General features: G+C 70.9%; 99 protein-coding genes, 2 tRNA genes and 1 pseudogene (2 of these 102 running past the window's edge). 45 read left to right on the forward strand and 57 right to left on the reverse strand.

Translation table 11 applies throughout. The features are described 5' to 3' along the window. Together ABZ815_RS18440 and ABZ815_RS18445 are read left to right on the forward strand one after the other, a co-directional pair. Positions 1-197: the final stretch of a xylan 1,4-beta-xylosidase gene (locus ABZ815_RS18440; protein ID WP_357699257.1), read on the forward strand. It extends 1,204 nt beyond the left edge of the window; the window shows 197 of its 1,401 coding nt (coding positions 1,205-1,401); the start codon falls outside the window, past its left edge; its stop codon occupies positions 195-197. Positions 198-617: 420 nt separating this feature from the next. Continuing rightward, positions 618-1,400, forward strand: coding sequence for a methyltransferase domain-containing protein (locus tag ABZ815_RS18445; protein WP_357699259.1), 783 nt, complete (start codon positions 618-620; stop codon positions 1,398-1,400). A 160-nt stretch (positions 1,401-1,560) separates the two neighbouring features. Here the strand turns inward: ABZ815_RS18445 and ABZ815_RS18450 are convergent, their stop codons facing one another. Then, a complete protein-coding gene (locus ABZ815_RS18450; protein ID WP_357699261.1) occupies positions 1,561-2,139 on the reverse strand; it encodes a TetR/AcrR family transcriptional regulator in 579 nt (192 codons plus the stop codon). Positions 2,140-2,191: 52 nt separating this feature from the next. Between ABZ815_RS18450 and ABZ815_RS18455 the strand changes: the two genes are divergently transcribed. Next, positions 2,192-2,656, forward strand: a complete 465-nt coding sequence (locus ABZ815_RS18455; protein ID WP_357699263.1) for a DUF2867 domain-containing protein — start codon at positions 2,192-2,194, stop codon at positions 2,654-2,656. On the opposite strand, the gene ABZ815_RS18460 is transcribed toward ABZ815_RS18455, so the two are convergent. The 14 genes from ABZ815_RS18460 to ABZ815_RS18525 form a co-directional block, all read right to left on the reverse strand. Beyond that, complete coding sequence (locus tag ABZ815_RS18460) at positions 2,646-3,620, reverse strand: NAD(P)-dependent alcohol dehydrogenase (protein WP_357699265.1); 975 nt, start codon at positions 3,618-3,620, stop codon at positions 2,646-2,648. The two genes, ABZ815_RS18455 and ABZ815_RS18460, sit on opposite strands and share 11 nt — an antisense overlap. A gap of 9 nt (positions 3,621-3,629) precedes the next feature. Next, the gene (locus ABZ815_RS18465; protein WP_357699267.1) at positions 3,630-3,896 is read right to left on the reverse strand and encodes a hypothetical protein; all 267 of its coding nucleotides are present in this window, start codon (positions 3,894-3,896) and stop codon (positions 3,630-3,632) included. Further along, positions 3,896-4,234, reverse strand: coding sequence for a winged helix-turn-helix domain-containing protein (locus ABZ815_RS18470; RefSeq protein WP_357699269.1), 339 nt, complete (start codon positions 4,232-4,234; stop codon positions 3,896-3,898). Before ABZ815_RS18470 ends, ABZ815_RS18465 begins: the two co-directional genes overlap by 1 nt. Before the next feature lie 76 nt (positions 4,235-4,310). Beyond that, on the reverse strand, positions 4,311-5,516 hold the full coding sequence (locus ABZ815_RS18475; protein WP_357699271.1) for a DUF418 domain-containing protein: 1,206 nt from the start codon (positions 5,514-5,516) through the stop codon (positions 4,311-4,313). A gap of 70 nt (positions 5,517-5,586) precedes the next feature. Then, positions 5,587-7,830, reverse strand: coding sequence for a hypothetical protein (locus tag ABZ815_RS18480; RefSeq protein ID WP_357699273.1), 2,244 nt, complete (start codon positions 7,828-7,830; stop codon positions 5,587-5,589). Positions 7,831-8,924: 1,094 nt separating this feature from the next. Further along, positions 8,925-10,241, reverse strand: coding sequence for a hypothetical protein (locus tag ABZ815_RS18485; RefSeq protein ID WP_357699274.1), 1,317 nt, complete (start codon positions 10,239-10,241; stop codon positions 8,925-8,927). Beyond that, positions 10,234-11,037 carry a polysaccharide deacetylase family protein gene (locus tag ABZ815_RS18490; protein WP_357699276.1) on the reverse strand — a complete coding sequence of 268 codons (804 nt, stop codon included), beginning with the start codon at positions 11,035-11,037 and terminating at the stop codon, positions 10,234-10,236. Before ABZ815_RS18490 ends, ABZ815_RS18485 begins: the two co-directional genes overlap by 8 nt. After that, positions 11,034-11,975, reverse strand: a complete 942-nt coding sequence (locus ABZ815_RS18495) for a glycosyltransferase family 2 protein (RefSeq protein WP_357699278.1) — start codon at positions 11,973-11,975, stop codon at positions 11,034-11,036. The genes ABZ815_RS18490 and ABZ815_RS18495 overlap by 4 nt, the downstream gene beginning before the upstream one ends. Positions 11,976-11,986: 11 nt before the next feature. Next, complete coding sequence (locus ABZ815_RS18500) at positions 11,987-12,820, reverse strand: glycosyltransferase family 2 protein (RefSeq protein ID WP_357699280.1); 834 nt, start codon at positions 12,818-12,820, stop codon at positions 11,987-11,989. A 147-nt stretch (positions 12,821-12,967) separates the two neighbouring features. Next, the gene (locus ABZ815_RS18505) at positions 12,968-14,098 is read right to left on the reverse strand and encodes a GNAT family N-acetyltransferase (protein ID WP_357699282.1); all 1,131 of its coding nucleotides are present in this window, start codon (positions 14,096-14,098) and stop codon (positions 12,968-12,970) included. Then, on the reverse strand, positions 14,095-14,463 hold the full coding sequence (locus ABZ815_RS18510; RefSeq protein ID WP_357699284.1) for a hypothetical protein: 369 nt from the start codon (positions 14,461-14,463) through the stop codon (positions 14,095-14,097). The genes ABZ815_RS18505 and ABZ815_RS18510 overlap by 4 nt, the downstream gene beginning before the upstream one ends. Before the next feature lie 274 nt (positions 14,464-14,737). Next, a complete protein-coding gene (locus ABZ815_RS18515; RefSeq protein ID WP_357699286.1) occupies positions 14,738-16,279 on the reverse strand; it encodes a sigma-70 family RNA polymerase sigma factor in 1,542 nt (513 codons plus the stop codon). 139 nt (positions 16,280-16,418) lie between these two features. Further along, positions 16,419-18,101 (reverse strand): substrate-binding and VWA domain-containing protein, encoded by a 1,683-nt coding sequence (locus ABZ815_RS18520; RefSeq protein WP_357699288.1) that lies wholly within the window; start codon positions 18,099-18,101, stop codon positions 16,419-16,421. Between the two features lie 233 nt (positions 18,102-18,334). Beyond that, a complete protein-coding gene (locus ABZ815_RS18525; RefSeq protein ID WP_357699290.1) occupies positions 18,335-18,973 on the reverse strand; it encodes a hypothetical protein in 639 nt (212 codons plus the stop codon). A 139-nt stretch (positions 18,974-19,112) separates the two neighbouring features. On the opposite strand from ABZ815_RS18525, the gene ABZ815_RS18530 reads away from it, so the two are divergent. Genes ABZ815_RS18530 through ABZ815_RS18540 form a run of 3 tightly spaced genes read left to right on the forward strand, consistent with a single transcriptional unit; the run spans position 19,113 to position 21,192 of the window. After that, positions 19,113-19,883, forward strand: a complete 771-nt coding sequence (locus tag ABZ815_RS18530) for a DUF4184 family protein (protein WP_357699291.1) — start codon at positions 19,113-19,115, stop codon at positions 19,881-19,883. Continuing rightward, the gene (locus ABZ815_RS18535; protein WP_357699293.1) at positions 19,876-20,688 is read left to right on the forward strand and encodes an RNA methyltransferase; all 813 of its coding nucleotides are present in this window, start codon (positions 19,876-19,878) and stop codon (positions 20,686-20,688) included. The genes ABZ815_RS18530 and ABZ815_RS18535 overlap by 8 nt, the downstream gene beginning before the upstream one ends. A 54-nt stretch (positions 20,689-20,742) precedes the next feature. Continuing rightward, positions 20,743-21,192 (forward strand): group II truncated hemoglobin, encoded by a 450-nt coding sequence (locus ABZ815_RS18540; protein ID WP_357699295.1) that lies wholly within the window; start codon positions 20,743-20,745, stop codon positions 21,190-21,192. A gap of 5 nt (positions 21,193-21,197) precedes the next feature. Here ABZ815_RS18540 and ABZ815_RS18545 read toward each other — a convergent pair whose 3' ends face one another. Next, the gene (locus ABZ815_RS18545) at positions 21,198-21,485 is read right to left on the reverse strand and encodes a hypothetical protein (RefSeq protein WP_357699297.1); all 288 of its coding nucleotides are present in this window, start codon (positions 21,483-21,485) and stop codon (positions 21,198-21,200) included. Positions 21,486-21,753: 268 nt separating this feature from the next. On the opposite strand from ABZ815_RS18545, the gene ABZ815_RS18550 reads away from it, so the two are divergent. Next, complete coding sequence (locus ABZ815_RS18550) at positions 21,754-22,299, forward strand: hypothetical protein (protein ID WP_357699299.1); 546 nt, start codon at positions 21,754-21,756, stop codon at positions 22,297-22,299. A gap of 10 nt (positions 22,300-22,309) precedes the next feature. Here the strand turns inward: ABZ815_RS18550 and ABZ815_RS18555 are convergent, their stop codons facing one another. Beyond that, positions 22,310-23,110 (reverse strand): serine hydrolase, encoded by an 801-nt coding sequence (locus ABZ815_RS18555; RefSeq protein ID WP_357699301.1) that lies wholly within the window; start codon positions 23,108-23,110, stop codon positions 22,310-22,312. 156 nt (positions 23,111-23,266) lie between these two features. Here ABZ815_RS18555 and ABZ815_RS18560 point away from each other — a divergent pair, with 156 nt between their 5' ends. Beyond that, positions 23,267-23,458, forward strand: a complete 192-nt coding sequence (locus tag ABZ815_RS18560; RefSeq protein WP_357699303.1) for a DUF1508 domain-containing protein — start codon at positions 23,267-23,269, stop codon at positions 23,456-23,458. Here ABZ815_RS18560 and ABZ815_RS18565 read toward each other — a convergent pair. Continuing rightward, positions 23,455-23,964, reverse strand: coding sequence for a VTT domain-containing protein (locus ABZ815_RS18565; RefSeq protein ID WP_357699305.1), 510 nt, complete (start codon positions 23,962-23,964; stop codon positions 23,455-23,457). The two genes, ABZ815_RS18560 and ABZ815_RS18565, sit on opposite strands and share 4 nt — an antisense overlap. A 167-nt stretch (positions 23,965-24,131) precedes the next feature. Between ABZ815_RS18565 and ABZ815_RS18570 the strand changes: the two genes are divergently transcribed. Next, entirely contained in the window at positions 24,132-24,647 is a 516-nt protein-coding gene (locus ABZ815_RS18570) for a hypothetical protein (protein WP_357699307.1), read from the forward strand. Here the strand turns inward: ABZ815_RS18570 and ABZ815_RS18575 are convergent. The 3 genes from ABZ815_RS18575 to ABZ815_RS18585 form a co-directional block, all read right to left on the reverse strand. Then, positions 24,616-28,020, reverse strand: a complete 3,405-nt coding sequence (locus ABZ815_RS18575; RefSeq protein WP_357699309.1) for a BTAD domain-containing putative transcriptional regulator — start codon at positions 28,018-28,020, stop codon at positions 24,616-24,618. The genes ABZ815_RS18570 and ABZ815_RS18575 overlap by 32 nt on opposite strands. Before the next feature lie 63 nt (positions 28,021-28,083). Next, on the reverse strand, positions 28,084-29,142 hold the full coding sequence (locus tag ABZ815_RS18580; RefSeq protein WP_357699311.1) for a lysylphosphatidylglycerol synthase domain-containing protein: 1,059 nt from the start codon (positions 29,140-29,142) through the stop codon (positions 28,084-28,086). A gap of 49 nt (positions 29,143-29,191) precedes the next feature. After that, positions 29,192-30,010 carry a PIG-L family deacetylase gene (locus ABZ815_RS18585; protein WP_357699313.1) on the reverse strand — a complete coding sequence of 273 codons (819 nt, stop codon included), beginning with the start codon at positions 30,008-30,010 and terminating at the stop codon, positions 29,192-29,194. A gap of 38 nt (positions 30,011-30,048) precedes the next feature. Here ABZ815_RS18585 and ABZ815_RS18590 point away from each other — a divergent pair, with 38 nt between their 5' ends. Continuing rightward, positions 30,049-31,131 (forward strand): glycosyltransferase, encoded by a 1,083-nt coding sequence (locus ABZ815_RS18590; protein WP_357699315.1) that lies wholly within the window; start codon positions 30,049-30,051, stop codon positions 31,129-31,131. Here ABZ815_RS18590 and ABZ815_RS18595 read toward each other — a convergent pair. From ABZ815_RS18595 to ABZ815_RS18610, 4 genes are all read right to left on the reverse strand, one after another. Then, positions 31,128-31,919: an NAD(P)-dependent oxidoreductase gene (locus ABZ815_RS18595; RefSeq protein ID WP_357699317.1), complete on the reverse strand. Its 792-nt coding sequence runs from the start codon at positions 31,917-31,919 to the stop codon at positions 31,128-31,130. The two genes, ABZ815_RS18590 and ABZ815_RS18595, sit on opposite strands and share 4 nt — an antisense overlap. Positions 31,920-31,949: 30 nt before the next feature. Next, entirely contained in the window at positions 31,950-33,413 is a 1,464-nt protein-coding gene (locus tag ABZ815_RS18600) for a DUF2079 domain-containing protein (RefSeq protein ID WP_357699318.1), read from the reverse strand. A 115-nt stretch (positions 33,414-33,528) separates the two neighbouring features. After that, positions 33,529-33,900, reverse strand: coding sequence for a hypothetical protein (locus ABZ815_RS18605; protein ID WP_357699320.1), 372 nt, complete (start codon positions 33,898-33,900; stop codon positions 33,529-33,531). A gap of 89 nt (positions 33,901-33,989) precedes the next feature. Further along, entirely contained in the window at positions 33,990-34,553 is a 564-nt protein-coding gene (locus tag ABZ815_RS18610; RefSeq protein WP_357699322.1) for a TetR/AcrR family transcriptional regulator, read from the reverse strand. Positions 34,554-34,603: 50 nt separating this feature from the next. Between ABZ815_RS18610 and ABZ815_RS18615 the strand changes: the two genes are divergently transcribed. Together ABZ815_RS18615 and ABZ815_RS18620 are read left to right on the forward strand one after the other, a co-directional pair. Further along, the gene (locus tag ABZ815_RS18615) at positions 34,604-35,698 is read left to right on the forward strand and encodes an NAD(P)/FAD-dependent oxidoreductase (RefSeq protein ID WP_357699324.1); all 1,095 of its coding nucleotides are present in this window, start codon (positions 34,604-34,606) and stop codon (positions 35,696-35,698) included. 63 nt (positions 35,699-35,761) lie between these two features. Next, positions 35,762-36,874 (forward strand): aromatic ring-hydroxylating dioxygenase subunit alpha, encoded by a 1,113-nt coding sequence (locus tag ABZ815_RS18620; protein WP_357699326.1) that lies wholly within the window; start codon positions 35,762-35,764, stop codon positions 36,872-36,874. Here the strand turns inward: ABZ815_RS18620 and ABZ815_RS18625 are convergent. Beyond that, entirely contained in the window at positions 36,844-37,398 is a 555-nt protein-coding gene (locus ABZ815_RS18625) for a DUF1707 domain-containing protein (RefSeq protein ID WP_357699328.1), read from the reverse strand. The two genes, ABZ815_RS18620 and ABZ815_RS18625, sit on opposite strands and share 31 nt — an antisense overlap. A gap of 180 nt (positions 37,399-37,578) precedes the next feature. Between ABZ815_RS18625 and ABZ815_RS18630 the strand changes: the two genes are divergently transcribed. Together ABZ815_RS18630 and ABZ815_RS18635 are read left to right on the forward strand one after the other, a co-directional pair. Beyond that, positions 37,579-38,511 (forward strand): sensor histidine kinase, encoded by a 933-nt coding sequence (locus tag ABZ815_RS18630; protein WP_357699330.1) that lies wholly within the window; start codon positions 37,579-37,581, stop codon positions 38,509-38,511. A 10-nt stretch (positions 38,512-38,521) separates the two neighbouring features. Then, positions 38,522-39,688: a low temperature requirement protein A gene (locus ABZ815_RS18635; protein ID WP_357699332.1), complete on the forward strand. Its 1,167-nt coding sequence runs from the start codon at positions 38,522-38,524 to the stop codon at positions 39,686-39,688. Positions 39,689-39,707: 19 nt separating this feature from the next. On the opposite strand, the gene ABZ815_RS18640 is transcribed toward ABZ815_RS18635, so the two are convergent. Then, entirely contained in the window at positions 39,708-40,058 is a 351-nt protein-coding gene (locus tag ABZ815_RS18640; RefSeq protein ID WP_357699334.1) for a MerR family transcriptional regulator, read from the reverse strand. Between the two features lie 215 nt (positions 40,059-40,273). On the opposite strand from ABZ815_RS18640, the gene ABZ815_RS18645 reads away from it, so the two are divergent. The 8 genes from ABZ815_RS18645 (at position 40,274) to ABZ815_RS18680 (ending at position 47,394) form a co-directional block, all read left to right on the forward strand. Then, positions 40,274-40,891 (forward strand): DUF998 domain-containing protein, encoded by a 618-nt coding sequence (locus tag ABZ815_RS18645; protein ID WP_357699336.1) that lies wholly within the window; start codon positions 40,274-40,276, stop codon positions 40,889-40,891. A 107-nt stretch (positions 40,892-40,998) separates the two neighbouring features. Continuing rightward, positions 40,999-41,457, forward strand: a complete 459-nt coding sequence (locus ABZ815_RS18650; protein WP_357699338.1) for a universal stress protein — start codon at positions 40,999-41,001, stop codon at positions 41,455-41,457. A 106-nt stretch (positions 41,458-41,563) separates the two neighbouring features. Continuing rightward, a complete protein-coding gene (locus tag ABZ815_RS18655) occupies positions 41,564-42,796 on the forward strand; it encodes an APC family permease (protein WP_357699340.1) in 1,233 nt (410 codons plus the stop codon). 120 nt (positions 42,797-42,916) lie between these two features. Next, on the forward strand, positions 42,917-43,420 hold the full coding sequence (locus tag ABZ815_RS18660; protein WP_357699342.1) for a TrmH family RNA methyltransferase: 504 nt from the start codon (positions 42,917-42,919) through the stop codon (positions 43,418-43,420). A 133-nt stretch (positions 43,421-43,553) separates the two neighbouring features. Continuing rightward, a complete protein-coding gene (locus tag ABZ815_RS18665) occupies positions 43,554-44,951 on the forward strand; it encodes a methionine--tRNA ligase (protein WP_357699344.1) in 1,398 nt (465 codons plus the stop codon). A 121-nt stretch (positions 44,952-45,072) separates the two neighbouring features. Beyond that, complete coding sequence (locus ABZ815_RS18670; RefSeq protein WP_357699345.1) at positions 45,073-46,050, forward strand: phosphotriesterase-related protein; 978 nt, start codon at positions 45,073-45,075, stop codon at positions 46,048-46,050. A 53-nt stretch (positions 46,051-46,103) separates the two neighbouring features. Next, positions 46,104-46,490: an STAS domain-containing protein gene (locus tag ABZ815_RS18675; protein WP_352327166.1), complete on the forward strand. Its 387-nt coding sequence runs from the start codon at positions 46,104-46,106 to the stop codon at positions 46,488-46,490. 10 nt (positions 46,491-46,500) lie between these two features. Beyond that, the gene (locus tag ABZ815_RS18680; RefSeq protein ID WP_357699347.1) at positions 46,501-47,394 is read left to right on the forward strand and encodes a sigma-70 family RNA polymerase sigma factor; all 894 of its coding nucleotides are present in this window, start codon (positions 46,501-46,503) and stop codon (positions 47,392-47,394) included. A gap of 300 nt (positions 47,395-47,694) precedes the next feature. On the opposite strand, the gene ABZ815_RS18685 is transcribed toward ABZ815_RS18680, so the two are convergent. The 7 genes from ABZ815_RS18685 to ABZ815_RS18715 all read right to left on the reverse strand — a co-directional run bounded on the left by ABZ815_RS18685 (position 47,695) and on the right by ABZ815_RS18715 (position 54,228). Further along, positions 47,695-48,873: a hypothetical protein gene (locus tag ABZ815_RS18685; protein ID WP_357699349.1), complete on the reverse strand. Its 1,179-nt coding sequence runs from the start codon at positions 48,871-48,873 to the stop codon at positions 47,695-47,697. Between the two features lie 396 nt (positions 48,874-49,269). Next, on the reverse strand, positions 49,270-51,768 hold the full coding sequence (locus tag ABZ815_RS18690) for a Tex family protein (protein WP_357699351.1): 2,499 nt from the start codon (positions 51,766-51,768) through the stop codon (positions 49,270-49,272). A 27-nt stretch (positions 51,769-51,795) separates the two neighbouring features. Continuing rightward, the gene (locus tag ABZ815_RS18695; protein WP_357699353.1) at positions 51,796-52,959 is read right to left on the reverse strand and encodes an amidohydrolase; all 1,164 of its coding nucleotides are present in this window, start codon (positions 52,957-52,959) and stop codon (positions 51,796-51,798) included. A gap of 84 nt (positions 52,960-53,043) precedes the next feature. Then, positions 53,044-53,268 carry a hypothetical protein gene (locus ABZ815_RS18700; RefSeq protein WP_357699355.1) on the reverse strand — a complete coding sequence of 75 codons (225 nt, stop codon included), beginning with the start codon at positions 53,266-53,268 and terminating at the stop codon, positions 53,044-53,046. Between the two features lie 10 nt (positions 53,269-53,278). Beyond that, on the reverse strand, positions 53,279-53,713 hold the full coding sequence (locus ABZ815_RS18705; RefSeq protein WP_357699356.1) for an RpiB/LacA/LacB family sugar-phosphate isomerase: 435 nt from the start codon (positions 53,711-53,713) through the stop codon (positions 53,279-53,281). A gap of 25 nt (positions 53,714-53,738) precedes the next feature. Next, positions 53,739-53,811 (reverse strand) — tRNA-Met (locus ABZ815_RS18710). 36 nt (positions 53,812-53,847) lie between these two features. Continuing rightward, on the reverse strand, positions 53,848-54,228 hold the full coding sequence (locus ABZ815_RS18715; RefSeq protein WP_357699358.1) for a hypothetical protein: 381 nt from the start codon (positions 54,226-54,228) through the stop codon (positions 53,848-53,850). A gap of 56 nt (positions 54,229-54,284) precedes the next feature. On the opposite strand from ABZ815_RS18715, the gene ABZ815_RS18720 reads away from it, so the two are divergent. Then, the gene (locus ABZ815_RS18720; RefSeq protein WP_357699471.1) at positions 54,285-54,662 is read left to right on the forward strand and encodes an MFS transporter; all 378 of its coding nucleotides are present in this window, start codon (positions 54,285-54,287) and stop codon (positions 54,660-54,662) included. A 264-nt stretch (positions 54,663-54,926) separates the two neighbouring features. On the opposite strand, the gene ABZ815_RS18725 is transcribed toward ABZ815_RS18720, so the two are convergent. Further along, a complete protein-coding gene (locus tag ABZ815_RS18725) occupies positions 54,927-55,388 on the reverse strand; it encodes a MarR family transcriptional regulator (RefSeq protein ID WP_357699360.1) in 462 nt (153 codons plus the stop codon). A gap of 73 nt (positions 55,389-55,461) precedes the next feature. Between ABZ815_RS18725 and ABZ815_RS18730 the strand changes: the two genes are divergently transcribed. After that, positions 55,462-56,868, forward strand: a complete 1,407-nt coding sequence (locus tag ABZ815_RS18730) for an MFS transporter (protein ID WP_357699362.1) — start codon at positions 55,462-55,464, stop codon at positions 56,866-56,868. Here the strand turns inward: ABZ815_RS18730 and ABZ815_RS18735 are convergent. After that, the gene (locus ABZ815_RS18735; protein ID WP_352328721.1) at positions 56,846-57,202 is read right to left on the reverse strand and encodes a DUF742 domain-containing protein; all 357 of its coding nucleotides are present in this window, start codon (positions 57,200-57,202) and stop codon (positions 56,846-56,848) included. The two genes, ABZ815_RS18730 and ABZ815_RS18735, sit on opposite strands and share 23 nt — an antisense overlap. Then, complete coding sequence (locus tag ABZ815_RS18740; RefSeq protein WP_357699364.1) at positions 57,195-59,063, reverse strand: nitrate- and nitrite sensing domain-containing protein; 1,869 nt, start codon at positions 59,061-59,063, stop codon at positions 57,195-57,197. The genes ABZ815_RS18735 and ABZ815_RS18740 overlap by 8 nt, the downstream gene beginning before the upstream one ends. Positions 59,064-59,248: 185 nt before the next feature. Here ABZ815_RS18740 and ABZ815_RS18745 point away from each other — a divergent pair, with 185 nt between their 5' ends. Next, on the forward strand, positions 59,249-60,808 hold the full coding sequence (locus ABZ815_RS18745) for an ABC transporter substrate-binding protein (protein WP_357699366.1): 1,560 nt from the start codon (positions 59,249-59,251) through the stop codon (positions 60,806-60,808). Here the strand turns inward: ABZ815_RS18745 and ABZ815_RS18750 are convergent. Next, positions 60,784-60,966, reverse strand: a complete 183-nt coding sequence (locus ABZ815_RS18750; protein ID WP_357699477.1) for a hypothetical protein — start codon at positions 60,964-60,966, stop codon at positions 60,784-60,786. The genes ABZ815_RS18745 and ABZ815_RS18750 overlap by 25 nt on opposite strands. Positions 60,967-60,983: 17 nt before the next feature. On the opposite strand from ABZ815_RS18750, the gene ABZ815_RS18755 reads away from it, so the two are divergent. Then, entirely contained in the window at positions 60,984-61,610 is a 627-nt protein-coding gene (locus tag ABZ815_RS18755) for a hypothetical protein (RefSeq protein WP_357699368.1), read from the forward strand. Here ABZ815_RS18755 and ABZ815_RS18760 read toward each other — a convergent pair. Then, entirely contained in the window at positions 61,579-62,679 is a 1,101-nt protein-coding gene (locus ABZ815_RS18760) for an MFS transporter (RefSeq protein WP_357699370.1), read from the reverse strand. The two genes, ABZ815_RS18755 and ABZ815_RS18760, sit on opposite strands and share 32 nt — an antisense overlap. Before the next feature lie 82 nt (positions 62,680-62,761). Between ABZ815_RS18760 and ABZ815_RS18765 the strand changes: the two genes are divergently transcribed. The 4 genes from ABZ815_RS18765 to ABZ815_RS18780 all read left to right on the forward strand — a co-directional run bounded on the left by ABZ815_RS18765 (position 62,762) and on the right by ABZ815_RS18780 (position 67,423). Beyond that, positions 62,762-65,242 carry an AAA family ATPase gene (locus ABZ815_RS18765; RefSeq protein WP_357699372.1) on the forward strand — a complete coding sequence of 827 codons (2,481 nt, stop codon included), beginning with the start codon at positions 62,762-62,764 and terminating at the stop codon, positions 65,240-65,242. 19 nt (positions 65,243-65,261) lie between these two features. Next, positions 65,262-66,233 carry an inositol-3-phosphate synthase gene (locus ABZ815_RS18770; protein ID WP_357699374.1) on the forward strand — a complete coding sequence of 324 codons (972 nt, stop codon included), beginning with the start codon at positions 65,262-65,264 and terminating at the stop codon, positions 66,231-66,233. Positions 66,234-66,300: 67 nt separating this feature from the next. Beyond that, on the forward strand, positions 66,301-67,170 hold the full coding sequence (locus ABZ815_RS18775; protein WP_357699376.1) for an exodeoxyribonuclease III: 870 nt from the start codon (positions 66,301-66,303) through the stop codon (positions 67,168-67,170). A 16-nt stretch (positions 67,171-67,186) separates the two neighbouring features. Continuing rightward, complete coding sequence (locus ABZ815_RS18780) at positions 67,187-67,423, forward strand: hypothetical protein (RefSeq protein ID WP_357699378.1); 237 nt, start codon at positions 67,187-67,189, stop codon at positions 67,421-67,423. 24 nt (positions 67,424-67,447) lie between these two features. Here the strand turns inward: ABZ815_RS18780 and ABZ815_RS18785 are convergent, their stop codons facing one another. Further along, the gene (locus ABZ815_RS18785; RefSeq protein WP_357699380.1) at positions 67,448-68,386 is read right to left on the reverse strand and encodes a cobalamin biosynthesis protein; all 939 of its coding nucleotides are present in this window, start codon (positions 68,384-68,386) and stop codon (positions 67,448-67,450) included. After that, positions 68,370-69,167 (reverse strand): aminoglycoside phosphotransferase family protein, encoded by a 798-nt coding sequence (locus ABZ815_RS18790; protein WP_357699382.1) that lies wholly within the window; start codon positions 69,165-69,167, stop codon positions 68,370-68,372. The genes ABZ815_RS18785 and ABZ815_RS18790 overlap by 17 nt, the downstream gene beginning before the upstream one ends. A 649-nt stretch (positions 69,168-69,816) precedes the next feature. Here ABZ815_RS18790 and ABZ815_RS18795 point away from each other — a divergent pair. Continuing rightward, complete coding sequence (locus tag ABZ815_RS18795) at positions 69,817-70,551, forward strand: ZIP family metal transporter (protein ID WP_357699384.1); 735 nt, start codon at positions 69,817-69,819, stop codon at positions 70,549-70,551. A 54-nt stretch (positions 70,552-70,605) separates the two neighbouring features. Beyond that, positions 70,606-70,679, forward strand: a tRNA-Arg gene (locus tag ABZ815_RS18800). Between the two features lie 74 nt (positions 70,680-70,753). Here the strand turns inward: ABZ815_RS18800 and ABZ815_RS18805 are convergent. Beyond that, a complete protein-coding gene (locus tag ABZ815_RS18805; RefSeq protein ID WP_357699386.1) occupies positions 70,754-72,043 on the reverse strand; it encodes a tyrosine-type recombinase/integrase in 1,290 nt (429 codons plus the stop codon). A gap of 221 nt (positions 72,044-72,264) precedes the next feature. Here ABZ815_RS18805 and ABZ815_RS18810 point away from each other — a divergent pair, with 221 nt between their 5' ends. The 3 genes and pseudogenes from ABZ815_RS18810 to ABZ815_RS18820 all read left to right on the forward strand — a co-directional run. After that, positions 72,265-72,966, forward strand: coding sequence for an IS3 family transposase (locus tag ABZ815_RS18810; RefSeq protein WP_357699473.1), 702 nt, complete (start codon positions 72,265-72,267; stop codon positions 72,964-72,966). A gap of 234 nt (positions 72,967-73,200) precedes the next feature. Then, the gene (locus ABZ815_RS18815) at positions 73,201-74,394 is read left to right on the forward strand and encodes an IS30 family transposase (protein WP_357699388.1); all 1,194 of its coding nucleotides are present in this window, start codon (positions 73,201-73,203) and stop codon (positions 74,392-74,394) included. A gap of 7 nt (positions 74,395-74,401) precedes the next feature. After that, a pseudogene (locus ABZ815_RS18820) lies at positions 74,402-74,710 on the forward strand (integrase core domain-containing protein); the annotation flags it as partial. A gap of 24 nt (positions 74,711-74,734) precedes the next feature. Here the strand turns inward: ABZ815_RS18820 and ABZ815_RS18825 are convergent. The 13 genes from ABZ815_RS18825 to ABZ815_RS18885 form a co-directional block, all read right to left on the reverse strand. Further along, on the reverse strand, positions 74,735-74,974 hold the full coding sequence (locus ABZ815_RS18825; protein WP_357699390.1) for a hypothetical protein: 240 nt from the start codon (positions 74,972-74,974) through the stop codon (positions 74,735-74,737). Positions 74,975-75,083: 109 nt separating this feature from the next. Beyond that, on the reverse strand, positions 75,084-75,407 hold the full coding sequence (locus ABZ815_RS18830) for a hypothetical protein (RefSeq protein ID WP_357699392.1): 324 nt from the start codon (positions 75,405-75,407) through the stop codon (positions 75,084-75,086). Positions 75,408-75,556: 149 nt separating this feature from the next. Next, complete coding sequence (locus ABZ815_RS18835; protein ID WP_357699394.1) at positions 75,557-78,643, reverse strand: amino acid adenylation domain-containing protein; 3,087 nt, start codon at positions 78,641-78,643, stop codon at positions 75,557-75,559. Beyond that, positions 78,640-85,053: an amino acid adenylation domain-containing protein gene (locus tag ABZ815_RS18840; RefSeq protein ID WP_357699396.1), complete on the reverse strand. Its 6,414-nt coding sequence runs from the start codon at positions 85,051-85,053 to the stop codon at positions 78,640-78,642. Before ABZ815_RS18840 ends, ABZ815_RS18835 begins: the two co-directional genes overlap by 4 nt. Positions 85,054-86,283: 1,230 nt before the next feature. Further along, entirely contained in the window at positions 86,284-86,484 is a 201-nt protein-coding gene (locus tag ABZ815_RS18845) for an integrase core domain-containing protein (RefSeq protein ID WP_357699398.1), read from the reverse strand. A gap of 1,110 nt (positions 86,485-87,594) precedes the next feature. Next, positions 87,595-88,731, reverse strand: coding sequence for a hypothetical protein (locus ABZ815_RS18850; protein ID WP_357699400.1), 1,137 nt, complete (start codon positions 88,729-88,731; stop codon positions 87,595-87,597). A 151-nt stretch (positions 88,732-88,882) separates the two neighbouring features. Then, positions 88,883-90,133, reverse strand: coding sequence for a TIGR02679 family protein (locus tag ABZ815_RS18855; RefSeq protein ID WP_357699402.1), 1,251 nt, complete (start codon positions 90,131-90,133; stop codon positions 88,883-88,885). Further along, positions 90,130-94,218, reverse strand: a complete 4,089-nt coding sequence (locus ABZ815_RS18860) for a TIGR02680 family protein (RefSeq protein ID WP_357699404.1) — start codon at positions 94,216-94,218, stop codon at positions 90,130-90,132. The genes ABZ815_RS18855 and ABZ815_RS18860 overlap by 4 nt, the downstream gene beginning before the upstream one ends. After that, entirely contained in the window at positions 94,218-95,369 is a 1,152-nt protein-coding gene (locus ABZ815_RS18865) for a TIGR02678 family protein (RefSeq protein ID WP_357699406.1), read from the reverse strand. The genes ABZ815_RS18860 and ABZ815_RS18865 overlap by 1 nt, the downstream gene beginning before the upstream one ends. After that, positions 95,366-96,898, reverse strand: a complete 1,533-nt coding sequence (locus ABZ815_RS18870) for a TIGR02677 family protein (protein ID WP_357699408.1) — start codon at positions 96,896-96,898, stop codon at positions 95,366-95,368. The genes ABZ815_RS18865 and ABZ815_RS18870 overlap by 4 nt, the downstream gene beginning before the upstream one ends. A 121-nt stretch (positions 96,899-97,019) precedes the next feature. After that, positions 97,020-97,265: a hypothetical protein gene (locus ABZ815_RS18875; RefSeq protein ID WP_357699410.1), complete on the reverse strand. Its 246-nt coding sequence runs from the start codon at positions 97,263-97,265 to the stop codon at positions 97,020-97,022. A 369-nt stretch (positions 97,266-97,634) separates the two neighbouring features. Next, a complete protein-coding gene (locus ABZ815_RS18880) occupies positions 97,635-98,087 on the reverse strand; it encodes a hypothetical protein (RefSeq protein WP_357699412.1) in 453 nt (150 codons plus the stop codon). Positions 98,088-98,168: 81 nt separating this feature from the next. Further along, positions 98,169-98,705, reverse strand: a complete 537-nt coding sequence (locus tag ABZ815_RS18885) for a hypothetical protein (RefSeq protein ID WP_357699414.1) — start codon at positions 98,703-98,705, stop codon at positions 98,169-98,171. Between the two features lie 104 nt (positions 98,706-98,809). Between ABZ815_RS18885 and ABZ815_RS18890 the strand changes: the two genes are divergently transcribed. After that, on the forward strand, positions 98,810-99,649 hold the full coding sequence (locus ABZ815_RS18890) for a GNAT family N-acetyltransferase (RefSeq protein WP_357699416.1): 840 nt from the start codon (positions 98,810-98,812) through the stop codon (positions 99,647-99,649). 204 nt (positions 99,650-99,853) lie between these two features. Next, a complete protein-coding gene (locus tag ABZ815_RS18895) occupies positions 99,854-100,303 on the forward strand; it encodes a hypothetical protein (RefSeq protein WP_357699417.1) in 450 nt (149 codons plus the stop codon). Between the two features lie 290 nt (positions 100,304-100,593). On the opposite strand, the gene ABZ815_RS18900 is transcribed toward ABZ815_RS18895, so the two are convergent. After that, on the reverse strand, positions 100,594-101,235 hold the full coding sequence (locus ABZ815_RS18900) for a TetR/AcrR family transcriptional regulator C-terminal domain-containing protein (RefSeq protein WP_357699419.1): 642 nt from the start codon (positions 101,233-101,235) through the stop codon (positions 100,594-100,596). A 142-nt stretch (positions 101,236-101,377) separates the two neighbouring features. On the opposite strand from ABZ815_RS18900, the gene ABZ815_RS18905 reads away from it, so the two are divergent. The 5 genes from ABZ815_RS18905 (at position 101,378) to ABZ815_RS18925 (ending at position 111,317) form a co-directional block, all read left to right on the forward strand. Beyond that, positions 101,378-102,388, forward strand: coding sequence for an amidohydrolase family protein (locus ABZ815_RS18905; protein WP_357699421.1), 1,011 nt, complete (start codon positions 101,378-101,380; stop codon positions 102,386-102,388). Positions 102,389-103,112: 724 nt separating this feature from the next. After that, positions 103,113-105,083, forward strand: coding sequence for an SUMF1/EgtB/PvdO family nonheme iron enzyme (locus tag ABZ815_RS18910; protein ID WP_357699423.1), 1,971 nt, complete (start codon positions 103,113-103,115; stop codon positions 105,081-105,083). A gap of 486 nt (positions 105,084-105,569) precedes the next feature. Further along, entirely contained in the window at positions 105,570-106,106 is a 537-nt protein-coding gene (locus tag ABZ815_RS18915; protein WP_357699425.1) for a hypothetical protein, read from the forward strand. Between the two features lies 1 nt (position 106,107). Next, positions 106,108-108,324, forward strand: a complete 2,217-nt coding sequence (locus ABZ815_RS18920; protein ID WP_357699427.1) for an ATP-binding protein — start codon at positions 106,108-106,110, stop codon at positions 108,322-108,324. Beyond that, the gene (locus ABZ815_RS18925; protein ID WP_357699429.1) at positions 108,321-111,317 is read left to right on the forward strand and encodes an ATP-binding cassette domain-containing protein; all 2,997 of its coding nucleotides are present in this window, start codon (positions 108,321-108,323) and stop codon (positions 111,315-111,317) included. Before ABZ815_RS18920 ends, ABZ815_RS18925 begins: the two co-directional genes overlap by 4 nt. 43 nt (positions 111,318-111,360) lie before the next feature. Here ABZ815_RS18925 and ABZ815_RS18930 read toward each other — a convergent pair whose 3' ends face one another. Further along, on the reverse strand, positions 111,361-112,203 hold the full coding sequence (locus ABZ815_RS18930; RefSeq protein ID WP_357699431.1) for an SDR family oxidoreductase: 843 nt from the start codon (positions 112,201-112,203) through the stop codon (positions 111,361-111,363). Between the two features lie 111 nt (positions 112,204-112,314). On the opposite strand from ABZ815_RS18930, the gene ABZ815_RS18935 reads away from it, so the two are divergent. The 3 genes from ABZ815_RS18935 to ABZ815_RS18945 all read left to right on the forward strand — a co-directional run. Continuing rightward, positions 112,315-112,866, forward strand: a complete 552-nt coding sequence (locus tag ABZ815_RS18935; protein WP_357699433.1) for a DUF3558 family protein — start codon at positions 112,315-112,317, stop codon at positions 112,864-112,866. Positions 112,867-113,037: 171 nt separating this feature from the next. Continuing rightward, the gene (locus tag ABZ815_RS18940; protein ID WP_357699435.1) at positions 113,038-114,372 is read left to right on the forward strand and encodes an ABC transporter substrate-binding protein; all 1,335 of its coding nucleotides are present in this window, start codon (positions 113,038-113,040) and stop codon (positions 114,370-114,372) included. Between the two features lie 92 nt (positions 114,373-114,464). Beyond that, positions 114,465-115,343, forward strand: the 5' portion of a protein-coding gene (locus tag ABZ815_RS18945; RefSeq protein WP_357699475.1) for a serine hydrolase domain-containing protein. The gene runs 351 nt beyond the window's last position; only the first 879 of its 1,230 coding nucleotides appear in the window; its start codon is at positions 114,465-114,467; its stop codon lies beyond the right edge, outside the window.

A 115,343-nucleotide genomic window follows, 5' to 3' on the forward strand; every position in this document is an offset into this window, starting at 1 on the left:
TCACCCGGTGGTTCCCGGCGGGGGCGCGGCTCGACGGGGCGGTGACGTCGTCCGATCCCAAAGTGAAGGTGCTGGCGCAGGAGCAGCAGGTCGTCATGGTGAACACGTCCGATCGGGAGGTCACGGCCACGGTGGACGGCAGGACGGTGACGCTGGGGGCGTACGAGATCAAGTGGGCCGGCAGAGGCGGCACCTGACGACCTCCCCCACCGGGTGGGCCTGCTGGAGAGGGTGCCTTCGGCGCCTGTGGTCCGCCCGGCCCGTTGCCTGGTTACCGGCTGGGCCTGCTGGAGCCCACCCGAGAGGGGGGCCCTCGGCCCTCTGGGTTGATGCGTGTCGTTGCGTGGCTACCGGGTGGGCCTGCGGAGAGCCTTGCGCCTCAGGTCAAGAGCGACCGACTACCGCCACCACAGGACGAACCGGTCGAACCGGTCGAACGCTCTGGCGTGGCGTACTGACGCTGCGAACACGACGACCCGCCGCCCGAGTTCGCGCCACGGCCCCCCAACCAGCCGTCCGCCCGGCACGGTCCACCACTCCGCTGATCCAGGCATACGGGAACGTAGAGTGGTGCTCCATAAGCTGAAAGTGACCGACTTGTGATGCCGGGGGCCGTGATGACCGACAGCAGCAACGCCGAGCCGCCCATCGTGCACCTTCTCGACCCGATGAGCGCGGCCTACGACGCCGCCTTCGCCACCTTCCTGGCCCACACCGACCAGAAGATCCGGGCCCGCGAGGAACTGGGCCGGATCGTGGACCGGCTGCCCCACCGCCGTACGCTCATCGACGCCGGTGCGGGGACGGGCGAGACCACCGCCTGGCTGGCCCCCAGCTTCGAGCGGACCATCGCCATCGAGCCCAACGAGCACCTCCGGGCGGAACTGGTCAGGCGGTGTCCTGAGGCCACCGTCCTCGGCCAGGGGGTTGCCGTCGCCGATCCGGGGGAGTCGGCCGACCTCGTGTTGTGTGCGCACGTCCTGTACTACATGCCGCAGGAGTCCTGGCTGCATCAGCTCCAGCGGCTGGCCTCCTGGACCGCCGAGGGCGGCTTCACCGTGGTCGTCATGCAGAACCCCGACAGCGACTGCATGCGACTGCTGCGGCGTTTCACCGGGCATCGCTACGACCTGGACGCGCTCGGACGCGCCTTCGCCGCCACCGCCGGCGCCGAATGGGAGATCGGCATCAGCACGGACCCGGCCTCCGTCACCATGCCCGACCTGGAAACCGCCCTGGCCGTCGCGCAGTTCATGCTCAACGTGGTCCCGCTGGCGCAGCCGCCCGTCGTGGACGAGGTCGCCGCCTACCTCCAGGAGCACTTCCGCACCCCGGACGGCTACCGCCTGAGCTGCGACCAGGACTTCCTGGAACTACAACGCAACGGCCCAGACACCTGACCGGCCCGTACGCCTGACCGGCCCGTACGCCTGACCGGCCCGTACGCCTGACCGGCCCGGACACCGACCGGCCCGACATCGTGAACGGCCCAGGGGCTTGAGCGGCCGGACCATCCGAGCGGCCCGGACACCCGAGCAGGCCGCTCGCGCCCGAACCCCCTCAGCCGACCTGGGCGTGCGGCGGTGTGACGGCCATCGTGAAGGCGGTCTCCGTGAGGAGCGCGTGATCGAAGGAGATGTGCGGCCGCGTGCCGCGTTCGAGCTGCTGCAACCCGAGCACCACCGCCAGCGCGAGCAGCGCGCGCCGTTCCGCCTCCTCCGCGCCGAAGCCCAGCTCCACCAGGAGCCCGGCGACGAAGTCGACGCGGCGGCGGGTGACCCGGGTGACGACGTCGGCGACGCCCTCCTGTTCGGCGTCGAGGTAGAGGCGGCTCTCGCCGCCGCGCCGCCCGGCGCGGGCCGCGACCGTGCCGAACAGGGCGCGCAGCCGGGCGCGTGGCTCGGCCTCGGCGGAGGCGGCCGCGATGATGTGCTCGGTCTCCTCGGCCTCCCAGCGTTCCATGACGGCCCGGACGAGCGCGCCGCGGTCGGCGTGGTGCCAGTAGAAGGAGCCCTTGGTGGTGCCGAGGTCGCGGGCGACGGCCTCGACCCGCACCGAGTCCAGTCCGATCTTGGTGAAACGCGCGTACGCGGCGTCCACCCACTGTTCCGCCGTGATCCTGCGGCCCCCTTGCGCCATTTGCCATACGGTACCGTATAGTCCTGACCATACGGCACCGTATGGAGGCGTCATGAGAACACCCGTCTACTGGTCGTCCGCCCTGGAGGACATCCCCGCGCCCGACTACGCCGACATGATCGTCGGCGTGCTGCCGCCCCGCGCGACCGACGATCCGCGGGACTGGGCGAAGACCATCTTCTCGATCAGGTCGATGCCCCGCTGGATCACCGCGGCCATGGGGCTGCGGCAGGCGATCGTGCCGCTGATCGGCATCCCGCGCGCGCCGCGCGACGTCTTCCGGGTCGGCCGCGTCGAGGGGGACGAGGCGCTGATCGCGGCCGACGACCGGCATCTCGACTTCCGCTGTGGCGTGGGGGTCGACCGGGAGGCCCGGCTCGTGCGGGTCACGACCACGGTCCGGCTGAAGGGGTGGCGCGGCCGGCTCTACTTCTGGCCGGTACGCCTGGTGCACCCGATCGTCGTCCGGGCCATGCTCCGCTCCGCCCAGCGCCGCCTGGGAGCGCCTAGAGGGTGACGACGACCTTGCCCGTGGCGTGGCCCTGCTCGACGTGGGCGATGGCCTGCGGCACCTCGTCCAGCCGGTACGTCCGGCTGACGACCGGGACGACCTCGCCCGCCTCGACGAGCCCGCGTACGGTGGCCAGCGCGTCCCGGTCCTCGGCCGTGACGAAGTTGACCAGGCGCTGCCGGACGAACGGCTTGGCCGCGAGCACGCGCAGGATGCGCCCGGACGGCCCGAGGAAGGCCCCGCCGCCGGAGCCCGAGTTGGGGATGTAGGTGCCGGTGCGGGTGAGGACGCGCAGGCAGTCCGACAGGGGCCGGTCGCCGACGTTGTCAAGGATGAGGTCGTAGCGGCCGGTGTGGTGGGCGAAGTCCTGCCTGGTGTAGTCGATGATCTCGTCTGCCCCCAGGGACGCCACCAGCTCCGCCTTGCCGCCGCTGCACACGCCCGTCACCTCGGCGCCCAGCGCCTTGGCGATCTGCACCGCGAATGTCCCCACCCCGCCCGCCGCGCCGATGACCAGCACCTTCTGTCCCGGTTTGACCTCGCCTCTGGTGGCCAGGGCCTCGTAGGCGGTCAGCGCCGCCGACGGCACGGCCGCCGCCTGCTCGTACGTCGTACCGGCCGGCTTGGTCAGCAGCGCCTTGTCCTGCGGGACGGCGACGTACTCGGCGAAGGCGCCCTGGCAGTGGCCGAACACCTCGTCGCCGATCTTCAGCCGGGTGACGTTGCGGCCGGTCGCCTCGACCTGCCCGGCCAGGTCCATGCCGAGCCCGCCGAACCTCGGCCGGCGCAACCCGGAGACGGCCCGCATGACGTACGGCAGGCCGCGCACGTAGTGCCAGTCGCCGGGGTTGACGGCCGCCGCCCGCACCCGGACCAGCACGTCGTCGTCGCCGACCGCGGGCGGGTCGACCTCTCGCAGCTCGATGACGGTATCGGGCGGCCCGTAGGCGGCGTAACGGATGGCCTTCATGGCACGCTCCTACTCGACGGTTCTCAGGATCTGCTCGATCGACGCCGTACGGGCGCGCAGCTCGGCCAGGTCGGCGGCCGAGCGCTGCTGGGCGTCGAGGGTGTTCTCGGCGAGCTGCTCGAACCGGTGCACCAGCCGACGCAGATCGTCCTTCTGCATGGCCTCCAGCTTCGCCTTGCGGAAGTCGAAGAGGCCGACGATGACCAGGCAGATCAGGAAGCCGGTCACGAGCAGCACGCCGAGGATGAAGATCACCTCGGGCCAGGCGGTGGGCATCAGGGGCGCTCCTTGGGCTCCGGGTCGGGCGCGGTGAGGGTCTTGGCCGCCTCGGCCAGCGCCGCGGCGGTGAGGTGGAGGTCGAAGTCGGTGACTTCGTAGTACTTCATGGCCTTGCCGTCCTCGGAGAGCTCCAGCGTGCCGACGATCAGGCCGGCCGCTTCGAGCCGCCGCAGGTGCATGTGGAGGAGCGGACGGCTGACGCCGATCTCGCGGGCCAGATGGCTCACGTAGTCGCGGCCGGCGGACAGGGTCGCGAGGATGCGCACCCGCAGGGGGTTGGCCAGCGCCGCCAGCATCTCGACCAGTTCGTCACCGGTCGGCCCGGCATCGGTCATGATTTCCCGTCACGTGAAAGGTTTTCCTTACACGTCCGAGCGTACCTCGCCCAAGGACGGTTTGGACAGACGAGTTTCAGGCGATCTGCGCGGAGCCGCGGGCCTTGCGCCGCTCGCTCGTGGGCCTGCGCCAGTATGTGAGGAAGCGCAGCACCCACTCCACCGGCCCGTACCGGTGTCCCTTGAGCCACCAGTGGCTGTAGAGCACCTGGACGACGAAGATGGCCAGCGCGATCAGCACCTCGACGGCCGGGCTGACCCGGTCCACGAGGGCCAGGCCGTAGCCGGTGAAGATCAGTGAACAGATCAGCGACTGGCCCAGGTAATTCGACAGGGCCATGCGTCCGGGAGCGGCCAGGGCCCGGCCCACCCGCGGCAGGTACGGCAGCACCCGCAGGAACGTGGCCGCGTACGCGGCGGCCAGCAGCGGCGCGGTCACCAGGTCCACGGCCTCGCCCAGGAACTTGTTCACCGTGCCGTTCCAGGCAGACTGCGTGTAGACGAAGGCGCCGGCCAGGCCGACCGTGAACCCGGTCCACTGCAACCTGCGCAGCGCCACCTTGTGCGCCGACAGGTTCCGCAACACGCCCAGCTTGCCGACGGCCAGCCCGATCAGGCACGCGGCCAGCACCGCCGGCCCCTGGAACAGCACGCGCAGCAGGACGATCAGCGACAGCTTGCGCATGTGCTCGGAGATGATCTGCCAGAACACCCCGCCGAGCGCGGTGTCGGACCTGGCGGCCTCGGCGGTGCCCTCGGCGACCGTGCCGGACGCGTCGAGGCCGACCATCGCCAGCAGGGCCAGCATCAGGAACCCGAACGCCAGCATCAGGGTCAGCAGCCCGGCCAGCACGATCGCGGTCTTGGGGCCGATCCTGCGCAGCACCAGCAGCGCGATCCCGACGAACGCGTACGTCGTCAGGATGTCGCCGGGGAACAGCAGCACCGCGTGGGCCAGGCCGATCAGCAGCAGCCCGGCCAGGCGGCGCAGGAACATCGGCACGAACGTCCGCCCCTGCCGTACGGCCGAGTCGAGCTGGAGCGTGAAGCTGTAGCCGAACAGGAAGGAGAACAGCAGGTAGAACTTGTTCTCCATGAACAGCGTCACGAGCCAGCGCGTGACCCAGTCGAGCGAGGAGTCGAAGCCGGGCTCCGCCATCCCGGCCATCCGGTAGCCGGAGGCCAGGAAGGCGATGTTGACGACGAGGATCCCCAGCAGGGAGAAGCCGCGCAGGGCGTCTACAGAAGTGATCCTCGCAGCCGCGAGTCGTGCGTCGGGCATGGCGGGAAGTGTCTCCTGTGTCCTCATCAGGCGTACATCATCCCGCAAAACCTTAGCGTTTCCTGTGAATTCAGTTATTTAGTGCTATGTGGATGAATCTCTCAATGATCACTGCTATAGAGATCAAAAACGCCGGGATGGCCAGGAACATCAGCCCTCTGCGTGCCCGTCGCGCCCGGTTCGGCCCGTTCAGCCCGATGACCTCGTAGCCGAACAGCGCCACCCAGGTCACGACCAGCGCCCCGATGCCGACGGGCGTCCACGGTGAGGTGGGGTCGCCACGGCCCTTGTAGGGGTTCGGATCGGGGATCTCCGTCCCCTTCACGAACTTCTTCCACGTGTAGAGCGCGGCGTCCTCGTTGGAGAAGACCTTCTTCAGGTCGGGCGAGGTGTCCAGCGCGGCCCGGAACCGCTGCCCCCAGTCCTCGGGGAAGCCCTCGTTGAGCTGCAGGTAGCTGACCTGCCCACGGCTCACCATCAGGTACGAGTTGCGCGGCTGCTCCTTCAGCTTCGCCACCGCGTCGGCGATCTGCGTCGGGTCCTTGTGCACCAGCGCCTGCACGCCGAAGTTGACCAGCTCGACGTCCCGTTCGCCCCACGGCATGGTGGGCGTGACCTCCTGGCCCTCCTTGGGCACCAGGTAGAGCACCTTGGCGCTCGGCTTGTCGTGGTCGTACACGTAGTGCATGGCGGCCACCTCACCGGTGGTGACCCGCTCGAACTTCTCGTTGCCGTACCGGGCCAGCAGGAACGCGAACGCGAACAGCACCGCGAAGCAGGCCGCGAGCACGACCGAGAGCTTCCTGGTCAGTTCGGGGTTGAAGCGCACGTTCCGCCTGCGCAGCGGCACGGTCTCCTCGCGCACGTCGGCGCTGTCGGCCGGCAGGTTCGGGAAGAACGCGTACGCGGCCAGCAGGCAGGAGCCCGGCAGCGCGAACATGTAGATGCGCAGGCCGATCTCGCCGCCGTAGCTCTGCAGCCCCAGCGCCAGCACCGGCACGCACAGCAGGATCAGCGCGGACCGGTCGAACACCCCGCGCCGCAGCCGCCGGAACAGCCCGGCCGCCGCCAGCGACAGGATGACCCCGAGGATGCCGAGCCGTGCCTGCAACACCAGCGCGTGCGCGGGGTCGCTGCCCTCGACGCGGTCGGAGGTGGCGCTGCCGATGTTCTGCCAGATCTTGCCCAGACCGCCGAAGATCGCGTCGATCTGACCCGCCCAGAACCCCACGGTCATGTAGCTGATCCACGCCAGCGTCACGAGCCCGAGGAAGAACGGCATCGCCCACGTCAGCGAGGTGCGCTTGAAGATCAGGAACGCCGTCACCACGCCCATCATCATGAACGGCGTGATCTGGTGCGAGGCCACCGACGCGAAGAACAGCGCCAGCAGCATCAGCAGCATCAGCAGCTTGTCGGCCCGGTAGGTGCCGGTGTTCACGATCTCGCCGGGCGTCATCGCGTCGAGCTTGCCGAGCAGCTTGCGCAGCCCCTTGGGCGGCACCGGCTTCGTGCGCGGCTCCACCCGTCCGAACCACCGCAACAGGATCGCCACGAACGCCAGATAAAGGGCGAACGTGAACCCTTGTGGCGAGAAGTAGTCCTGCCCGATCCACTGCACGAGGATGAACAGCAGCGCCGCGAACCAGCGGGCCCGCGTCGTCGCCACCACCTGACGCAGGATCAGGACGAACGGGAGCAGATAGAGCAGGTTCGACAGCAGCGGCGTCCATTGCAGGATCGTCGTCATGTCGGTGATGCCGGCGGCCTTGGTGACGAACGCGAACAACGCGAAGAAGCCCGGCCAGCCCATGCGGGCGTCGATGCTGATCGCGGTCTCGCCCGTTCTGGAGATGAACTCCACGAAACCGGCATGGATGTACGCCGTGGGGAAACGCGGCTCGCTGGCCACCAGCGCGCCCGCGCCGTGCAGGGCGAACGTGATGGCGGCGATCTGGAACAGCAGCAGGAACTTGCGGTCGGTGCTCTGGGCGACCGTGACGAAGAACGACGCGATCATGATCAGGATGGCGATGAACGCCGTCGTGGGCAGCGCCGAGATCAGGCCCAGGCCGTTGATGTTCGCCGGGTCCACACCCCGCAGCGGGCCCGGGGGCACGCGCAGGGCGAGGATGTACATGAGCAGGCCCTCAAGCACGAGGACGACGGGCAACCACTTGGGCGCGCTCGCGATCAGCGCCCCGACCCGCCCCCCGGCGACCCTGCCCTTCTGCCCCGCCGCGACGGGCGTGCCTGCGGCAACCTGGCCCTTACCTGCGGGTACGTCGACCCGCTCGACAACCGGAGCCCCCACAACCGCAACCCCCGGCCCCCCGGCAACACCGCCACGGGAAGCACCCCCCTCGGCGGCACCACCCCCGGAAGCACCGCCGGCGGAAGCGCCACCGGAGGCACCACTCCCGGGAGCGCCACCAGCGGAAGCGCCACCAGCCGGGCCACCATTAGCCGCACCGGCACCGGCGGCACCGGCAACGGTCGTCCTGGAACCGGGCGCGCGGAAGGCGACGGTCCGGCCGTCAGCCTCTCCGGCCTCAGGCCCTTCACCCTCAGCCTCGCCATCACGGCCGACCTCGCCGGCAGCACCACCGGCACCGGCGACCTTGGCGCCGGCCTCACCGGCACCGGTCCCACTGGCGCTGGTCCTACTGGCGTTCGTCGCCTCGGGGCTCGCCCCACCAGGTCGGCCCGCCGTGGAACCGGCTCCCTCGGAACCGGCACCAGCGCCGGACGCGCCTTCGCCCGTCACGTCGGCGGTACCCGCACGGCCCGCTCCCGCACCGGCCGCACCGGCGCCCTTGGGGGCCGTCGAGCCGGGGTGTGCGGCCGTCTCCGAACCCGCCGTGCCTTCGCCGGACGCCTCGGGAGCCGGACTCTTGGCACCCCCGGAGGCGGGGGCCTGAGAGGGCTCCGCGGTCGGCATGGGCATGGTCCCAGCCGCCGCCGACCCCTTCGAGGCCGAAGCCGGACCACCCGACGCCGCCCCCGCCGGGGACGGGTCCGGTGCGTGCGGCGCCCTGGCGGTGAACGCGTTGGGCCCGGAAGTCTGCGCCTCCAGGCCACGCTCCGCGAACGCCTGCGGTGGCCCGGAAGAGGGCTCGTCAGCCGTGGGAGGGTGGCCGATGTGCACGTTCCCGGGGATGCGGAAGGCCGTCGTCGTGTCGGCGTTCACTTCGGCAGAGGAATCAGCCGAATCCGAATCCGAGGAGCCGGCGGCGTCCTCGTCGGACGCGCCCTCCTGGCCGCCGTCGAACGTCAGCCGCGGGATCACCCCCGTGGCCTCCGGATCGAAGGGTGCCTCTGTCTCATCACCGGCGTCCTTGCGAACGTCGGAAGAGCCGGTTTTCCCCTTAGTCATGCCATCGCCGTCCCGTTGCCTCACGTTGACCATCATGCGGCCCCGGACGACCCCTGAGTGACAGTCGGCTGCCCAGTTTCACCAAAATTGAGTATTTTGCGTAGATTTCCGAAGATCAAAAGTGCTACCAGCAGCTCACTGAAGAGCAGTCCGTAGCCGACGGCGTTCACCCCGAAGCTGGGGAACAGCGCCACCGTGGACACCAGCACCAGCACCGCCAGCCCGATCTGCACCAGCGCCAGCGTGCGCGCGTGACTCTGTGCCCGCAGCGCGCTCAGGTACACCTCGATCAGCACCCGCGGCAGCACCGCCAGCGCCATCAGCCGCAGCAGCGTGGACCCCTCGTCGGCGAACTCGGCGCCGAAGACGGTCAGGATCAGCGGCGCCCCGATGATCGCGACCACGATGATCGGCGTCACGATCATGAAGCCGCGCCGCAGCGCCCGCCGGCAGTTCAGGGCCAGTTTGGAACGATCGAAGGACCCCTCGACCGTCAGCGACACCGCCATGTTCATGGCCAGCAGCTCGATCATGCTGGCCAGGGTGTGGGCCATCGAGAAGCGCCCGAACGTGGCCTCGCCCACCTTGGTCGCCACGACCACGGGCACCAGGTAGACGATCGCCAGGATCGACAGCGTCCCGGGGAAGTCACCGGCCAGGAACCGGCCGATCTGCCGCAGCCGGGGCGGTTCGTGGGCGGCGCCGAGGCTCTTGACGTGCCGGGGCACCACGACGCCGAAGATCAGCCAGTTGACCGGGATGAGCGCGAGCGCGGTCGGGATCATCCACGAGACGAAGATCCCGCCGTCGGGCAGCGCACTGGCCAGCGCGACCAGCAGGCCCATCTTGACCAGCCCGAACACCAGGTTGTTGACCGGCACCCAGGTGGCCTTGCGCAACCCGGTGAGCACGACGTCCTGGAGCGTGAAGACGGCCCACACCAGCACCGAGGCGAGGAAGAACAGCCCTGGCCCGAAGCCGGCCAGCACCGAGTACGTCTTCCCCCACAGCGGCAGCGTCAGCAGGAAGCCGAGCGCCGCGACCCCGCCCGTGGCGGCGGCCAGGCCGTAGCCGCGCAGGATGAGCTCGGGGGTACGCCGCCCGGCCACCGGCAGGAAGCGGGCCAGCGCGCCCACGAAGCCGAGCGCGGTCAGCGACGCGAACAGCCGCATCGCGGTGATCACCGCCTGGCCGCGCCCGAACTCCTCGGGGGTGTAGAAGTGCGCCGCCAGCAGCCAGTAGCCCATGCCGAGGGTGCCCGTGACGACCGTGTTGGCCATCAGGGCGTAACCCTGGCGGAAGAGCGGATTGCTGAGGTCGCGGAGGATCTTTTCCCGCAGGCTAGACATTTCCGCGCACCCGCTGCAGCCCGTACCTCGTCCGCCGGACGACCGCGTACCCCTTGGTGAGGATGCGTTCGCGCAGGTAGATGAGAGGTACGGCGTTGCCTTCGACGGCGCGTCTGAACATGCTGATGGTCGTCGGCTTGCCGACCGTCAGCCGGGGGATGGCGAGCATGTCGTGGCGGTCGGCCGCGATCGTGTTGCTCACGGCGCAGGCGGCGAAGTAGCCGGCCTTGCGCACCTCGTGGCGGACCCGGGCGCTGGAGTAGCCATAGGGGTAGGCCATGGTGGCGACCGGCGCGCCGATCTTCTCCTCCAGCAGGCCCTTGTTCCTGCGCAGCTCCTGCCGCAGTTCGTCGGTGCGGAGCTGGTCGAGCTGCGGGTGGCTGTGGCTGTGGCCGCCGATCTCGATGCCGTTCTGGGCGGCCTCGCGGGCCTGGCCCCACGACAGCATGTCGTCGAGCGGACGGCCCGCCGCGTCCTTGCCCGCGTCGGACACCCAGCCGCTGGTCAGGAAGACCGTGGCCGGGAAGTTGTAGCGGTCGAGCAGGGGCAGCGCCTGGCTGTGGAAGTCGGCGTAGCCGTCGTCGAAGGTCAGGACGATCGGCTTCTCCGGCACCGTACGGCCGTCGATCTTGTTCAGCGCGGCCACCAGGTCGCCCAGCGTGAGCGGGGTGAACCCGCTCTCCGACAGGTAGGCGAGCTGCTCGGCCAGGTCGGACGGCCGCACGGCGTGCGGGCGCGTGTCGTCGTTGGGGGTGTCGCTGACCGAGTGGTACATCAGGATCGGAATGCGGATCATGAGCGTGCCGCCTTCAGCCTTGCCGTGCCCACCACGTAACCCCAGGTCGTCCAGGCCAGGCCGACGACGATCGCCGCGGCCCTGCCGAGCCCGGACAGGTCGCCGCGCAGGGCGTCGCCCACCCCGCGAAGCGCGCCGAGCGGCAGCGTCTTCATGGCGTGGGCGCGCTCGCTGGCCAGCCCGTCCTGGGTGCCGACCTCCCGCGTGACCAGGGCCTTCGACAGGCCCTCCGCGTAGCACCTGGACCTGAAGTAGGCGAAGCCCTCGCGCTGCCTGGAGACCTTGTGCCCGATGACCGCGCGGGGCTCGAACAACATCACCGAGCCCGGCTTGCGCTGGCTCAGCCTGATGCAGAACTCGGTCTCCTCGCAGCCCAGCGGGCGCGACTTGCGGCCCTGCACGCTGCGGCCGATGCCGCTGTGGAAGCCGCCGACCTCGGCGACGACCTCGCGCAGGAAGGCGGCGTTTCCGCCCATGACGTTGCGGATCGGTGCACGTACCGCGGGCATGCCGCGGTACGTGCACCCGACCGTCCAGTCGAACTCGTACGGGAACCAGCGGGGCCGGCGCTTGGACGCCCACAACGGGTCGGTACGCCCGCCCACGCCCACCACACCGGATTCCTGGAAGCCCTCCTCCAAAGCCTCCAGCCACCCCGCTTCGGCGACCGCGTCGTCGTCGAGAAACGCGACGATCTCACCGGTGGCCGTGGCCACGCCGGTGTTCTTGCCGCCGGACAACCCCTGCTCGTGCGTGTTCTCCACCACAATGGCCTGTGGATAGGTGCGCTTGAGCTTCAGGTGCAGGTCCGGATTGTGGTCGACCACCAGGATCAGCTCGTGTGCCGGGCGGCTCTGGTTCTCGACCGACTCGACTGCCTGCCTGATGTCCTCCCAGCGCTCTTCTGTGTAGACGCAGATGACAACAGACGTGTTCACAACGGTTCCTCTTACGCGACGCCTCGGTCAGCGGCGGGAGTGGCGGTGGGCTCAGGCTGAGGGGCGGAGGGCTGGCGACGCCACTCCTTCAGGATCGTCTTGAGCACACGGAAGCCATCTCGTACGGCACGCAGGTTGCTCTCGCCATGAATGCGGTTGCGCTCGTGGCTGGGCACCTCGTGCACCTTCAGCCCGGCCTTGGCCGCGCGCACGTTCATCAGGGTCTCGACCTCGAAGCCGTCGCAGTCGAGGTCGAGCACGTCGAGGTGACGCGCCCAGAACGCGTTGTAGCCGTAGCACAGGTCGGTGTAGCTGGTCTTGTACATCACGTTGACGATGCCGGTGAGGACCTTGTTGCCCAGGCGCCGGTTGAGCGTCAGGTCGTCGCTGCCGCCACCGGCGGCGTAGCGCGAACCCTTGACGAAGTCGGCCCCGGTCACGAGGGCGCCCACGAACGAGATGATCTCGCGGCCGTCCGTCGAGCCGTCGGCGTCGATCATGACGATGATGTCGCTGGTGCACGCGGCGAAGCCGGCGGACAGGGCGTCGCCCTTGCCCTTGCCGGTCTGCGTGACGATTTTCACGTTGGGCCGCAGGCGCTTGGCGACCTCGACGGTGTCGTCGACGGAGTTGCCGTCGACGAGCACGATCTCGTCGACCCACTGGGGGATCGTCGCGAAGACGTGCGGGAGGTTCTCGGCCTCGTTCATCGCCGGTACGACCACGCTCACCGTCGGGGAAATGGCCAGGTGAGGGGTGACCGGCGTGAAGCTGGAAGGCGGAGGCATGGAACGCAAGGGCGACTTCTGGGCCTTGCCGTTGTGCTTGGTGATCTCGGGACTCATGGCGAGGGATATCCTTCCGGGACCCGGCCCTGCTCACCGCCCGGAGTCATCCCCGGGTGCTGCGGGAATGGCGGAGCCGTCGAGCGGTGCACTATGGGTCCTGTGGAGTGAGGGTGTGCTGGTGCCGGGGGGTGGTGCCAGGAGCGCTCAGCTCGCTCCCGTTGGTTCCTTGACTACATTGGGTGACTCCTGTTGCTGCTGCATCGAGGTGCGCACCCGACCAAAGCCCTTGAGGACGCGGTCGGCCGCCCTATAAAGAGACGGTCGATCCATCACGATTGTTCGAGCTTTGTTGAAAGGAGTTCGGCCCATCCAGTGGACGGCCGCTGTCGCGGACGGTCGTGAGATGCGGCCTTCGGCGACGTACAGGACCCCGCTCTTGAGCCAGTCTTTGTACTCCTTGCCGCCCTTGCCCATGTCGACCATGTGCATCCCGTCGTTCGCGGCGGCCTCGGCCATCTGCAGGTGATGGACGATGCCGGGCGAGTACCGGGCGTACTCGGTGTCGTAGGCGGGGAACCACCCTACAAGGGTCGTGGCGGTACGGAGGCCGAAATGCCCAGCGACGGGCACGTCCCCGGCATAAAGCATGGTGAGGATGCCCGAGAAATCCGATGATTTCTCGGCATGCATCATGTCGATCAGTTCGACGATCCACGGCTGCGCGAACCGGTCGACCCGGCCGGTGCGCCGGTACTGGTCGGACTTCCAGGTCAGCAGCGTGCGCAGGACCTCGGGGTCGGTCGCGTTCCACTCGAAGCGCAGCCCGCCCTGCTCCCGGCCGAACTTGCGCTCCTTGTAGCGGACGGTCTTGAGGTTCTTGGGAGAGTTGACCTTGACCTGCTCCAGCCATGAGTCGAAGCCGGAGGTGAAGTCCATCACGGGGGCCGGGCGCACGTCGGCCTCGTACGGGGCGAACGTCGGCTGGCCGGCGACCAGGTGGTCGAAGTCGAAGACGCTGAGCTTGCAGGCGCGCAGCAGGTCCTTCGCGTCGAGCCGCAGGTCAGGCACGGCGATCAGGCCGTGGCAGGTGGTGAGGAAGCCGCCGAGCGGTTTCCCGATGCCGAAGCTGTGCCGTTCGTACGGGAAGAACCCGGCGATGCGGTTGCCGTCGGAGATGACCGCCACGCGCACGTAGTCGCGCAGCCGGTCCATCGCGACCGCGAACTCGACCGAAAGGAACGGGTTGTCCAGACTCGGGTCGGCCTTCTGGAGCTCGCGCCATCGGGCGCGTTCGGAGTCTCCGAGGTCTCTCGGGCGCACTACCTGGATGTTCACCTTGCCCTGGCCCCCTGTTCGGTCTGCATGTTCTTCCCCCGGTACAACACGCGAAGCACGTACATGAACCCTCCGAGCACGGCGACCGTCGCGACCCCGGCTCTGGGCGACCATGCGTTGAACAGCAGCATGGCTTCGGCGAGGAGCACGTTCAGGACGAGGCTGGCCGCGGCTCCTACTGATAGTGCGGCAAGCGGGTCACGATCGCGCAACAGTCCCACGACCGCCGCCCCCGGAACCACGAGAAGGAACAAGGAGATCAAGAACGGGCGCAGCGGGGTGTCGAGGTCGAACAAGGCGACCACGGCCCCCGCTATGCAGGCGAGTGCCAGCAGCCATGCCAGCGCTCTGCGGTGCTTGAGCATCTCCTGTTTCTCTCCTGCTCTTTCTGGTTAAGACATGGTTGATCCACTTTCATGGGACCAATCCGGGTCCGGACACGTCAATGCCGACGCTTGGAGAGCCGCATAGGTTCACCGGCATGGCGAAGTTCTTCATGTGACTTCCGCCACGTGACATGGTGACTCCGGGTTTCCAGGCGTGTTCCCCAAGCTAACCAGAATGCCCTATGTGGCCTATGATGTTCGAGCCAGGGTCCTGTTTATCCCGTTATGTCCGCTCTAGCTGGGAGGCTGTTCGTCACCCTTGTGGTGCCGCGTCCACATTCGACGACTGGTCCTCGCTCGGCAGCTCGGACGGCTCGGGGGTGGCCGGCGGGTCGGTCTGCGGAGCGCGGTCGGCGTTCCAGGCCAGCGAGCAGGTGGCGGCACCGCCGTTCGAGGTGAACGCGACCCGGCCGCGGCCCGCGGCGCTCGGGTCCAGGACGGTCACCCAGATCGACACCGAGCGTCCCGCCTTGACCGAACCGCTGGCCGGGAACACGTCCAGGCCCTGTGACGCGGTCGCCGTCCAGGAGACCGCGGCGTTGCGGGCGCGCAGCCCGATCTTGGCGGCGCCCGCGATCGAGCCGGGGCACGACGTGCCGAGCCGGGCGACCGGCACCGGCCTGCGGCGGACCACCGTGGGCGCGGCCGGCCCGCGACTGGGCCGCCGGGCGGACGGCCGGGCCGTGGGCGTGGCGGCCGGGGACGTCTCCGGCCCGCCGTCGCTCGGCGTGGGCTCGGGCGTCAGGTCGTCGTCCGGCTCCGGCTCGGGGTCAGGCTCGGGTGTGACCGCCGGCTCGACGGAGGAGAGGGCGGGCGTGGGCGTCACGGTGAGCGCCGTCTGCGCGGTGTCGCCGCCGTTCATCACGACCACCGCCCCGGTCGCGGCCAGCACGCACGCCCCGGCCAGCACCACCGGCCCGAGACGGCGCGGACGGCGGCGGCGCGAGCGCCGCTCGGCCACCACCGGGAAGCCGGCCCTGTCGAAGCTGTCGCCGCGGTCGGTGATCAGCGTCCTGGTCTGGTCGCGTTCGGGATTGACGCAGGTGTCGATCACCCGGCGGCGCAGCGAGATCGGCGGGAACTCGACCGGCACCAGGTCGAGCAGCCGCGACGCCGAGATCTGCCGGTGCTTGCCCTCGGTGCACACCTCGCACCCGGCGATGTGCCCCGACAGCCGCCGCCGCAGCAACGGGGTGAGCGGCCCCTCCCACGAATCCACCATCGCCGACAGATCCGGGCAGTGCGCGCGGCCCGTCTTCGCCAGGACGACCGCCGCGGCGGCGTTCTCCAGCTGGTCGCGGGCCCGGCCGAGCCGCGTGGCGGCCTGACGGGAGGTCAGCCCCAGCACCGAGGCGACCTCGACCGGCGTCAGGCCGTGACGCACCGACAGCTCGACGATCTCGCGCTCGTTCCCGCTCAGCTCGGCCAGCGTCTCGCGGACCAGCTCGGCCAGCTCGGAGTCGGGCTGCCCGGCCGGCGGCGTCCGCGGCACGCCCCCGGCGGGCGTGCCGCGATGCGCCATCCTGGCCCGGACCTGGAACCTGGTCAGCGCGTACAGCCAGGGGCGCAGGCGGCCGGCCTCCTTCAGCCGCTCCACGCAACCCTGCGCGGTCACCAGGGCGTCGTGCACGGCGTCCGCGGCCGCCTCCCGGTCGCCGATCAGCGAGAAGGCGTAGTCGTGGAGCCGTTCGCCGTAGGAGTCGTACAGGTCGGCGGGGGCGTCGGTGTCGGCCCGTCGCAGGGCGTCGACCAGCTCTTGATCGTCGGCGCGGCCGACCGTCGGCCATCCAGGCACGGATTCCCCTCCCCGCGGGTGAACGGGCGCTCAAAGCACCCACGCGGGAGAGGACGCCGCCTCGATCGGCCAGGTTGACCGGCGCGGCCCCGGCCATGCCCAACAGGCATGACCCCGTGATGGTTGTGACGGGAGTGGCTCAGCCGTCGCAGCTGGGGGCGCAGAGCCGGCGTTCCATGCCCTGCAGGAAGAAGTCGCGGACCTGGAGCACGTCCTTGGCGATGTAGGCCTCGCCGCCGGTCGTCTTGGCCAGCGTGTCCATCTGCTTCCTGCCCGCCTCGGCCTCCGGGCCGAAGGCGATGAGCAGGATGCTGATCGGCCGCTTCGGGTTGTAGGTCTTCTTGAGGTACTGCAGGATCTGCGCGTTCGTGACGCCGCCGTCGGGGTCGTCGTTGCCGGCGCCGTCCGTGAGGATCAGCAGCGTGTTGATCTTGTCGTCCTGGTACGTCTTCGTCAGCTCGCCGTAGGCCGCCCTGATGGTGTCGTTCAGGCCGGTGTCACCGGTGGCCTTGGCCTGGATCTGCCCGAACTGGGCGGCCAGCGCCTGCTTGCGGAGCACGCCGTCGGTCGACTCGGCGAGCGGGCCGACGGAGACGAGTTCCTTCCAGTCCTTGCCCTGTCCGTCCATGTGCGTGGAGAACGTCCACAGGCCCAGCTCGGAGTCGGCGGGGAACAGGCCCAGCCCCTCCATGGCGATCTTGTTGATGGCCTGCATCCGGGTCATGTTCGTGCCGGGCACGGGCAGCGCCATCGTGCCGGAGACGTCGAGCAGGGTGAGCAGGCGGGTGCCGAGGTTCAGCCGGGACCAGGTCTGCACCATCGAGGCCACGGCCTTGGCGTCGGGCTTGGGCAGCGCCTCCGGCTTGTCGGGGACGAACCCCTTCTCCTTCGACAGCGCGTCGCCGGCCTTGCCGTCGGCGCTGCGGAAGCCCGCGGCGCGCAGGGTCTTCTTGGCCGCGTCCGTGCCGAGGTCCTGCCTGAAGTCCGTGGCCGCCTTCTGGACCGCCGGGTCCTTGGTGAGGACCGTGATCGGGTAGTCGAGGCTGAGCGTGCCCTCCTTGGGATAGAGGGCGACCACCGGGGCCTCGGGCTTCTTGGCGTTGTGGGCGTAGACGGCCTGCTCGGTGGCGACGCCGACCGGCACCCTTCTGCCCGACTTCACCGTCAGGCTGGCCAGCAGCGCCGCCGGGTCGGAGGCCAGCTGGCCGGAGATCTCCTTCAGCGCGCCCACCAGCGCCTTGTCCTGCTTGGCCTCCTTGGCCGAGGTGGCGGCGGCCAGCAGTGCGGCCAGCCCGGCGGAGTTCTTCTGCGGGTCGAGCGCCAGCACCCGGACCTTCCTGCCCGGTCCGTCGGGGTTGGCGACGTTCGCCGCGGCGATCATGCCCGCCCAGCTCGGCGTGAGGCTGCCGGACAGCTTGGCCGCGGCGGACTTGGCGGTCGCCAGCACGACGGGCGAGACGGCGACCGAGCCGGCCGGCTCCGGCAGCGCCGAGCCCGCGGGGGAGTTGCGGACGTTGCCCACCAGCAGGCTGGAGTCGGCCACCCACACGTCCGCGGCGGACTTGCCGGCGGCCAGCCCGTTCGCGGTCTTGGCCGCCCCTTCCTTGGCCACGGTGACCTCGACGCACTTGCTGTCGATCGAATGCATGGCCTTGGTGTAGCTGGCGGCGATCTTGCTGAGCGCGGGGTGGATGTCGGGGGTGGCCACGACGCGCAGCGGCAGCTTGCCGGCCGAGCAGTCGTGCTCGCGGTTGAAGATCACGAACGCCGCGACGCCGAGGAGCACGGCCAGGGCGACGGCCCCGGCCAGCGGTACGAGCACTCTGCCACGCCCGCTGACGGACCGCCTGCGGGAGGGTGGTTCCTGGGCTCGGTAGCCGCCATCGAGCTCGTCTGTCCGGTGTCGCCCCACGATGTCCTCTTGGTGTCCTCTTAGGCGTTGAGACCTTCCGGAGACCCTAGCGGGAGTTGCTCCGCAATACTTCGGGAACGATACTCGGTGGACTCTGTGTGGCAAAACCGCTCTTTTGGTGCGCCTATTACGGAGAGTGGCGCTCAGTGGCAGCAGGCGTGACCGCGCCAGGCGCGCGTCCCCTCACGCACGGCGACCGCCGCGAGGGCCACCGCCATGGCCGGGTCCACCCACCACCAGCCCAGCGTGTTCAGCCACAGGCCGACCAGGACGCCGGCCGCCATGGCGGCGCAGATCAGGTTCTGGGTGCCCTCCCCGGACGTCGCCGCCGACGCCAGCCGCGCCCCCAGCCGCCGCTTGACCAGCCCCAGCGCCGGCATGCTGACCAGGCTGACCGTCGTGACCACGATGCCGAGCACGGTCGGCGTGGCCCGGTGGCCGGCGTCGAGGTCGTGCGCGACGTGCCCGACGAGGTAGGGCGCGAGCAGCCAGAAGCTCACCGCCACCGCGCGCCTGGCGGTGGTCTCGGCGTGCGGCGAGAGCGTGCGGGCGCCGGTGAAGCGCCACACCACGATCAGGCTCGCCCCCGCCTCGGCGAAGGCCGACAGCCCCCAGCCGATCAGCGCGACGGAGTGTGCCGACAGCCCGGCGGCCAGGCCGAGCGTGCTCTCCACGGCCAGCCAGGCGAGCGTGGCCACGGAGAGCGCACGCGCGGCGCGGGCGGCCCGCAGCCAGTCGGCCGTCGCGGCCGGATGCTCATGAATCCGCTGGTCAGACACCATGAACCCCCGAACTCCCGGCTATCCGGCCGTCGACAGCGTTACGTAACGTACCCATGACTCAGGGTGACCTTAAGGCCTGTGCGGCAAAGGATGTTCAAGATTCACCGGATAATGGCGGTCATCGTCCGGGGGAGGGGTCGTGCCGTTCACGCCGAGTCACATCGCCGCCGTGCTGCCGCTGGTGGCCTCCGAACGGGCGCGGCGGTTCGCCGATCCGTGGGCGCTCGCGCTGGGGGCGATGGTCCCCGACCTGCCGATCTTCCTGCCGTTCCTGCCCGTCTACGGGAACTGGCACTCCTGGCAGGGCGTGCTCACCCTCGACCTGGCCGCCGTGCTGCTGCTCCTGCCGCTGTTCCACCTCGTGCTGCGCGATCCGCTGATCTCGCTGCTGCCACCGTCGCTCACCGGCCGGGCCGCGCTCCTGCGTCCGGTCCGGCTCAGAATCCTGCCGGTGGCGGCCGGTGGGGTGATCGGCGCGGCCACCCACGTGTTCTGGGACTCCTTCACCCACTCCTACGCCTCCGCCCGCTGGGGCGCCTGGCCGGACACCCTCGTCTACGGCACGACCAGGCTCTTCAGCGTGTTGCAGTACACCTCGTCGGCCGTCGGGCTGACCGTGGTCGTGTGGTGGGCGTGGCGCGCCCTGTCCAGGAGCGAGGCGGCCCACGTGCCGGGCCGGCTGCGGCTCGCCCCCGCCGCACGGTGGGTCGTGCTGGCCGCGTGCGCGCTCGGCATCGTCGCCGGCGCCCTGCTGTGGCCGCTGGTGGACGAGCCCAACCCCGCGCTGGGCTTCAGGAGCGTGGTCACCAAGACGGGCGCCGGCACCGTGGTCGGGCTCTCGGCCGTTCTGGTCTGCTACGCGGTCGTCTGGCAGGTCAGGCGGCGCATGGCAGTATCGGAAGGTGCCTGACTACGTGTTCGACGCCGACGACCCCCGAATCGCCGACTACACCCGGCTGCGGGACGTCGAGCTGCGCAAGAGCCTGGAGGCGGAGCGCGGCCTGTTCCTCGCCGAGGGGGAGAAGGTGATCAGGAGGGCCGTCGCCGCCGGCTACCCCATCCGCTCGGTCCTGACCACCCGGCGCTGGTACGAGTCGCTGTCCGACGTCATCGGCGACGCCACCGTCTACGAGGTGAGCGACGAGCTGATGACCGGCATCGCGGGCTTCCAGATCCACCGCGGCGCGCTGGCCTCCATGCAACGCCTGCCGCTGCCCACGGCCGCGACCCTGATCAAGGGCGCCCGCCGGCTGCTGGTCCTGGAGGACCTCGTCGACCACTCCAACGTCGGCGCGATCTTCCGCTGCGCCGCCGCGCTCGGCGTCGACGGCGTCCTGCTCTCGCCGCGCTGCGCCGACCCGCTCTACCGCCGGGCCGTCAAGGTCTCCATGGGCGCGGTCTTCTCGATCCCGTACGCCCGGCTCGACGACTGGTACACCGGCCTCGGCGAGCTGCGCGAGGCCGGGTTCCAGAGCCTGGCGCTGACCCCCGACCAGAGCGCGACCCCCATCGACCGGATCGCGATGGGCGACCGGGTGGCGCTCCTGCTCGGCGCCGAGGGCGACGGCCTGTCCTCCCACTGGCTGCACGAGGCCGACCACGCGGTGTGCATCCCCATGAGCCCGGCCGCGATGGACGCCGGCGTCGACTCGCTCAACGTGGTGGCCGCGGCGGCGATCGCCTGCCACGGGCTGATGCGCCCGGCCGGGCGCTGACCTCCCGGCGAGTGGGTCTGGTGGCGTCTCGACCAGCCGTGTAACCCTGTAATCATGCAGACCTTGTTCGAGCACGCCGGCGGCGAAGAGGGCTTACGCCGCTTCATCGAGATCTTCTACCGCAGCCTGCTGACGGACCCGCTGCTCCAGCCGCTGTTCGGTGAGGGCAAGGCGGGCCACGTGGACAACCTGACCGCCTTCACCGTCGAGACCTTCGGCGGCCCCGACACGTTCTCGGCGGAGATGGGCGGCTTCCCGCTGCTCATCGAGGCGCATCGCGGGCTGGCCATCGAGGAGGCCCAGCGGCTGCGGTTCGTCGAGCTGTACATGCGGGCCGCCGACGAGGCCGGGCTGCCCGGCGACGAGCCGTTCCGGGCCTCGCTCCGCTCGCACGTGGAGTTCGGCACGCAGGTCGCGCTCCAGAACTCCCACGCCGAGACCGACGACCAGCTCCATCCGCTGCGCGAGGTGCCGCGCTGGGACTGGGAGCAGCCGCCGCGATAGCCGGTTCAGGGGCGGTCGGTGTCCTCGGTGAGCCAGTCGGGGTAGGTGTCGATGTCGTGCAGCACCGGCTGGGAGTCGACGGCGCCGCCGTTCGCGACGATGTGCGCCTCCAGCGCGGCGGCCCGCTCCCGCGGGGTGATGAGCGTGAGCTGCCAGGAATCCCCGGCCTCCGCGGCCGGGGCTTCCGCGATGTCGATCGAGGTGGCCAGCTCCGCGAGCAGGATCGTGTGCGCGAGCGCGGCGGCCTGCTCATGGCCCTCGATCGTCGTGCGGACTTCGATGAATTCCGCCATGATCTTCCTTATTGCGGAGGGGTAGATTCACCACCCTATCTGCGTGAATCGACCCTGGGGTCGGCTTCGGGGGGCGAAGTCCACCTGAGTGGTTTCAGTTTGCGATCAGCGGGTACCCAGGGCCGGCCGCCTCAATCGCGAACCGACGGCCGTGATCGTGCTTCCGCCGGCCAGGCCGTCGCCTTTCGGGCCGGCGGAGGGCCGCCACCCGCCCGGGATACGGCAAGATGTGAGCTGCCGATCACCGAGAGCGACCGACGGAGGTCCTGTGAAGCTGGCCTGGATCATCGCGGCCGCGGCCGCGGCGACCCCGTACGCGTCGGCGGCCTCCCCCCTGTGGGCCGCTCCCGACCAGCACGCCCTGACCTGCGCCGTCAGCTCACCCGACGGCCGGCCGCTGACCTTCAGCCCGCGCGTCGGCCTGACCGCGAGGCCGGTGTCGGTCCGCGGCAACCTCCAGCTCACCGGCTGCCTGTCGGGCGACGGCACGGCCCCCTACCTGCGCTCGGGCTGGGTCACCCTGAAGAGCGTCGGCCAGGCTTCGTGCGCGAGCGCCCGGCACGTCCACGGCGCCGTCCGCATCACCTGGTTCGGCCTCGACGGGCGGCCGGTCGGCACCTCGCAGGTGCGCGCGCGGGCCGACCGGCTGGCCACCCAGAGCCCAGCCGACAGCTTCCTGACCGGCACGGTCGCCTCGGGGCCGCTGTCCGGCGAGCACGTCCGCGGCTCGATCACGCCCGCCATGGGCATCCTGGCCTGCGCGACCAGGGGCCTGAGCACGCTGCCCGCGGCGGGCCGGCTCACGTTCGGCTGACCCTCGCGGGTCAGCCGGCGGCCATCTGCTCGCCCGCGTAGTCCAGCAGTTGCGCGGCGGTGGTGAAGCGGCGCTCGTCCCCGTCGTGGAGCAGTGCCCCCACCACGAGCTTGCCGTTGCGCTCACCGGCGAACAGCAGACAGTACTGCGCCGCGTTCGTGTAGCCGGTCTTCACGCCCAGCACGCCGTCCGACCGGTCGAGCAGCTTGTTGGAGTTGCGCCAGGTGTGCGCCCGGTGCAGGGCCGACTTGGCGACCTTGTGCACCTGGCTGCCCACCACCGCGCGGAAGGTCGGGTCGGTCAGCGCCCGCTGCGCCAGCGTGACCTGGTCCACGGCGGTCGAGTAGCCGCCGTTGGCCGGCGTGGGCAGCCCGTCGGGGTTGGTGTAGCGGGTGTCGGCGAGGCCGAGCGAGCGGGCGGCCCGGTTCATCTTGGCCACGAACGCCGTCTTGCCCGGCCCGTACTTCCTGGCCAGGGCGTTGGCGGCGTCGGCGCCCGAGGGGAGCATGAGGCCGTACAGCAGGTCCCTGGCCGTGAGGCGCTCGCCCTTGCGCAGGCCCGCCGTGGTCGCGCCGTTGCTGGTCGCGTGCTTCGTGTCGGCGGCGGTGACCGTGATCGCCTCGTTCAGGCGTCCCTCCCGCAGGACGACGTAGGCCGTCATCACCTTGACCAGGCTGGCGACCGGCACCCGCCGGGTCTCCCGCTTCCTGAAGTGGATCGTTCCGTCCGAGTCCACCACGTACGCCGCCCCGGCCTTCACCGCCGGGACGTCGGCGGCCAGTGCGGCGGACGCCGGGTAAGAGATCCCCACAAGCAACGCGAGTACGGCAGAGCCGATGAAACCCCCAATACGCATGCCAGACATGTTCGCAGGAGATCAAGGCTTGGTTTGCGAAACTCGGCCGTAAGTGGCGCCCAGTTGGGGGTAAATGCTTGATAGATCCGACATCTGCGGGGAGACGAGGCCGTGGCAGGCAGATTCATCATCAGTCAGGACGAGCGAGGTGCGTTCCGTTTCGCGCTCGTCGCGAACAACGGGCAGACGCTGGCCGTGGGCGAGGGCTATCCCAGCAAGGCCGCCTGCGTGAACGGCATCGAGACCGTACGCAGGAACGCTCCAGAGGCCGCCATCGACGACCAGACCCCGGCGGCGATCTAGGACGAGGCCAGCGCCTTACGCCGGCGGCGGACGAAGAACCACGCGACGCCGGCCGCGACCGCCGCGAGCAGCAGCAGCGCGCCGGCGGGCGAGCGGGCGGCCAGCTCCAGCCAGCCCCACACCAGCGCCGTGAGCCCGAACCACCAGATGGGCGCCCAGGTCAGGCAGCCGAGCGCGCTCGCCACCACGTACCAGGGATAGGACACCCGAAGCGCGCCCGCCACCCACGGCAGCGTGTGCCGCAGCATGGGCACCCAGAAGCAGCCGTAGACGGCCAGCGCGCCCCACTTCTCGACGACGCCCTCGATCCTGGCGATGCGCTCGCGGCCGAGCCGTACGCCGACCCGCGACTCGTGGAGCTTCTCGCCGAGCTTGCGGCCGACCCAGTAGTAGACCTGGAACGCGCCGAACAGCGCGAGGATGAGAACGGCCCCCACCAGCCAGTACGGCAGCCCGAACCAGAACGGCCGGGCGGGATCAGGGAGGGCGGCAGCCGCATGCCACATGAGCCCGCTCACCCCCACTCCAACGCCTTAGGTCAGCCTTACCTTAGTCAAGGAGAAGGCATTCCGCCACATCAGCTTGCAAGGGCACGGCACCGGCTGCAAGTAGGCGACAACCACCCCTCAACCCTCACGCCCTATACCTGAACTGAGCAAAAGGGGTGTTGATCATGTCGTCGAGAAGCGCGGTGGTCCTGGCAGGCGGTACCGCCAACACGGTCAAGCTGTTCGTGGCGGCCTTGGCCTTCACCAGCGCCTACGTCGGCGTATCCGCCTACGGCAGCGCCGGCTCGGACACCGGGCCCGCGCGGACCGTCACCCTCTCGGCCCGCGAGCTGCCCATCACCGCCCCGGCCCGGCAGAGCGTCCCCGCCAGGGCGGGCGCGATCGCCCTCAGCGCCCTGCCCGACGCCACCCCCGGCTGCGGCAAGTCGTTCCTGGCCCGCGGCCTGCTGGTCAACCCGCGGCCGGGCACGACGGTCCTGTACCGCTGGCGGCTGTCGCGCTGGAGCCCGGCGGCCAGGACGTGGCGCACCTACCTGGTGGACCACTCCGGATTCGCCGGCGGCAGCCGGAACGTGGAATGGCAGCCGCAGATCACCGGCAACGCCGGGTGGTACCGGGTCGAGCTGATCGCCCGGCCCGGCGGGACCGTCATGAGCGAGCGTTTCCAGGTGAGCTGCTGACCGAGCGCCGCGCCGCCTCGACCCAGCGCGGCACGCCCACCCGCTGGGCCACCTCCAGCGCCTTCTCGTAGTGCGCGCGCGCCGCGTCGGGCTGGCCCAGCCGGATGGCCAGGTCGCCGAGGGTCAGCGCCACCGGCCACAGCGCCACGACGCCCGTGCCCGCGCCGGCCACCCGGTCGGCGAACGGCTTGAGCTTGTCGTAGCAGTCGACCATGCGCTCGCGGTCGTCCAGCAGCATGCCCGCCAGGGCGCGCCAGGTCATCACCAGCTCGTAGAGGAAGTCGGGCCGGACCGGCGGGCGCGTCGCGGCGACCGCCCTGGCGTCGTCGAGATGCCCGGCCGAGGCCAGCGCGAGCGCGTAGGCGTCGAGCGTCCACTTGGCGCCACGCTGGTGGGCCGCCGCCAGCAGGTCGACGGTCTGGGCCGCCCGGCCGTCGACCAGGTGCAGGCAGAACGCGGTGATCAGCGGCAGGTCCTGGCGGCCTTCGAGCATGCCGGCCCGCGCGGTCATCCGGGCGGCCTCGCGGTAGGTGCGTTCGGCGCCCGCGTAGTCGCCGGAGATCATCAGGCGCTGGCCGGCGTACCAGACGACGACGGCCGCGGGGGCCGACAGGTCGTACTGCTTGGCCAGCCGGTCGGCGGCGGCGGCGTGCTGGTCGGCGGCCGCGAACTCGCCCCTGGCCGCCGCGCACTCCAGCAGCACCAGGTGGGCCAGGGCCTGCGTGGCCATCTGGCCCGAGCGCTGGGCGACCTCCAGCAGCTCCCTGCCGATGCCCTCGCGGGTGTCGACGGCCGGGATGTCGTAGGACTGGCGCAGCCGGCCGCTCAACGCCGCCGCGATCAGCGTCGGGTCGCCGCTCTGCCTGGCCAGCTCCAGCGCCTCCAGCGAGGCCTGCCGCCCGCGCTCGGGCGAGGAGGAGCCCTCCAGCTCCAGCGCCAGCGTGGTGAGCAGGCTCGCCCGCAGGCGCTGCTCGCCCGCGGGCAGCTCGATGAGCGCCTGCTCGGTGACGTCGACGATCTCCCACGCGGTGCGGGTGAAGTCGCGCGCCATGCCCTTGTGCGGCACGGCCAGCGACGCCGCCACCTTCGCGGTGATCTCCAGGTCGCCGAGCGGCAGCGCGGCGTCCATGGCCTGGCGGCGCAGCAGCCTGGCGGCCGTCATGTCGCCGCACAGCGCCAGCGCCTTGATCTGGCGCAGCATCAGCCGCAGCCGCTCCTTGGCACGCTCCTGGCCGGGCTCGTGCCCCTTGTCCTCGGTACGGGGGCCGCCCCGGTCGAAGGCCGCGATGGCCTGCTCCCACAACGTGGCCGCCTCGCGGTGGGCGAAGCGCCGCTCGGCCTGCTCGGCCGCCAGGCCCGCGTAGTGGACGGCCTTCTCGGCCGCGTCGGCCAGGAAGTAGTGGTGGGCCAGCGCCGCCACGTCGGAGGACGTGCGCTGCTCGATCACCGCGGCGACGGCGGCGTGCAGCCGGGTGCGGCGCAGCCGGGAGGCGTCGGAGTAGATCGTGTCGCGCACCAGGTCGTGGTCGAAGCGCAGCAGCCCCGGCCCCGGCTCGGTCACCAGGCCGGCCAGCAGCGCGGCCTCGACCGCCTCGATCACCGCGTCTTCGTCACCGGCGACCGTGACCAGCACGTCGAGGTCGACGTCGCGGCCGATGACCGCGGCCTGGAGCAGGATCTGCTGGGCGCCCGCGGGCAGCCGCGAGATGCGCCGCCGCAGCACGTCGCGCACGCCCGAGGGCACGCGCGAGAGCACCTGCGTGGCGCTGGCCCGGTCGGCCGCGCCCTCGGCGTCGAGCAGGCGCACGGTCTCGCGCACGAAGAACGGGTTGCCGCCGGTGCGCTCGACGATGGACTCGACCGCGTCCTCGTCGATCTCGCGGACGCAGGTGGCCTTGACCAGCTCGGCCACGGCCTTGGGGTCGAGACCGGACAGGCCCACGCGGACCGGTTCGAGGCGGGCCAGGGCGGCCAGCACGTCGGACTGGCGGTCGTCGAGCTCGCTCTCCCGGCACGTCACGACCAGCAGGACGCGGCTGGTGGCCAGCAGGCTCGGCAGCGCGCGCAGCAGGGCCAGCGTCTGGTCGTCGGCCCAGTGGAGGTCTTCCAGCGTCAGCAGCACCGGCGCCCGGCGGGCCACGCCGGCGAGGTAGCCGCCGACCGCGCGGTGCAGGCGGAAGCCGCCGGAGACCTCGTCCTCGTCGGGGTCGGGGGCGGTGTCGTCGAGCAGGGGGGCGAGGAGCTGGGCGTATTCGCCGGCGCCGGTCGCGCCGATCAGCGAGCGCAGGATCTCCACCCAGGCCCAGCCCGGCGGGGTCGCGCTGGAGTCGGGGCAGGCGCCGGAGGCGGTGATCCAGCCATCGGCGCCGAGCCTGCCGTCGAGCTGGCGCAGCAGCGTGGTCTTGCCCGCGCCGGCGACGCCGGTCACGATCGAGACCTGGAAGCGGCCGGTGCGCGAGGCGGCGGTGGTCAGCCTGGCCAGCTCGGCGTCGCGGCCGACGAACGGCTCGGGCTCCAGCGGCGGCGGCTCGACGTGGGCGGCGGCGGGCCGCGGCGGCCAGGTGTCGGTGACCGGGGCGGACCTGGCGGGCCGCGGCGGCGCGGCCAGCTCCAGCTCGGGGGACTGGGCCAGGATGTCGGACTCCAGCTTGCGCAGCGCGGGGCCCGGGTCGATGCCCAGCTCGTCGGCCAGCATGTTCCTGGCCCTGCGCAGCGCGGCCAGCGCGTCGCCCTGCCGGCCGCAGCGGTAGAGACCGAGCGCCAGCAGCCGCCAGCCCTCCTCGCGCAGCGGGTGTTCGGTGGTCAGCGCCTCCAGGTCGGGCACGGTCTCGGCGTGCAGGCCCAGCCGCAGGCCGGTGTCGGCGTGCCGCTCGCGGGCCACCAGGCGCAGCTCGGCCAGCCGGTTGACCTCGGCCTCGGCCCAGGGCTGGTCGGCGAAGTCGGAGTAGGGGGTGCCGCGCCACAGGCCGAGCGCCTTCTCCAGGCGGCCGCGGGCGGACTGCGGGTCGCCCTCTTCGAGGTGTTCGCCCGCCGCCCTGACCAGTTGCTCGAAACGCAGCGCGTCGACCTGCTCGGCGGCCACGCGCAGGGCGTAGCCGGAGGCGACGGTGACCAGCAGACGGTTGGGGCCGCCGCGCGGACGGCCCGGTTCGAGCACTCTGCGCAGGCGGGAGATGTAGACCTGGAGGCCCGACTGGGCGCCCTTGGCGGCGTCGTCGTCCCACAGATCGTAAAGAAGCGTGTCAACCGGCACGACCTGACCTCTGGCCACGAGAAGTCGGGCGAGGACGGCCCGCTGCCGCAACCCGCCGAGGTCGAGTTCGTCGTCGTGTTCGTACGCCTCGACTGGCCCCAGAACCCGGAACGCCACCATGTCAGCCGCCACGCTATGCGGGCTTCCGAACGGCGCACAAGGTGTTTGATGGCTTTGGGATTGTCACTGAGGGGCCTTCGAGATCGCGGACGGGGGCTCCGCGGCGGCGTTCCGGCCGTTGCGCCTGCGCAGGAGCGCCCACGCGCCCAGTGCGAGGCCGCCGAACGGGATCTCGATAGTGTAAGTCCAGAAGCCGAAAAGGAGTGCTGTCGCGACGGCCGGAGTGCCCGGCACCCCGAACGTGATCAGCAACGCGGCGACCCCGCTCTCCATGATCCCGGCCCCGCTGGGCGTGATCACGGCGCTGGTGAGCACGCGGGACAGCGCGAAGACCGCGATCGACTGGGCCAGGCCCGGCCAGGCGCCGGTGGCCCACATGCAGGCCGCCATGATCGCCCACTGGAAGCCCAGGAAGAACACCATGCCGAGCGACAGGCCGAGCGCGCGCGTACGGACGATCTCCGCGGTGTCGGCGCGCAGCCGGTGGAAGGCCTCGGAGGCGTGCACCTTCAGGCGCAGCAGCCGGGTGAGCCCGTCGAGCGCCCGGCCGAGCACGGCGGCGGCGCGGTCCCAGTAGAGGGCGACGGCCACGATCACGCAGAGCGCCAGGATGGAGATCGCGCCCGTCCAGCCCGCCTTGACGAACGCCGGGTCGAGCACCTCGCCCGCCATGAGCAGCGCGATGATGCCCACGGCCGGCAGGATGAACCTGAACAAGGTGTTCCAGATGCCGCTGACCAGCGTCATCACCACGATGGGCCGGTTGGCGAAGCCCCAGCCCCTGGTCATGGCGAACGACAGCGCCACCCCGACCGCGCCGCCGAACGGCAGCAGGTTGCTGACCGCGCTGCCCGCCGCGTTGAGTGTGAGGCCCTGGAGGTTGGTCAGCCCCGGCAGCGAGTTGGTCAGCACGAACGTGTACGCCAGCAGGCTCAGCAGCCACAGGGCCGTCATCAGGACGATCTGGCCGGCGCCGAGCGCCCCGAAGACCTCGCCGATCGCGTGCCAGGAGACCGGCTTGCCGGTGAGCGTGCGCACGATCTGCGGCAGGTAGACCACGAGCAGTACGGCCAGCCCGAGCGACAGGACGGACAGGGCGATCTGGAGCGGCTTGTTCTTCATCGCCCACCAGTCTGACGGGTCGCCGGAGCCGGCACGTCACCCTCAGGTGCTACTTCGGCCATCGGTCGAAAGGGTGAGTGAGACGAGCGCCGGGGGGCAGGTCGCGGCGGACGAACCACTCGGTGCCGAAGACCAGGCGGTAGAGCGGGCCGGGGACCTTCAGCATGACGGCGAGGGTGCGGTCGCTGTCGCCGCCGCTGGCCTGGGAGGCGTGCGCGGCCATCGAGGCGCGCTTCTGCCGGGCGTACCGGCGGACGTTGACCCGGTGGGTGATCGTGTCGCTCGCCGAGTACGCGCTCTCGAACGTGCGCACGTCGAACTCCGGCGGGAACTTGTACACCCGGCCCGCCATGCGCAGCAGCCGTACCAGCGGGTCGCGGTTGACCGTCGCCTCCAGGACGATCTCCGTGCCCGCGATCTGCGCCGCCCGCTTGCCCACCCGGTGGACCTGCACGTGGTCGGGGTGCCCGTAGCCGCCGGCCGGGTCGTAGATCGACAGCAGGTCGGCCTTCTCCTCCTCCAGGATCGCCGCCAGCGCCCTGGCCGCGGCCTCGGTGTCGGCGTCGATGAAGGCGTTGTCGGGCCGCTCGTCGGCGACGCCGCCCTTGGGGCTGAGCCCGGAGTCGCCGTAGCCCAGGCACTCGACGCGGGCGCAGCCGAGCAGCGCGGCCGACTCGTAGAGCTCCTTGAGCCTGGTCTCGCGCAGCTCCTCGCCGGGGCCGATCTCGGCCAGGCCGCGTTCGCCGGCCGTCGCGACCACGAGCACCACGCGGTGGCCCTCGGCCGCGAGCATCGCCATGGTGCCCGCCGTGAGCAAAGCCTCGTCGTCGGGATGGGCGTGGAAGAAGACCGCGGTACGTGGAGGCACACGCCCAGATTAGTCTGGGAGGGGTGCGGATCTTTCACGTGAGTGACTGTTACCTGCCGAGACTCGGGGGGATCGAGGTCCAGGTGGCCGACCTCGTGCGCGCTCAGCGCGAGGCCGGGCACGACGTGCTCGTGGCCACGGCGACCAGGGGCGAGGCGTTGCCGGGGGTGCGCAGGGTCGTCGCCAGGATGCCGTTCGACCTGCCGGTCCATCCGTTCGGAGTGGGGCATCTCACTCGGGGCATCTTCGTCGTCCGGCCCGACGTGGTGCACGTGCACACCGGAGCGGTCTCGCCGTTCGCCTGGATGGGGGTGCGGGCGGCGCGGCGGGCGGGGGTGCCGTGCGTGGTGACCGTGCACAGCATGTGGGACCCGGTCACGCGGGGGCTCTACCGGCTGCTGCGGCTGGCGTTCGGCTGGCAGCGCTGGGGGCTGGTGGCCACCACGGTGAGCACGGCGGCGGCGGCGCCGATCAGGGCGGTGGCGGGGCCCGGCGTGCCGGTGCGGGTGGTCTCCAACGGCCTCGACCTGATGGGCTGGGCGCCGTCCCCTGGCGTGCCCGCCGCGCGGGCGGAGGTGCACGTGGTCGCCGTCGGCCGGCTCGCGCCGCGCAAGCAGCCCGTACGGCTGCTCAGGCTGCTGCTGGCCGCGCGGGAGCGGGTGCCCGCCGAGATCCCGATGCGCGCCACGATCGTGGGCGACGGGCCCGCCCGCGCCCGCATGGAACGGTTCCTGGTCAAGCACGGCATGACCGGCTGGGTGTCGCTGCCGGGCCGCTACACGCGGGAGCAGATCGCCAAGGTGCTCGACTCGGCCGACGTCTTCGTGGCCCCGGCGGCCAGGGAGTCGTTCGGCATCGCGGCGCTGGAGGCGCGGGCGGCCGGCGTGCCGGTGGTGGCCAGGGCCCAGAGCGGTGTCGCCGACTTCGTCAAGGACGGCACCGAGGGGCTGCTCGGCCGCACGCTGGGCGACCTGGCCGGGGCGGTGGCGCGGCTGTGCTCCGACGCGGGGCTGCGCCGGGAGATCGCCGCCCACAACCGCTCGACGCCGCCCGTCGCGGGCTCGTGGGCCGGGGTGCTGGAGGGGTTCGACCGGGCCTACGAGCAGGCGATCGCGCGTTAGACCAGGCGGCCCCTGCGCAGCGTGTACTCGCGCGAGGCGAAGTCGCCGCCCTGCGGGACGCCCTCGGTGAAGAAGGCGTCCGGCGTGCCGGTCACGCGGGCGGCGTACGACTCGGCGTCGTCCTCGGGCTCGTAGCCGAGTTCGGGGGAGAGCAGCCAGAAGCGGCGGGTGTTGGCCGAGACGGCGTAGGCGGCCAGGAAGCGCAGGCCGGGCGTGGTGACGGCGGCGTGGACGAACCCGGCGCAGTCGCGGGGGCTCAGCCAGGTCGCCAGGTGGCGGACGTCCTGAGGCTCGGCCTCCAGGCTGCCGATGCGCAGGCAGACCACCTCAAGGCCGAACTTGTCGGCGTACAGGCGGCCGAGGGCCTCCACGGCGGCCTTGCTGACGCCGTACAGGCCGTCGGGGCGCGGCGGCAGGTCGGGGGAGATCGTCGCGGTGGCCGGGTACATGCCGGTCAGGCGGTTGCTACTGGCCAGCACCACGCGTGGCACGCCGGCCAGCCGGGCCGCCTCCAGCACGCGGTGGGTGGTCAGCACGTTGCCGTCGAGCAGGTCGGGCAGGGGCGCCTCGTCCGGCACGCCGGCCAGGTGCACGATCGCGTCGGCGCCCTTGACCAGCGCCACGGTCGCGGCCAGGTCCGACAGGTCGGTGCGGACGGCCTCCTCGCCCGGCCCGGCCTCCACGGGCTCCCTGTCGACCAGGATCAGCCTGGTGGCGGACTGGCGGAGCCGCTCGCGTACGGCGCCGCCCACCATGCCGGCGGCGCCGGTGAGCACGATCATTCCCATGCCGACATTCTGCGGCATCGGCCGGTACGGTCAGTTCCGCCGGAGGACGACGTACCCGTCGCGTTCGTACACCTTCGTGTAGCCCTCGGTCTGGAGCTGCTCGACCCGGTTGCGCTGGTCGTCGGCCGAGCCGAACGGGAACTCCCAGCGGGCGGTGTCGGCCACGATCCACGGGGCGCCGCGCGGGGCCGCGCTCCACAGCAGGACGGTGGTGCGCGAGCTCAGCGCGGGACCGACGGAGTTGACCGCCTCGACCGTCACCCCCGAGGGCACCCTGCTCACCGCCTCGGCCGCGGCGGCGGCCTTGTCCTCCTTGTAGAAGGCGGGATGGTAGAGCTGGTCGAGCGCGAACCTGGGCACCAGGGTGAGGGCGACGGCGCAGGCCGCGGCGGCCCAGGCCAGTTTGAGCCCCTGCCGATCGGCGCGGCCGGTCCAGCGCAGCAGCCTGGCCAGGCCGTCCACGCCGGCGCAGAAGAGGATCAGCACGGTGAACGCGCTGTACTGGAAGTCGGCCTGCCACCACTGCGGACGGTCGGACAGCAGGCGTTCGAGCACGTGCGGCAGCGCCGCCAGCGACAGCGGCGACAGCAGGCACAGCAACAGCGTCGGCCAGACCAGCAGGAACAGCGTGTCGACCTTGGCCTCGTCGCTGAAGGGCAGCAGCAGGGCGGCGAGCGGGTCGCGCAACATCGCGAGCAGCGCGCCGGGCGCGTCGGGGCCGAGGTGGCCGTAGGCCCAGAAGTCCTTGCTGTCGCCGCCGAACGAGGTGATCAGCAGGCCGCGGACGAGCACGACGGCCCCCGCGCCGAGCAGCGCGGCCACGACGCCGCGCAGGCGGTCGCCGACGGCGAACAGGTACAGCCCCGCCCCGATCACCAGGAGCCCCATGTCCTCCTTGACGAGCAGGAGCCCGAGCATCGCCAGGAACGCCGGCAGCACGCGCCCGGCGTGGTAACGCTCGATCATGATCGCGGTGAGCAGCGGGACGAACATCACCTCGTGCGCGTCGAAGGCGACGGCCTGCGCGATCGGCCACGACAGCGCGTACGCCACGGCGACCAGATAGGCGGGCCCGACCCCGAGCACGCGCCGGGTGAACAGCCACAGGAACGGGATCGCCCCCGCGAACAGCAGCGCCTGGGCCACGATGAGCGTCTCGGGCCCGTCGTGCACCCAGTAGAACGGCGCGAGCAGCGCGTAGATGGGCGAGAAGTGGTCGGCGAGCTGGAGGTAGTCCGTGCCGCGCTCGTGGAAGACGCCGAGCACCGGCACGTACGGCGGCCGGAACCGGGCGTAGTTGCGCACGGCCTGATCCACGATCACCAGGTCGAACGTGGTCGCGCGGAAGGTGGCCAGCTTGACCAGCCCGAGAACGGCGTACGCCACCGCGGCGAGCAGCGCGAGGGCGCCGACCCGCACACGGTGGCGGAAGAGCACTCTGGCGGGGAGTGCGGTGTCTGCCTGCGGCCGTGCGATCACCGTTTCGTCCGTCACGGCAGCAAGCGTAAAGGGGCCATCCGGTCCTGTCCGTTCCCCATTCCGACGGACCGGATGACGCGGTCACCGCGCCGGCCTGCCCCCCGCAGGCGGTGCGGCGACCGCGGGCCGATCAGGAGCAGGCGGCGGTGATCTTGGTGGTGAAGCCGCTCATCTTGCCGCTGAACTCGGTCGCCTTGCTGAGGTCGCCGCTCTCCAGGCTCTCGAAGCCGGAGGCGAAGTCGTTCAGGGCGGCCGCGACGTCGCCGTCGTACTTGCCGGCGAGCTCCTTGGTCTTGGCGGCGGCGGCCTTGGAGGCGTCGCCGATCGCCGCGGTGTCCGTGGCGTTCTTCGTGATGGCGCCGCTCCACTCAGTGGTGATCTTCGAAAGCTCGTTGACGGCGCTGTTGCAGTCAACGGCCTGGCCGACGGCACCGCAGGCGGTGGACAGAACGGCAAGGGAGATCGTCGCGACCGCGAGGGCGAGTCGGCGAGGGGGAGTCATTTTTGGTGCCCTTCGTTGGTTTTCCGTACGAGGAGGACATTAGCGATCTCTGCTTGATCGCCGCTTGCACGCCGCTAACATTCCGGCCGTCAGATGCGCGTAAAGCCGCGCAGCAGCACCTCGACGACCTCCGCGGGGCCGGGCATGGGCAGGTCGAGCATGCCTCGGTAGGTCACCAGGCCCGCGAACAGGTCCGTCAGCAGCCACAGGTCGGCGTCCGGGGGCAGCTCGCCGCGGTCGATCGCGCGCTCGTAGACGATCCACGAACGTTCCATGCGGGTGCGCATGCCGGTGCGGATGATGTCGGCCACGGCGGGGTCGCGGCCGGTCTCGCCGTACATCTGCCTGGTCAGGCGGGCGACGCCGGGCTGCCGCCACAGGGCGAGGGTGTCGGCGACCACCACGCGCAGGTCGCCTTCGAGCGAGCCGGTGTCGGGGACGGCGACGTGCGTGTCCATGAGGCCGCCGAGCGATTCGAGCAGCATGTCGCGTTTGGTGGCGTAGCGACGGAACACGCTCGCCCGGCCCACGCCTGCCGCGTGGGCGACGTCGTCCATGGTGAAGTCCAGACCGTGGGAGAGCAGCAGCTCGGTGGCGGCCTGCCTGATGCGGTGATGGACCGTGGGGTCGGGCTTGCGGCCACGCGCGGACATTGTGATACTCCAAGTATCTGATACTGACAGTCTCTCAAAGTGGGGCTTCTATGAGAGTAATCGTGGCGGGAGCCGGGGTCGCGGGGCTCGCGGCGGCGCGCGGCCTGCTGAACGCCGGTCATGACGTCGAGGTGTACGAGAAGGCGCCCGAGCAGCGCACGGCGGGCGGCTCGGTCACCCTGTGGCCCGGCAGCACGGCCATCCTCGACGAGCTCGGCGTCGGGCACGCGGACGTCGGATGGCGGCTGGAGACGATGGAGTCATGGGCCGACGACGGCCGCCGGCTGTTCACCATCGACCTCACCGCCGCCGAGCGGCGCTACGGGCGTCCGTGCGTCCACGTGGCCCGGCGCGAGCTGGTCGAGGCGTTGTGCGAGGGTGTGCCCGTCGTCTACGGCGCGGGCGTCGAGCACGCCGAGCCCGAGCGGGCCGAGGCGCGGCTGTCCGACGGCCGCGTCGTACGCGGCGACCTGCTGGTGGGGGCCGACGGGCGCAGGTCGGCGGTGCGCCGCGCCCTGTGGGGGGACGATCCGGCCACGCTGAGCGGCTGGGTCACCTGGCAGGGGTTCACCACCGCGCCGACGTCGCTGACCGGGGCTCGCCGGGCCGTGATGATCGCCGGACGGCGGGAGCTGTGCGGGCTGATCCCGGCGGGCGAGGGCAGGCTGCTGTGGTGGTTCGACGTCCAGGCGTCGCCCGGCGGGGCGTTCTGGGGGGACGACCCCGACATCGTGCCGCGCCTGCGCGAGCGGTTCGGCGGCTGGGCCGACCCGGTGCCCACGGTGCTGGAGACGATGAAGGAGATCGACTTCTTCCCGCACCACCGGCACACGATCCCCCGGGTGTGGGGCAGGGGCCCGACCACGCTGGCCGGGGACGCGGCCCACACCATGCCGCCCACCATGGCCCAGGGCGCCAACCAGGCGCTGGAGGACGCCTGGCTGCTGACCCGCTCGGCCGGTGGCGACCTGCGCGCGTACGAGCGGGCCAGGGCGCGGATCGCGCGGCGGCCCGCCATGATCGCCGGGACCGAGGTGACGAACCGGCAGCGCTCGTTCGCCGGACTGCTCCCCGACCGGATGGCGACCTGGGTGCACACGGAGTCGCTGCGCAGGTTCAGCTCCTACCTCTTGACAGCCTTGTGAAAGCCGCCGGACGATGTCGCATATAGAGCAACTCGGTGCGTAATACGCAACAAGGGGTGTCGGTTGACCACCACGTCGAGCTTGATCTCCACGCTTCCCGGCCGCTCCTACACCGATCCCGACCTGTTCGCCGAGGAGCAGGCCAAGATCTTCGAGTCCATGTGGTTCTGCGCCGTCCGGGCCGGCGACCTGCCCGGCCCCGGCGCGTTCCGGACCGTCCAGGTGGGCGGCGAGAGCGTGATCGTGGTCCGCGGGCGCGACGGGCTGCTGCGCGCCTTCCTCAACGTCTGCCGCCACCGCGGGGCGCGGCTGTGCATGGAGGAGCAGGGCGAGGTCAGACGGACGATCAGGTGCGCCTACCACGCCTGGTCCTACGACCTGGACGGCCGCCTCGCCGCCGCCCCCAACCTGGCGAGGATGCCCGACGTCGACCGCGTCGAGTACGGCCTGGTCCCGGTGGCCCTGCGCGAATGGCTCGGCTACGCCTGGGTGTGCCTGGCCGACGAGCCGCCCTCCTTCGAGGACACCGTCACGTACGCGGCCACCGAGCGCCTCGGCGACCCTGCCGCGATCGAGAACTACCACGTCGACCGGCTCGCCCTGGGCCGCCGCGTCGTCTACGACGTCAAGGCCAACTGGAAGCTCGTCGTCGAGAACTTCATGGAGTGCTACCACTGCGCCACGATCCACCCCGAGCTGGTGGCCGTGCTGCCCGAGTTCGCCGGCGGGTACGCCGCCCAGTACTACGTGGGCCACGGCGCCGAGTTCGCGCCGCGTGTCGAGGGCTTCACCGTGGACGGCGGCGCGGGCTTCGGCCGCCTCCCCGACGTGGCGCCGGAGCAGGACCGCCGCTACTACGCGATCACCGTCAAGCCGCAGGTGTTCGTCAACCTGGTGCCCGACCACGTGATCCTGCACCGGATGTTCCCCATGGCCGCCGACCGCACGGTCGTCGAGTGCGACTGGCTCTACCACCCGGACGTGGTGGCCTCCGGGGCCGACCTGTCGCCGTCGGTCGAGCTGTTCCACCGGGTCAACGAGCAGGACTTCGACGCCTGCGAGCGGACCCAGCTCGGCATGGGGTCACGCGCCTACCGGGCGGGCGGCGTGCTGGTGCCGAGCGAGCACCACATCTCGGCCTTCCATCAGTGGGTGAACCAGCGTTTGCGCGGATAGCGCACCCGCAGGCCGCCGTACTTGGCCCGGCCGCCGACCACCAGGTAGAGCACGCCGGGCCGCCGCCTGCCGGGCACGTCGGTGACGACGGTCTGCCCCCAGTCGGTGCGGAAGGCGTCCACGTTCACGACGGCGCCCTCGGGAACGACGATCTTGGCGGAGCCGTACGTGAGGTCGAGTTCGAGGTCGACGACCGGGTGGGGGATGACGGCCTGGGACAGGTCGAGATCGACGCTGCCGTACCTGGAGGCGATCCGCAGCCGCCGAGGGACGGCCCAGTCGCCCGAGCGGCGCACGTGGCCGCTCTTGGACTCCAGCTCGACCACGTCGTCGGCCGGTGCCGTCCCGGCGGGCAGATCGGTGATCAGGCCGAGCAGGTCGCCATAGGTCTTGGAGGTGAACGCGAGTTCAAGCCGGTCTTCGAGCTCGGGACGCGTCAGGCGGCCTTCGGCGAACGCCTGCTGGAGCTGCCCTGCCGTGCGCTCCCGGTCCTCGTCGGAGACCCGCATCTGCATTTCCGACATGTCCCGAGCATAGGTTCGCGGCGATCAGAACGGGAGGCGTCGCCCTGAAGGGGTCCGCAGATCGAGGTGGGAGTACCGGCGCCCCCTCAGGGGCCTGCGTACGAGCTGAAGTCTCTTCACACCCGACAAATACCCATTTGATTGTCTTGGAGTCCTCATGCGCAGGTACCGTGATGCCTGATGTCGGCGGACCTCTTCGTGCATCCGGCCCTCTTCTACCGAGGTGACCCGGAATATGTGGCTGCCACCACGGATTTCGTGCGCGAGGGGCTGGCCGCAGGCGAGCCCGTCGCGGTGGCCGTGCCCGCCGCGAATCTGGCCAAGATCGAGGCCGGGCTCGGCGCCGACGCCTCCCGGGTGACCCTGATCGACATGGGCGTGGCGGGCCGCAACCCGGGGCGCATCATCCCCGCCGTGCTGCGGGCCGTCGCCGACCGGCATCCCGGCCAGCACGTGCGGATCATCGGCGAGCCCGTCTGGCCCGGCCGCTCGGGCACCGAATACCCGGCCTGCGCCCAGCACGAGGCGCTGATCAACCTGTCGTTCGCGGGCCGGCACGTCACGATCCTGTGCCCGTACGACCTGGAGGGGCTGACGCCCGAGGTGCTGCGCGAGGCCGAGCGCACCCATCCCGTGCTGCGCGACGCCACAGGTGAGCGGGCCAGCCCCCGCTACGCGCCCGATCTGGTCGTCGCCCGGCACAACCGGCCCTTCGACGAGCCGGCGGAGTGCGTCTCGCTGCGTTTCGACCGCACCGACCTGGCCGCGGCCCGCAACCTCGCGGGCGAGCAGGCCAGTGCGGCGGGCTTCGGGGACGACCGGCTCGACGACATCCGCCTCGTGGTGGCCGAACTCGGCGCGAACAGCCTCGACCACGGCGGCGGCTCCGGCCTGGTCAGGATCTGGACCGAGGACGCGCGGCTGGTCTGCGAGGTCGCCGACCGCGGTCACATCGCCGATCCGCTGGCCGGACGCGTCCCCGTCGAGGCGCAGCGCTCCGGCTCGCGCGGCCTGCTCATCGTCAACCTGCTCAGCGACCTCGTACGCGTCCACACCCGCCCCGGCGCGACCGCGGTCCGCGCCTACTTCGACCTGCCGGACGTCCTGGTGTAGACATCGGAGGATGATCCGGCTCCGGCCCATGCGGGCACGCGACGCGGGCGAGTCCCATCGCACCGCCACCAACCTCGAACTCTTCTTCGACCTGTGCTTCGTCGTCGCGGTCTCCTTCGCCGGCTCCCAGCTCCACCACGCGCTCAGCGAAGGGCACCTGGCCCAGGGCGTCCTCGGCTACCTGACCACGTTCTTCGCCATCTGGTGGGCGTGGATGAACCACACCTGGTTCGCCTCCGCCTACGACAACGACGACTGGCTGTTCCGGCTGACCACACTCGTGCAGATGTCGGGCGTGCTGGTGCTGGCCGCCGGGGTGCCCAGGGCGTTCCAGGACCACGACTTCCGCGTCGTCTACGCCGGATACCTGATCATGCGCCTGGCCATGGCCGCCCACTGGCTGCGCGCGGCCTGCGGCGACCCGGCGGGACGGCCTACGGCCGTGCGGTACGCCGTCGGCATCTGCCTCGCGCAGGCCGGCTGGATCCCGCTGCTGGTCGTGCCGGGGGAGTGGTACCTGGCGGCGTTCGCGTTCGGCGTCGTCCTGGAGCTCTCGGTGCCCGTATGGGCCGAGCGCGGCAGCCCGACCGCCTGGCACCCGCACCACATCGCCGAGCGGTACGGCTCGTTCACGATCATCATGATGGGCGAGAACGTGCTGGCCGCCACGGTGGCCTTCCAGGGCGAGGCGCGCGGCGGCGGCCTGCGGCCCGAGCTGATCGTGCTGGCCCTGGGCGCGCTGGTGATCGCGTTCGCCATGTGGTGGCTCTACTTCGACCCGCCGACCGCCGACATCCTCGACTCCACCAGGCGCGCCATCCTGTGGGGGTACGGCCACTACGCCGTCTTCGCGGCCGTCGGGGCCTTCAGCGCCGGGGTCGAGGTGGCCATCGACTTCGAGTCGGGCACGGCCCACCTGTCCGGCACGGGCGCGGCGCTGGCCGTCTCGGTGCCCGTCGCGGTGTTCCTGTTCATGGTCTGGCTGCTGCACGTGCGGCCCCACCGCTACGGTGCGGCCGACAGCGCGGCCTTCCTGGGGGCGGCCGTGCTGGTGCTGTTGTCGGCGCTGACGCCGACGCCGGTCCCGCTGCTCGCCGTCGTGCTGGTCGCGCTGGTGATCGTGACCGGTGTGACCAGGCGCGAGGCCCGGCGCCCGGCCTCCGGCGCGCTCGGCTAGCGGGCGGGCGGACGCCCGTTCACACCCGGCCCTTGTAGACGTCGATCTTCAGGTCGAGGACCTTGATGTCCTTGCTCAGCTCGGCGATCCTGGCCTGGACGCGCTCGCGGTGCAGCTCCAGCATGGCCAGGCGCTCGGGGGAGGTGTGCTCGCCCATGCGGCGCAGCTCCGCGTAACGGCACATGTCGGCGATGGGCATGCCGGTGGTCCTGAGCTTGGTGAGGAAGTCCAGCCAGCGGAGATCCTCCTCCGCGTAGTCCCGGTGCCCGCTGAGGTTGCGGCCGACCGAGTGGATGAGCCCGATGCGCTCGTAGTAGCGCAAGGTGTGGGCGCTGAGGCCCGAACGCTGGGCGGCCTCTTGGATCGTCATGCGTACAGGTTCACCCTTTGAGTGCACTCGAAGTCAAATCGAGGGTGCCGCCGGCTGTAGCCACCCTGAGGGGGCAGGCCCTACTCAGGGTCATCTTCCCGCAGGTCGGAGGCCCGACCCTGAGGCCCCGCGACCAAGGTCTTAAGGGACGAGTCAGGGCCCGCTGGGGCTCATCTCCGATGTTGGCAAAGAGCGCATTCCGCGAGCTTTAAGGCATGAAGGGATTGCTTGCCAGTGGATTCACGGCGATCGGCATCGGGACCGGCGCCATGCTCACCTTGCACGCCGAAGCGGGCCTCGACCCGTTGCACAGCGTGATCAGCGAGTACGCCTTCCAGGCGTCCGGATGGTTGCTGCCGGCCTCGCTGACGCTGTTCGCCGTCGGGTCCGGGCTGATCGCCGAGGCGCTGCGCCGCTCCGGAGCGAACCGCTGGGTCGTCGCGCTGCTGCTGGCGTGGGGGGCGAGCATGTTCCTGATCGGGGCGTTCCCGACCGACCGTCCCGGGGTGCCGCTGTCGTTGTCCGGAGGCATCCACCGCTACGCCGCCTTCGCCGCCTTCCTGGTGATGCCCGCCGCGGGCTTCCTGCTGGCCAAGGCCAGGACCAGGTACGCCACGGCGATGCGGGTGCTGAGTGGCGTGGCCCTCGGCGCGCTGCTGCTGGTCGTGGTCCCGTACGTGGTGCGCATGTTCGGCATCCCCTTGAGCAACGACGACATCCCGGCGGGCCTGACGCAGCGGGTCGTGGTCGTGACCGAGATCGGGGTGCTGGCGCTGGCGGGCCTGTCGATGCTCAGGCCGGCGGCCCGGCGGGTGTCGGCCGTGCTGGCGTGACGCCTGGTTCGCGAGGGGCGGGATGATCTTCCCGCCCCTTTTCGCGTGAGAACGGTCCGCTCCTGGAAAGAGGAGAGGCATCTGACCTCGGGCAAGGAGCTGTGAACATGACCATTTTGATCGCCTATGACGGTTCGGACGACTCCAAGGCCGCCATCGCCTTCGCCGGACGAGCGGTGCAGGACAGGTCCGCCGTCGTGCTGACGGTGTGGGAGCGGCTGGCGATGACCTCGGCCCGCGCCTCGGCCGGGCTCATGATGACCCTCGACAACACCGCGGCCGAGGACGAGGCGATCGGCCAGGCGATGACCGAGCTGGCCGGACACGGCGCCGAGCTGGCCCGCGAGGCCGGCCTCGACGCGACACCGCGGTGCGACCTGGACTCGGTGGCGGTGTGGTCGACCATCGTGGACGTGGCCGACGAGATCGACGCCACCCTCATCGTCACCGGGACACGGGGACTGGGCGGAGTACGGTCGTTGCTGCTCGGCAGCACCTCGGACCGCGTCCTGCACCACGCCCGCCGTCCCGTGCTGGTGGTCCCGGGCCCCGAGGCGACCTCCTGACGGCCCCGGGGACGGGAACGCCGGGAACGTACGGCAGAGTGGGCCCCCTCGGGATCCCCTGACCGGCGACCCCCGACGCGGGCACGGGCCCGGAGGAAGGGGCGGCATGGCTGACGGCCTGGCACGGCGGCTGGGCACCGGAGACGCGGTCGTGGTCGGGCTGAGCGCGATGATCGGCGCGGGCGTGTTCGCCGCCTTCGCCCCGGCCGCCGCCGCGGCGGGAGGCAGGCTGCTCGCCGCCCTCGCGCTCGCCGCCGTCGTGGCCTACTGCAACGCCACGTCCTCGGCCCGGCTGGCCGCGCTCTACCCCGAGTCCGGCGGCACCTACGTCTACGGCAGGCGACGGCTCGGCCCGCTGTGGGGCTACCTGGCGGGCTGGGGCTTCACCGTCGGCAAGACGGCCTCGTGCGCCGCGATGGCGCTCACCTTCGGCTCGTACGTCGCCCCCGGCGCGGCCCGGCCCCTGGCCGTCGCGGCGGTCGTCGCGATCACCCTGCTCAACCTCTACGGCGTCCAGCGCTCGGCCGCGGTCGCCCGGGTGATCGTCGTGCTCGTGCTCGCCGTGCTGGCGGCGGTGATCGTCGCCGGGCTGACGGGGGAGCGGTCGTCTGTGACGCCCGAGGCCGCGCTGTCCGGGGGCGGCCTGTGGGGGGTGCTTCAGGGCGCCGGGCTGCTGTTCTTCGCGTTCGCCGGATACGCCAGGATCGCCACGCTGGGGGAGGAGGTGCGCGATCCGGCCCGGGCCATCCCGCGGGCGATCGGCATCGCCCTGGGCGTCACGCTCGTCGTCTACACGCTGGTGGCGGTGGCCGCCCTGCGCACGCTCGGGGCGTCCGGGCTGGCCGGGTCGGCGGCGCCGCTGGCCGACGTCGCACGGCGGGGCGGGGCCGAGTGGCTGGTCCCGGTCGTGGGGGCAGGGGCGGCGGTGGCCTCGCTCGGGGCGCTGCTCGCGCTGCTGCTCGGCGTCTCGCGCACCGTGCTGGCGATGGCCAGGGAGCGCGACCTGCCGGGCGTGCTGGCCGCGGTCGATCCGCAGCGGCGGGTCCCGCGCCGGGCCGAGGCGGCGGTGGGGGCCGCGGTGGTCGTGCTGCTGCTGGTGGCCGACCTGCGCGGCGCGATCGGGTTCTCCTCGTTCGGGGTGCTGGTCTACTACGCGATCGCCAACGCCGGCGCGCTGACGCTCTCGCGGGCCGAGGGCGCGCCGGTCAAGGCCGTGCCGGTGCTCGGGCTGGTCCTGTGCCTGGTGCTGGCGTTCACGTTGCCGCTCGCGTCCGTGCTCGCGGGCGTGGCGGTCTTCGCCGTGGGGCTGGTCGCGTGGGCCGTACGCCATCGCTCGTGATCGTGCCTCGACCGGCTCGCGGGCGTAGACTGGCCGCGAATCCCTTCGGTGATGGCCCGGGCGTGCCGACGAAAGCGCCCTCCTCGTGAACGTCCGCGTAAGGAACCTCCTCCCGGCCGCATGAGCGGCATCCGGGTGCGCACCTCCGGAGAGCTCCGGGCCCAGCGGCGGCGCAGGCCGCCCCGATGCCTCGGCCACCTCACCGTCGCCCCCCTGTGGCCCATGCACGGCGTCAACCTCGGCACCCTGCTGCGCACCTGCGACGCGGCCGGCGCCTGCATGGCCGTGCCGCGCCTGCCGTGGGTCCCCGAGGCGCTGGCCAGGGGGAACACGCTGCGGGCCGGGGCGTGCGTGCACTGGGTGAAACCGCTGCCCTGGCTGGCCTCCCGGCGCGAGCGCGTGCTGGGCGTCGAGCTGGCCGAGAACGCCATCAGGCTGGCCGACCTGCCCATGGCCCGCGAGCCCACCGTCGTCGTGCTCGGTCATGAGGCCACCGGCATCCCCGGCGAGGCGCTCGACCTGCTCGACGCCGTGGTCGAGATCCCGATGATCGGCACCGGGGCCAGCCTCAACGTGGCGGTGGCCGGGTCGCTGGTGCTTTACAAGCTCGCCGGGCTCGCCTGAGAACGGTACGATGCCGAACATGATGATCAGCGCGGTGATGATGACCCCGTAGGGGGTTTCACCGACGACGTCCTGTTGAGGCCCTGCGACCCGGGGCCTCTCGTCGTGTCGGGGCCCCTTCGGGAGGCGACCGATGTACATCACGACGACCATCCCCTACGTCAACGCGCGTCCGCACCTCGGGCACGCGCTGGAGCTCGTCCAGGCGGACGTGCTGGCCAGGCACCACCGGCGGCGCGGCGAACCCGTGCGGTTCCAGACCGGGACCGACGACAACTCGCTGAAGAACGTGCTGGCCGCCGAGGCCGAAGGAGTGCCGGTACGGGAGTTCGTGGACCGCAACGCGGCCGCCTTCCAAGGGCTGCGGGAACCGCTGGACCTGTCCTTCGACGCGTTCGTCAGGACGAGCAGCCATCCCGGGCACCGCGCCGGCGTCGAACGCATCTGGAAGGCCGTCGAAGGCGACCTCTACCAGCGGCACTACGAAGGGCTCTACTGCGTGGGCTGCGAGCAGTTCTACCCGGAGGGCCCCTGCGCGGAAGGGCACGAGGCGCCCCTGCAGGCGGTGTCGGAGCGGAACTGGTTCTTCCGGCTCTCCCGCTACCAGGACGCCCTGCTCGACCTCATCCGCGGCGGCGACCTGCGCATCGAGCCGGCGGCCCGGCGCAACGAGGTGCTGGCGTTCGTCGAGGCGGGGCTGGCCGACATCAGCGTCTCGCGGTCGGCGGCGCGCGCCCGCGGCTGGGGCATCCCCGTGCCGGGCGATCCCAGCCAGGTCGTGTACGTGTGGTGGGACGCCCTCGCCAACTACGTCACCGCCCTGGAGGGCTCGGACCACGAGCGCTGGTGGGTGGCCGAGCCGGACAAGGTGCACCTGGTCGGGAAGGGGGTGATCCGCTTCCACGCGGTCTACTGGCCGGCGATGCTGCTGGCCGCCGGGCAGCCGCCGCCCTCGCAGATCTTCGTGCACGACTACCTCACGGCGAACGGCCGCAAGATCAGCAAGTCGTCCGGGACGGCCGCCGACCCGGTGGCCCTGGTGGACGCGTACGGCGTGGACGCGGTGCGGTGGTGGCTGCTGCGCGAGGTGCCGCGCGTGGGCGACGCCGACTTCACCGAGGAACGCCTGGTCGCCAGGGCCGACGAGGACCTGGCCAACGGCGTGGGCAACCTGGTCAACCGGGTGGTCACCATGGTCCACCGGTTCCTGGACGGGAACGTGCCGGAGGTGCGCGAGGAGTTCGGGCCGGGCGACGTGCACGGCGCGCTGGGGGACTTCGACTTCCGCCGGGCCGCCGGAGCGGTGTGGCGGCTGGTCGAGGAGGCGAACAGGTACGTCGAACGCGTCCGGCCGTGGAAGCAGACCCCGGCCGAGCGGGAGGCGTCACTGGGCGTGCTGGTGGGGGCGTGCCGGACGCTGGCCGACCAGCTGGAGCCCTTCCTGCCGACGGCGGCGGCGCGGGTGGCGGCGGTGGTGGCGGGGGAGCGGTTGCCACGGCCGGAGCCGCTGTTCCCGCGCCTGACCCGATGAGTCCCGACATGTACGGACGCGTCCACCCGCGGTGTGGACGTGCCGACCCGGGGATGGTTGACGGTGCGGCAGGGGCGGCCTAGGTTGGGCCCACTTGCTGACCAGTCGGTATGGAGGTCCCATGCCCACCGTCGAGACCGTCCGCGGTCCGATCGACGTCGAGGAGCTCGGTCAGACGCTGATGCACGAGCACGTCTTCGTCGTGGCCGCCGAGCACGTGGACAACTACGGCAAAGGCGCCTGGTGGGACGAGGAGTTCCGGGTCGCCGACGCGATCTCGAAGCTCAACGCGGTGGCGGCCAAGGGCGTGCGGACGATCGTCGACCCGACGGTGTGGGGCCTGGGCCGCCACATCCCGCGCATCCAGCGCGTGGCCGCCGGGGTGCCCGGACTCAACATCGTCGTCGCCACCGGCCTCTACGCCTTCGAGGAACTGCCCCACCAGTACGAGCACCGCGGCCCCGGCCTGTTCCTCGACATGCCGGACCCGATGATCGACGACTTCGTCCGGGACCTCACCGAGGGCATCGCCGACACCGGGGTCAAGGCCGCGTTGCTCAAGTGCGTGGTGGAGCACAAGGGCCTGACGCCCGGCGTCGAGCGCATCTGCCGGGCCGTCGCGCGGGCCCACGTACGGACCGGGGCGCCGATCACCGTACACACGAACTCCTTCACCCAGAGCGGTCTGCTCGTGCTCGACCTGTTCGCCAAGGAAGGGGTGAACCTGGAGAAGGTGGTCATCGGGCACGCGGGCGACAGCAACGACCTCGACTACCTGATGCGCCTGGCCGACACCGGCGCGACGCTGGGGATGGACCGGTTCGGTCTCGACGCCTACAACTCGACCGAGCAGCGCGTGGCCACGGTCGCCGCCCTCTGCGGACGCGGATACGCCGACCGCATGGTCCTCAGCCACGACACCGCCTGCTTCATGGACTACTTCGGCGGCGCATGGGACGAGGCCAGAAGCACGCTCGCGCCGAACTGGCGCTACGATCACATTCACGATGACGTACTGGCCGCACTGCTCGACTCCGGTGTCACCGACGACCAGATTGAGCAGATGCTGGTGTTCAACCCAAGGCGTTACTTCTCGTAAAGTGGTCGAGAAGTGACGACAAGTGGGAAAGCGACGCAGGTAGGTGGAGCTGGGTGACTTCGGAGCAGGCTTTGTCGATCAGCCTCGGACTCCAGGGCCCCTGCGTCATCGCGCGGCTGACTGGAGATTTCGACTTCGGGTCCGCGGCCGAGGTGCGCGACCGTGTCACCAAGGCGCTCGACCTCACCCAGCCGCCGCTCCTCGTCATCGACATGCAGGCCGTCAGCGTCTGCGACTCCTCCGGCCTGTCCGTGCTGGTCTACCTGCACAAGGCCGTCACCGCCTCCGGCGGCAAGCTGCTGCTGTCCGGTCTCAACGGCCGGTGCAAGCACCTGTTCGCGATCACCGCGCTGGACAAGTTCTTCGACATCCGCAGCACGGCCGAACTCGCCATCGCGGAACTCAACGAAGCCGGGAATTCGCCGCCGTTCACCGGGTAGTTGCCGGCACATGTCGGCCGCAGAGCCCGATCCGCTCGGCATGTACCTGAAGCAGATCGGCAAGAACCCCCTCCTCTCCGCCGCGGACGAAGTCGACCTCGCCCGCCGCATCGAGGCCGGCCTGTACGCGGGCCACCTCATCGGGCGCGGCGACGGCACCCCCGAGCTCGAACACCTCGTACGCGACGGGCGGCGTGCCAAGGACGAGCTGATCAGGTCCAACCTCCGCCTGGTCGTCGCCGCCGCCAAGCGTTACGCCTTCCGCGGGCTGCCGCTGCTCGACGTCATCCAGGAGGGCAACCTCGGGCTGATCAGGGCCGTGGAGAAGTTCGACTACACCCGCGGGTACAAGTTCTCGACGTACGGGATGTGGTGGATCCGCCAGGCCATCGAACGCGGCATCCACGACAAGAGCCGCACCGTACGGCTGCCCATCCGCGTGGGCGAGGAGCTGTCGCGGCTGCTCAGGGTCGAGCGGCAGCTCGCCGCCGACCTGGGCCGCGACCCGACGGACGGCGAGCTCGCCCGGTCGGCCGCGCTGCCCTCCGGCCAGGTCGCCGCGTTACGCGGCCTCGGCCAGGACGTGGTCAGCCTGGACCTCCCGGTCGGGGAGTCCGGCGAGAGCCGCATCGCCGACCTGATCGCCGACGAGGACGGCATGGGGGTGCAGGAAGTCGCCGAACACCGTGCCATGAGCGCCGACGTCCGGGAGGTGGTCACGTCGCTGCCGCCGCGCGAGGCGTTCGTCATCAAGCTCCGGTACGGCCTCACCGGGCAGAAGGCGCAGAGCCACAGCGAGATCGCGGACCGTCTCGGGCTGACCAGGGAACGCGTCAGGCAGCTGGAGAAGCAGGCGCTCAAACGGCTCCGCCAGGACGGCCCCCTGCCGGCCTGGGCATCCTGACTCCCGGCCGCGCCTCAGGCAGCGGACGAGGGCCGAGCCTGCGCCCGACCCCCGTCACTCCTCGGGTCCTGGGTCAGGCGGTGACGAGGAGCGCGACCCCGATCAGCACCGCAACCGGGACGAGCCACATGACGGCCTCGACAGCGAACTCCTTGTACATCGCGCAAGTCTCCCTCGAAACGCCCAAGTGGGGCACTGCTAAACGTCACTGCGCAGCATAGCCGCCCCCACCCCCATCGCGGTCCACCCACTTCCGGCAAGGCCCACCCCTCGGTCACACGTTCGCTGCCCGGGCCCTCGTCAAAGCTGTCGGCGGGCGATGCGCTTCCCGAGCCCTGCCAGGGACTCGTCCGCCATCAGGGCGGGCAGGCGCGGGGCGTCCACGTCGATCTGGTGCAGGACGGCGGGATGGCCGCCGTTGAAGCGGCTCCACGCCCGGACCACCTCCGGCATCGCGGCCACCGCCGGGTCCGACAGGATGGCCTCCCTCGGCAGCCACGACGTCAGGAACTGGCTCACCCGGGCCGGACTCCACCACAGCGGACGCCCGCCCACGAACTCCACGAGCTTCTCGAACGCCTCCCGCGCCCCCGGCACGTCGGGCAGGTCGTGGAAGTCGGCCATCGTCCCGTCGGGCGCCTGCCGGACGAGCCCCGGCACGGCGAGGGCCCGCGCGACGGCCAGCGGACGGACGGCGGCCAGCGTGTCGGCCACCTGAGCCCCCATGATCCGGTCGCCCAGCTCGAACCCGTCCAGCACCCGCCCGGCCACCACCCCGGGCTCGGCCGGGCTCAGGCCCAGATCGTCGAGGAACTTGACCTCCTCGACGACGGCGTCGACGGCGAGGCCGCCGTTGGGCTGGTCGATGCCGACGACGAGGAGGTGTGGCTCCTTGCCGTTCCCGTACCGGAACGACAGGACGGCCAAGGTCTGCTCGCCGTACGGGTCGGCCTTGCCGTACCAGGCTCCTTCGCAGGTCACCTGGCCCATACGGCCTACCCAGCCGGGCAGTCCGAGATCGGCGTACGTCGTCCCGGGAACCTCCACCCCGAGAATCCGCAGCGGTCCCTCATCCGATTCCGGCTCCCGCCCCTCGGACGCCCCGAGAGCTTCCCGGTCCTGTGTGCCGGACGCGGCGAAGGCTTCCCGGTCCTGTGTGCCGGGGACTCCTGGCTCCGAGTCCCGCCGGTCTCCGTCCGGTACATGCTGATCGGCCGTCGGGTCAGCCGGCTCGTCGTCGGCGTCCGGGAGGGGGTGCGTCCCCGTCCAACCGGTCCTGTCGATCGCGGCCAGGGCGGCGAGGGTGAGGTGCGACTCGGCGCTCCCGTCCTCGGCCAGCTCGCGCAGGAACGGCTCCACCTCGTCGGGCTCCAGACCGGCGGTGAGCCGGGCCGCCCAGAGCTCGGTCCGCAGCGGCGAACGCCAGCGAAGCAGGTCGCGGGCTTGGGCGACGGCCGCGGAAAACGCAGTTGTGCTCACCCCCCGACCGTACCGCCCCACCCACCGACACCCCCCACCCACCGACACCCCCGACCACCGACACCCCCGACCACCGACACCCCCGACCACCTCACCCTCCGCTCAGGCCGGACCGGCTCGCTTCGACCGGCGCCGCGCTTGGCGTGGCGGTGTCGTTGGTCGGCTCCACCGGCTGGTGGGTCGGCTGGTGGTGGGGTGGCGCAGGGGGCCACTTGGCGAGTGGCGGGCCAAGGGCGGCGTGTGGTTGGCGCAGGCTGGACGGTGGGCTGTCATGATGGGCGGCGTATGTCGGCGCAGGCTGGATGGTGGGCCGTCATGATGGGCGGCGTGTGGCGGCGTCGGCTGGATGGTGGGCCGGTCAGGTGATGGTGGCCGGCCCACCGTCCAGTGGCTGGGTCAGCGGTTGTCGCCGCCGAGGCCCGCCTTGCGGAGGGCTTCGGCCATCGCGCCCATGGGAGCCGGACGGTCCTGGCGGCGCTGGCTGCCGCGCTGACCGTCGCCGCGGCCCTGACCACGACCGCCGTCGCCACGACCACCCTGACCGCGGCCGCCGTCGCGGCCGCCGTCGCGACCGCTGTCACCGCGAGCGCCGTCGCCCCGGCCACCGTCGCGGGCGCCGCCGTTGCGGCCGCCTTCGCCACGGGGGGCGGAGCCGTCACGGTTGCCGTTGCGACCGCCGCCGTCGCTGTTGCGGGCGCCCTCCGGGCGGGTGCCGGACTTGCGGGGCGGGCGGCCCTCCGCGGACGGCTGGGTGACCTCGTCCTCCAGGCGGAGGGTCAGGGAGATGCGCTTGCGCGGGATGTCGACGTCGAGCACCTTGACCCGGACGATGTCGCCGGGCTTGACCACGTCGCGCGGGTCCTTGACGAAGGTGCGGGACAGGGCCGACACGTGCGCCAGACCGTCCTGGTGGACGCCGATGTCGATGAACGCGCCGAAGGCGGCCACGTTGGTGACCACGCCCTCCAGGATCATCCCCGCCACCAGGTCGGAGATCTTCTCCACGCCCTCCTTGAAGGCGGCCGTCTTGAACGCCGGACGCGGGTCGCGACCCGGCTTCTCCAGCTCGCGCAGGATGTCGGTGACGGTCGGCAGGCCGAAGGTGTCGTCGATGAAGTCCTGCGGCCGGATCGTGTGCAGGACCGAGGTGTTGCCGATCAGCGACTTGAGGTCGGTCTGGACCGAGCTCAGGATGCGCCGGACCACCGGGTACGCCTCGGGGTGCACGCTGGAGGCGTCGAGCGGGTCGTCGCCGTCCGGGATGCGCAGGAAGCCGGCGCACTGCTCGAACGCCTTGGGCCCGAGCCGCGAGACCTCCTTCAGCGCCGTGCGGGTACGGAACGGCCCGTTGGCGTCGCGGTGGCGCACGATGCCCTCGGCCAGCGTCGCGCCGATGCCCGACACCCGCGTGAGCAGGGGCGCGGACGCCGTGTTGACGTCGACCCCGACCGCGTTGACGCAGTCTTCGACGACGGCGTCGAGCGAGCGGGAGAGCTTGGACTCGGCCAGGTCGTGCTGGTACTGGCCGACGCCGATCGACTTGGGGTCGATCTTGACCAGCTCGGCCAGCGGGTCCTGGAGCCGGCGGGCGATGGAGACCGCGCCGCGCAGCGACACGTCGAGGTCGGGCAGCTCCTGGGAGGCGTAGGCCGAGGCCGAGTAGACCGAGGCGCCCGCCTCCGACACCACGATCTTGGTGATCGACGGCATGAGCTTGACCAGGTCGCCGGCCAGCTTGTCGGTCTCGCGCGAGGCGGTGCCGTTGCCGATGGCGATGAGTTCGACGCCGTGCTTCTGGGCCAGCGCGCCGAGCACGGCCAGCGACTGGTCCCACTGGCGCTTGGGCTCGTGGGGGTAGATGGTGGCGGTCTCGACGACCTTGCCCGTGGCGTCGACCACGGCCACCTTCACGCCGGTGCGCAGGCCGGGGTCGAGGCCCATGGTCGCGCGGGTGCCGGCCGGGGCGGCGAGCAGCAGGTCGCGCAGGTTGGCGGCGAAGACCCGCACGGCCTCCTCCTCGGCCGCCTGCCACAGGCGCATCCGCAGGTCGATGCCGAGATGCACGAGGATGCGGGTGCGCCAGGCCCAGCGCACGGTCTCGGCCAGCCACGCGTCGGCCGGACGCCCCTTGTCGGAGATGCCGAACCGGGCGCCGATGCGCAGCTCGTAGTCGGCGGTCTCGCCGGGCTCCAGCACGACGTTGAGGACCTCCTCCTTCTCGCCCCTGAACATCGCCAGGACGCGGTGGGAGGGCAGCTTGGTGAACGGCTCGGTGAACTCGAAGTAGTCGGAGAACTTCGCCCCCGCCTCCTGCTTGCCCTCGCGCACCTTCGACACCAGCCGGCCGCGGCTCCACAGCCGCTCGCGCAGGTCGCCGATGAGGTCGGCGTCTTCGGCGAACCGCTCGATCAGGATCGCCCTGGCCCCTTCGAGGGCCGCGCCGGCGTCGGCCACGCCCTCGGTGACGAACTCCGCGGCGACCGTGGCCGGGTGGAGCGTGGGGTCGCCGAGCAGCTTCTCGGCCAGCGGCTCAAGGCCCAGCTCGCGGGCGATCTGCGCCTTGGTGCGCCGCTTGGGCTTGTAGGGCAGGTAGATGTCTTCGAGCCTGGCCTTGGTCTCGGCCGCCATGATCTGCGCGCGCAGGTCGTCGTCGAGCTTGCCCTGAGACTCGATCGACTCCAGGATCGCCGCCCGGCGCTCGTCGAGCTCGCGAAGGTAGCGCAGCCGTTCTTCGAGCGTGCGGAGCTGCGCGTCGTCGAGGGCGCCGGTGACCTCCTTGCGGTAGCGCGCGATGAACGGCACGGTGGCGCCGCCGTCGAGCAGATCGACCGCCGCCTGCACCTGCCCGTCGCGCACGTCGAGCTCTGCCGCGATCCGCTGGTGTATAGAGAGCACTTGCCTGCCTTTCGATGGTCCCGCCGGTCAATTGTGCAGGACTACGCCGTCCTTCATGACCAGAGTGCGCCGAGGGTGAACGACCACGGCCTCTCCGGGGCCGCTCGCGGGCACCACGACGAGGTCGGCCCGGTCGCCCGGAGCCAGCCCGTAGTCGGGCAGCCCGAGGGCCCGCGCGCCGCCCAAGGTGGCCGCCTCCAGAGCGAGCTCGATGTCCTCGTCGCGGCGGAACGCGCTGCGGTAGGCGAGGTGCATCGCACGCTCCAGCATGTCGCCCGAGCCGTAGGGGCCCCACAGGTCGCGGACGCCGTCGTGGCCGCAGGCGACGGTGACGCCCGCGGCGCGCAGCTTCTTGACCGGCGGCACCGGGTAGCTGTAGACGGCGGCGGTGGCGACGGCCACGCCCGCGTCGAGGAAGCCCTGGATCAGGCGGTCCTGGGCGGCGTCGCCGAGCTCGCCCAGCGCGTACGCGTGGCTGACCGTCACCCGGCCGCCGAGCCCCAGCGCCCTGGTGCGCTCGATGATCAGCTCCAGCTCCCAGCCGCCCAGCGAGCCTCCGTCGTGGAGGTGGATGTCGATGTGCGCGCCGAACCGGTCGGCCAGGCCGAAGATCAGGTCGAGGTGGCGCACCGGATCGCGGTCGACGCCGGCCGGATCGAGGCCGCCGACCGCCTCGACGCCGCTTCTGAGCGCCTCGGCCAGCAGGTCGGCGGTGCCGGGGTTGGTGAGCACGCCGTGTTGCGGGAAGGCGACCTGCCGCACGTCGACGGGGGAGCGGGCGGCGGCCTCGCGCACGGCCTCCACGCCCCGCAGGCCCACGGACGGGTCGATGTCGGTGTGGGTGCGCACGTGGGTGGTGCCGGCCTCGCTCATCCGGGCCAGCAGCGCGCCGACGCGCTCGGCGCTCGGCACGCCCAGCTCGGCGCGGCGGCCCAGGTCGTTGGCGATGCGGCCGGCCAGCGAGTCGTCGGCGGAGTGAGGGATCCAGGGGCCGCCGTAGAGCGTCTTGTCGAGGTGGCAATGGGCGTCGACGAGACCGGGCAGGACGAGCTGGCCGGTGACGTCGAGGACGAGGGCGCCGGGCGCGTCGAGGGACGCGCCCACCTGGTGGATGCGGCCGTCGCGGACGAGCAGGTCGGCGGGGAACGCGAGCCCCCAGGGCCGCCCGCCGCGGATCAGCACGTCGGTCATGGCAAGCACCCTAGAGGGCGGCACCGACGATTTCCGTGCCCCCGGACGCGAGGGTTGTGAGTCGCCCCGGACGGCGGGCACGGCCTAGTCGGGACGGGTGGCGAAGAGTTCGAGGTGATGGCAGGAACGGCAGCGGTAGGCGTCGATCTCCCACTTGGGACGGCCCATCAGCCGGGCCCCGCCCAGGATCCCGCGCCGCAAGGCCCCTTCGACCCAGCGGGCGTACCCCCGGGAGTGCTCACCCTGGTCCGCGACGAACCCGGGTTCGAGGCCCTCCTCGCCGCAGTGCGTGCACCGTAAGTTGTCCATGCCACAGAGCCTAGATCTCCGCGAGGTGCGCCACGTTGGCCACGTCGGCCGGATCGGTGCTGGGCCGGCCGCCGAACCAGGCGTCGAGGATCTCGCCGAGCACGACGTCGGAGGTCAGGCGGAGGCTGAGGGCCAGCACGTTGGCGTCGTTCCACTTGCGCGCCCCGTCGGCGGTGTAGGCGTCGACGCAGAGCGCGGCGCGCACGCCCGGCACCTTGTTGGCGGCGATCGAGGCGCCCGTGCCCGTCCAGCAGCAGACCACCGCCTGGTCGGCCCGGCCCTCGGCGACGTCTCTGGCGGCCAGTTCGCAGGCCCAGGCCCAGTCGTCGCGTTCGCCGTCGTCGAGTGCGCCGTGGGTCAGCACCTCGTGACCCCGCCCGCGCAGCTCGGACACCACGCGCCCGGCCACTCCGTCGTCGCTGTCCGCCGCCACCGAGATCCGCATGGGTTCATCTCTATCAGCAACGCGGTGGCGGGTGCGGGGATCGAACCCGCCTGGAGCGGCTTATGAAACCGCCGGGCACACCAGCGCCCCCACCCGCCTGGAACGACACTGTTGGCGAATTGATCAAAGACTGGCTACCAGGGAATCCGCTCACCCTCCGGGCCGGCATCGGACCTCACCTCGGCTGCGACGCCACGGCTCCGCAGCCGGGTGTGCAGAAACTCCATCTCCGCCAATGTCCCGACCACGCCGGCGTGAGTGAGCTCGTCGGCGAGTTCACGAGCCTGGGGAAGTGACACCTCCCAGACCTCCCGCAGAACCTTCAAGACCGAGCCCAGGTTCGGCACCGGACCGACCACACGCAGTCGGCTTGGGCCATGCGCCGCCAGCAGGGCACTGCGGACATCTTCCGGCGGCTTGCCTGAATCCGGGTGCTCCCACCAGCCAGCACCGCAGGACGCGCAGGATGCCTCGGCATCCCACCACAGCTGCCCGCAGTCGATGAACTGGTTCACCTGGCGGACCAGGGTGCCCCCGCAACCAACCGCTGCCCACCTGGCTGCTGCTCGGCCTGCTCGGGCTGGTAACCATTCCCGCCGGACTGGCCCACGACTGGCGCTGGTTGTGTGTGGCAGGCTGCGGCGCGGGGCTGCTTGCCGCACCGACTCTTTCCGCGTTGTCCGACGCCGTGAGCCGGCTCGCACCCGCGAGCGTGCGCGGTGAGGCGACAGGCTTGCAGTCCTCGGCGCTGGGCGCGGGCTTCGCCCTCGGCGTCCCGATCGTCGGCGGGGCGATCGACACGTCCGGACCGGCAGGCGGCTTCGCGGCGGCCGGCCTAGCAGGCCTCGCCGCCGCGCTGATGGGATGGCTGCTGTCCCGGCGCCCACCCGTCCGAACGCGGTCGGTGCGCAGCGATCCCAGCTTTATCGGGGCCTCGGACGCGCGATGATCTGCCTGCCGTCCAGTGGCTGAGCCTTCTCAGGCCATGTTCGGCGTTGTACGCCTCCACAACATGGCCCTCACGGGATAACCCCAACCCCATACGGGACAACCTCTAGGCACGAAACCCCGGATTCGCCAACAGTGTCCCTGGAACGAGCCGGGGGCCGCCGATCTCAACGGCGGGAACCCCCGGACGGGTGCGGGACGCGCATTCGCCGGATGACCATGGCACGAGCATGCCGCCCGGCCGGCCGGCCCCGCAACGCGCTTTTCAGGTGTACCGGGCGCGCATGCGCTCGCAGAAGTCGTCAGACAGCTTCGTCATCAGCCTGGACAGCTCTTCCCGCTCCGACTCCGGCCAGTCGGCCAGCGCCTCCTCGAACCAGCCGGTGGTGATCCGGCGGCACCTGCCGGCCACCTCGGCCCCCTCCTCGGTGAGTGCGATGCGCCAGGCCCGCCGGTCGTCGGGGTCGCGTACGCGCTCGACCAGCCCGCGCTGCTCCAGAGCGGCGACGTGCCTGGTCACGTGCGGGCTCTCCACCTGCAGGCCCTCGGCGATCATGCCGATCCTGCGCGGCTCGCCCGCGTCCAGCAGGTAGACGATGATCTGCACGTCGGGCCGGTCGAGCCGGATGCCGGCGGCCTCGGTGAGCCACTCGTGGGCCTTGGCGCGGTTGAGCGTGATGACCAGCCGGCGGAAGGCCGACACCGTCTTGTTGAGATCTTCGCCCATCTGTTTGCTTACCTAACTTACGTATGTATCATCGTTGCTCGGTTACTTACCTAAGTTATCTAAAGGAGCCGACATGGCGACAGTCGTCGCATCCGCGGCGCGTGAGACGTCGATGCGCAACCCCTGGCCCACGGTGGTCTCACTGGCGTTCGCGGCCTCCATAGCCGCCCTCCAGAACACCGCGGTGGTCCCGTTGCTTCCCGTGCTGCAGCGCGAGCTGCACGCCTCACTCTCGGCCGTGAGCTGGACGCTCACCATCAGCCTGCTGGTCGCCGCGGTCTCCACGCCGCTGCTGTCGCGCTTCGGCGACATGTACGGCCGGCGCCGGATGATCCTCGGCGCCCTGGCCCTGCTGGTGGTGGGTTCGGTCATGGCGGCGCTGGCCACGTCGCTGGCCTGGCTGATCGTCGCCCGCATCCTCCAGGGAGCGGTGTCCGCGCTGGTCCCGCTGTCGATCGGCGTGGTCCGCGACCTGCTTCCCCGGCAGCAGCTCGCGACCGGCATCGGCGTGCTGAGCGCGACGATGGGGTTCGGCAGCGGCGGCGGCATGATCCTGGCCGGGCTGGCCGCCGGCGACTACCACCTGGTGTTCTGGATCACCGGCGGGATCTCCCTGGTGGCCCTCGTGATCCTGGCCTTCCTCGTGCGTGACGTGGCGCCGGCCGGCAAGGGCCGTCCGGATCTCGCCGGGGCCGCGCTGCTGACCGCCTGGCTGGTCGCGCTGCTGCTGGCGATCAGCGAGGGCGGCTCGTGGGGCTGGACGTCGCCCGGCGTGCTCGGCCTGTTCGCCGCGGCCGCCGCGCTGGCCGTGGTGTGGGTGCTGGTCGAGCGCAGGGTGGCCGAGCCGCTGGTCGAGATGTCGATGCTGGTGCACAGGGGCACGATCGGCGCGACGGTCTCCTCGATGCTGCTCGGGTTCTCGTTCTTCACGCTGCTGACCGGCATGTCGCAGTTCGCCCAGGTGCCGAAGGCGACCGGCTACGGCTTCGGCGCCTCCACCCTGCAGGTCGGCTTCTTCCTGCTGCCGAGCACCCTGTTCATGCTGGTCATCTCGCTGTTCGCGGGGCGGCTCATGCGCCGGTTCGCCGCCTCGTACATGGTGGCGGCGGGCGCGGGGGTGACCGGGCTCTCGGGGGCGTGGCTGGCGTTCGAGCACGGCAGCCCGGCCACCCTGTACGTGGCCTCCTCCCTCATGGGCGTCGGCCTCGGCGTCGGCTACGCCGCGCTGGGCACGATGGCCGTCGAGCACGTCGAGCCGTCCAGGACCGCGCTGGCCGCGGGCGTGAACGCGCTGGTGCGCATCGTCGGCGGCAGTGTGGCGGGCGCGGCCATCGCCGCGACCCTGGCCGCGCGGCCCGGCGTCCTGGGCTTCCAGTGGGTGTTCGGCACCGCCGCGGTGGCCGGGCTGGTCGCGGCGGCCTTCGCCACGGTCTACGGGAAGCTGAACAGCCGGGCCGTCACAGCGCCTTCAGCCCACTGATCACTTCCAGCAGCACCTTGGCGTCCGGCGCGGGCGGCGGCAGCTCGACCTGGACGAGCTGCCGCGCGTGCAGGTCGCCGACCAGCACCCTGACCACGCCGATGGGCAGGTTCAGCTCGGCGGCCACGTCCACCAGCCGGGTGGGCTTGGTGCACTTCTGCATGATGATCAGGTGCTCGGGCCCGAGCCCCACCGGAGGCGTCAGCCCGCCGGCGGTGACGATGACCGCGATGAGGTCGATGGCCTCGCTCGCGGGCACCGTACGGCCCCTGGTCAGCAGGTAGGCCGGGACGATCGGACCGGCGTCCTCGTCCAGCCAGCGCTCGTCACTCACTTGGCACCACCCGCATCACAGGACGGGCGGGCTCCTTCACGTCGGCCTCCGGTTCCGGGTCGGCCACGTGCTCAGCCGGGATCAACACGATCGCGGTGGTCCCTCCATATGGTGAACCGCGTAGCGTCACGCGGATGTCATGCCTGGCGGCCAGGCGGGAGACGACGAAAAGCCCCAGCTTGTCGCTGTCGGCCAGGTCGAACTCGGGTGGGCTGGCCAGCCGCTCGTTGAGTTCGGCCAGCTCCTGGGTGCTCAGTCCCAGCCCGCGGTCCTCGACCTCGAAGGCGAAGCCGCGGGCCGTCTCCTCGCCGCGCACGATGACCTGCGTGTGCGGGGGCGAGTAGACGGTCGCGTTCTCGATGAGCTCGGCGACCAGGTGGATCACGTCGCCGACCACCGGTCCGGCCAGGCGCTGGCCGGACATCGGCTCGACGGTGACCCTGCGGTAGTCCTCCACCTCGGCCGTGGCGCCGCGGGCCACGTCGAGCAGCGGCACGGGCTTGCTCCAGCCGCGGCCCGGGGTGGCGCCCGACAGGATGATCAGGCCCTCGGCGTGGCGGCGCATGCGGGTGGTCAGGTGGTCGAGGCGGAACAGGTCGTCCAGGGCCTCGGGGTCGGTGGCGCGGTGCTGCATGTCCTCCAGCTGGATGCGCTGGCGGTGCAGCAGGGCCTGGGAACGCCTGGCGAGGTTGCGGAAGACGTGCCCGACGCCCTCGCTGAGCTGCGCCTGGCCGATCGCGGCCTCGACGGCGGTCTGCTGGACGGTGGAGAAGGCCTGGCCGACGTCGCCGATCTCGACCGTGCTGGTCGCCACGGACAACTCCGGCATCTCCACGCGCTCGCCCTTGCGCAGCTTGGCCACCACGTGCGGCAGCCGCTCCTGGGCGACCTCCAGCGCGGCGAGCCTGAGCGCGCCCAGCTCCTTCGACAGCCGGTTGCCCATCCGCAGCGAGAACACGATCGACACGATGACCAGCAGGAAACACGTGCCGGCCAGGATGAACGCCCGCGACAGCACCTGGTCGGCCACCGGGTCGGCGCGCGAGTTGAGCAGCGTGCTGGCCCGCATGAGCGACTCCGCGTACGTCTTGGAGATCGACTCGGTCGTGCTCAGCCAGCCGCGCGGCGGCGTGGCGCCGGCGATGATCCGGTCCTCCATCAGCCGCATGCGCTGGTAGGCGGGGGAGGTGACGAGGGAGACCTGGGTGTCGCGCAGGCTCGGGTCCAGCTCGCCGAGCCCCTGGTCGATCAGGAAGCGCCGGTTGCCGACGATCTGGGTGAACTGCCGGCGTTCGGACGGCGTGACGGGCCCGAGCGCGATGGCCTGCTCCCTGGTCAGCAGCTCCTTGGCGTAGCCCAGCTCGATGATCACACGGGACTGCTCGTAGATCGGGATGTCGTTGATGAGCGCGACGCGCCGGTGCAGGCCGTAGAGGGAGTCGACCACGGTGTTGTACGCCTCGCCGACGAGCAGACGGTCGGAATGGCCGTCGTCGATCTCACTGCGGATCGCGTCGATCCTGCCGAGCTGCGTGTACACCGCGTCCACCTGCGTACGGATCTCTTCCGATCGGTCCTTGGAGCTGCTGGAGAGCTTTCTGAACTCGTCCCTGGCGGCGTCGGTGCGGGTGCGCTGGTCGGCCACGTCCTTCGGGGAGGCGGCCCGGCGCAGCAGCTTGGCCGAGGAGAGACGCTCGTGCTGGAGCTCGCTGATCAACTTGTACGCCGGATGGCGGAGGTTCGTCCAGAGTGTCTTGTACTGACGCAGCTCCAGGCTCTCGCCGGCGGTGACGGCGGTGATGACGCCCCACAGCACGACCATGGAGGTCAGGGGCACGAGTAGTAGTCCGATGATCTTCATGCGGATCGTCCGGCTACGACCCATGGCACCTCACTCCGGTCGGTCCCCTGCTGGCAACCCCGGACGGGACAAGCCCAGAGGATAGCAATTCGATCACCCAATTGCCCAATTTTTCTGGACTTTTGGACATGTGTCCGTGATCTTGCAGTAGGTTTCCCCCAAATCGGTTACAGAGGAGAGATGCGTTGCGCCGTCGTCTCGTAGCGGCCGCCGCGCTGGCACTCCTGTCGGCCTGCTCGGCCCCGGCGGAGATCCCCCGGCCCCCCGCCGCGGAGTCCGTCTTCGTGTACGCGCAGAACCTGGACGTCATCTCCGACTGGGACCCGGCGACCTCCGACTCCAACGAGCTCATCGCCTTCCAGAACGTCTACGAGACCCTGACCCTCTGGAACCCCTTCACCAAGAAGTCGGCCCCCCGCCTGGCCACCTCCTGGCGCTCGACCCCCGACGGCCGCACCTGGACGTTCACGCTGCGCCAGGGCGCGACCTTCCACACCGGCAGACCGGTGGACGCGGCGGCGGTCAAGGCGTCGATCGAGCGCACGATGAAGGCCCGCGCGGGCGCGTCCTACATCTGGGACGCCGTCTCCTCCATCAGGGCCGTGGACGCGAGCACGGTCACCTTCGCCCTGAAGTACGCCGTGCCGCTGGACCTGGTGGCCTCCTCCGGGTACGCGGCCTACATCTACGACACGCAGGCGGCGCCCGACCTGCGCTCATGGCTCGGCGCGGGCCGGGACGCGGGGTCGGGGCCGTACACGGTGGCGGCCTGGCGTCCGGGCCAGGAGGACGAGCTGACGCTGAAGGCGTACCCCAAATACTGGGGCGGATGGGACAAGCCGCACTACAGCGCAGTCAAGTACCGCGTCGTGCCCGACCCCGACCGCGCGTGGCGGATGCTGGCGCGCGGCGAGGTGAGCTTCGTGGACCGGCTCAGCCCCCGGCTGTTCGCCAGGGCCGCGGTCACGCCGGGGGTGCGCACCAGCGAGCGGGACTCGTACCAGACGGCCATGCTGCTGTTCAACACCGCGGCCGGGCCCATGAAGGACGTGCGGGTGCGCCGCGCGGTGCAGAAGGCCGTCGACTACCGCGGCCTGGTCAGGGCGCTCAGGGGAGCGGTCGCGCCGGCCAGCGGCATCGTCCCCGAGGGGCTGACCGGCCACGTCGCGGGCCGCGAGCCCCGGCAGGACCTGGCGGGCGCCGCGCGGCTGCTGGGCCGCGCCGGGTACGGGCCCGCCGGCCGGCCGCTGCGGCTGCGGCTGACCTACGCCCAGGGCGACCACGACCAGCGGCTGCTGGCCACCAGCCTGGCGGCGGAGCTGAAGCCGCTCAACGTCACGCTCGACGCCCGCGCCCTGTCCTGGAACGCCCAGTGGCAGCAGGGCAGGAAACGTGAGCAGGACATCTTCCTCATGTACTGGTGGCCCGAGTACGCCGACGGCTACTCATGGTTCGGCAACGTCTTCCGCAGCGCCGACCCGCCCGTGTTCAACCTCGCCTACCTGCGCGACAGGACCCTGGACGAGCTGCTCGAAGGGCTGCCCGAGCTGAGCGTGACCGACAAGGAGGCGGCGCGGGCGGCGTACGAGCAGGCCACCGGACGCGTGCTCGACGTGCGGGCCGCCGCGGCGCTGCCCTGGGTGGTGCGGTACCAGCGGGCCTACCTGGGCGGTGTGCAGGGCTACGACGACAACCCGGCCTACCCCGACGTGGTGTTCGCCTACGAGCTGCGCCCCTCCGGCTGAACCGCCTCCGCCGAGGACGCCTCGACGCGCTCGCGCAGCCGCGTCCTGATCTCCTCGGGCGTGTACGCCCGCCGCCGTCGCTCGGCGCGCGCGATCACCACCCCTGTCGCCGCGACTCCCGCGATTCCCGCCAGACCGAGCATCTTCCACCAGCGCATGTGCCTAGGCTAGCGATGTGCTGACTCTCGACGAGGCCGTCAAGGTGACCAGGACCGGCGATCTGTGGATCTTCCGCGGGAGGTCCGTGCCCGACCGGGCCATCCAGACCATGACCAACAGCCCGGTCAACCACGTGGGCATGGCGATCGTGATCGAGGACCTGCCGCCCATGATGTGGCACGCCGAGCTGGGCAAGTCGCTGCTCGACCTGTGGGACGGCACCCACCACCGCGGCGTCCAGCTGCACGACCTGCGCGACGCGGTCACCGTCTGGGCCGACCGCTACGGGCAGCGTCCGTGGCTGCGCCAGCTCGAACCGCAGGCCACCCCCGAGATGGAGGACGCGGCGCTGCGCACGGTCGCCCGGCTCGACGGCACCCCGTTCCCGTCCACGGCCCGGCTGGCCGCCCGCTGGGCCAGGGGCCGGGTCCCGCGCCGCGCCAGGAACGACCGCACGCTGGAGAGCGCGTACTGCGCGGAGGTCGTGGCCGTCACCTACGAGGCGATGGGCCTGCTGCCCGGCGGACGCCGTCCCAACTGGTACGACCCCGGCAGGTTCTGGAGCGGCGACGACCTGGAGCTGCTGACCGGCCGCCGCCTCGGCCACGAGATCACCGTGGGAGTGGCGCGTACGCGGGCCTGACCACGGCCAGCGGGACCGTCACCGCGATCAGCGCGGCCACCAGCACGAACCCCAGCCGGTAGCCGGTGTGCCCGAGCACCAGCCCGAACCCCGTCGCGCCCACGCCCATCCCGGCGTCGTAGGCCAGGTTCCACAGGGCGCTGACCCGGGCCGCCGGGCCGCGCCGGAGCATCAGTGTCAGCGTCGCGTTCTGCAGCACCCCGAAGCCCGCGCCGAACAGCGCCATCCCGGCCACGACCGGTACCGGCGCGTCCGTCCACGCCTGGAGCGCGGTGCCCGTGGCGGCGGCGAGCAGGCCCGGCACGAGCAGCGTGGCCGGGCCGTGGCGGTCGCCGAACCGGCCCGCCCACCAGCGGGCCGCCGGCGTGGCCAGCGACTGGGCGAGCAGGGCCGCCGAGGCCAGTCCGGGCGAGCCCGCCAGCGGCAGGAACGTCACCAGCACGCCGACGGCGAACGTGACCGAGGCGAAGACCAGCATCGGCGCGGCCAGCCCGCCCGTCCGCCCGCCCTGACCGGCGGTGACCGGCCGGGCGGCGGGCAGGCCGGTCACGGCCGCGAGCCCGGCCAGCGGCAGCAGCCCGCCGACCACCAGGACGGGCGCGAACCCGAGCGCGTCGGCCGTCCACAGGCCCAGCGGCAGACCGGCGACCGAGGGCACCCCGACGGCCAGGCCGTACAGGCCCAGCCCTTCGCCGCGGCGCTCGGCGGGCACCAGGTCGGCGGTGAGCGCGGTGCCGGCGACCACGAGCACGCCGAGGCCCGCGCCGCGCAGCAGCGACACGGCCAGCACCACGGGCAGGTCCGCCGACAGCGGGAGCAGCAGGGCGGGCAGGCCGAGCAGGAGCAGGCCGAGCGCCAGCGCCACCCGGTAGCCGTGCCGGGACAGCAGCCAGGGCACGGCCAGCTCGGCGAGGACCGTGGACGCCATCATCGCGCCGGTGGCCAGGCCCGCGCCGGTCGCGCCGGAGCCGCCGGTCGCGGCGTAGAGAGGGACGGCGGAGAACAACAGGAAAAAGCCGAGCATCCCGGACACCGAGGCGGCCATCATCAGACCTAACGAACGCGTCATCACGCCCTCGACGATGACAAATCCCGCCTTAGACGGGATCGGGCATGATGCGTAGCCGCCTCTTCATAATGAGGAGGTGTTCGTGGGACGTGAGGCCGAGCTGACCCGGCTGGCCGCCGCGTGGGCCCGTACCCCCGGTGCGGTGCTGGTCGTGGGCGAGGCGGGGATCGGCAAGTCCAGGCTGGTCGAGCGGTTCGCCGGTGGGGTGGACGCGCTGGTGGCCGAGGGCGGGGCCGATCCGGGCGGGCCGGCGTACGCGCCGTTCGTGCCCGTGCTGCGCCGCCTGGTCAGGGAGTACGGCGCCGGGCTCGTGCCGGGCGGCGGGCGCAAGGGGCTGGCGTGCCTGCTGCCCGAGCTGGGGGAGCTGGACGACACGCCCGACCTGGGCCGGGCCCGGCTGTTCGAGGAGGTGCTGCTGCTGGTCGAGCGGGCCGCCGAGCGCCGTCCCCTGCTGATCCTGCTGGAGGATCTGCACTGGGCCGACCAGGCCGCCCGCGACCTGCTGGCGTACCTGCTGCGCAACCTGACGCGGCCCGGCGTGATGGTCGTCGTGACCTCGCGTGAGCCGCTGCGGCTGCCCGGCGCCGAGGTGGTCAGGGTGCCACCGCTCGGCCGGGACGAGGTGGCCCGCCTGCTCGGCCGCGACGACGTGGACACGATCGTGGCGCGCAGCGAGGGTAACCCGCTGTTCGCCGAGGCGCTGGCCGAGGCGGGCGACACGACCCCGGCCTCGCTGCGCGAGCTGCTGCTCGCCGGGGCCGAGAAGCTGCCGGGCCCCGGCCTCGACGTGCTGCGGATCGCCGCCGTGGCCGGGCGCAGGACGTCCCACGAGGTGCTGCGCCGGGTCGCCGGGCTCGACGACCTGGCGCTCGACGAGGCGCTGCGGCCGGTCGTACGGGCGCGGCTGCTGCTCGTGGACGGCGACGACTACGTCTTCCGGCACGCGCTCATCCGCGAGGCCGTCTACGACGACCTGCTCCCCGGCGAACGCCGCCGCCTGCACGCCCGCTGCGCCCCCGCCCAGCCCGAGCTGGCCGCCGACCACTGGCACGCCGCCGGGGACGGCCCGCGCGCCTTCGAGGCGGCCTGGCGGGCCCGCAGATGGGACCTGGTGCTGAAGCTGTGGGCGTACGCGGACGGCCAGGACCACGCCGAAGTGCTGGAGAACGCCGCCAGGGACGCCCTGCGCGACGGCGACGCCCACCGCGCCGAGGACCTGGCCACCAGGGCGCTCGCCGAGGTCGTCGACCCGCTGCGCGCGGCCCACCTGCTGGAGCTGCGCGTCGCCGTCCGCGACCTGCACGGCGAGGAGGGCCTGGACGACCTGCGCGAGGCCGTACGCCTGGCTCCCCGCGAGTCCAGGCTGCTCGGCGCCCTGGCGTGCACGCTGGCCTGGCACGGCCGGGACGGAGAGGCCCGCGTCCGCGCCGAGGAGGCGTACGAGCTGGGCGACACCAGGTCCCTGACCACCCTGGCCGCGCTCGCGGCGCTCGACGGCGACCTCGGCACCGCCTCCGCCCTGTACGCCCGCGCCCGGGTCGGCGCGCCCGACGACGACACGCTGCTCGTGTCGTACGCCGGCGAGGCCGACGCGCTGGAGGCAGCCGGCGAGCACGCCAGGGCCGAGGCGGTCGCGCGGCGCGGCATCGCCGAGGCCGCCCGCCTGGGCCTGGCCCGCTCGCGCGGCGCCCATCTGGCAGCGAACCTGGCCGAACCGCTCGCCTCGCTGGGCCGCTGGCGGGAGGCCCGCGAGGTGGCCGCTCCCGCGCTCGCGCTCGACCCGCCGCCGATCCACCGCGCCTGGATCCTGCTGGTGCTCGGCACGGTCGCGGTGCGGGAGGGCTCGGCGTCCGCGGCCGACGCGCTGCTCGCGCAGGCCAGGCCGCTCATGCGCGGGCGGTCGCGCGGCTACGACTCCTGCCTGGAGCCCGACCTGCTCGAACTCCGCCTCGCCGAGGCCGGGGGAGACCTGGACCGGGCGCGGCGGCTGGTCGACCACGTGCTGTCGGAGCACGACCTCACCCGCAGCCGCCGCTACGCCTGGCCGCTGCTGGCCCTCGCGGCCCGCATCGGACGGGTGCGCGCCGCGCCGCCCGGCCTGTCCACCGTCGGGCGGGTGCAGGAGGCGTACCGGGCCACGTTCGAGGCCGAGCTCGGCGGCTCGTGGACGGACGCGGTGGCCGCCTGGCGGGCCGTCGCGCAGCCGTACGGGCTGGGGCAGGCGCTGGTCAGGGCGGCCGAGCAGGACCCGGCGCGGGCCCGCGAGCCGCTGCGCGAGGCCCTGGCCATCGCCGCCGCGCTCGGCGCGGAGCCCCTGCGCCGGCAGGCGGAGGCGGCGGCGGCCACCACGCGGGTGGCCCTGTCCGCGACGCCGGGGTTGTCGGCCCGCGAGCTGGAGGTGCTCGGCCTGGTCGCCGAGGGCCTGAGCAACCGGCAGATCGCCGAGCGGCTGTTCATCTCGGCCAGGACGTCCGGCGTGCACGTGTCGAACATCATGGCCAAGCTAGGCGCCGCCTCCCGCGTCGAGGCCGCCGCGCTGGCCCGCCGGACCGGCCTGATATGAACCCTGATATGAACTCTGAATGACCACCGTGAACGTCGCCCTCGTCGGCGTGGGCAACTGCGTGTCGTCCCTGGTGCAGGGCGTCGAGTACTATCGCGACGGCGAGGCCCCCGGCCTGCTCAACCCCGTGTGCGCCGGATACGCCGTCTCCGACGTGCGCTTCACCGCCGCCTTCGACGTCGGCCGCGCCAAGCTCGGCCTGGACCTGTCGCAGGCGATCTGGGCGCCGCCGAACAACTCGCGCCGCTTCGCCGACGTGCCCCACCTGGACGTGCCGGTGCGCGAGGGCGTCCTGGCCGACGGCGTGGGCGAGGGCTCGGCCGAGCTGGTCGAGCCGACCGGCGGCGCCACGGTCGCCGACGTGGCCGCCCACCTGCGCGAGACCGGCTCCCAGGTCGTGGTGAACTTCCTGCCCACCGGCGCCCAGCGCGCCACCGAGCTGTACGCCGAGGCCGCGATCGAGGCCGGCTGCGCGTTCGTCAACTGCATGCCCGCCGTGCTCGCCCGCTCCGAGCAGTGGCGCGACCGCTTCGCCGCGGCCGGGCTGCCGCTGCTCGGCGACGACCTGAAGAGCTCCTTCGGCGCCACGCTCGTGCACCGCGCGCTGGTCGACGCCCTGACCGCGAGCGGGGTGCGCCTGCACGACGGCTACCAGCTCCTGGCCGGGGGCAACATGGACTTCGTCAACCTCCAGGACCCGGCCAGGATGGCGGGCAAGCGGGCCACCAAGGCGACCGGCGCCGGCACCTCCACCCACGTCGGCGCCCAGTACCTGCCCTTCCTCGACGACCGCAAGATCGCGTTCATCCGGCTGGAGGGTGAGGGGTTCGGCGGCTCCCCGCTGGAGGTGGAGCTGCGCATGGTGGTGGAGGACTCGCCGAGCGCCGCCGGGAACGTCCTCGACGCCGTGCGCCGGGCCAAGGCCGCCCTCGACGCGGGCGAAGGCGGCTTCCTGCGCGAGATCTCGGCCCCTCTCATGAAGGCGGTCTGACACTTTCGCCGAAGGCGGCCGGACACCGGACACCGGGCGCCGGGTTCGGCCGTGGCAGGCTGGGAGGATGCGCCTTGCGACCTGGAACGTGAACTCGGTCAAGGCACGGCTGCCGCGCCTGCTCGACTGGCTGGCCGCGACCGAGCCCGACATCGTCTGCCTGCAGGAGACCAAGTGTCCCGCGGAGTCGTTCCCCGTGGCGGAGGTGGGCGAGCTCGGCTACGCCGCCGCCGCCCACGGCGACGGCCGGTGGAACGGCGTCGCGGTGCTGTCGCGGGTGGGGCTGGAGGAGGTGACACGGAGCTTCCCCGGCGAACCCGGCCTCGCCGAGCTCGACGGGGTGGGCGCCGCCCGTCCCGAGGCCCGCGCGATCGGCGCGACCTGCGGCGGCCTGCGGGTCTGGTCCCTGTACGCGCCGAACGGCCGCGCGCTCGACTCGCCGCACTACGCGTACAAGCTGGAGTGGTTCGCCGCGCTGCGGGACGCGCTGGCCGAGGAGCTGGGCTCGCCGTTGGTGGCCTGCGGCGACTACAACGTGGCGCCGACCGACGCCGACGTCTGGGACCCCGCGCTGTTCGTCGGCTCCACGCACGTCACCCCCGCCGAGCGCCGCGCGCTCGCCGACCTGCTCGACCTCGGGCTGCGCGACGTGGTGCCGACGCCGATGAAGGGGCCGCACCCGTACACGTACTGGGACTACCGGGCCGGGATGTTCCACCAGAACAAGGGCATGCGGATCGACCTGGTGTACGCCAGCGCCGACGTCGCCGAACGGGTGCGGTCGGCGTACGTCGACCGCGAGGCGCGCAAGGGGAAAGGCCCCTCGGATCACGCGCCCATCGTGGTGGATCTCGACGCGATAATTCAATCAACAAACAGCAGCAAGACGAGTATCGTGAGTGACCAAATGTGCGGGGGCACACCTTCTTCACGCTGAAAAAGGGGGCCGTGTCGTGGAACCTGCCGATGGTCGGGTCATCCTGTTCGTCCTCATCGGGCTGGCCCTGTTCGCGCTGGGACGCCGCTTCCAGAACATGATCATGCTCAGGCAGGCCTGGAAGCAAACGCAGAGGCAGGTGACGGTGCGACGGGAGACCGCGCACAACGCGGTGAAGGGTCTCGTCGCCGTCACCGCGGTCGCCGCATTCGTCATCTGGCTCGCGATCAATCTCAATCGGATAATGAGCTGACCGCCATTCAGCCGATTACCGCGATTATCCGGAACGGCGGCGGTGGCGCAGGCCCCAAGCGGTGACCACGGCCAGCCCCGCCGCCGCCAGTCCGACCGCGCGGGTGAGCCGGGCGGCGCGCCTGATGTCCTTGACGTCCGGCTTGGGGCCGTCACCCATCGTGGGACGGTGTTCCGTCCGCCCGCCGTACACGTTCGTGCCGCCGAGGGTGACGCCCAGCGCGCCGGCGAAGGCGGCCTCGCACCTGCCCGCGTTCGGGCTGGGGTGGCGGTGGCCGTCCCGCCGCAGCACCCGCAGCGCCTGGACGGGGTCGGCCGCCAGCGCCGCCGTCAGCAGGCCCGTCACGCGTGCCGGTACGTAGTTGGCCACGTCGTCGAGCCTGGCCGCGGCCCAGCCGAACCGTTCGTAGCGGGGGGAGTGGTGGCCGATCATGGCGTCCAGCGTGTTGACCGCCCGGTAGGCCAGCAGCCCCGGGACGCCGGCCACCGCGCCCCAGAACAGCGGGGCCACCACGGCGTCGGAGGTGTTCTCGGCCAGCGACTCCACCGTCGCCCTGGCCAGCTCGGACGCCTCCAGCCGCGACGGGTCGCGCCCGCACAGGTGGGGCAGCCGGTCCCGGGCCCGCTGGAGATCGTCCGCCTCCAGGGCCTCGGCCATGTGCACGCCTTCGCGGGCGAGGGTCGTGCCGCCGAGCACGGCCCACGTGGCGAACGCCGTCACCGCCGTACGGACGGCCCGGTCGCCGCTGCGCTGAGCCAGCACGCCCAGGGCCGTCACGCCTCCGACGCAGATCCCGACATGAACCACCCCACGCCACCTCGTGTCGCCGTACGACGACTCCTCCAGCTTCGCCGCCGCCCGTCCGAACAGGGCGACCGGGTGGGCTGAGCTGCGCGGATCACCGAGAACCTGGTCGAGTGCGACACCGAGTGCGAGACCTAGCGGGTCATACCAAATGGGCATGAAGCTCATCTTCGTGCACATCCAGCCAGGCTGCCGCCCGGCGGATGCGTTGCCCCGCGCCGCCGGCCCACATCTTGGCCCAGTTGCCGCCGGCCGTGGCGCGGGTGCGCATGACGTCGTAGGAGCGGTGGAAGCGGAGCCTGGACAGTTCGAGCAGCCGTCGTCGTTCGCGGGGCGGCAGGCCGTACGCGTCGCAGAACAGGCGGATCCGGGCCCCCACGTCGACGTTGCGCTGGAGCGGGGGACGGTCGACCGGGTCGGCGATCGGGGCCCAGTGGCGCAGGGTGGTCACGATGTCGAACAGGCGGGTGGTGGGCCGGGCCAGGTCGAAGTCGATCAGCGCGACGGGGGCCGCGGTGGTGTCGCCGTCCTGATGGAAGACCACGTTGTCGGGTGTCAGGTCGCAGTGGCCGATGATCTCCGGCGCGCGGTCGTCGTTCGAGCCGCCTTCCCATCGTCCGGCGTCGAGCGGGAAGCCCGCGGTCGCGTCGTGGAACTCCCTTACCAGCATCGCCAGCTCGACCAGGAACCCGTCGGTCGAACTCGCCAGGCACAACCCACTCCGCCCCGGGACGTAGGTGAGCATCTCGCGGCCTAAACCGTCCGTCCCCAGGACCCGCGGCGCACCCCCGAACCCGGCTGCCTCAAGGTGTCTGAGCAGGGCGTGCACGGCGGGCGTGGCCGGACAGACCGGCCTGCGCACCGTGTCACCGACGCGCACCACCCCGTCTGTCACGTCCCCGCCCTGCAGGGGAATCTCATGCAGGAGCGTCGCGACCATGCCACAACAGCTTAGCCCCATTTGCCCCACCGCCGCCTGCCCTTTCCCCCACCCCACCGGCCCCTTCCCCGCCTCCCTCCCTCGTTTCCACCTCCTTTTCCTCCCTCGCCTCCGAATCGGCCCGGCCCGGCGATGCCCGCCCCTGCAAGCTCGCCACCTCCATGCCCTGACGCCACAACCACGAGGGCCATCCGCGCCGAACCGGCACCTCAACAGCGGGCACGTCCGTGACGAACAGCCCCGGCGACAGTGGGGGCTGTCCGCGACGCACCGGCCCTCCCGACCACGGGGGGCATCCGAGACGAACCGGCCCTTTGACCTCGACCGGCATTTGGCACCCCGACCCCGACCGGCCCCGGCACCCCAACCCCGACCGGCACCTTGGCCACGACCGGCACCCCAACCCCGACCGGCACCTTCGCCACGACCGGCACCCCAACCCCGACCGGCACCTTGGCCACGACCGGCACCCCAACCCCGACCGGCACCTTGGCCACGACCGGCGCCCCGACCGCGGGAGGCATGCGTGATGCACGGCCACCGCGCCCCGCTTGCCCCTGCCCAGCCCTGCCCCTCGGCGCGTGGCCTGGAACGCAGGCCGAGTGTCGCACCAGCCCCCGCCCCCACCCACCCCCTAGCCTGAGGAACCGTGCCCATCCTGCTCTCCTTGGCGGCCTTCCTCATGACGCTGCTGGGCGGGCTGGTCGCCGACCGCGTCAAGAACAACCGCCACCTCGTACTCGGCGCCGCCGCAGGCGTGATGCTGGGCGTCGTGGCCTTCGACCTCCTCCCGGAAGCCCTCACCCGGGACGCCGTCGAAGTCCTCGGCGTGCCGCTCCCGATGCTCATGTTCGCCCTGGCGTTCCTCGGCATCCACATCGTCGAACGCTCCATGGGCATGCACGACGCCCACGAAGGCGACTACGCCGCCCACCGCCACGCCCGAGCCGGCGTAGGCGTCACAGCGGGATCCGCCCTGGTCATCCACAGCCTCTTGGACGGCGCCGCCATCGGCGCCTCCTACCAGACGGACGCCTCCCTCGCCGTGGCCGTCGCCATTGGCGTCATCGCCCACGACTTCACCGACGGCTTCAACACGTACACGATCACCTCTCTGTACGGAAACGCCCGCCGCCGCGCCTTCACCCTCCTGGCCCTGGACGCACTCGCCCCCGTGATCGGCGCCACCCTGACCTTCCTCATCACCATCCCGGCCCACATCCTGACCGCCTACCTGGGCCTTTTCTCCGGTTTCCTCCTCTACTTGGCCATCTCCGACATCCTCCCCGAGGCCCACACAACGAGACGCGCCACCGGCTGGACCCTGGCCGCCACGGTCTCCGGAACCCTCTTCATGTGGCTGGTGATCGCCCTGTCTGCCTGACACGACCAAAACGTGTGCGTGACAAGTCGCCGGATCATGCACAATAAGGCAGGAGCGCCCTTAGCTCAGCTGGATAGAGCACCGGACTTCTAATCCGACGGTCGCAGGTTCGAATCCTGCAGGGCGCGCTTCTTCACCTGCGGAAACTCCAGACGCTGTCGCGTCTGTTGGCGGCATGAGGCAAATGTGGGGCAATCCTGAGTCAGCTCCCGAGCTGTCGCCCCAGTGCGGACGCCGCGTTCAGCACCAGCTGGGCTGTCTCGCGGGCTGCTTCGTGGGCCACGTCCGGGAGCACCGAGACGTAGGTGTCGGCGGTCAGCACGATGCTGGCGTGCCCCAGCATGGCCTGTACCACCTTCAGGTCGGTATGCGCGGCCAGCGCCAGCGTGGCGGCGCCATGGCGCAGATCGTGCAGCCGGATCGGTGGCAGCCCGGAGGCGGCCACCAGCCGGCGGAACCGGCCGGTGAGATAGTCCGGCCGCAGTGGCGTACCTGTAGCGGTGGTGAACACGTACCCAGAGTCCTGCCAGCCTGCATCCGCTGTCGCGCGCAGTTCCTCTTGGCGCTCGCGGTGCCGGGCCAGCACCTGTATGGTTTCCGCGTCCAGGGCCACTACCCGGCAGCTGGCGGCGCTCTTCGGCGGACCGACCATGACCTGGCCGTCGGCGTGTACTCGCTGCTGCGCCACCGTCAGCTCCGCACCTTGCAGGTCGACGTCCGTCCAGCGCAGACCGGCCAGCTCACCGCGGCGCAGGCCGCGCAGCGCGGCCAGCCACCAGGCGGCGTACAGGCGGTCCTGTGCGACGCTGGTCAGGAATGCTGCGAGCTGTTGTTCGGTCCAGACCGCCACCGCCGGACGCTCTCCCGCTTGATGCCAGCGGGCCGTCCGCCCGGCGGTCCAGACGACTGGATGCGGTCGCCGCGGACGGGGGAGTTCGGCGCCGTTGGCCGGGTTGACCGGGATCAGCCGGGCACGGACCGCCGCGTTCAGCGCCGTCCGCAAAGTGGCGTGGATCCGCACCGCGGTGGCTGGTGACAGTCGACGGCCGGTCGGCGAGGGACGGGACGCGAGCGTCGTGAGTAGTCCGTTGACGTCGCGGGAAGTCAGTTTGTGCAGCCTGATCTTTCCCAGTCGAGGATCGAGGTAGAGGCGGATGTGCGTCGCGTAGCCCTGCCGGGTCGATGGACGGAGGGCGTTCTTGGTGGCTAGCCAGCGTGCCAGCCACTGCCCGAGCGTGCATCCGGCCCCTGCGCCGTCGTGGTCGGCAGCGGCCAGGGCCCGGCCTGCCGCTTGCGCTTCCTCGGGGTCGGTGTAACCGCCTTGGCGGATGCGCTTCCGTTGCCCGTCCAGGCCGCGTATCTGTACCGCGAAGTACCAGCTGCCGTGATCGTCATCCGCTGGCAGACGCGGACACGTCACGCCTCGCTGACGTCCCGTTTCCGCATCCACACAGCCGCATCGCCTGCTGACCTGCACACGTGTCTTTGCCATCCGTCACACTTCCCCAAGGTGCGGGACGACAGACCCGCCGGCTACCGCTCGCATCCGATCAGGGTTTCCATGCGAGGCAGCGGCCGCGAAGCTCATGATGGCACGACCGAACTCACCGCTCCGTGATCGAGTTCATTCACGGCATCCGGATACAGGTTCGCCTTGATCCCGGCCTCGGAGAGAGTCTTGTCCATGAGCGGAGGGAACGTCCCATTCCGATCTTGGAGCAGAAACGCGACTCCATCGAACCCAGGGCACACCAAGGTCTCCATCAAAGTCGGGACGGTTCACTCGTGACCTTCATCGACCAGCACGCCGACGTGTTCGGTGTCGAGCCGATCTGCCGTGTCCTGACCCAGCACGGCTGCCCCATCTCCACCAGCACCTACTACGCCGCCAAGAACCGCCCGCCCTCGGCCCGGGCCGTGCGCGACGCCGAACTGGACGAGCACATCACCCGCATCCACGCTGACAACTACGGCGTCTACGGCGCCCGCAAGATCTGGCATCAGCTGCAGCGCGAAGGGCACCGGGTGGCCCGCTGCACGGTCGAACGCCGCATGCGCGCCCTCGGCCTGCAGGGCGCGCGTCGCGGTAAGAAGGTGCGTACCACCGTGGCCGATCCCGGCCATGAGCGGGCGGCTGATCGACTGCGCCGGGACTTCACCGCAAGCCGGCCGAACGCCGCCTGGGTGGCCGACTTCACCCACGTGACTGCCTGGTGCGGCGTCGTCTACGACGCCTTCGTGGTCGACGTCTATTCCCGGGCGATCGTCGGCTGGGCCGCCTCGCTGACCAAGCACACCACGCTCGTACTCGACGCCCTGGACATGGCCCTGTGGCGGCGGGAGCGTATCGGCCGGCCAGTCGAGCCGGGGCTGATCCATCACAGCGATGCCGGTAGTCAAGGCGGATTCAACTGATCGTCGCAACACCTTGATTCTGAGGAGGATGTTGTGGCGCAAGGAAGGGCGCGTGCGGCGATTCAGGCTGGTCGGCCGCCGCTTCGGTCACCGGGGCGGCCTCCGGTAAACCGGCGCGAGGAGAAGCAGCGGTTCTGGCGCCTGATCGCCGAGGGGAGGTCGAGTGAGGAGGCCGCTGTCGCGTGCGGCGTGTCGATGCCGTTGGGGCCGCGGTGGTTTCGTGAGGGTGGCGGTATGCCGCCGATCAGCCTGGAGCCACTGTCGGGTCGCTACCTGTCCTTCACCGAACGCGAGGAGATCGCCCTGCTGCGCGCCAAGGACCGCGGGGTGCGGGAGATCGCCCGCACCCTGGGACGTGCCCCGTCGACGATCTCGCGGGAACTGCGGCGCAACGCGGCGACTCGCGGCGGCCGCCTGGACTATCGGGCCTCGGTCGCGCAGTGGCACGCCGACCGGCAAGCGCGCCGGCCCAGGAGATGCAAGCTCGCCGACAACGATCGGCTGCGGCAGTACGTGCAGGACCGGCTGGCCGGCACGGTCCGCGCCCCGGACGGCAGCGAGATCGAAGGGCCGCAGGTCCGCTGGATCGGGCGACGGCATGGGCGCCGCCAGGACCGGCGCTGGGCGACGTCATGGAGTCCGGAGCAGATCGCGAATCGGCTGCCGGTCGACTTTCCTGAGGATGAAACGATGCGGATTTCGCACGAGGCCATCTACCAGGCCCTGTACATCCAGGGCCGGGGCGCGCTGCGGCGCGAGCTGACGGCCTGCCTGCGCACCGGCCGCGCGCTGCGAGTGCCCCGGGCCCGGACGCGCCAGCGCGGGAAGAAGTTCGTCACCGAGGAAGTGCTGATCAGCCAGCGTCCCGCCGAGGCCGCCGACCGGGCGGTGCCTGGGCACTGGGAAGGCGACCTCATCATCGGCCTGGACAGCTCTGCAATCGGCACGCTGGTCGAGCGCACCACCCGGTTCACGATGCTGTTGCATCTGCCCCGGATGGAAGGCCATGGCGAGAGCGAGCGGGTCAAGAACGGCCCAGCACTGGCCGGACACGGCGCCGAAGCGGTGCGCCACGCCATCGCCGCAACGATCATCACGCTGCCCGAGCATCTGCGCAGGTCACTGACCTGGGATCAGGGCGCGGAGATGGCCCAGCATGCGCGGTTGCGCATCGACACCGGGCTGGAGGTCTACTTCGCCGACCCGCACAGCCCCTGGCAGCGTGGCACCAATGAGAACACCAACGGCCTGCTGCGCCAGTACTTTCCTAAGGGCACCGATCTGAGCAGACACGGCCGAAGCGAGCTGGACGCGGTCGCCGCCACACTCAACAGCCGCCCTCGCAAAACACTCGGTTGGCGTACTCCCGCCGAGGCGTTCAACGAGCGTCTAGGCTTGCTGACAGGCAGTGTTGCAACGACTCCTTGAACCCGAGCAATACACGTCTTTCCGGTTCACCACGCATCTGCTGGCGGCCGGGATCGACGCCTCCGTCGGCAGCGTCGGCGACGCGCTCGACAACGCCCTGATGGAATCGCAGATCGGCCTCTACAAGACCGAGCTGATCAAGCCCCGAGGACCCTGGCGCAGCCTGGCCGACGTCGAGCTGGCCACCGCCGAATGGGTCGACTGGTTCAATGCCACCCGCCTGCACTCAGCGATCGGGCACCTGCCACCAGAGGAGTTCGAAGCTTTCTACTACGCTCAACACCAGCCCAACGAACCCGCCGGAATCAACCGTTAAGGTCTCCATCGAAGTCGGGGCGCTTCATGTGCCCGGCGTCACGATCCGATGGAGGCGAGGCCGCGTTGGCAACAGTCGCGCCAGCGCGGCCGGCAGCGCTCGGTCGGCCCAGTCTGGTCGTGGTCGGGAGACCTGACGACGCAGGACGGCGACCTCATGACGCAGCACCAAGATCTCTACGTCCTTGGAGGTGTCGCCCCGTGTGAGAAGCGTCAACCAGCCGAACAACCGGACCATCAGCAGATACAGCAGGCGTAGAAACACGAGTGCCGAGGATAGAAGGCCAGATCAGATGCCACGGGCGAGGCTTTGGCACCTCACAGGTGCTGAACGCTGAAGAAGGTCACGAAGACCGATCGTGCGAGCTACTGTATTACACCTTGACGTTGTGCGGATATCTGCTGGTCACGTTGCGGGAGGCTCTTGCCGTGGCCGTGGCCGTGGCCGTGGCCGTGGCCGTGGCCGTGGCCGTGGCCCTGGCCCCTGGCCTCAGCGCCGCGCGGGCGGTGGTGCGCCTAGTCGGCCTGCCGGTCCAGTGCCCTGCGAGGACTTGGAAGCGGTACAGGGCGAGCGCGACGGCCTCGTTCCCATCGGCCGCCTCGCCGACCACGTCGATCCCGTCCGCGCTCTCCGTGACCAGCCGGAGACCCGCTCTGATCATGGCATGGTCATCAGCGATGATCAGCTTGATCGTCATAAGGCATTCCGCATGTTCGCAAGTACGGCTTGATCTTATCTGGCCCGGAAACATGACCACCTCGGCTGGAACGCGGAGCCGTCCGCGCCCTCATCTCCGCCCTCCGGCGGAACCGCCCTCCGCCGGGCGGCCATCTTCACCAATTCCGATCAGTCCTCCATCAACGCGGCGGCCTCCTCGTCGGACAACTGGTCGATCTCGGCGATCAGGCGCGCTTCCACGGCGGCGGCCAGGCGGCGCACCGTCCTGGTCTGGAAGAGCGTGTTGAGCGGCAACTCGAGGTCCAGCTCGGAGCAGATCCGGGCGATCACGCGGGCGCCGAGCATGGAATGTCCGCCCAGGTCGAAGAAGTCCTCGTCCACACCGAACTCGTCGTGACCGAGCACTTCGCCCCAGATCTCGTGTACCAGTTCCTCCGCGGCGGTCACCGGGGCGGAGCCGGCGGCGGGGGCCTGCGCTCGGGGCGGTGCCGGCAGCGCGGCGCGGTCGAGCTTGCCGTTGGGCAGTCGGGGGAAGGAGTCGACGCCGACGTAGAAGCTGGGGACCATCGTGGGCGGCAGCCGCTCCTCCAGGAAGGTGCGCAACTCCGCCACCGGGACGTGCCCGTCCACATAGGCCACCAGAGCCGGCCCGCCCGAAGCGTCGGCACGGACCGCCGCTGCGGCGTGCCGGACACCGGGATGGGCCGTCAGTACCGACTCCACCTCGCCGAGTTCGATCCGGACACCCCGCACCTTCACCTGATCGTCCACCCGTCCGACGAACTCCAGCAGGCCGTCCGCGCCGCGCCTCACCAGATCGCCGGTGCGGTAGAGTCGGCCACCCTTGCCGTACGGGTCGGGGACGAAAGACGACGCGGTGAGCGCCGCCCGGCGGTGGTAGCCGCGTGCCAGTCCGTCGCCGCCCAGGCAGAGCTCGCCCGTCACGCCGATCGGCACCGGCTCCATGGCCTCATCCAGGACGTATGCGGTGGTGTTGGCCACCGGACTGCCGATCGAGATGGTCCGGTCCTGCGGCTGGAGGCGATGGGTGAGGGACCAGATGGTGGTCTCGGTGGGGCCGTACATGTTATGCACCTGTCCGGCCGCCTCCTGCAGCCGGCCCGCCAGCCCGGCCGTGAGCGGCTCACCTCCGCTGAACACGCGGGGCAGCCCAGGGGGCAGCCGGTCGATCAGCTCTGCCAGAACCGACGGCGGTGCCTGGACGGTGGTCACCTCCGTTTCAGCCCGCAGCGGGCCGCTTTCCGGCGGCGGTGCCACCACCGTCACGCCCCCGGCCAGCAGCGGCCCGAAGATTTCGAGAGCAGCGATGTCGAAGGAGAGAGGGGTGAGCAGCAGCATACGCTCGGTGGCGTCGAAGGCGAGGCTCTCGACCAGGTTGACCACGCCTCGGTGCGGCACCATGACCCCCTTGGGGACACCCGTGGAGCCGGAGGTGTAGATGACGTAGGCGAGGCTGTCGGGAGACACGTGCGGGAGTACGAGATCGCCCGGCGGGACCGAGGGGAATTCCGCGGCCACGAAGGTCGCCACCCCGGGCAGCCGTTCGGCCAGCTCAGCCGTGGTCAGCGCCAGAGCGCACCCGGAGTCCTCCAGCATGAAGCGCAGCCGGGCCGCCGGATAACGCGGATCGAGCGGCACGTAACAGCCGCCTGACTTCAGCACCGCGAGCAGTGCGATCAGCAGCTCGCCACTCGGTGGCAGGCATACGGCCACCGGTGACTCCGCGCCGACGCCACGCTCGATCAGCGCGGACGCCAGGGCGGACGATCGCCGGTCGAGTTCGCCGTAGGTCAGCGTGCTCTTCTCGTGCGGGACGGTCACGGCGGGCGCGTCGGGCTCGGCCGACGCGCGGGCACCGATCAGCTCGTGCAAGGACTGCTGAGGGTACGATCTGCGCGGGCCGTGCCAGGATGCCAGCACGTGTTGGCGGCGCGCCCCGGACATCAGCGGCAGGCGCGACAGCGGTAGCGCGGGATCGGCGGTGGCCGCGTCGAGCAGCGAGAGATACCCCTCGGTGAGCCTGACCACGGTGTCCCTGTCGAACAGGTCGGTGTTGTACTCGAGCCAGGCGCTCATCTCGCCTTCCGGGTTCTGCACCTCCAGCGTCAGATCGGTCTTGGCGGTCCTGGTGCCGAACAGGCCGCGGACGTCGTACGGCACCTGGTTGATGGCGACCTGGTACAGCGGCGTACGTGCGGGGTCGCGCGGTGGGCGCAGCTTCTCCACGATGAGGGCGAAGGGCACGTCCTGGTGGTCGAGCGCCTCCATGGTGGTGGCCCGCATCCGGTCGAGGGCCTCGGCGAAGGACGGATCGCCGCCGAGGTCGGCACGCAGCGGCAAAACGTTGACGAACATGCCGACGAGCGGGCTGAGCTCGGGCAGATCCCGCCCGGCGACCGGCGAGCCGATCACCACGTCACTCTGGCCGCTCCAGCGAGCCAGCAGCGCGGCGAAGGCGGTGAGCAGCACCATGAACGAGGTCGCGCCGGCGGCCTTCGCCAAGGCGCCCACTCGTTCCGCCAGCTCGGCGGGCACGGTGAAGGCGTGGTTGGTTCCTGCGTAGCTGAGCTCGGCCGGGCGGGGCCGGTCGGTGGGCAGTTCCAGCGGCACGGACCCGGCCAGCCGGTCGGACCAGTAGGCCAGGCCCCCGTCGAGTTCTCCGGCGTCAAGCCGTGTGCGTTGCCAGGCGGCGTAGTCGGCGTACTGGATGGGCAGCTCGGCGAAGCGGGGCGAGCGGCCGGCACGCACCGCGGCGTGCGCTTCGACCAGATCCTCGGCCATGACCTCCGCCGACCACGCGTCGAAGATCGTGTGGTGGACGACGAGCACGAGCCGCCACTGGCCGCCGCCCAGCTCCACCAGCCTGACCCGCCACAGCGGCGCGCGGTCGAGCGTGAACGGCCGGGCCGCGTCGGCCGCGGCAAGAGCGGCCAGTTCCGCCTCCTGGGCGGATCCGTCGAGCCCGGACAGATCGGTGTGGGTCAGATGCACCGGCACCTCGGGTGCGATGAGCTGCACGACCTTGCCGTCGCGCAGTTCGAAGCGGGTGCGCAGCGGCTCGTGCCGCTGGACCACCAGCCTGAGCGCCTCCTCCACCGGCTTGGGGCCGGCGACGTCCAGCCGCTTCAGGTGGGAGATGGCGCCGATGTTGTAAAGCGGCAGGTCGGGCAGCAACTCAGTGAGGAACCAGATGCGTTCCTGCGCGTGCGAGGCGGGAAACTCGTCCTCTGTCATGGCGTCTCCGTCAGGTGTCGGCGTATCTCCCGTGTGATCGGGTCAAGCGCGCTGACCTCGCCGATCGTGGCCAGCCAGTGCCACTGGTCCAGGGCGTGGTAGAGCCGGTAGAAGGCCAGGCGCCGCGCCCAGTCCTGGGGCAGTGCGCCGTATCCCGCCAGCAGCGCCCGGCGGCGCAGGGAGTCGTCGCGGACGGCGAAGTAATCGGTGCGCGCCAGGTCCATCAGCGGATCGCCGCCGAGCGCGTTCTCGACGTCGATGACGCCGGTCAGCCGCCACCGTCCGGCCTGCTCGGCGACCATGACGTTGCGTTCGTGGTAGTCGTGGTGCAGCAGGACGGGAGTCTCGCAGCCGGCCAGCAGGTGGCGATCGGCGTGGAAGCGTTCGGTCAGCGCCGTGTGCAGTTCCGGATCGCCGCCGAACTCGGCGAACTGGGCGATCTTCAGTTCGAACTGGCCGCCGACGTAGGCGAGATTCGTCGGCTCACGCGGCCCGTCCAGGGGGCCGAACATGGGCAGTTCGACGCTGTGGATCGCGCGCAGTACCCGTCCCATGTCGTGGTAGAGCCGCTCGATCGTCTCCTCGTCAAGGTCGGCGGAGACCTGCGAGAGCGGCCGGCCGGGAACCTTGGTCATGATCAGGTATGCCTGGGGCAGGTCGTGCTTGGAGTCGTCGGCGCGCACCACGGCGGGCACCGGGGCGCCACTGCCGCTCAGCAGCTCGTAGACGTGCTGCTCCTTGCGCATGCGTGCGGTGAACACCCGCGGGTACAGCTTGAAGATCAGCTCACGTCCGCTGCTGCTGACCTCGTAGACGGCGCTGATCTCGCCGCCGGTGCGCAGCAGCACGCCGTCGACGGGCTCGCCCAGCAGCTCGCTCGCCTTGGCGGCGCTCAACGGCATGGTCAGCGCCTTGGCGAAGGCGGGCGCGCTCCACGCCAGGCTGACCGTGTTACCGGCGCGCGCCTGCAACGCCTGCGCGCCCACGAGGTCGTCGGGTTCCGCCTCAGGCACCTGGTCGTCGAACTGGGCCAGCACCGGGATACGCATCGAGACCAGCACGTGGACGGCGATGCCGAGGCCCAGCAGGATGTACATGAAAGCGAGGCCGCGTCCCTCGCCCACGCCGATCACCGCGCCGACGGTGGAGGCCAGCGCCCCACCTGGTGCCAGGAGCGGCTCCAGCAACAGTTCTCCGAGCGGTGCGACGACGGCCATGCCGACCGGCAGCGTCGACCAGGAGACCATCTGGTTGAACGCCGTGACCCGGCCGTGGAAACGTTGCGGCACCTTCACGTGAATGATCGTCATGAAGACGCCGTTGACGACAGAGAGGCTGCCCCACAGGCCGAACGCGCCCAAGCCCACCACCAGTGGCGAGGCGTACAGCCCCGTGATGACGGCGAACAGGCTCAGCAGCAGCGTGCTCAGCATGACCGCCCGCATCCGCCGGTGCCGGGGGCCTCCCCACAGTGCGACGAGCATGCCGCCGAGCGTGGCGCCCAGGCCGCCGACGAAGGAGATGAGCCCGGCCGTCTCCAGGTCGGAGAACGACAGCACCAGCGGCGAGATGGACATCAGCACCGCGGCCAGCATGATGTTCAGTACCGCGAAGTAGAGCAGCGCGGCCCGCAGGTGCCGGTTGCCCAGCGACATCCGGAACCCGGCCGCGATCTCGGTCGCCATCGGCTCGCGCCGCTCCAGGCCCAGGGTCGCGGGGAAGCGGATCAGCGCCAGCGCGACGAGCACGACGGCGAAACTGGCCACGTCGATCATCAGGATGCCGTCCAGGCCGATCCCGGCCAGCAGTGCGACGGCCAGCAGCGGCGCGGCGAACTGGGAGGTGCCGACCAGCGTCTGCACCACGCCCGCCGCGTGACCCAAGTAGCGCTTGGGCACCAGCTGAGGTAGTGCCGAGATGTAGGCGATCCGCTGGATGACCAGGGTGACCGACAGCGCCGCGGTGAGCGGGTAGAGATGCCAGGAGGCCAGGTTGCCGGTCCACAACAGCAGCCCGAACAGCAGTTGTACCCCGCCGGCGAGGCTGTTGCCGAGCGTCATCACCGCCCGCTTGCCCGACCGGTCGACGATCGCGCCGATCAGCGGCGCGACCAGAACTCCCGGCATGATCCCCAGGGCGATCAGCAGGGTGAAGCTCAGCAGAGAGCCCGTGGTGGTGTAGACCCAGATCGGGATGGCGAAGTCGGTGACCGCAGTGCCGATCATGGAGGCGAGCTGGGCGGCGGAGACGCTCAGGAAGCGCCGCAGACTGGGCGGTGGTGGCTCCTTCCCCCGCCGCTTCGAGGATGGGTCGCGCTGCGCCGGTGGGTGATCGTGCCTCTTCGGAGGGTGCTCGTCGGTGTGGGACGTGGTCTCCTCGATCCACCATCCCGCCGCCGGGCCCCGTGCGGAACGGCTCAACGCCTCGGCCGCCCCGTACTCCATGGCGATGTGCGTGTTCGTCAGGATCTGGGCCAGGTCGTCGGCGCGGTACTTCAGGTAGTAGTGGCCCGCCTCGTCCAAGACGACCAGCGCGTTGCTCGGCGACAGGAAGTGCCACTCCTTGTAGCGCTCGCGGTAGTAGTCGGTGGCCGGGTCCTGCTCGCCGACCACCGAGATGACGGGGGCGCGCAGTGGCTCGCTCCGTTCGGCCAGCATGCGTGTGAAGCTCTCCTCCGCGATCAGCGTGTCGCGTCGCTGGTTGCGGACCATGAACCCGACCTGCTCCTCGTCCAGGCCGGAGATGTCGTTGCCCATCGACTTCATCCGGTTCTCGTAGACGCGGTCGCCGCGTAGCCGGTCGGTTCGCAGCAACCTGCCCAGGGGCCCGGCGATGCGGCCGACGGGGCGGGCGAACGGGAAAATCGCCCCGAGGTAAACCGCTTCCGGCTCGCGGCCTCGTGCCTCCAGGCGCCTGGCGATGTCGGCGGTGACGGCGCCGCCGATGCCGCAGTGGCCGTACAGGACGATCGGCCCGGGTATGCCGTCGAGGATTTCCGTGACGCACTGGGCGATGACGTCTTCGAGCGGCATGACCGGCTCGTCGGGACGGCCGGGATCATGACCGGGGAAGGCCATGGAGTACAACGCGACCTCGTCGGGCAGCGCGTCGGCCAGAGGCTGGTAGACCAGGGCGCTGCCACCGCCGTACGGGAAGCAGATCAGGGTGAGCGTGGGAGCGGAGGACGAGCGTGTCAGCCGGTGCAGCAGTTGGCGCGGCCGGTCGTCCGACGGGGCGGGCCCTTCGATGAGCGCCGCCAGCATCCGCACGGTGGAGTGATTGAACAGGTCCATGACGCCGACGGAGCGTCGCTCGGCGGCCGCCTGCACGTGCCGCAGCCTGGCCACGGCCTGGATGGCCACCAGCGAGTGTCCGCCGAGCTCGAAGAAGTCGTCGTCCAGGCGGATGTCGGACACACCGAGCAATTCGCTCCAGATCTCGGCGATGGCGATCTCGGCCGGGCTGCTCGGCGCCGCTCCCTGCCCGCCTCCGGCGCCGGGACGCGGCGGCGAGGGCAGCGCGGCGCGGTCCACCTTGCCATTGGGGCTGAGCGGCAGCGCCGGCAGGAAGACGTACGCGGTGGGCACCATGTGGTCGGGCAGGAGCGCTTTGAGCGCCGCGCGCAGGTCAGCGTCGGGAACGTCGGTGACGACGTAGGCCGCGAGTCCGTCGCCGCCGGCCACCACCAACGCCACGCGCACGCCGGGCTGTTCGCGGAGCACGGCTTCGATCTCGCCCAGTTCGACCCGCTGGCCGCGGATCTTGACCTGGTTGTCGATGCGGCCGAGGAACTCCACGGCGCCGTCACGGCGCAGCCTGGCCAGGTCGCCGGTGCGGTAGAGACGCGAGCCCGAGTGGCTGTAGGGGTCGGGCACGAAACGCTCGGCGGTCAGCGCGGGCCTGGCGTGGTAGCCCGGGGAGAGCTGAACCCCGCCGATGTGCAACTCGCCCGGCACGTCGAAAGGCACCGGGCGCAGCCGCGAGTCGAGGATGTGGATGCTGGTGTTCTGCAACGGGTGCCCGATCGGCACGCGGCTCTCGCCCGGGGCGCACCGCCATGCCGTCACGTCCACGGCCGCCTCGGTCGGTCCGTACAGGTTGTGCAGCTCGGCATGCGGCAGCCGCTCGAAGAAGCGGGCGGCCACGGCGGGCGGCAGCTCCTCCCCGCTGCAGATCACCCGGCGCAGCGATGTGCACGCCTCGACGCCGTCTTCTTCCAGGAAGAGGGCCAGCATGGACGGCACGAAGTGCATGGTGGTCACGCCGCTGCCGATGATGAGGTCGCGTAAGTAGGCGGTGTCGCGGTGGCCGCCGGGCGCGGCCAGCACCAGCCGGGCACCGGTGATGAGCGGCCAGAAGAACTCCCAGACCGACACGTCGAACCCGGCGGGGGTCTTCTGCATCACCGCGTCGGCGCCGGTCAGGCCGAATCTGCGCTGCATCCAGTCGAGCCGGTTGCCGATGGCCACGTGGGTGTTGGGCGCTCCCTTGGGGCGGCCGGTCGAGCCGGAGGTGTAGATCATGTAAGCCGGATGAGCGGGGCCCGCCGTGACGGGCGGCGCATGATGCGGCGGATCGACCGGCTCCGCCACGGACGGCCCGGACGGTTCCTCTGGAGCTACGGTTGCGATCCCGGTCTCGGGGAGCCGCTCGCGTACCGCATGCTGGGCCAGCAGCACGACGGCCTGGGCGTCGCGGAGCATGAAGTCGAGCCGGTCTCGCGGGTATTCGGGGTCGAGCGGCACGTAGGCGGCTCCGGACTTGACCACGGCCAGCAGGCTCACCACCAGCTCGATGGAGCGCTCGGCGCAGATCGCGACCCGGGTGCCCGGCCCCGCACCGCGTTCGCGCAGGCGGTGCGCCAGCCGGTTGGCCCGCTGCTCCAGCTCCGCGTAGGTGAGCCGGTGGTCGCCGAACTCCAGGGCGACGGCCTCCGGGGTGCGGGTTGCCTGGGCCTGGAACAGCTCGCCCAGCGTCTTGTCCGCCGGGTACGGCAGCCGCGGCCCGTGCGCGAGTGCCAGAATGCGGTCGCGTTCGTCAGCGGTCAGCATCTCCAGGTCCGACACGCGCAGGTCGGGAGCTTCGACGGCGGCGCGCAGCAGGGTCGCGAAATGGACCCCCAGGTCGTCGACGGTCGCCCCGGCCAGCACGTCGCGGTTGAAGACGAACACGCCGTCGAGCCCGCCCCGCCGTTCCGTGAGGAAGAGCTCCAGCTCGAAGGGGGCGGCCGTGGCCGCCATGGGGAACGGCTCGACGTCCAGGCCGGACCAGGCGGCGGTGTCCTCGGCGTAGCTCTGCAAGGTCAGCGCGACCTGGAAGACCGGGGTGCGCGAGGTGTCGCGTGTCGCTGCGAGTTCCCCGGTGAGCTGCTCGAACGGCAGCCGCTGGTGTTCGAAGGCGGCCAGCGTGGTCCGCCGCACCCGGGCGAGCAGCTCGGCGAAGGTAGGATCGCCCGCCAGGTCGGCGCGCATGGGCAGCATGTTGACGAACGTGCCGATGAGCTGCTCCAGCTCGCTGCGGGGGCGCCCGCTCACCGGAGTGCCGACGGCGAAGTCGTCCTGCCCGCTGTAGCGGCCCAGGAGCACCTGGTAGACCGCCAGGGCGACCATGTAGAGCGTCGCGTCGTGCGCCTTCGCCAGGTTCTTGGCCGCGGCCAGCAGGTCGGGGCCGAGTTCGAAGGCGCGGGAATCGCCCTCGAAGGTGGGCGCGGCTCCGCGTCGCCCGTCCAGGGGCAGGTCGATGGGCGGCACTCCGGCCAGCCGCTCGCGCCAGTAGGCCAGATCCGCCTCATCGGCGGGGCGGGTGCGCTGCCACAGGGCGAAGTCGCCGTACTGCACGGCGGGCTCGGGCAGGTGCTCTCCCGCGTAGAGCGCGCGCAGCTCCCCGGCCAGAATCTCCAGCGACCAGCCGTCACAGGCGATGTGGTGCACCGTCACCAGCAGTACGTGGTCGTCGTCGGCCAGCCGCACGAGCAGGGCCCGCAGTGGCGGCTCGGTGGCGATGGAGAAGGGTCTGGCCTGCTCCGCGCTCACCAGGTCACGGACGCCGGCCTCGTCCGCCGCGCTCCGCCTGCGCAGCTCGGTGCGGTCGGGAGCGGTCACCTCGACCAGCGGCCGTCCGCCGGCGTCGGCGGGAAAGCGCGTGCGCAGGATCTCGTGCCTGGCCACGACCGTGTCGAGGGCGTGCTGCAGCCGGTCGACATCGAGTCGGCCGTGCAGGCGCAGCACGAGGGGGATGGTGTACGCGGCGGTACCCGGAGCGAACTGCTCCATGAACCACAGGCCCTCTTGCGCGAACGAGAGAGGCACTTCGGCGTCGGGGGCGCGGCGCGGGATGCCGGCGGGCCTGGCGCCGGATCGGCGGCGCAGACGTTGCTCGACCAGTGCCCGCTTGGGGTCGGAGAGCGTCACGTCACTCGACGAAAGCCCTGGCGAGGAGGTCACGCAAGCCTCTCTTTCTGGCGGGAACGGTAGACCAGGACGCGTGGATGAACGCCGGATGTCGTACGGGTTCGCGGGCTCGGTGATGGATGAACGTATTCATACACACTTTTAAGTGTCAAGTCGATGCCAGGAAAACGGCGGCTGGAGAGAATTCTTGCTTTGGCGAGGATGTCCGGGCCCATGTACAGAGGTGGAAAGTTCGGGGTCTCATGTCCCGCGTTCCGCGGCTCGTGGGTATACCGAATCATCCAGTGGGATGATTCCGCTGGTAGAGCCCTTGTCGAGGATGCGATCAAGCGCTCCGAGCCGAAAACGCGGTCACCCGGCCCGCCAAGAACTACTACGGTGGGCTGTGCTCTTGTGATTCTGTGTAGTCATGTATTTGCGGTTCACCCAGCGGGGTAACGCGGATGGGGCGAGTGTGCGGTATATCGCGCTCGCCCGTCATCGTCGGGTTGGCGGCAAAGTCAAACGGACGTCTTGTTGAATCTGCCGCAGGCAAGAAGCAGGCATTCGAGTGCTGCTGCCCGGACATGAAGGAGACGAAGTCCCTGACGAAGGCGCCGCGTGAGTAGCTGCCGCCGCTGCCGGCCAGGTCGCGGCGAAAAGCCGTGCGGAGCAGGTTGCGGTATTCCGCACCGTCGATCTTCCCGTCGTCATCGGCGTCGGTGGCGTACTCGTGGCGGTGACGCGTCCGTCGCCGCCGCTGTCGAGAGCGGTCTGTAGCTCGCGCCACCAGGTGGCGTACGCCTGAAACAGCTGCTCCTCGTCCTGCGCGCCCAGGTTGAGCCGCGTGGCGATCTCCCTGGCCATGGCGGCCAGATCGGGCCAGCGCAGGCAGCCGTCGCCCGTCTGGTCGAGGACCTCGGTGAAGAAACTGTCGGCAGATCGGACCGCACGGTCGTCCTCGTCGGAGGCGGGGTGAGCAGCCGTACCAGGGCGCGCGGCCTTGCCGGTCGGGCGGCGTACGGAGGGCGGCGCTCAGGTACGTGGACCGCATGAGCGTCCGGGCTTCCGGCAGGTCGGGCAGGGCGAGGCGCCGGCTGAAGGCTTCGGGGAGCGAGGCGGTGGTGATCGCGGCGGACTCATGGAGGACGCCGCCGAGCCGGTCTCGTCGGCGTGCATTCAGGTCGATGATTCGCTCTGGATCCGTGATCGGATCGGGGACGGTGCGCAGTCGGGCTGTTGGTTCAGGGCTTAATGCGCTCGGTGCTGGTTGTAGAAGTGTTTGTACCCGCGCAGGGCGTGCCGAAGGTGGCGTTCGCTCCATACGAGGCAGCGGTCGAGAAGCTCGCGGCGGCACGACTGCACTCGCCGCTCCGTGATCGAGTTCATCCGCGGTATCCGAATGCCGGTGAGCACCGTCTTGATGCCGGCCGCGGCGAGGACGTCGTCCATGAGGGCCGGGAACTTCCCCTCCCTGTCTCGGCGCAGAAACGCGCCCGGCAGCCGACATCGTCCAGATCCATCAGGTTCCTGATCGCTTGGGTGACCCGGTTTGCGTTCGGGTGCGCGGTGGTGTCGGGCACGCAGATGCGCTTGGTGGTGTGCTTGATGAGCGTCAGGACATGCCGGCGTTGCCCGTTGAGGGTGACGGTTTCGATGAAGTCGCAGGCCGGCATGGTGTCGGCTCGGGGGCCAGGAAGTCGGCCCACGTGGTGGAAGCCTGCTCGGGCGCTGGATCAAGATCGGCCTGTTTGAGGATCTCTCAAACGTTGGACGGTGCCATTTCGATACCGAGGGTGGTGAGCTCACCGTGGACCCGCGGGGAGCCCCAGCCGGGGTTCTCCCGAACCAGACGCAGGACGAGAGAGTGCGGATGGAGCGGACCGTGCGCGGGCGGCCAGACCTCTTCGGCCGGCAGATACGGGCATGGTGCTGTCGTATCAGATCGCGGTGCCAGCGCACGACGGGGTCCGGGCGGACGAGGAGCCTCAGCCGTGTAGGGCCTCGCGGGGCAGCGCAGTCAGGAGCGCGGCGAGAAGGGTGTAGGGCGTCAAAACTCGCGTGCGTGGGTTGAGCTGGGGTTTCTCCGACGTAGCCGTGCGACTCGGCGGTACTCGTTGGTCACTCCTCCGAGTACTTTGTTGCGTTCGATCCGACCTTCCATGGACACCACCGTCACCAGGCGTGCGCCCAACGACTCACCCGATCAAGACGAACAGGCACGATTGGGCCAGTGCCGCGAGAACGGCTCGGTCGGCCCAGTCCGGCTTGGGGCGTCCGATCTGGCGTCGTAGTACCGCCACTTCGTGACGCAGCACCATGATTTCCGCGTTTTTCGACGCATGACTGCGGCCCAATGACATCAGCCAGCCGAAGAGTCGCAGCGTGATGAGGTAGAGCAGGCGGACAAGTACAAGACGCGACCTGTGTCTCACATCTCGGCTGGCACGGACAGCTGTTGAAATTCCTCCCGTGAGACTGGGCCGCCGGCGAAATCTGACACTGCCGTACGACCGAGGATGACCGGAAGATCTGCCGGCGGTTGACGGTTGCGCGCAGAGATCACCGCTCCGACGACTCGTCAGGCAAGGCGCTCCGCAGGTGCCTGGCCATCGTCTCGCTGACCGGGACAGTGGTGGGCAGTTGGGGCTCGTCGAAGTAGCGGGACTTGTACCGGCGCAGCAGTGACTCCCCGTGCTCGGGCCAGGAGAAGCCCTTCTTCTTGAGAAGCTTGCCGAAGACCACGCCGGCATTGTCCGGGGCGGGGTCGGTCAGGAGCCGGATGGCCGCGGGGGAGATGTCGTCGCCCCGCAGGTAAGAGGTCAGGGTTTCGCGGTAGCGGCGCCGGTTGATCAGGAGCGGGTCGGCGAAGAGCTCCTGGAGGAGACCGAACTCGAGGTAGAAGCTGATTCCTGTTTCCGGGTCGAAGTGGATGGCCACCGTTTCGGCGTCCAGCACCTCCTCGGGATAGGTGAAGCCGGGCAGGGGGAAGGTGTTGCCGGGCTGATCCCGGTCCATGCAAGCCCGCATGAAGGCATCGTGTCGCGGGGCCACGTCGTCTCCCGAAACCACGATGTATTCGGTGCCGTACAGGTCGAGGAAGACCTCTCGCTGTGCGGCGAGCATCCGGCGGGCGGTGGCGAGCTTGTCCGGGTTGCGGAAGACCAGCTTGGGGTTGCGCAGGCCGATGTCCGCGGCCTGGGTGAGGAGCTGGTCACGGGCGTCGGCGGGAAAGAGGCTGATGTGCGCGCTGACCAGCCAGTCCTCGCCGAGCGGCACCAGGCGGCAGATGAGGAACATGCCCCTCTTGATCGGGCGGAACGCGGACTTGCCCATGTTGGACCGGGCGCGATAGGTGAGCTCGTCCACGAGGTTGAACAGGACCAAGGCGTCCTGTTCTTGTCCCTGGACCTCGAAGATTCCTTCGACCACGTCCCTCCAGCCGAGGAGCATCGCCCGCTCCTGCGGGCTCAGGCCGGGGTGGGCGCGCAGGAAGCGGTCGATGACCGTGTCGCCGGAGGCCAGTCGGTGCTGCAGGGCGAAATGATCGACGATCATGCTGGCGGTCACCTCGCTGTCGGCGAGGTCGTCGGGACGGCTCCGCTCGAAGGCTTCGTCGAGTTCGCGGGTGAACTGGGGTGAGAGGGCGAAGTTGACCAGCCGCTCCTTGAGGGCCGCGGCGTGCTTGATGGCGTCCATGACAGCGCTGTTTCTTTCTCGAGCCCGTGCTTTCGCCGGGCTTGTTCGGTTACTGTCCGACACCTGCCCCGTTCCGTAGACCGGGGCGTCACGTGCCGGGCGGCTGAGACTGCCTGACCACCGGGTCGATGATCACAAGAAAGTCCGGGTCTCAGTGCCTGCCACCTTCCTTCGGGATCAGGTCGGCGATCAACTCGGCGAGTACGAGCTCCTCCTCGACCCGTACGCCCCGTCGCTCCATCGCGATGCCCAGTTCCGGATCCCAGGGAGTCGGGCGCACCTGCCCTGACAGTGGCGCCGACGAGGGCACGGCTTGATAGGAGGCGGTATCGAAGCGCCACGGCAGGAACCCGACCCTCTCGTGGACCGCGGCGGCGATGGCGATCCCGCCCCAGTCGAAGTCCCCGTGGTAGGCGAACGCCGCGCCACTGACCGTGAGAAGGTCCAGCAGCCGCCAGACGGCCGCCGACGGTCGGCCGCCGCCGCATACCAGGGGTGGGCAGGAGGGTCCGAGTTCGTCGGCCGCCGCGGCGACCACGACCGGGTTCTCGCAGATCCTGACCAGGTCCGCGCGCAGCGGTGCTTCGTGGCGGCGGAGTTGACGCAGGGTCAGCACGCACGGCTCGCCCGCAGCCCTGGCGGCGCTGAGCATGCGTCCGGTAGGGGAGTGATCGTCACCTGGCAGCCCCAGGCAGAGGACGAGGGAGGACAGGTCATCGAGATGCACGCCGACCGCGGCCCAGGCCGAGCGGCGGGCGTCCGCGCCGCCTTCGCCCGCGTGCGGCAGACCGGACAGGGCACGGGCCGCGGACAGGGCGAGGGTGGCCAGCGGGCGTCCCTCGTCCAGAGCGTGTGCGTCTGCGCAGGTCTCGGCGGCGAGCCGGCCGAGGGGCGTGCCCGGTGACGGCAGTCGCTCCAGCACGGCGCTCAACCGGTCGAGCAGGATACGTGCTTCTTGGGCTGTGGCGGCGAGCCTTCTGACCAGTCCGGTGGACTCCAGCCATGATCGCCACCCGGACAGCTCGGGCCGGTCGGCGATGAGAGCGTCGAGCCTGGCGAAGGCCCGTTCCCAGGCCGCCGCCTGCGCGGCCTTCTCGCCGGCCTGGTCCCGGATCGGGCCACGCAGGCGTACGACGGCCTCGCGCAGCCCGCCTGCGGTGACGCCGCCCGCTCGTAGGATGCGGTCCACCTCGTCCAAGGAGACCGACAGGGAAGAACCGGCTCCCGCACGGCGGCCGAGCAGCACCTCGGCCGCGCGGCGCTGCGTGGAAGTCGCGGCCGTGAGCGTCACCGTCCCGGTCAGCGGCTTGCCCTGTTCCAGGCGGCGGCGTGCCCGATCGACCAGCCAGGCGATCTCGTCACCGCCGAGCAGCCGCCCCAACCGCTCATCCTGGACACTCATGCGAACAGGCCGTCCTGTGCCACGGCCACGTCAGGGGCCGGCATCGCGGTGACCGGGCGCTCCGCTCGCCGCCGCTCGCGCCCGTCCCAACGCCACGGGGTGACCAACACCGCGTCCACGCCGTCGCGACGGGACAGCTGGCAGATCGCAAGCCCCGGGACCTGCGGGTAGCAACCCCATTCGCGCTCGCTCGTCATCACCACGTCCATGTCGAACGTGGCCAGCAGGCCCAGGCATTTGGCGCGCGAGTCGTCGTCGACGCCCGCGAACGCCTCGTCCAGGGCGACCAGCCGCGGAGCGTACGGGTTGCCCGCCGATTTGTAGTGGGCCGATGCGGCGGCGAACAGCGGCACGGACGCCGCGAGCACTCTCTCACCGCCGGAGGCCGGCCCGGTGGCGGCCCGCCATTGCCCGTCCTGCAGCCGCTGGATCGCGAACTCGTGCCAGACGCGGTAGTCCAGGGCCCGGGTCAGCGCTTCCGTCCATCCGGCGGCAGGGTTGTCGGCATGCTCGCGGGCGATCCTGTCCTGGAGGAATGCGCCCACCGCCGACCGGTCGGCGACGGACCAGGCGTCCACCGTCTGCCGGAGCTTGTCGCGGACCCGCTCCAGCCCTTCAGGAGCGTTCCTGGCGATCTTCCAGACCAGGCGCAGGCGCATGCCGGTAGAGGTGGGGCGGGACTCCAGCTCGGCGTTCATCTCCCGGACCTCGGACTCGGAGGCGGCGATCAGCTCGTGCAACGTTCCGGCGACCTCGTTGAGCAGGTGGTTCTCCAGGATTTCGCGTTCCTTGGCCGACAGGAGCCGGGCTCTGTGCCCGGTCTCTTCCGCCAGCGCTTCGGCGAGGCCGGGAACGTCCCTGCTGCGGCCCTGGAACAGCACGTCCACGATCATGACCCCGTCCCGCAGGGTCAGTCCGACGGAGTGCCCGTGTCTGGCCATGGCGTCCGACAGCAGCTTGTGCTCCTCGGCCACCTTCTTCTGCACCCGGTCCCAGGGGCCGTGGCCGTCGTCCACGGTGTCGAGCTCGGCGTTGACCGTCCTGGCCAGAAGCACCGTGGGGGTGGCCGCCCACTGGCCGTCCGGGGCGGGCACGTCCAGAGCGGGGAGCGCGACGTGCAGCAGTCCCGTGGCGGAGAACGCCTGGAACTCCTGTACGGCGGTGTCGCGTGCCGTGGTCGCCTCGTCGATCTGGCCGCGCAGGGCGTCGCGCACGCCCTCGGCCTTGCCTCGTTCCTGCAGGGCCGCCTGTTCTTTGCGGCGGGTCTCGCCCTCGGCTGAGGTGCGTTCGCGCAGTTCCCGCTCCACCTCGTCGAGCCGGCGGAACAGCTCCTCGACCGCGGCGCCGGCGGTTTCCACCAGTGCGCGGTAGGTCTCCGCCGCGGCGTCCGCCTCGCCGCGTGCCGCCGCCGCCAGCTCGGCCGCGTCGTCGAGCCGGCTCCGGGTTCGTGAGAGGTCGTCGGCGGCTTCGTGGGCGGCCTCGTGAGCGGCTCGCCGCGCCTGTTCGGCGGGCCAGAACCGGGCCAGTGCCAGCCGGTAGCCGGCGACTCCGCTCTTGACCTCGGCCAAGGCCGGAGGCTCGGCAGGCAGGCCGACGTCGCCGGCGAACTCGGCGGCCCGGTTGCCGGCGGTCTCCAGCTCGCTCTGCCGTTGGAGCGCCACCCCTGTCGCGGCGGTGTGCTGGGCGTCGAGTTCGCGCCGGCGTTCGTACTCGGCGGCGAGTTTGACGTGGGCCTCGCGCAGCGGCGCGTCCGGGGGCAGCGCCCGGTGCTCGGCCGCGAGCCTCTCGCGCCGGGCGGCGAGCGCGTCGAGGTCGGCGCCGAGGTGATGGATCCGCTGGGCGACCTGGTCCAGCTCCTCTCGGAGAGCCGCCAGCCGGGCACGCCGCGCCGCTTCTCGCGCGCCCTCGCCGATGTAGTGGGCGTCATTCTTGCGCCATGAGCCCGCCAGCACGCCGTTGGCCCACTGTCCGTCGACGGTCACCCACGTCCCACCACCCTGGCCGAGCGCGATGCTCTTGAGCACCGTCTCGACGGCGGCGTCGGACAGGGCCGCGGCCTGCGGGTCGGCGCGGTCGAGGGCAGGACGCAGGACGGCGGAGCACGACGCCCCGGCCGGCGGCTCGCCGGTTACGACGAAGGTGTCGTCCTCGGCAAGCAGCCGCCCGTCGGGCGTGACCCACGCGTCCAGGATGCCCGCGGCCTCCAGGGCGGCCTCCAGCCCGGCCCGATGCGCGGCCGGCACTGCCTCAGCGAAGTCCACCACCTTCCACAGCGGGCCGCCAGGACGGCCGAGCCGGGCGTCTGAGCCGCGCGTGTGCGGGGTGGGCGGAGCGTCGTGTCCGCCCGCCTCCAACCGGGCCATTTCTTCCGTCAAGGATGCGGCGGCCCGCCTCGCCTCGCGCAGCTCCGCCTCCAGTCCGGCGCCCAAGCGGCCGAGCGCGTCGGTGGCGTTCCTGGCCGCGTCGTCGGCCGCCGTCGCGGCCGGGTTGGGGCCATCGACGGAGACGGCCCAGCCCTCCAGCGTCGCGAGCATCTCGTCAGGGTCGTCCAGCCGCAGCTCGGTCAGGCCGGCCAGGTACAGGGCGTACTCGTGGACCAGCCCGGCCGTGGCCGCGCCGGTGGCCTGCTCGGCGGCTTCGATGCGCTCGGCGGCGGACTGCAGCTCGCCGGTCAGCCGGTCCACCTCCGTACGGGCCGTGGCGAGCCGGGACCGAGCCTGCCGCACGGTGTCGATGAGCCGCTCCAGCTCGTTGATCGCCTGCTCCTGGCGGTCGGCCAGCGTCTCGGCCTCCCGCCGGGCTCTGGCCTGCTCCGACGGCTCGCCGAGCGCGTGCCAGTCGATGACGGCGAGGTGCCCGGCCTCGAACGCCGCCGCGCGGGCGGCCGTGAGCGCGGACTCCCTGGCCTGGTCCAGCTCCCGGTCCGCCTCCTCGGCCTTGCCGAGGGCGGTGCTCGCCCGCTGCTCCCGGCGCTGGGTCTCGCCGGTGAGGCGGTCGCGCTCCTGCTCGTACCGGCGCGCGTGGGAGTCCAGCCGGCCGGCTTCCTCTCCCATGTGTTTGAGCCGCTCGGCGTCACGCATCTCGGGGCTCTGCCGCAGCGCCTCCTTGCGGGCCTCCAGCAGGTTCCGCTGGGCTGCCAGCTCCTCCAGCACCTGCTGGGCCGCGGACAGCTCCGCCTCCGCGGCCGCGTGGCGGGCCTCGGCTTCGCCGAGGTCGCGGCCCAGGTGCTCGTACCGGCTCTGCGCCAGGCGGGGGACGGCGGCCTTGCGCTTGGCCGCGATCGCGGCGTACCGGCGGTAGTGGACGAGGAAGTCGGCCGCCGCCCCGCGCGCCTCCTCCAGCCCGCGCAGCGCGTCTCGCTCCTCGTCAAGGCCGCGGAACGCCTCGGCGACCGTGGCGATCAGAGTGGGGCTGAGCGGTGGCAGCGCCTCGGTGAGGGCCCGCGACAGGAGCTTCTCGTCGGGCTTCTTGGACAACTGCGGCTGCCGCAGCTGAATGAGAAGGTTCACCAGCGCCTCGTAGCGGTGCTCGCCGAGCCCGAACAGCGCTTCGTCCACCGCCCTGCGGTAATCGGCGGCCCGGTCGTAGGCCATGCCGTGGCCCTTGATCGCCTCCCGCAGCTTCTCCCGGGTGAGCACCACTCCAGTGGAGCTCAGCAGGTGGAGATCACGGCCGATGCGCTGGGGGGTGACGAAGAACCAGTGCCGGACGATGCCGCGGTCCTTGACCGCCTTGAGCCCGCAGCCGATCGTACGGAACTCCTCGCTCCCGTCGGCGGCGCGGCGGCCGAACTCCATCCATGCGTACCCCAGCCGCTCGGGGTGCGGGTGCCTGCCGCCCAGCAGCAGGTTCCACTCCATGCGCTTCTGCCGGTCGCCGTCAGGCTCGACCCGGTGCGGGGCGAGCTCGCCGTCGAGCAAGAACGGCAGAGTCAGGGCCAGCACCTTGGACTTGCCCGTGCCGTTGTTGCCGCGCAGCAGCAAACGGCCGTCGTGGAAGTGGAACTCCTCCACGTCGTAGTAGAACATGTCGGCGAGTCCGGCGCGCAGCGGCTTCCAGCGCTCGGAGGTCGGTGAAGGGAGCATCACTGTCCTTTGATGACGGGTTCGTCCAGCGCGTAACGGGCAATGGCGGGCAGCCCCACGGCCGCGTCCTCCGTGACGTGGACCAGCCGCAGCGCCGTGAGCTTGCCCAGGGCCGTGGCCAGCAGCCCGTCCTCGGCGCCCGGCTCGGTCACGCCCTTGCGCCAGAACGACACATGGTCACGGGCGGCCTGCCGGACGAATGCCCTCAGATCATCCATGCTTGATGCCCCGCGGGTGGCGAGGTGCTCGGCCACCAGCAGCGTCACGTGGCCGTCGGTGCGCTGTTCTGGCATGCGCACGTCGGTCAGTTCGTCGTCGGGATCCACCATCGCGATGCCCTCCGCGCGTACTTCCGCCACCAACCCGGTGGCTTCCACGATCCGGCGGGTGATCGCGTGCCGTTGGGAGGTCAGGTAGGTACGCTCTGCCTCGTCCAAGTCGGCGAAGTAGATCACCGGGTCCTCCAGCAGCCTGCGGGTCAGCCTGCGGCGAAGTGCCTGGTTGCGCAGGTCGTCGGTGTCGGGGACAGGCTCGGCGGTGAGCTCGGCCAGCCGCTCCTCGAACGACCCCGTGGTGATCGTCGATGGGCCTCGCGTTCCGGTGAGCAATGCGGCCAGGACCGGCCTGCGCACGTCGTACAGCACGTCACCGGTCGAGGTCAGATATGCCTCCTCATCGCCCGAGACTCTGCGCAGCACTCCCCAGCCGAGCAGCGTGCGCACCACGGTCACCAGATCGGCCCGCTCGGCACGGCTGTCAAGGGTGAAGTGAAAGTCCAGTTCGGGCTCCGCCGCCGCCGACAGCACCTCCTCGGCCAGGCGGCCGAGCGTGGTCTGCGCGTCGGCCCGCTCCAGCACGGCCAGCGCCAGGCAGAACAGGACGTAGCGGCGCCTGCCGTACGGCTCTCCCGCTTTGCCCCTGGCGGGGTGGGTGGCGTCGGACGTGTCCGCGACGCCCTTGAACAGCCGCGCGGCGCCCGAATCCACCGTCAGCCGCCAGCCGGTCTCCCGGGAGAGCCACTCGCGCAGCTCGGTCAGATGGCGGCGGACCAGCACCAGCGCCTCCGCGTCGTCCTCGGCCGTCAGCAGCGGCTTGGCCAGCAGCGCGCGCAGCGCGGCGCGGCGCTGGGCCAGCTCCTCCTCGGGCGTCATCGGACCACCATGAGATCGGAGATCTCCACCACGTGCTCAGGTCCAGTGAGAACGCCGTCCTCGGTGTGGATCGCGACCTCGCCGCCATCGGGGACAAGGGTGAGCCGCACCCCCATCGAGCCGTCGCCCGTCACCGTCTTCACTTCCGTCTCCCCGGGCCGCCGCGCCGCCAGCGCGTCACCCAGCAGCCCCAGGAACAGCCGGAACGCCCGCGGGTCCAGCACGTTCAGCTCCGAAAGCAGCACCGGCCCGCCCGTGCGGAGCCGGGCCCGGGCCGCGGCGGTCTCGGCCGCCTCCCGCTCGGCCTGCTCCATCAGCAGCCTGCGCGCCTGGCTGCGGTCGGCCACTTTGTTGGGCTTGCCACGCCGCTCGTAGGAGCCGGTACGCCGGAGCCGAGGAGAGATCCTGATCGGCGGTGCGTCCTGCCACGAAGTCCCGGCGCCGACCTCCCGCCACTCCTCCAGGGTGGCGGTGGTGACCGTCAGGTGGCGGGCCGGGGTCAAGCCGAAGGCCGCCCGCCACAAGCGGTGCATCGCCGCTTCGTCGGGCGCCTCGGCGAACCAGCGAGCCAGGGCACGGAAGTCCGCGGATCGGTCGGAGCGTCCGGACCTCCGCTCGTTGAGCAGCCCGACCGCGTCGATGAGCTGCTTGATCGCCGTGATCGCCGCCTGGCGCAGCAACCGCGCCTGTGACGGCCGGCCCACATCCGTGGAGACGAACCAGTCCCGAAGTCCTCGCCAGCGGTTCAGCCACGAGGAGTACGCCGCCTCCTCGGCCCTCCCGTACGCGTCTGCGGCTTCCGACCGGTCGGGCACCGCGTCGGCGGCCTCCCTGCGCGCCGCCAGTCTCAGCAGCTCCTCATGCCCGCACGTCTCCAGCCGGGCCAGCAGGGTCGCTATCCGCGCGCCGGAGTTGGCCAGATCGGCGATGAACCGGTTGATGTACTCGATCAGCCGCTCCTTGTAGGCGACGAACCCCGCCACGTCGCCGTCGGAGAAATCGATCGCCCGGCGCAGCGAGGCCATGAACGCCTGGGCGTTGTCCGCCAGCGACGAGAAGCGCTCGGCGAGGGAGAGCAGGAGCAGATGAACCCTGGCCGGGTCGGGATCCTGCTCCTGAGCCAGAAGGGTCAGCGCCTGCAACTGTTCGGCGATGTCGCCCAGGGCCACCGACTGCAGCACCCCACGCCGCCCGATCGCCTCCTCGTAGAAGTCGATCGCCTGCTCGGCCGCCTGACCCGCAGGGGTGAGCTGGAACAGGAACCGCTTGCGGTGGAAATCCTCCACAGAGGTGACCCTGCCGGTGTCCGCGTCGGCCCGCAGGTTGCCCCACTCCCGCAGCTTCTCCAGGGCTTGCGCGAGCGCATCGTCGTTGTCCCGCCGCAACTCCGCCGCCACGTCCTCCGGCCGCAGATGCACGATGAAACGTTCCTTCGCCCGGGCGAAGACGCGCAGGATCTCCCGGTAGAGGGCAGCGTTGGGAGCGCTCAGGTGAGCGAAAGGCTGATGCTCTTCAGACGGGGAGGCCATGGTGCCAGTTTTCCTGACCGGAGAGAGGGCCGTGGCACCATTGGTGCGAGATGTTCGCAGATAGTAGGTGAATCTCGCCGTACGGTCACCGCACTGCCGCGCTGTTCGGCGATTCGGTGCATCAGGGTGTGGGCTGCGCACCGGTGGCGGGAAGGGCCAGGTCTGGGCATGTGTCGATGACCTGGTTCGCTCGCTCGACGGTGTTGCGGTGGTCGGCCAGCACGCCGTCGACGGTGTCTTCCGCGGACGGTCGCATGGTGGCGCGCCAGTCGCCGATCTTCGGGTCGATCTCGTCACCGGTCTCCAGCGCCGGCGCGTCCGACAGCGTCGGTTTCCCCGTCTGGGTCGGCTTCCGGCCTGCGCCCACCCACTGTTGCGTCCAAGCGCACGCCATGCCCGACGCGACCGCAGCTGCTGGTTGGTCATGCCGCCGGGGTGGGCGGCGGCGATGGCGGGGAGCTAGGTGCGGCTGAGGAGAAGACGGTCATGCTTCAAGTGGCGGCGGTCAGCGCGCGGCCGCGGGCGGCCATCCACGCCGGGGCCGGTGGGCGGTGGCGCGATGCGGTGTTTGCGACGACAGGCTGAACTTGAGCTCGTACGCCCTCTGCGACGACGGTCTGAAGCCAGTTGATCAGCAGCAGTGACGTGATCCCCGCGGTGGGCAGGATGTCGGCCAGCTGAGAGAGCGGCGGAGGGTGCGGGCCGGTCGACTGGCCTGTCCTGATAGGTCGCTTGGTCAGTGCGGCGACGGGTTCTCGCGCAGGAGCCACGATCCTGGCGTGAGGCGCAACGACGAGGTGCTTGGCGACCAGAGCAGCTCAGGCGTGTGCGAGGGTGGTCGGCCGCCGTCGAAGAGGAAGCCCTCCCAGTCGGGGGCGGTGTCCGGGAGGCGGCTGTCCACGACCAATCCCAGCGAGACCGGGTCACTCACCGCGAGCCAGAGAATCGCGCCCACTGCCCGGTGCGCCTCGTCTGTGGTCAGGCCGTCCAGGTCGAACTCGGCCAAGGTGGTGTCACCGTGGGGTGAGATCGAGGTCAGGACGTCGGTGTCGGCGTCCACCCACAGCTGCACGGTGAACGTCCGCAGGTGCGGGAAGGCATCGAGAGTGGTCTCGACGGGGCCGTCCTCCGTCAGGTGGCGTACCCCTTCGGTCTCCGGGTGCGTCAGCCGGAGACCGAAGGGGGCCATGTCGTTGAGCAAGTGAAGCAGAGCCAGGGGAGATCCGGCTCGGCGAACCCACAGTGCTTCCCCGAATCCCATGTCCTCAGCCTATCGAGTGAATTGGACGACGTTCTTGGCCCCGAGGATCCGCATCGCCGCCTGAATCACCGATAGCGGTGTACCGACCTCGAAGTAGGCGATGGCACGGACTCCTTCCCTGTCGGCGGCGTACTTGAGGATCGACAGCTTCTCGCGGAGCTTGTTGATGTTCTTGGCCTTGGCCGGTCCGCCGACGGCGAGCCACTCGCCGTTGGGGCCTATGACGTCCACGTCCGTGGACCCGACACCCGGGCGCACGACCTTCATGCCCTGTTTGCCCGCCGGTCCGGAGACGCGCCCGCCGACGAGTTCGGCGACCGCCTGCTCACGAGCCGCGCCGATGTCGATGCCGCAGTGGTTGGGGGTGTTCTGGTTGTGGACGAGAACCTCGGTGGCGCCCGCCGCCACGTAGTAGGTGTGCGGGCCGGCGACCGTGAGGTTGTGGACGCGCTGGCTGCCGGAGGTCCACTGCTCACGCCTCAACGCCATCATGATCCCAGGTGGGGCGTCTCGGAACCCCAACGATCTTCGGGCCTCGATGGCCATGTGGGGGCGGAAACGCGCACGCAGCCGTTGCGGAAGCTGAAATGTCGCCACGGCGGATTAGTGTGCAAACCGTGAGTGATGTGATCGATTGTCACCGTGAGCGTGTGCGCGCCGCCGACCCTCTCGTCGCCGTCGCGGATCTCGGCGAAGACCTGATCGAGACCGTGAACGCTGTCGGCGCCCCCTCGGTGAGCAGAGCCGACCCCGGCGCCCCGTCAGTGCGCTGGGGCCCGCTGACCACCTACTCCCTCCACGCCAGAGTCGCCGGCGACAACCCCGCGTACGCCCTCGGCGGCCTCCTCGACCGGTGGATCTCGACCCTCGACGCCGAGCCGGGTTCCGGGCTCGTGGTGAACTGGCCGAGCCGGGATGCCGCGCCCGTGGCGGCACTGGTCAGGCGGGGGTTCGCGCCGCGCTCCGTGCTCGGCGTCCGCGTCGGCCCCGCTTCAGCGGGCGGGCACTCGTCTCCAGGTATACGGCGGGCCACGGCGGACGATCTGGATGCCATGTGCCGGCTGTACGTGGAGCTGGTCGACTACGAGGCCCAGTTCGGCTGGTTCTCGGTGCTGCCCTCGACGCCCTCCGCCGCCCGGGCCGAGCTCGAGGAGAAGCTCGCCCGTGACGACGGCTGGTGCTGGCTGGCCGAATCGGACGGTGAGGTCGCCGGCATGCTCGCAGTCCATCACCCCGACCACTCGGGCTGGATCGCGCCCGCTGTGCAGAAGCCTCCGCCCGTGGCGTACGTGGGCTCCTTGTACGCGCGGCCGGTCAGCAGGGGCCGCGGCATCGGCGCCGCGCTGGCCGCCCACGCCCATGCCGAGGCCGCAGCGGCAGGCGTCGAGACCATACTGGTGCACTACGCGGCCCCGAATCCGCTGTCCGTCCCCTTCTGGTCCCGCCAGGGCTACCGTCCGCTCGTCACGACCTGGGGACGGTTCGCTTAGGCGAGGGCGGCCCTGCGTATCGGCGGCCCGTCTGCAGCCCCCACTACTGGTCGACCACGGGAGGAGGAGGAGATCGAGGCCCAGGAGTGGACGGGCGCCGTCCACCAGACCTGGCCGCTCCGCCCTCTCACCACCGGACAGTGGTGACCCGGTGAAGCGGGTGCCGGTCCCCGGCGGGAGACGGGGGCCGGCGCCACGTTCGACATGGTCGTGCAGTCCGCGGCCGGCAAGCACGTCCTGGCGCGGTCGGAAGATGTCGCGGTCGTGCTCGGCGGGCGCGATTTGGCGTCCGTCGGTACCCAGCCGGAGCTCGACGTGCTGGCGCTCGACCTCTGTCTGGCGGGCGACGAGCCGGGCGTGCCCGCTCACGACCCTGTTCCCGACGGTCGGAGTCAACCGCCGGGCACGGGCCGGTGGCCGGTGCTGATGCAGGAGCTCGACGAGCTCTCCCACTGGGGCCGCACCCAGGCCGTGCCGCGCCTCGTGACGGGCATGGAGCCGCCCGAGCCCGCGCTCCCGACGCGCTACGAGATCGCCGTCGGGCACGAGGACGAGCGCCGGGCGATGTCGGCGGGCCTACGACCCCGACGTCGTGCTGCACAACTTCGAGGTCCTGAAGCGCCTACGCGACGAGGCTCTGAAGTTTGCCTGTGACGGCGGCCTACATGAGTGGCACTGGATGAGTGCGGACACGTCGACCATCACGAGGGCGACGTCCTCACGGTCCTGCTCGGTGATGCCGGACTCCTAACCGGCCGCGCACAGCTCCGGCAGCACGTGCAGGTCTTTGTGCTGCCGGCTGGTCAGTTCCTCCTGATCACCGTTCGTGGCCCCATCCTGAGTTCCTGTCACTGGCCGCGCCATCCCCGCCTGCCCGCGTTGCGGCCGCCGCGTTCGATGTGGCGGTCGGCTCTACCAGCGGCGTCGAGCTCGGACGCGTCACTTCACTCCGCGCCCCGCGCGCCGTCCGCCGACTGGTCGTCGAGCAGCGCGCGGAACCCGGTGAGCAGGGCGTTCAGCCCGAATTCGAAGGCGCGCTCGGCGCGGTCGTGGTCCACGGGCACCCGCTCCAGCACGGCGCTGAGGCGGGGAGCGGTCTCGCGGTCCACGCCGGGGAGCATCACGCTGGGCGCGACCAGGTCGAGGGCGGAACCGAGGATGAAGCTCTCCAGCGCGGTGATGGCCGGCCGCACGTGGGTCTCGACGAAGCCGGCGTCCAGCAGCAGGCCGGCGACGTGTTCGTACATGGCGTGCATGAAGGGCTCGGCGAGCGGGGCGACGGCCAGCAGCGGTACGGCCCCCGGATGCGCGGCGAAGGCGTCCCGGTATGAGCGGGCCCAGTCCGCCAGCGCCTGCTCCCAGGGGCGCGATCGGGCCGGGCGCAGGCCGGCGGTCAGGGTCAGCTCCTCGCGCATGAGAGCGATGATCTCGTCGCGCCCGGAGACGTGGTGGTAGAGCGCCGACGGGGCCACCCCCAGGCTTCTGGCCAGGGCCGGAATGCTGAGCGTGCCCTGCTCGTCGGCGAGCTTCAGCGCGGCTGCGCCGATCCTCCGCCGGTCCAGCAGAGGCGTACGCGGTCGTCCCACCGATGCTCCTTGCTCCCGTCGAGTGTTACGGAGACTTTACCGAAAGGCATTCAGTAAAGCTCTTCCCAGACGCGGCCCGGCCCTTACATTGCTCGAAACTGAATGCCTTTCAGTTATGGTAGCGGAGGGTGACGTCACACTCATGAACGCCGACATCGTCTTCACCAGAGGAACCATCAGGACCGGAGCCGCCGGCGTTCCCGTCTCTGACGCTCTCGCGGTCACCGGCGACCGGATCAGCGCCCTCGGCGAGGCGGCACTGTCCGCTCGCGGGCCGGGTACCGAGGTGGTCGATCTGGCGGGCGGGGCGTTGTTGCCCGCCTTCGGTGACGGCCACGTGCATCCCCTGGCCGGTGGCATGAGCCTGCGCAACGTTCAGGTCCGGGACTGCACGGGCGTCGAGGAGGTCTGCAAAGCCGTACGGACCTGGGCCGCCGAGCACCCGGAGGCCGAGTGGATCACCGGTGAGGGCGTCGACCCGTGGCTCGCCCCTGGCGGCTGCTTCGACGCGCGATGGCTGGACGCCGCCGTCCCTGACCGGCCCGTGCTCCTGCGCACCATGGACCTGCACACCGCCTGGGTGAACAGCGAGGCGTTGCGCCGCGCCGGGTACACCGCCGCCACCCCCGACCCCACGGGCGGCCAGATCGTCCGCAGGGACGGATCGAGCGAACCGCTCGGCACGCTGCGCGAGTTCGGGGCGATGAACCCGATCCTCGCCCTCCTTCCCGAGCCCGGCCTGGACCTGCGGCTCACCGCGCTGCGCGAGGCCACGACCAGGCTCGCCGCGGCCGGCGTCACCTGGGTGCAGGACGCCTTGGCCGGGCCGGAAGAAGCCGAGACGTGGATCGCCGCGGCCGAGGATCTTCCCGTACGCGCCGGCCTCGCCTTCCTCATGGAACCCGAGCACTGGCGCGAGCAGATCGGCAGATTCCCCGGGGACCAGGATCGGGTGGAGAGCGCCGCACCGGGCACGCTCACCGGGAACGCGGTGAAGTTCTTCGCCGACGGCGTCATCGAGGCCGGCACCGCGGCCCTGCTCCGGCCGTACACCGACTGCCCGCACTCACACGGCATCGCCAACTGGTCGCCGCGCGAGCTGGCCGACGCCGGGCTTGCTGGGTGGTCCATGCGCCCGTCGGGTTGGAGGTGACGCCCAGCAGGTGGACGCGGCGTGTCTCGATCTCCATGACGAACAGGACGTACAGGCGTTTGAGGAACACGGTGTCGACGTGCAGGAAGTCGCAGGCCAAGATGCCGGAGGCTTGCGAAGTAGGGAACTGTCGCCAGGTCGGTGATGTCTGGCGTGGCGCTGGGCTGAGGCCGGCCGCGGTGAGGATGCGGCGGATGGTGCCTTCCCCGATCTGACGGCCGAGGCTGAGCAGTTCGCCCTGGATCCGCCGGTGCCCCCATCGTGGGTTCTCTCTGGCCAGCCGGATGACCAGCTCACGCGGTTCGTCCGGGATCGGCGGACGTCCGGTCGCGTTCGGGTAGGTCCAGCGTTGACCGACCGGCTGTCGGTGCCAGGTCGGCAAGGTGCCCGGCGTCACGATCCGATGGAGGCGAAGCTGTGTGGGCAGTAGTCGCGGCAGTGCGGCCGGCAGCGCTCGGTCGGCCCAGTCTGGTCGTGGCCGGGAGACTTGACGACGCAGGGCGGCGACCTCATGTCGCAGCACCAAGATCTCTACGTCCTTGGAGGTGTCGCCCCGTGTGAGAAGCGTCAACCAGCCGAACAATCGGACCATCAGCAGTACAGCAGGCGTAGAAACACGAGTGCCGAGGATAGAAGGCCAGGCCAGATGCCATGGACAAGTTTTGGCACCGCACAGGGTCATGCCATGGTGCTTGGTAAACGTTTACGGTGGTTGGGAGCATTCATGAAATCCCCCGGTTTCAACCCCTATCTGCCCAGGCCAATCGATCTGCCGACCGAGGTGCCGCTGGCGGCGGGAAGCGACCTGTCGGTGCTGGACGAGGCGAAGATCTTCGCCGCCCCCGGCGATCCGGCGCTGTGGGAGGTGTGGCGCGAGCGGCTCGGGCAGTGGCGGGAACAGGCACGGGAGCGGATCGGCTACTCCGGCGAGCGTTACCGGGTGTCCGACCGTGATCGTTTCAGCGTGTGCGTGGCCTGGCTGTGGGACGAGACGCTGTACGACCACGCGCGCGGCACCTTCACCGTGGACGTCTTCCTGGACGCGGCCGAGCAGGACTTCGGCGGGTTCGACGGCGTACTGCTCTGGCACGCCTACCCGGTGATCGGGATCGATGCCAGAGACCAGTTCGACTTCTATCGCGACATTCCCGAGTTGCGGGAGGTCGTCGCGGACTTCCAGCGGCGCGGGGTACGGGTCTATCTCAGCTACTACCCGTGGGCCAGCCAAACCTCCACCGACATCGCGGACATCACCGCGCGACTCGGCGCCGACGGCATCTTCCTCGACAGCTCCAAGGAAGGCCGGCCGGAGTTGCGCGCCGCGCTCGACGCCATCCGGCCCGGGCTGGTCATGGAGGGCGAGTCGCGGATCCCGCTGGCTCGGGTGCACGACCACCAGATGTCCTGGGCCCAGTGGTTCGCCGACTCGCCGGTGCCCGGAGTGCTGCGCGCCAAGTGGTTCGAGCGCGGGCACCTGCCGCATCACACCCGGCGCTGGCACCGTGACCATCTGGAGGAGTTGCACTCCGCCTGGCTGAACGGCGCGGGCATCCTCGTCTGGGAGTGCGTCTTCGGCGTCTGGGTGGGCTGGAACGCCCGCGACCGCGCGGTGCTGCGCGGCATGCGCCGGGTGCATCTGACGCACGCCGCCTGGTTCGGGTCGCCGGACTGGACGCCGCTGGCCGACCACGTCCCCGGCACCATGGTGTACGGCTCGCGCTGGGTCCACGAGGGGATGCCGCTGTGGACGGTCGTCAATCGCGGCGCGGCCTGCGACGGCCCTTGGCTGCACACCGCCGATCGGCCCGGCCACCGCTGGATCGACCTGACCACGGGCACGCCGCTGACCGTGAGCCCGGCTCAGGACGGCGGCGTCCACATCGGCGGCCCGCTACCGGCGGGCGGCATCGCGGCCGTGATGCCGGTGCCGCCGGGCGTCGATGTGCCGTTGGCACCGGTGAGCGAAGGGGCGGAGGATGACACCTTTCCCGCCAGGGCCGCTGTGCGGGCGGCCAAGCCGTATACGCCTCGCGACGCCGTACCGGCGGGGATGGTGGAGGCGGGCGGGGGTGAGTACGAGCTGGTGGTCCGTCATCGGGTGCGGGAGACCGGCCTGTACGGCGAAGCGCCCTATGTCGATGAGTGGAAGCCGCTCCCTCCCCGGCTGCACCACACCGGCACGCTATGCCGGGCGGTCCGGCTCGGTCGGTTCGCCATCGGTGTCAGGGAGGTGAGCGCCGCGGAGTACGCGGAGTTCGTACGCGCCAGCGGCTACCGTCCGGTCCGCCCCGAACGCTTTCTCGCGGGACACACCCACCACATGGACGCCATGAGCATGAACGTCGGCGACGCGCCCGCTACCTACGTGGATCTGGAGGACGCGCGCGCGTACGCCGCCTGGGCGGGTGCGCGTCTCCCCACCGAGGACGAGTGGCAGGTCGCCGGGGCGGCGGGGTTGCTGGAGCGCCGCGAACCGCTGGTGTGGAACCTCACCGAGAGCGAGCACACCGACGGGCGTACCCGGTTCTGCATCCTCAAGGGCGGCAGCGCCTACGCCCCGGAAGGCTCCGACTGGTACTTCGACGGCGGCCCGCAACCGGCCGACGTGTCGGCCAAGCTCCTCCTCCTCGGCGCCGGGCTCACCCGCTCCCCCTCGGTCGGCTTCCGCCTTGCCGTGGACCTGCCGCCCCGATAGCGGCCACCGGCCCGCCTGCGAGCGTGGAGAGGCCGCCCACCGAGCCACGGGCGCGCGAGGTGGGCGGCCGGACGACGCGGCGGCGGCCGGCATCAGCCGGACCGCCGCCCGGACGATCGAGCCCCTCAAACAGTCAGGGCGGATCGCGATTCGCTACGTCATCGACGGCGGAATCTACAGCGTCCTCGACAGTGGCGAGAACTCTCATGCGTGCGGCGACGTGCTGGTCCGGCGAGGCACCAACCACGCCAGGGGCGATCGCTCCGGCCGCCCCTGCACGATTCTCTTCGTCCTGCTGGACGTCGGACCACGCGTGACGTGACCGCCTGTGGGCTGCTTGTGGACGGGCGCCGAAGTTTCGGCCAAGTCTTGCGAAACCTGAGGCGTATCATCATAGTGTACAGAGATACGTGATCGCGCGTCTGGTCTGGGCCTCGCCGGCTCGCGAGGCATGAACGCAGAGGTCATCGACGCGAAGGGGACACATTGACGGGCAAACCCTGGCTTGCTCGCGGTGCGATGGCGATTGTCGCCGTCGTCGCTCTGGCGGGATGTGGCCTCACCGATCTGGACGACCTCAATTTCCGCGTCGACGATCGGTTACGCGTCGTCGGCCCCGAAGCCCGATCGACCGTGAGAACTCCGGTCACCGTCACCTGGACCATGGACGACTTCCGGATCGCGGCGGCCGGCAGCGAGTCACCGTCCCACGAGGCCGGCTACTTCGCGATCTTCGTCGATCAGCCGCCGATCGAGCCCGGCCACACGATGGACGACGTGGCCGAAGGCGACCCCTTCTGCGAGGGGTCGCCGAGCTGCCCGGACGAGACCTACCTGACCAGCCACGACATCTACACCACGACGAACCAGTCGTTCGAGATCCCATCGATCCCGAATCTCCCCGGGCACAAGGAGGATTCGCAACTTCACACCGTCACGATCGTGCTGATGGACACCTCCGGGCGCCGTATCGGCGAATCGGCCTGGGATCTCGATGTCCGCATCAAGAAGGTTGGTTTCTGACGTGCCACACCCACCACACACAGGGGACCAGCCCGCGAGCGAAGAGACGGCCCTCGCGGACGTCGAGCGGACGAGCGCGGCGCTGCGCGAGAAGGCGCGAGCCACGCTGGGTGTCACCGGCGACAAGAACACGGAGAGCTTCCGGTCCCTGGTCCGGAAGCACGATCTGCGCTACTACCCGGTCATCGCCCTGGGCCTGTTGTTCGCCACCGGCGCCTTCCAGAGTTACGCGTTCACGGTCCTCACCCCGGAGATCAGCCGCACGCTGGGCATCTCCGTCGCCGCCATCATCGGAGCACGCGCGCTGTTCCAGCTCGCGATCGCGATCGCGCCGTTGCCCATCGCGCGGCTGTCGCAGTCCGGGGCGCGGCGAGCGATGCTCTGCATCCTCACCGGGGCCGTGTGGAGCGTCATCACGCTGACGACCGGATTCGCCACCTCGCTGGTCGCGCTGATCATCATCCTCTGCCTGGACGGGCTCTTCACCGGGTCGGTCGGTGCCCTGCACGCGCCGCTCATCGTCGACAGCTACCCTCCGGCCGCGCGGGTGCGCGCGCTGACGGCGTACACCGCGATCGGCACCTTCGGCCAGGCGCTCGCGCCCCTGCTGGTGGGCGTTCTCGCCTCCGTCGCCGGCCTCAGCTGGCGGGGCGTCTTCCTGGCCCTGGGGGCCGCCTCGCTCCTCATGACCCTCTGCGCCATCAGGCTGCGCGACCCCGGTTACGGGAAGTGGGACACCGAGCGGTTGCGTGCCGACGTCCACCGGGAGCATGGCGAGACGACGGATGCGTTGTCCGGCAAGGACGCCGCGCTCGGGTTCTGGGAAATCTGCCGCCGCGTCCTCCTCATCCCTACCAACAGGCGGGTCTACGCCGGGTTCGCGGTGTACGGCGTGCTCACCGTGCCGCTCGGCACCTTCGTCTCGGTCTTCCTCGACCAGCGGTGGAACCTCGGGCCGGGCCAACGCGGCCTGTTCTTCTCGATGTTCTTCGGGATCGGCGTCGTCGCCCTGGTCCTCTACGGCGGCCGTGGCGAGAAGCAGTTCCGTGCCTCGCCGGCGCGCGTGCTCAGGGCCGCCGGTCTCCTCCTGGCGGGGACGGTCGTCTTCATCGCGGCAGGCGGGCTGATGCCGGCGTTGGCGCCGATGGTGATCTGCTTCGGAATCGCCGGGGGCTGCCTCGGGCTCCTGCATCCGATGCTCGGCATCTCGTTGCTCTCCATCGTTCCCGCACGCATGCGACCGCACGCGCAAGCGCTTGCCGGGATCTTCATCGCGGTCGGCGGCGCGGTCGGCGCCGCGCTGCTCGCCGGCGTCCAGGAACAGTTCGGGGTCGGCGGCACGATGGTCGCCATCGCCATCCCCGGCATGCTCGGCGCCTTCATCATCTCCAGTGCCGGCCAGTTCATCGAGGGCGACCTCGACCGGATGATCGACGAGGTGGTCGAGGACGAGGAGATCCTCCGGATCAGGCACAGCGGCGGGCACCTGCCGATGTTGTCCTGCCGCGGCGTCGACTTCTCCTACAGCCGGCTGCAGGTCCTCTTCGACGTGGACTTCACCATCGACGACGGTGAGATGGTGGCCCTGCTCGGCGTCAACGGCGCCGGCAAGTCGACGTTGCTCAAGGTCATCTCCGGGATCGGCCTGCCCACCGCGGGCAGCGTGCGCTTTCGCGGGCAGGAGATCACATATCTCGACGCCGAACGCCGGATGCGGCTGGGCATCACGCAGATCCCCGGCGGACGCGCGGTCTTCGGGCCGATGACCGTCGTGGAGAACCTGCGCAGCTACGGATACACGATGGCCAGGGATCGGGGAGCGGTCGAACGCGGGATCCAGACGTGTTTCGAGGCGTTCCCGCGCCTGTACGAGCGCCGCAACTCTCTCGCCTCGACGTTGTCCGGGGGCGAGCAGCAGATGCTCGGGCTGTCCAAGGCGCTGATGCTCCGTCCGCGGCTGCTCCTCATCGACGAGCTCTCGCTCGGCCTGGCCCCGGTGATCGTCGGCCAGCTCCTCGGCATGGTCCGGCGGATCAACGCCGACGGCACCGCCGTGGTGCTGGTCGAGCAGTCGGTGAACATCGCACTGAACCTCGTTGACCACGCGTACTTCATGGAAAAGGGCGAGATGCGTTTCGACGGACGCGCTGATGAACTGCTGGCCCGCGACGACCTGCTGCGCGCGGTCTTCCTTCAGGGCGCCGGAGCGGCGAAGTGACCGCGCGGCCCGATCTGGTCGAGCACGCGCCCGAGGCCGTCGAGGAGTCGGTGGCCGACCGGCGTGGCCTGCTCCAGCGAGCCCGCAAGCCGTTCCTCCAGATCCTGGCGTTCGTGGTCGCGGTCGCCGGGACGAAGATCGTGTCCGCGGTCCTCGACGAGCACGACGTCATCCAGGCGGCGACACCGTTCCCGGTGATCCTGCTCGGCACGATCGTCGGGATGACCTACGGTCTGCTGGCGGTCGGCATCGTGCTGGTCTACCGGAGCAACCGCATCATCAATTTCGCGCACGGGCAGATCGGTGCGTTCGGGGCGGCGTTCTTCGGCGTCGCCGCGGTGAAGTGGCACATCCCGTACTGGATCGCGTTCGCGATGGCACTCATCGTGGCCGCGGCGACCGCGGCCGCCGCCGAGACCGGCGTCGTACGACGGCTGCGCCGCGCGCCGCGGATCGTGTCCATCGTCGCGACGCTGGGCGTCGGCCAGTTCCTGGTCGTCCTCGCCGCGCTCATCAACTCCACCGCCTCCGGACCGCTGTACCCACAGCCGGCGTGGCTGCCGGTCTTCGACGTCGGCGGCCTGCGCGTGACGGAGGCCTACTCCGGCATGCTGTTCCTGTCGCCGTTGTTCGTGCTCGCCATCGCGTTGTTCCTCAGGCGGTCGCGGTTCGGTCTCGCCATCCGCGCGGCGGCGGCGAATCCGGAAGCGGCGCGGATGGCCGGCATCTTCGCGAGCCGGATGTCGACACTGGCCTGGGCGATCGCCGGTGCCCTGTCGGCCTTCACCGCGATCCTCACCGCGCCGACGCAGGGCTTCGTCGGCGCTGACAGCTTCGGTCCCTCGTTGTTGTTGCGCGCGCTGACCGCCGCCGTCATCGGCCGGATGCGGAGCCTGCCGATCGCCCTGGCCAGCGGGGTCGGCCTGGGCATCCTCGAACAGCTCCTGCTGTGGAATTACCCGCAGTCGGGCCTCGTCGAGGTGGCCATGTTCCTCATCATCCTCGTGGCGCTGCTGGTGCAGCGCCGGCGGGCGGGCCGCGATGAGGAGAAGGGCAGCTGGGCCGCGGTGCAGGGCCTGCGCTCGGTCCCGGAGAGGCTGCAGCGCCTGTGGGCGGTACGCGCGATGGGCCCGGCCTTCACGATCACGACCGTCGCGGCGCTCGCGATCCTGCCGCTCTTCGTCTCCAACGGCCTGTCGGTGACCCTCACCGGCATCATCGCCTTCTCGATCGTCGGCCTGTCGATCGGTGTCCTGACCGGTCTCGGCGGGCAGTTGACGCTCGGCCAGTTCGCCGTCGCCGCGATCGGCGCGGTCATCTCGTTCAAGGTGTCGAGCACCTCCGGCAGCTTCCCGCTCGCACTGCTCCTCGCCGGCCTCGGCGCGGGGCTCGTCTCGGTCGTGATCGGCCTGCCGGCGCTGCGCATCCGCGGCCTCATGCTCACCGTCACCACGCTCGGTTTCGCGCTCGCCGCCCCGGCGTGGCTGCTCACGCAGCCGTGGATGCTCGGCGAGGGGCAGGATCCCGGGAAACCCTCCGGCTGGCCGCTCGACGGCCCGCTCGACAGCGGTCGTGACTACTACTACTTCGCGCTGGCGCTGTTCGTCGTCTCCCTGGTGCTGGCGTGGAACATCCGGCGCGGCGGGTTCAGCCGCCTGCTCGTCGCCGTCCGCGACAACGAGGAGAACGCGCGCGCGTTCGCCGTGCGGGCGACCCTCGTCAAGCTCCAGGGCTATCTGGTCGGCGGGTTCATCGCCGGCATCGGCGGCGCGACCTACGCGCACTCCCTGTCCAGCATCAGTGCCGGGTCGTTCCCGACGTCCGCGAGCATCGACGTCGTCGTCATGACGGTGCTCGGCGGCATGTCCGCGCTGATCGGGCCGGTGCTGGGGGCGATCTGGGTGCTCGGCCTGCCGCTGCTCGACATCGGCAACATCGGGCTGGCCGCGACGAAGTTCGGTGCGCTGCTCCTCATCCTGTGGAAGGTCGGCGGCCTGATCCAGGTCGTCGCGCCGATCCGGGACCGGATCGTGAAGTTCATCGCCCGCCGGCACGGCATCGATCCCGAGCCGTTGTACGCCGGCGAGGACCCGGCCGACGCCACCGCGACGGCCCAGGGTGTCCGGATCAGCGGCCTGCGCGTCAGCGAGCCTGGTGCGGTGTCCTCGGAGCGACCAGCTCCCTCGACGGGCACGCCCCTGCTCGAGGCGCGCGATCTCCGCAAGAGTTTCGGCGGCGTGCACGCCGTACGCGGGGTGTCGTTCGAGGTGCGTGCCGGCGAGACGGTCGGCCTGATCGGCCCGAACGGCGCCGGCAAGACGACCACCTTCGAACTGCTCGGCGGCTTCACCAAACCGGACACAGGTCAGGTGTTCTTCAACGGTGAGGACATCAGCAGGGTCGGTCCGGAGGGGCGCGCGCGACGCGGTCTGATCCGGTCGTTCCAAGATGCCGCGCTGTTCCCCACGATGACCGTCAAGGAGACCGTCATGCTCTCGCTGGAGCGGGTGCAGCCGACGGGCTTCCTGACGTCGACGCTGGGATTGATGCTCGGCGAGCGGAAGAAGGAGCACCAGGCGCGTGCCCTCATCGCCGCGATGGGTCTCGACCGCCATCGGGACAAGCCCATCCAGGAGCTCTCGACCGGCACCCGCCGGATCACCGAGATCGCCTGCCTCGTGGCGTTGCGGCCGATGTGCCTGTTGCTCGACGAGCCCTCCAGCGGCGTCGCCCAGCGCGAGACCGAGGCGCTCGGGCACCTGCTGGCCGAACTCAAGCGCGAGCTCGACCTGACCCTCGTGGTCATCGAGCACGACATCCCACTCATCATGGGGATCTCTGATCGCATCATCGCGATGGCCGACGGCGATCTCATCGCCGAAGGGCCGCCGGACGTCGTACGCACCCATCCGCGGGTCGTCGACGCCTACCTGGGCGGCAGCATCACCGCGATCGAGCGCTCCGGCACGGGCAGGGGCGCCGCTGACCGATGAGGCGCGCTCGACGCGATGGCGCTCGAGACGGCAGGCCCGGGGCCTACTCGGCCCGGGGCGTCGGAACGGCGTCGAGCAACGCCTCCATCCGGGCCCGGATCGGGGCGGCGTTGTCGACGGCCGTGAGGATGTAAGGCCGGTCGTGGATGATCGCGTCGACGACGAGCTCGCCCACGACCGAGGGCTGAACGCCCTGATCGCGCACCATGTTCTGCGCGGCTTCCAGGATCGTCTCGATCCTGGCCGAGCGCTCCGGCGCGTCCGCCGGACGGAGGCGCCGGGCGTTGTCCACCCCGTCGGTGGCCACCGGTCCGGGGCACAGGACGCTCACCCCGATCCCATGGCGGGCCAGCTCCACGCGCAGCGATTCGCTCAGGCCGACCACCGCGAACTTCGACGCGTGGTAGAGGAAGCCTGACCTGTAGAGAAGTGACTCACCGTCGACGAAGAGGCCGGCGGCCGAGGCGGTGTTGACGATGTGTCCACCGAGGCCGCGCTCGATCATGCGCGGCACGAACGCCTGGAGGCCGTTGTAGACGCCGTCCGCGTTGACTCCCATGACGTAGTCCCACAGGGTGTGGTCCATGCGCGACGGCGAGACGGAGTCGAGGATGCCGGCGTTGTTGACGACGACGCTCACCGGGCCGAGCTCCGCCTCCACGGTGTCGGCGACCTCGGCGTACCGCTGCCGGTCGCGGACGTCGAGCTTGTAGGACCGGGCGCTCGTCACCGCCGACAACTCCTCCTCGGCTCGTTCCAGAGCCGGATCGTCGAGGTCGGCCATGGCGACCGAGACACCCCGGCGGGCGAGCGAGCGCGCGATGGCCAGCCCGATGCCGCGCGCCCCACCGGTGATGAAGGCCGTGCGGCCTGAGAGGGAATCCATGTCTCCTCCTGACTCGGAGCTGTTCGCTTCCGCGGGTTGCCGAGATGGTCTTGCGCCGCCGTACGCGTATCACCATAGTGTACTTACATACGTGATAAGGGAGGTCCGCCCATGAGGATCCTCGCCGGTGTCTCCGGGTCCCTGCTGGTCCTCGCGCTCGCCGTCACTGGCTGCGGCGGCGACGGCGACGGCGAGGAGGCGAAGGGCGCCCCGTCCGCGTCGCCCGTCGGCACGAGCAAGAGCAGGAGCGCAGACGCGGGGGCGGACGCCTGCAAGCTGATGACCGCCGGCGACCTGGAGGCCGCGTTCGGCGGCCCGTTCGGGGACGGCAAGCCGGCCCATCAGGAGGACACCGGGGCCGACCAGTGCGTCTGGACGAGCGCGGGCGCCGCGTCGGGGTCGACCTTCTCGATCACCGTGCTGCACCAGGACCGCCTCGCCGGCGTGTTCAAGAGCAACGGCATGAGTGTGGCCGACCTCTTCGAACAGGCCAAGCTCGCCTATCCCAAGGCTGAGGCCGTCGACCTCGGCGACAAGGCGTTCGCCGCCGTCGGTGAGTTGCAGGTGCTGGACCACGACACCTGGTACTCGCTCTCGTTCCACGGCGCCGGTTCGGTCGGCGGGCTGAAGAAGCTGGCCGCACGGGTCGTCGGCCGGTCCTGACCCCTTCCGCAGAAACTGCCGGCCGGGCCTTGCGTCGGCCAGATGCGTACGTTCATAGTGTATTCACATACGTGATCGCGCTCGGCCCCTCGCCAGCGGCCCCGGGCGGCCACATGTGGTTGCTCACCGCGGGACTGCCCGCAGGTGCTGAGATTGAGGGAGTCAGGATCGATGATGCGTATTCGGATGACCGCGCTTGCGGTCTGCGGCGCTGTTGTCCTGGCCGCTTGTGGCGGCGGCAGCGGCAAAGATCCCAAGGCCGGAGGTTCGGGCTTCAAGCTGACCACCTCCGGTCCGATCGAGATCGGGATGCTGATCACCGACACCCGCGCCGAGACGGCGCGGAACGGCGTCGGGATCGAGAGCCCGTACCGTGACGCGGCACATGCCGTCTTCGACAAGATCAATGCCGGCGGCGGCATCAACGGCCGGCAGATCAAGGTCGTCGACGAAGCCATCGATTTCAGCGCCCCCAACCACGACACGGCATTCGAAGCGATCTGCCAGCGGTTCACGAAGGACAACAACGTCCAGGCCGTGGTCTACGACGGCACCATCTACAACGCAAGCTTCAACAGCTGCCTCACCAAGGCGGGCGTTCCGATTCTGTACATGGGCAGCTCGACCGGATCGGCCGTGGGCGACAGCGAGGACCTCGCCAAGAACCCCGGATTGATCGCGGTCAACTCGGTGCGGCTGGACCGCCGCGTCGAGAGCATCATGGACAAGGCCGTCGCGGCCGGCCACCTCCGCTCCGGCAGCAAGATCGGCGTCGTTCTCGAGGACTGCCCCTACAACCAGCGCGTCTACGACAAGACCCTCAAGCCCATCGCCGACAAGGGCGGCATCGCCCTCATCAAGGCGGAGGTCAAGTGCGCCCACGGGTACGCCGACAACGGGCCGACCCTCGCCCTGATCCAGTCGCTCGCGCTGAAGTTCAAGTCCCAGGGCGTCGACAACGTCATGTTCCTGACGTTGTACGAAAGGGGAGTCGTCTACTACTTCGCGCAGGGCGCGCACGCGCAGAAGTGGTCGCCGCAGTACCTGCTCTTCCACTCGCCGGGCGGCTCCAACGCGCTGAAGATCTACTCGGCGGACCAGTTGGCCAACATCCATGGTTTCGGCGGCCTGCCCGACAACGATGTGAGTGAGCAGCCGGCGCCGCCCGCGGAGCAGGCCAAGGTGCGCGCGACCTGCCTGGCCGATGCGCGCGCCGCGAGCATGGCGGTCCAGAAGATCACGGACCAGCTCACCGTCTTCATGGCGTGCGACGCGGTGCGACTGCTGCAGCAGGGCCTGACCAACAGCGGTGGCCTGGGCGGGACCGAGAAGCTCGTGCCGGCCATCGAGAAGATCGGGACGAGCTTCGTCAGCGCCCTCACCCTGGGCGGCGCCACCAGGTTCGGGCCCGATCGGCACGACGGCATGGAGCTGACGGCCGTGTCCAGCTTCGACAAGGGATGCAATTGCTTCAAGTACACGGTGCCGGCGGGGCCGATCGCGTGACGGCCGCCATGCGGGCCGAGGGTCCCACCCGGCCCGCATGGGCGTCGCCTGGGGTCTCCGAACACTCAACGAGGGGCAACTGCGTGAACACGATGAGCGGGGCAGCGGTGGACGGACATGTCGAGAACGGCTGGGGCAAGGTCGCGGACGCGTTCCGCGCGAACTTCGAGGGGAGCCCGGGCGAGGTGGGCGCGTCGTGCTGCGTCTACGTCGGCGGCCGTCCCGTCGTCGACCTCTGGGGCGGCCTGGCCGACAGCGAGACCCGGCGGCCGTGGCAGAAGGACACCATCGCCCTGGTCGCCTCCACGACGAAGGGCGCGACCGCGATCTGCGCGCACATGCTGGCCGAGCGCGGTGAGCTCGACCTGGACGCGCCGGTCGTCACGTACTGGCCGGAGTTCGGCGCCAACGGCAAGGCCCACATCCCGGTGCGCTGGTTGCTCTCGCACCAGGCCGGCCTGCCGGTCGTCGACGGCCGGTTCACCTTCGAGGACGCGTGCGCCGGCGGCCCGGTGATCCGTGCGCTGGAGGCCCAGAGGCCGGAGTGGGAGCCCGGCACCGAGCACGTCTACCACAGCATGACCTTCGGGTACCTGGTCGGCGAGGTCGTGCGCCGGATCTCCGGCAAGTCGCTCGGCACCTTCTTCGCCGAGGAGGTGGCCGGTCCGCTCGGGCTGAACGCCTGGATCGGGCTGCCGGAGGAAGAGGAGGGGAAGGTGGCCCGGATCGACTCGGCTCCGCTCGTCCTGGAGGAGATGACCGCCGGGATGATCGAGAGCACTGGGCTCGACGCCGACACGGTCACCAGGTGGATCGCCGCCGTGTGGGGCGAGGGCTCGATCCAGTCCCGCGCCGGCTCGCTCGGCGGCGCCTTCGCCGACTTCTCCGAGGCCATGGGCACGCGCGCCTATCACGCCGCCGAGTTCCCGGCCGCGAACATGCTCACGGACGCGCGATCGCTGGCGCGCATG

The sequence above is a fragment of the Nonomuraea sp. NPDC047529 genome, from assembly GCF_040642995.1.
Taxonomy (GTDB): Bacteria; Actinomycetota; Actinomycetes; order Streptosporangiales; family Streptosporangiaceae; genus Nonomuraea.

Coding starts and splice junctions, on each gene's coding strand:
- ABZ815_RS18635 (WP_357699332.1), top strand. CDS start 38,522: ATGATCCGGCTCCGGCCCATGCGGGCACGCGACGCGGGCGAGTCCCAT.
- ABZ815_RS18455 (WP_357699263.1), top strand. CDS start 2,192: ATGAGAACACCCGTCTACTGGTCGTCCGCCCTGGAGGACATCCCCGCG.
- ABZ815_RS18705 (WP_357699356.1), bottom strand. CDS start 53,713: ATGCGGATCTCGGTGGCGGCGGACAGCGACGACGGAGTGGCCGGGCGC.
- ABZ815_RS18695 (WP_357699353.1), bottom strand. CDS start 52,959: ATGACCGACGTGCTGATCCGCGGCGGGCGGCCCTGGGGGCTCGCGTTC.
- ABZ815_RS18655 (WP_357699340.1), top strand. CDS start 41,564: ATGGCTGACGGCCTGGCACGGCGGCTGGGCACCGGAGACGCGGTCGTG.
- ABZ815_RS18850 (WP_357699400.1), bottom strand. CDS start 88,731: ATGGACGCCATCAAGCACGCCGCGGCCCTCAAGGAGCGGCTGGTCAAC.
- ABZ815_RS18485 (WP_357699274.1), bottom strand. CDS start 10,241: ATGTCTAGCCTGCGGGAAAAGATCCTCCGCGACCTCAGCAATCCGCTC.
- ABZ815_RS18665 (WP_357699344.1), top strand. CDS start 43,554: ATGTACATCACGACGACCATCCCCTACGTCAACGCGCGTCCGCACCTC.
- ABZ815_RS18650 (WP_357699338.1), top strand. CDS start 40,999: ATGACCATTTTGATCGCCTATGACGGTTCGGACGACTCCAAGGCCGCC.
- ABZ815_RS18770 (WP_357699374.1), top strand. CDS start 65,262: ATGACCACCGTGAACGTCGCCCTCGTCGGCGTGGGCAACTGCGTGTCG.
- ABZ815_RS18630 (WP_357699330.1), top strand. CDS start 37,579: ATGTCGGCGGACCTCTTCGTGCATCCGGCCCTCTTCTACCGAGGTGAC.
- ABZ815_RS18625 (WP_357699328.1), bottom strand. CDS start 37,398: ATGTCGGAAATGCAGATGCGGGTCTCCGACGAGGACCGGGAGCGCACG.
- ABZ815_RS18740 (WP_357699364.1), bottom strand. CDS start 59,063: ATGAAGATCATCGGACTACTACTCGTGCCCCTGACCTCCATGGTCGTG.
- ABZ815_RS18525 (WP_357699290.1), bottom strand. CDS start 18,973: ATGGTGTCTGACCAGCGGATTCATGAGCATCCGGCCGCGACGGCCGAC.
- ABZ815_RS18445 (WP_357699259.1), top strand. CDS start 618: ATGACCGACAGCAGCAACGCCGAGCCGCCCATCGTGCACCTTCTCGAC.
- ABZ815_RS18860 (WP_357699404.1), bottom strand. CDS start 94,218: ATGCTCCCTTCACCGACCTCCGAGCGCTGGAAGCCGCTGCGCGCCGGA.
- ABZ815_RS18605 (WP_357699320.1), bottom strand. CDS start 33,900: ATGACTCCCCCTCGCCGACTCGCCCTCGCGGTCGCGACGATCTCCCTT.
- ABZ815_RS18935 (WP_357699433.1), top strand. CDS start 112,315: ATGAGGATCCTCGCCGGTGTCTCCGGGTCCCTGCTGGTCCTCGCGCTC.
- ABZ815_RS18510 (WP_357699284.1), bottom strand. CDS start 14,463: ATGCTCAAGCACCGCAGAGCGCTGGCATGGCTGCTGGCACTCGCCTGC.
- ABZ815_RS18460 (WP_357699265.1), bottom strand. CDS start 3,620: ATGAAGGCCATCCGTTACGCCGCCTACGGGCCGCCCGATACCGTCATC.
- ABZ815_RS18870 (WP_357699408.1), bottom strand. CDS start 96,898: ATGGCCTCCCCGTCTGAAGAGCATCAGCCTTTCGCTCACCTGAGCGCT.
- ABZ815_RS18835 (WP_357699394.1), bottom strand. CDS start 78,643: ATGACAGAGGACGAGTTTCCCGCCTCGCACGCGCAGGAACGCATCTGG.
- ABZ815_RS18670 (WP_357699345.1), top strand. CDS start 45,073: ATGCCCACCGTCGAGACCGTCCGCGGTCCGATCGACGTCGAGGAGCTC.
- ABZ815_RS18790 (WP_357699382.1), bottom strand. CDS start 69,167: ATGGTCGCGACGCTCCTGCATGAGATTCCCCTGCAGGGCGGGGACGTG.
- ABZ815_RS18700 (WP_357699355.1), bottom strand. CDS start 53,268: ATGGACAACTTACGGTGCACGCACTGCGGCGAGGAGGGCCTCGAACCC.
- ABZ815_RS18815 (WP_357699388.1), top strand. CDS start 73,201: ATGCCGCCGATCAGCCTGGAGCCACTGTCGGGTCGCTACCTGTCCTTC.
- ABZ815_RS18575 (WP_357699309.1), bottom strand. CDS start 28,020: ATGGTGGCGTTCCGGGTTCTGGGGCCAGTCGAGGCGTACGAACACGAC.
- ABZ815_RS18805 (WP_357699386.1), bottom strand. CDS start 72,043: ATGGCAAAGACACGTGTGCAGGTCAGCAGGCGATGCGGCTGTGTGGAT.
- ABZ815_RS18680 (WP_357699347.1), top strand. CDS start 46,501: ATGTCGGCCGCAGAGCCCGATCCGCTCGGCATGTACCTGAAGCAGATC.
- ABZ815_RS18570 (WP_357699307.1), top strand. CDS start 24,132: ATGTCGTCGAGAAGCGCGGTGGTCCTGGCAGGCGGTACCGCCAACACG.
- ABZ815_RS18500 (WP_357699280.1), bottom strand. CDS start 12,820: ATGAGTCCCGAGATCACCAAGCACAACGGCAAGGCCCAGAAGTCGCCC.
- ABZ815_RS18545 (WP_357699297.1), bottom strand. CDS start 21,485: ATGGCGGAATTCATCGAAGTCCGCACGACGATCGAGGGCCATGAGCAG.
- ABZ815_RS18730 (WP_357699362.1), top strand. CDS start 55,462: ATGGCGACAGTCGTCGCATCCGCGGCGCGTGAGACGTCGATGCGCAAC.
- ABZ815_RS18465 (WP_357699267.1), bottom strand. CDS start 3,896: ATGCCCACCGCCTGGCCCGAGGTGATCTTCATCCTCGGCGTGCTGCTC.
- ABZ815_RS18490 (WP_357699276.1), bottom strand. CDS start 11,037: ATGATCCGCATTCCGATCCTGATGTACCACTCGGTCAGCGACACCCCC.
- ABZ815_RS18905 (WP_357699421.1), top strand. CDS start 101,378: ATGAACGCCGACATCGTCTTCACCAGAGGAACCATCAGGACCGGAGCC.
- ABZ815_RS18940 (WP_357699435.1), top strand. CDS start 113,038: ATGATGCGTATTCGGATGACCGCGCTTGCGGTCTGCGGCGCTGTTGTC.
- ABZ815_RS18645 (WP_357699336.1), top strand. CDS start 40,274: ATGAAGGGATTGCTTGCCAGTGGATTCACGGCGATCGGCATCGGGACC.
- ABZ815_RS18725 (WP_357699360.1), bottom strand. CDS start 55,388: ATGGGCGAAGATCTCAACAAGACGGTGTCGGCCTTCCGCCGGCTGGTC.
- ABZ815_RS18930 (WP_357699431.1), bottom strand. CDS start 112,203: ATGGATTCCCTCTCAGGCCGCACGGCCTTCATCACCGGTGGGGCGCGC.
- ABZ815_RS18450 (WP_357699261.1), bottom strand. CDS start 2,139: ATGGCGCAAGGGGGCCGCAGGATCACGGCGGAACAGTGGGTGGACGCC.
- ABZ815_RS18750 (WP_357699477.1), bottom strand. CDS start 60,966: ATGCGCTGGTGGAAGATGCTCGGTCTGGCGGGAATCGCGGGAGTCGCG.
- ABZ815_RS18595 (WP_357699317.1), bottom strand. CDS start 31,919: ATGGGAATGATCGTGCTCACCGGCGCCGCCGGCATGGTGGGCGGCGCC.
- ABZ815_RS18865 (WP_357699406.1), bottom strand. CDS start 95,369: ATGACGCCCGAGGAGGAGCTGGCCCAGCGCCGCGCCGCGCTGCGCGCG.
- ABZ815_RS18785 (WP_357699380.1), bottom strand. CDS start 68,386: ATGCCCATTTGGTATGACCCGCTAGGTCTCGCACTCGGTGTCGCACTC.
- ABZ815_RS18885 (WP_357699414.1), bottom strand. CDS start 98,705: ATGGCCATCGAGGCCCGAAGATCGTTGGGGTTCCGAGACGCCCCACCT.
- ABZ815_RS18660 (WP_357699342.1), top strand. CDS start 42,917: ATGAGCGGCATCCGGGTGCGCACCTCCGGAGAGCTCCGGGCCCAGCGG.
- ABZ815_RS18830 (WP_357699392.1), bottom strand. CDS start 75,407: ATGACGATCAAGCTGATCATCGCTGATGACCATGCCATGATCAGAGCG.
- ABZ815_RS18475 (WP_357699271.1), bottom strand. CDS start 5,516: ATGCCCGACGCACGACTCGCGGCTGCGAGGATCACTTCTGTAGACGCC.
- ABZ815_RS18580 (WP_357699311.1), bottom strand. CDS start 29,142: ATGAAGAACAAGCCGCTCCAGATCGCCCTGTCCGTCCTGTCGCTCGGG.
- ABZ815_RS18540 (WP_357699295.1), top strand. CDS start 20,743: ATGCAGACCTTGTTCGAGCACGCCGGCGGCGAAGAGGGCTTACGCCGC.
- ABZ815_RS18640 (WP_357699334.1), bottom strand. CDS start 40,058: ATGACGATCCAAGAGGCCGCCCAGCGTTCGGGCCTCAGCGCCCACACC.
- ABZ815_RS18880 (WP_357699412.1), bottom strand. CDS start 98,087: ATGGCCCCCTTCGGTCTCCGGCTGACGCACCCGGAGACCGAAGGGGTA.
- ABZ815_RS18565 (WP_357699305.1), bottom strand. CDS start 23,964: ATGTGGCATGCGGCTGCCGCCCTCCCTGATCCCGCCCGGCCGTTCTGG.
- ABZ815_RS18855 (WP_357699402.1), bottom strand. CDS start 90,133: ATGAGTGTCCAGGATGAGCGGTTGGGGCGGCTGCTCGGCGGTGACGAG.
- ABZ815_RS18615 (WP_357699324.1), top strand. CDS start 34,604: ATGAGAGTAATCGTGGCGGGAGCCGGGGTCGCGGGGCTCGCGGCGGCG.
- ABZ815_RS18470 (WP_357699269.1), bottom strand. CDS start 4,234: ATGACCGATGCCGGGCCGACCGGTGACGAACTGGTCGAGATGCTGGCG.
- ABZ815_RS18910 (WP_357699423.1), top strand. CDS start 103,113: ATGAAATCCCCCGGTTTCAACCCCTATCTGCCCAGGCCAATCGATCTG.
- ABZ815_RS18775 (WP_357699376.1), top strand. CDS start 66,301: ATGCGCCTTGCGACCTGGAACGTGAACTCGGTCAAGGCACGGCTGCCG.
- ABZ815_RS18895 (WP_357699417.1), top strand. CDS start 99,854: ATGGTCGTGCAGTCCGCGGCCGGCAAGCACGTCCTGGCGCGGTCGGAA.
- ABZ815_RS18760 (WP_357699370.1), bottom strand. CDS start 62,679: ATGACGCGTTCGTTAGGTCTGATGATGGCCGCCTCGGTGTCCGGGATG.
- ABZ815_RS18845 (WP_357699398.1), bottom strand. CDS start 86,484: ATGGACGACGTCCTCGCCGCGGCCGGCATCAAGACGGTGCTCACCGGC.
- ABZ815_RS18610 (WP_357699322.1), bottom strand. CDS start 34,553: ATGTCCGCGCGTGGCCGCAAGCCCGACCCCACGGTCCATCACCGCATC.